This window comes from Variovorax ginsengisoli (genome assembly GCF_030486595.1).
GTDB lineage: Bacteria > Pseudomonadota > Gammaproteobacteria > Burkholderiales > Burkholderiaceae_C > Variovorax > Variovorax ginsengisoli_B.
The window spans coordinates 54929-166760 of sequence record NZ_JAUJZH010000010.1 but is presented as its reverse complement, the minus strand read 5'-3'; the positions used below and the strand labels follow the sequence as shown (position 1 = coordinate 166760).

Annotated in this window: 102 protein-coding genes, 2 tRNA genes and 1 riboswitch (2 of these 105 cut by a window edge); of the genes, 56 read left to right on the top strand and 48 right to left on the bottom strand. The window is 68.9% G+C overall.

The window, feature by feature from the left end:
• On the bottom strand, positions 1-350 hold the 5' portion of the coding sequence (locus QZH52_RS16050; RefSeq protein WP_286523179.1) for a DNA-3-methyladenine glycosylase family protein. 301 nt of this gene lie to the left of the window's left edge; the window shows 350 of its 651 coding nt (coding positions 1-350); the start codon lies at positions 348-350; its stop codon lies off the left edge, out of view.
• Between the two features lie 17 nt (positions 351-367).
• Positions 368-1744, bottom strand: a complete 1377-nt coding sequence (gene cysS / locus QZH52_RS16045) for a cysteine--tRNA ligase (protein WP_301810784.1) — start codon at positions 1742-1744, stop codon at positions 368-370.
• 191 nt (positions 1745-1935) lie between these two features.
• On the opposite strand from cysS, the gene QZH52_RS16040 reads away from it, so the two are divergent.
• From QZH52_RS16040 to QZH52_RS16020, 5 genes are all read left to right on the top strand, one after another.
• On the top strand, positions 1936-2526 hold the full coding sequence (locus QZH52_RS16040) for a tetratricopeptide repeat protein (protein WP_301810782.1): 591 nt from the start codon (positions 1936-1938) through the stop codon (positions 2524-2526).
• 61 nt (positions 2527-2587) lie between these two features.
• Positions 2588-3172 (top strand): peptidylprolyl isomerase, encoded by a 585-nt coding sequence (locus QZH52_RS16035; RefSeq protein WP_436411591.1) that lies wholly within the window; start codon positions 2588-2590, stop codon positions 3170-3172.
• 16 nt (positions 3173-3188) lie between these two features.
• Complete coding sequence (locus QZH52_RS16030; RefSeq protein WP_286367485.1) at positions 3189-3698, top strand: peptidylprolyl isomerase; 510 nt, start codon at positions 3189-3191, stop codon at positions 3696-3698.
• A 16-nt stretch (positions 3699-3714) separates the two neighbouring features.
• Entirely contained in the window at positions 3715-4473 is a 759-nt protein-coding gene (locus tag QZH52_RS16025; RefSeq protein WP_301810775.1) for a UDP-2,3-diacylglucosamine diphosphatase, read from the top strand.
• Entirely contained in the window at positions 4473-5267 is a 795-nt protein-coding gene (locus QZH52_RS16020; protein ID WP_301810774.1) for a M90 family metallopeptidase, read from the top strand. The genes QZH52_RS16025 and QZH52_RS16020 overlap by 1 nt, the downstream gene beginning before the upstream one ends.
• A gap of 33 nt (positions 5268-5300) precedes the next feature.
• On the opposite strand, the gene QZH52_RS16015 is transcribed toward QZH52_RS16020, so the two are convergent.
• On the bottom strand, positions 5301-8105 hold the full coding sequence (locus QZH52_RS16015; RefSeq protein WP_301810772.1) for a DUF349 domain-containing protein: 2805 nt from the start codon (positions 8103-8105) through the stop codon (positions 5301-5303).
• A gap of 90 nt (positions 8106-8195) precedes the next feature.
• Positions 8196-11999 (bottom strand): DUF748 domain-containing protein, encoded by a 3804-nt coding sequence (locus QZH52_RS16010; protein ID WP_436411588.1) that lies wholly within the window; start codon positions 11997-11999, stop codon positions 8196-8198.
• Positions 12000-12606: 607 nt separating this feature from the next.
• Here QZH52_RS16010 and QZH52_RS16005 point away from each other — a divergent pair.
• The 19 genes from QZH52_RS16005 to tolA all read left to right on the top strand — a co-directional run bounded on the left by QZH52_RS16005 (position 12607) and on the right by tolA (position 28352).
• The gene (locus QZH52_RS16005) at positions 12607-13452 is read left to right on the top strand and encodes a transglycosylase SLT domain-containing protein (protein WP_301810768.1); all 846 of its coding nucleotides are present in this window, start codon (positions 12607-12609) and stop codon (positions 13450-13452) included.
• 38 nt (positions 13453-13490) lie between these two features.
• Positions 13491-13618: riboswitch (ZMP/ZTP riboswitch) on the top strand.
• A gap of 41 nt (positions 13619-13659) precedes the next feature.
• On the top strand, positions 13660-14904 hold the full coding sequence (gene glyA / locus QZH52_RS16000) for a serine hydroxymethyltransferase (protein WP_301810766.1): 1245 nt from the start codon (positions 13660-13662) through the stop codon (positions 14902-14904).
• A gap of 15 nt (positions 14905-14919) precedes the next feature.
• Entirely contained in the window at positions 14920-15363 is a 444-nt protein-coding gene (gene nrdR, locus QZH52_RS15995) for a transcriptional regulator NrdR (protein WP_286522549.1), read from the top strand.
• A 127-nt stretch (positions 15364-15490) separates the two neighbouring features.
• Positions 15491-16060: a GspH/FimT family protein gene (locus QZH52_RS15990; protein ID WP_301810764.1), complete on the top strand. Its 570-nt coding sequence runs from the start codon at positions 15491-15493 to the stop codon at positions 16058-16060.
• Positions 16048-16584 (top strand): type IV pilus modification protein PilV, encoded by a 537-nt coding sequence (pilV, locus tag QZH52_RS15985; protein WP_301810762.1) that lies wholly within the window; start codon positions 16048-16050, stop codon positions 16582-16584. Before QZH52_RS15990 ends, pilV begins: the two co-directional genes overlap by 13 nt.
• Positions 16571-17329 (top strand): hypothetical protein, encoded by a 759-nt coding sequence (locus QZH52_RS15980; protein ID WP_301810761.1) that lies wholly within the window; start codon positions 16571-16573, stop codon positions 17327-17329. The genes pilV and QZH52_RS15980 overlap by 14 nt, the downstream gene beginning before the upstream one ends.
• An 8-nt stretch (positions 17330-17337) precedes the next feature.
• Positions 17338-18039, top strand: a complete 702-nt coding sequence (locus QZH52_RS15975; protein ID WP_301810759.1) for a pilus assembly PilX family protein — start codon at positions 17338-17340, stop codon at positions 18037-18039.
• A 7-nt stretch (positions 18040-18046) separates the two neighbouring features.
• Positions 18047-20119, top strand: a complete 2073-nt coding sequence (locus QZH52_RS15970; protein WP_301810757.1) for a pilus assembly protein — start codon at positions 18047-18049, stop codon at positions 20117-20119.
• Positions 20116-20556 (top strand): type IV pilin protein, encoded by a 441-nt coding sequence (locus QZH52_RS15965; protein WP_301810755.1) that lies wholly within the window; start codon positions 20116-20118, stop codon positions 20554-20556. Before QZH52_RS15970 ends, QZH52_RS15965 begins: the two co-directional genes overlap by 4 nt.
• A gap of 64 nt (positions 20557-20620) precedes the next feature.
• Complete coding sequence (gene ribD, locus QZH52_RS15960; protein ID WP_301810752.1) at positions 20621-21718, top strand: bifunctional diaminohydroxyphosphoribosylaminopyrimidine deaminase/5-amino-6-(5-phosphoribosylamino)uracil reductase RibD; 1098 nt, start codon at positions 20621-20623, stop codon at positions 21716-21718.
• A 43-nt stretch (positions 21719-21761) separates the two neighbouring features.
• On the top strand, positions 21762-22415 hold the full coding sequence (locus QZH52_RS15955; protein WP_301810750.1) for a riboflavin synthase: 654 nt from the start codon (positions 21762-21764) through the stop codon (positions 22413-22415).
• The gene (gene ribBA, locus QZH52_RS15950; RefSeq protein ID WP_301810749.1) at positions 22412-23572 is read left to right on the top strand and encodes a bifunctional 3,4-dihydroxy-2-butanone-4-phosphate synthase/GTP cyclohydrolase II; all 1161 of its coding nucleotides are present in this window, start codon (positions 22412-22414) and stop codon (positions 23570-23572) included. The genes QZH52_RS15955 and ribBA overlap by 4 nt, the downstream gene beginning before the upstream one ends.
• The gene (ribH, locus tag QZH52_RS15945; protein ID WP_286504149.1) at positions 23572-24036 is read left to right on the top strand and encodes a 6,7-dimethyl-8-ribityllumazine synthase; all 465 of its coding nucleotides are present in this window, start codon (positions 23572-23574) and stop codon (positions 24034-24036) included. Before ribBA ends, ribH begins: the two co-directional genes overlap by 1 nt.
• Positions 24033-24566 (top strand): transcription antitermination factor NusB, encoded by a 534-nt coding sequence (nusB, locus tag QZH52_RS15940; protein WP_286522571.1) that lies wholly within the window; start codon positions 24033-24035, stop codon positions 24564-24566. Before ribH ends, nusB begins: the two co-directional genes overlap by 4 nt.
• A complete protein-coding gene (locus tag QZH52_RS15935) occupies positions 24563-25762 on the top strand; it encodes a pyridoxal phosphate-dependent aminotransferase (RefSeq protein WP_301810742.1) in 1200 nt (399 codons plus the stop codon). The genes nusB and QZH52_RS15935 overlap by 4 nt, the downstream gene beginning before the upstream one ends.
• Before the next feature lie 4 nt (positions 25763-25766).
• Complete coding sequence (gene ybgC, locus QZH52_RS15930; protein ID WP_301810740.1) at positions 25767-26219, top strand: tol-pal system-associated acyl-CoA thioesterase; 453 nt, start codon at positions 25767-25769, stop codon at positions 26217-26219.
• Positions 26216-26929 carry a protein TolQ gene (tolQ, locus tag QZH52_RS15925; protein ID WP_301810738.1) on the top strand — a complete coding sequence of 238 codons (714 nt, stop codon included), beginning with the start codon at positions 26216-26218 and terminating at the stop codon, positions 26927-26929. Before ybgC ends, tolQ begins: the two co-directional genes overlap by 4 nt.
• Before the next feature lie 16 nt (positions 26930-26945).
• A complete protein-coding gene (locus QZH52_RS15920) occupies positions 26946-27383 on the top strand; it encodes an ExbD/TolR family protein (protein ID WP_286522577.1) in 438 nt (145 codons plus the stop codon).
• Positions 27384-28352: a cell envelope integrity protein TolA gene (tolA, locus tag QZH52_RS15915; RefSeq protein ID WP_301810736.1), complete on the top strand. Its 969-nt coding sequence runs from the start codon at positions 27384-27386 to the stop codon at positions 28350-28352. It abuts the gene before it with no gap.
• Positions 28353-28441: 89 nt separating this feature from the next.
• On the opposite strand, the gene dnaE is transcribed toward tolA, so the two are convergent.
• A complete protein-coding gene (dnaE, locus tag QZH52_RS15910) occupies positions 28442-31942 on the bottom strand; it encodes a DNA polymerase III subunit alpha (protein WP_301810735.1) in 3501 nt (1166 codons plus the stop codon).
• 62 nt (positions 31943-32004) lie between these two features.
• On the opposite strand from dnaE, the gene QZH52_RS15905 reads away from it, so the two are divergent.
• Positions 32005-32790 (top strand): sulfurtransferase, encoded by a 786-nt coding sequence (locus tag QZH52_RS15905; RefSeq protein ID WP_301810733.1) that lies wholly within the window; start codon positions 32005-32007, stop codon positions 32788-32790.
• A gap of 3 nt (positions 32791-32793) precedes the next feature.
• Here QZH52_RS15905 and QZH52_RS15900 read toward each other — a convergent pair whose 3' ends face one another.
• From QZH52_RS15900 to QZH52_RS15885, 4 genes are all read right to left on the bottom strand, one after another.
• Positions 32794-33708: a pirin family protein gene (locus tag QZH52_RS15900; RefSeq protein ID WP_301810731.1), complete on the bottom strand. Its 915-nt coding sequence runs from the start codon at positions 33706-33708 to the stop codon at positions 32794-32796.
• A gap of 28 nt (positions 33709-33736) precedes the next feature.
• Positions 33737-34288, bottom strand: coding sequence for a flavodoxin family protein (locus tag QZH52_RS15895; protein WP_286531557.1), 552 nt, complete (start codon positions 34286-34288; stop codon positions 33737-33739).
• Positions 34289-34363: 75 nt separating this feature from the next.
• A complete protein-coding gene (locus tag QZH52_RS15890; RefSeq protein WP_286531556.1) occupies positions 34364-34801 on the bottom strand; it encodes a DoxX family protein in 438 nt (145 codons plus the stop codon).
• A 36-nt stretch (positions 34802-34837) separates the two neighbouring features.
• Positions 34838-35539 (bottom strand): pirin family protein, encoded by a 702-nt coding sequence (locus QZH52_RS15885; RefSeq protein WP_286531555.1) that lies wholly within the window; start codon positions 35537-35539, stop codon positions 34838-34840.
• A gap of 145 nt (positions 35540-35684) precedes the next feature.
• Between QZH52_RS15885 and QZH52_RS15880 the strand changes: the two genes are divergently transcribed.
• From QZH52_RS15880 to trmB, 4 genes are read left to right on the top strand one after another with little or no spacing between them, the layout of a single operon-like run.
• Positions 35685-36638, top strand: coding sequence for a LysR family transcriptional regulator (locus QZH52_RS15880; RefSeq protein ID WP_286531554.1), 954 nt, complete (start codon positions 35685-35687; stop codon positions 36636-36638).
• A 42-nt stretch (positions 36639-36680) separates the two neighbouring features.
• Positions 36681-37751 (top strand): NAD(P)/FAD-dependent oxidoreductase, encoded by a 1071-nt coding sequence (locus QZH52_RS15875; protein WP_286531553.1) that lies wholly within the window; start codon positions 36681-36683, stop codon positions 37749-37751.
• A gap of 16 nt (positions 37752-37767) precedes the next feature.
• On the top strand, positions 37768-38682 hold the full coding sequence (gene gluQRS, locus QZH52_RS15870) for a tRNA glutamyl-Q(34) synthetase GluQRS (RefSeq protein WP_286531552.1): 915 nt from the start codon (positions 37768-37770) through the stop codon (positions 38680-38682).
• Positions 38640-39431 carry a tRNA (guanosine(46)-N7)-methyltransferase TrmB gene (gene trmB, locus QZH52_RS15865; protein WP_301810728.1) on the top strand — a complete coding sequence of 264 codons (792 nt, stop codon included), beginning with the start codon at positions 38640-38642 and terminating at the stop codon, positions 39429-39431. The genes gluQRS and trmB overlap by 43 nt, the downstream gene beginning before the upstream one ends.
• A gap of 14 nt (positions 39432-39445) precedes the next feature.
• On the opposite strand, the gene QZH52_RS15860 is transcribed toward trmB, so the two are convergent.
• On the bottom strand, positions 39446-39856 hold the full coding sequence (locus QZH52_RS15860) for a hypothetical protein (protein WP_301810726.1): 411 nt from the start codon (positions 39854-39856) through the stop codon (positions 39446-39448).
• 256 nt (positions 39857-40112) lie between these two features.
• On the opposite strand from QZH52_RS15860, the gene QZH52_RS15855 reads away from it, so the two are divergent.
• On the top strand, positions 40113-41276 hold the full coding sequence (locus QZH52_RS15855; protein ID WP_301810725.1) for an ABC transporter substrate-binding protein: 1164 nt from the start codon (positions 40113-40115) through the stop codon (positions 41274-41276).
• A 58-nt stretch (positions 41277-41334) separates the two neighbouring features.
• On the opposite strand, the gene QZH52_RS15850 is transcribed toward QZH52_RS15855, so the two are convergent.
• Entirely contained in the window at positions 41335-42057 is a 723-nt protein-coding gene (locus QZH52_RS15850; protein ID WP_301810723.1) for a Crp/Fnr family transcriptional regulator, read from the bottom strand.
• 111 nt (positions 42058-42168) lie between these two features.
• Between QZH52_RS15850 and QZH52_RS15845 the strand changes: the two genes are divergently transcribed.
• The gene (locus QZH52_RS15845) at positions 42169-42762 is read left to right on the top strand and encodes an HD domain-containing protein (RefSeq protein WP_301810721.1); all 594 of its coding nucleotides are present in this window, start codon (positions 42169-42171) and stop codon (positions 42760-42762) included.
• Positions 42763-42784: 22 nt separating this feature from the next.
• Positions 42785-43552 (top strand): class II aldolase/adducin family protein, encoded by a 768-nt coding sequence (locus tag QZH52_RS15840; protein WP_301810719.1) that lies wholly within the window; start codon positions 42785-42787, stop codon positions 43550-43552.
• A 290-nt stretch (positions 43553-43842) separates the two neighbouring features.
• On the opposite strand, the gene QZH52_RS15835 is transcribed toward QZH52_RS15840, so the two are convergent.
• The 17 genes from QZH52_RS15835 to QZH52_RS15755 form a co-directional block, all read right to left on the bottom strand.
• Positions 43843-45132, bottom strand: a complete 1290-nt coding sequence (locus QZH52_RS15835) for an MFS transporter (RefSeq protein WP_286531542.1) — start codon at positions 45130-45132, stop codon at positions 43843-43845.
• A gap of 23 nt (positions 45133-45155) precedes the next feature.
• The gene (locus QZH52_RS15830; protein WP_301810716.1) at positions 45156-46262 is read right to left on the bottom strand and encodes a porin; all 1107 of its coding nucleotides are present in this window, start codon (positions 46260-46262) and stop codon (positions 45156-45158) included.
• Positions 46263-46297: 35 nt separating this feature from the next.
• Positions 46298-47266: a PDR/VanB family oxidoreductase gene (locus QZH52_RS15825; protein WP_301810714.1), complete on the bottom strand. Its 969-nt coding sequence runs from the start codon at positions 47264-47266 to the stop codon at positions 46298-46300.
• 64 nt (positions 47267-47330) lie between these two features.
• Positions 47331-48353, bottom strand: a complete 1023-nt coding sequence (locus QZH52_RS15820; protein WP_286522609.1) for a Rieske 2Fe-2S domain-containing protein — start codon at positions 48351-48353, stop codon at positions 47331-47333.
• 41 nt (positions 48354-48394) lie between these two features.
• Entirely contained in the window at positions 48395-48613 is a 219-nt protein-coding gene (locus QZH52_RS15815) for a recombinase-like helix-turn-helix domain-containing protein (RefSeq protein ID WP_286531539.1), read from the bottom strand.
• 55 nt (positions 48614-48668) lie between these two features.
• A complete protein-coding gene (locus tag QZH52_RS15810) occupies positions 48669-49814 on the bottom strand; it encodes an FAD-dependent monooxygenase (protein ID WP_286531538.1) in 1146 nt (381 codons plus the stop codon).
• A gap of 21 nt (positions 49815-49835) precedes the next feature.
• Positions 49836-50831 (bottom strand): Bug family tripartite tricarboxylate transporter substrate binding protein, encoded by a 996-nt coding sequence (locus tag QZH52_RS15805; RefSeq protein WP_301810710.1) that lies wholly within the window; start codon positions 50829-50831, stop codon positions 49836-49838.
• Between the two features lie 11 nt (positions 50832-50842).
• Positions 50843-51814 carry a VOC family protein gene (locus QZH52_RS15800; RefSeq protein WP_301810709.1) on the bottom strand — a complete coding sequence of 324 codons (972 nt, stop codon included), beginning with the start codon at positions 51812-51814 and terminating at the stop codon, positions 50843-50845.
• A 13-nt stretch (positions 51815-51827) separates the two neighbouring features.
• Positions 51828-53303 carry an aldehyde dehydrogenase gene (locus tag QZH52_RS15795; protein ID WP_301810708.1) on the bottom strand — a complete coding sequence of 492 codons (1476 nt, stop codon included), beginning with the start codon at positions 53301-53303 and terminating at the stop codon, positions 51828-51830.
• A gap of 14 nt (positions 53304-53317) precedes the next feature.
• The gene (locus tag QZH52_RS15790; protein ID WP_301810707.1) at positions 53318-54127 is read right to left on the bottom strand and encodes an aspartate dehydrogenase; all 810 of its coding nucleotides are present in this window, start codon (positions 54125-54127) and stop codon (positions 53318-53320) included.
• Between the two features lie 14 nt (positions 54128-54141).
• On the bottom strand, positions 54142-55839 hold the full coding sequence (locus QZH52_RS15785) for a thiamine pyrophosphate-binding protein (protein ID WP_301810706.1): 1698 nt from the start codon (positions 55837-55839) through the stop codon (positions 54142-54144).
• The gene (locus QZH52_RS15780; protein ID WP_301810704.1) at positions 55832-56671 is read right to left on the bottom strand and encodes an SDR family oxidoreductase; all 840 of its coding nucleotides are present in this window, start codon (positions 56669-56671) and stop codon (positions 55832-55834) included. The genes QZH52_RS15785 and QZH52_RS15780 overlap by 8 nt, the downstream gene beginning before the upstream one ends.
• A gap of 10 nt (positions 56672-56681) precedes the next feature.
• Entirely contained in the window at positions 56682-57530 is an 849-nt protein-coding gene (locus QZH52_RS15775) for an IclR family transcriptional regulator (RefSeq protein ID WP_301810702.1), read from the bottom strand.
• 27 nt (positions 57531-57557) lie between these two features.
• On the bottom strand, positions 57558-58415 hold the full coding sequence (locus QZH52_RS15770) for an alpha/beta fold hydrolase (RefSeq protein ID WP_301810878.1): 858 nt from the start codon (positions 58413-58415) through the stop codon (positions 57558-57560).
• A gap of 35 nt (positions 58416-58450) precedes the next feature.
• Positions 58451-58996, bottom strand: a complete 546-nt coding sequence (locus QZH52_RS15765; RefSeq protein ID WP_286522628.1) for a cupin domain-containing protein — start codon at positions 58994-58996, stop codon at positions 58451-58453.
• A gap of 25 nt (positions 58997-59021) precedes the next feature.
• On the bottom strand, positions 59022-59837 hold the full coding sequence (locus QZH52_RS15760; protein ID WP_286531529.1) for an SDR family oxidoreductase: 816 nt from the start codon (positions 59835-59837) through the stop codon (positions 59022-59024).
• Positions 59838-59860: 23 nt separating this feature from the next.
• Positions 59861-60844: a Bug family tripartite tricarboxylate transporter substrate binding protein gene (locus QZH52_RS15755; RefSeq protein ID WP_301810877.1), complete on the bottom strand. Its 984-nt coding sequence runs from the start codon at positions 60842-60844 to the stop codon at positions 59861-59863.
• Between the two features lie 295 nt (positions 60845-61139).
• Here QZH52_RS15755 and QZH52_RS15750 point away from each other — a divergent pair, with 295 nt between their 5' ends.
• Positions 61140-62447, top strand: coding sequence for an MFS transporter (locus QZH52_RS15750; protein ID WP_301810700.1), 1308 nt, complete (start codon positions 61140-61142; stop codon positions 62445-62447).
• A 61-nt stretch (positions 62448-62508) separates the two neighbouring features.
• On the opposite strand, the gene QZH52_RS15745 is transcribed toward QZH52_RS15750, so the two are convergent.
• The 4 genes from QZH52_RS15745 to QZH52_RS15730 all read right to left on the bottom strand — a co-directional run bounded on the left by QZH52_RS15745 (position 62509) and on the right by QZH52_RS15730 (position 70972).
• The gene (locus QZH52_RS15745; RefSeq protein WP_301810698.1) at positions 62509-63528 is read right to left on the bottom strand and encodes a 2-dehydropantoate 2-reductase; all 1020 of its coding nucleotides are present in this window, start codon (positions 63526-63528) and stop codon (positions 62509-62511) included.
• Positions 63529-63530: 2 nt separating this feature from the next.
• Complete coding sequence (alaS, locus tag QZH52_RS15740) at positions 63531-66155, bottom strand: alanine--tRNA ligase (RefSeq protein WP_301810696.1); 2625 nt, start codon at positions 66153-66155, stop codon at positions 63531-63533.
• Positions 66156-66243: 88 nt separating this feature from the next.
• Positions 66244-69972, bottom strand: a complete 3729-nt coding sequence (locus QZH52_RS15735; protein ID WP_301810694.1) for a CHASE domain-containing hybrid sensor histidine kinase/response regulator — start codon at positions 69970-69972, stop codon at positions 66244-66246.
• Between the two features lie 13 nt (positions 69973-69985).
• Positions 69986-70972, bottom strand: coding sequence for an exostosin domain-containing protein (locus tag QZH52_RS15730; protein ID WP_301810693.1), 987 nt, complete (start codon positions 70970-70972; stop codon positions 69986-69988).
• 363 nt (positions 70973-71335) lie between these two features.
• On the opposite strand from QZH52_RS15730, the gene QZH52_RS15725 reads away from it, so the two are divergent.
• Positions 71336-73537 (top strand): sulfatase-like hydrolase/transferase, encoded by a 2202-nt coding sequence (locus tag QZH52_RS15725; protein ID WP_301810691.1) that lies wholly within the window; start codon positions 71336-71338, stop codon positions 73535-73537.
• Between the two features lie 13 nt (positions 73538-73550).
• Here QZH52_RS15725 and QZH52_RS15720 read toward each other — a convergent pair.
• From QZH52_RS15720 to QZH52_RS15710, 3 genes are all read right to left on the bottom strand, one after another.
• Positions 73551-73624 (bottom strand) — tRNA-Gly (locus QZH52_RS15720).
• Between the two features lie 36 nt (positions 73625-73660).
• Positions 73661-75202, bottom strand: coding sequence for a GMC oxidoreductase (locus tag QZH52_RS15715; protein ID WP_301810689.1), 1542 nt, complete (start codon positions 75200-75202; stop codon positions 73661-73663).
• Entirely contained in the window at positions 75199-75987 is a 789-nt protein-coding gene (locus QZH52_RS15710; protein WP_301810687.1) for an aldo/keto reductase, read from the bottom strand. Before QZH52_RS15710 ends, QZH52_RS15715 begins: the two co-directional genes overlap by 4 nt.
• Positions 75988-76261: 274 nt before the next feature.
• Between QZH52_RS15710 and QZH52_RS15705 the strand changes: the two genes are divergently transcribed.
• Positions 76262-76335, top strand: a tRNA-Gly gene (locus QZH52_RS15705).
• Positions 76336-76799: 464 nt separating this feature from the next.
• Complete coding sequence (locus tag QZH52_RS15700; protein WP_301810686.1) at positions 76800-77678, top strand: FkbM family methyltransferase; 879 nt, start codon at positions 76800-76802, stop codon at positions 77676-77678.
• A gap of 184 nt (positions 77679-77862) precedes the next feature.
• Here the strand turns inward: QZH52_RS15700 and QZH52_RS15695 are convergent, their stop codons facing one another.
• Together QZH52_RS15695 and QZH52_RS15690 are read right to left on the bottom strand one after the other, a co-directional pair.
• Entirely contained in the window at positions 77863-78774 is a 912-nt protein-coding gene (locus QZH52_RS15695; RefSeq protein ID WP_301810684.1) for a hypothetical protein, read from the bottom strand.
• 67 nt (positions 78775-78841) lie between these two features.
• Entirely contained in the window at positions 78842-79114 is a 273-nt protein-coding gene (locus QZH52_RS15690; protein ID WP_301810682.1) for a hypothetical protein, read from the bottom strand.
• Between the two features lie 162 nt (positions 79115-79276).
• Here QZH52_RS15690 and QZH52_RS15685 point away from each other — a divergent pair, with 162 nt between their 5' ends.
• From QZH52_RS15685 to QZH52_RS15675, 3 genes are read left to right on the top strand one after another with little or no spacing between them, the layout of a single operon-like run.
• Complete coding sequence (locus QZH52_RS15685) at positions 79277-80173, top strand: S1C family serine protease (RefSeq protein ID WP_301810680.1); 897 nt, start codon at positions 79277-79279, stop codon at positions 80171-80173.
• A gap of 2 nt (positions 80174-80175) precedes the next feature.
• Positions 80176-80547 carry a response regulator transcription factor gene (locus tag QZH52_RS15680; protein ID WP_301810679.1) on the top strand — a complete coding sequence of 124 codons (372 nt, stop codon included), beginning with the start codon at positions 80176-80178 and terminating at the stop codon, positions 80545-80547.
• 8 nt (positions 80548-80555) lie between these two features.
• Positions 80556-81551: a S1C family serine protease gene (locus QZH52_RS15675; RefSeq protein WP_301810678.1), complete on the top strand. Its 996-nt coding sequence runs from the start codon at positions 80556-80558 to the stop codon at positions 81549-81551.
• Positions 81552-81567: 16 nt separating this feature from the next.
• On the opposite strand, the gene QZH52_RS15670 is transcribed toward QZH52_RS15675, so the two are convergent.
• From QZH52_RS15670 to imuA, 3 genes are read right to left on the bottom strand one after another with little or no spacing between them, the layout of a single operon-like run.
• Entirely contained in the window at positions 81568-84933 is a 3366-nt protein-coding gene (locus QZH52_RS15670) for an error-prone DNA polymerase (RefSeq protein WP_301810676.1), read from the bottom strand.
• Positions 84926-86242, bottom strand: a complete 1317-nt coding sequence (locus QZH52_RS15665) for a Y-family DNA polymerase (protein WP_301810674.1) — start codon at positions 86240-86242, stop codon at positions 84926-84928. Before QZH52_RS15665 ends, QZH52_RS15670 begins: the two co-directional genes overlap by 8 nt.
• Positions 86211-87008, bottom strand: a complete 798-nt coding sequence (imuA, locus tag QZH52_RS15660) for a translesion DNA synthesis-associated protein ImuA (RefSeq protein WP_301810673.1) — start codon at positions 87006-87008, stop codon at positions 86211-86213. Before imuA ends, QZH52_RS15665 begins: the two co-directional genes overlap by 32 nt.
• Before the next feature lie 251 nt (positions 87009-87259).
• Here imuA and QZH52_RS15655 point away from each other — a divergent pair, with 251 nt between their 5' ends.
• From QZH52_RS15655 to QZH52_RS15640, 4 genes are read left to right on the top strand one after another with little or no spacing between them, the layout of a single operon-like run.
• Positions 87260-87661, top strand: coding sequence for a type II toxin-antitoxin system MqsA family antitoxin (locus tag QZH52_RS15655; protein ID WP_301810671.1), 402 nt, complete (start codon positions 87260-87262; stop codon positions 87659-87661).
• Between the two features lie 9 nt (positions 87662-87670).
• Complete coding sequence (locus QZH52_RS15650) at positions 87671-88600, top strand: aldo/keto reductase (RefSeq protein ID WP_301810669.1); 930 nt, start codon at positions 87671-87673, stop codon at positions 88598-88600.
• A gap of 45 nt (positions 88601-88645) precedes the next feature.
• A complete protein-coding gene (locus tag QZH52_RS15645) occupies positions 88646-88894 on the top strand; it encodes a DUF4160 domain-containing protein (protein WP_301810668.1) in 249 nt (82 codons plus the stop codon).
• A complete protein-coding gene (locus tag QZH52_RS15640) occupies positions 88881-89297 on the top strand; it encodes a DUF2442 domain-containing protein (protein WP_301810666.1) in 417 nt (138 codons plus the stop codon). Before QZH52_RS15645 ends, QZH52_RS15640 begins: the two co-directional genes overlap by 14 nt.
• Before the next feature lie 30 nt (positions 89298-89327).
• Here QZH52_RS15640 and QZH52_RS15635 read toward each other — a convergent pair whose 3' ends face one another.
• The gene (locus QZH52_RS15635) at positions 89328-90209 is read right to left on the bottom strand and encodes an alpha/beta fold hydrolase (protein ID WP_301810665.1); all 882 of its coding nucleotides are present in this window, start codon (positions 90207-90209) and stop codon (positions 89328-89330) included.
• Positions 90210-90239: 30 nt separating this feature from the next.
• A complete protein-coding gene (locus QZH52_RS15630) occupies positions 90240-91061 on the bottom strand; it encodes a DODA-type extradiol aromatic ring-opening family dioxygenase (protein ID WP_301810663.1) in 822 nt (273 codons plus the stop codon).
• A gap of 91 nt (positions 91062-91152) precedes the next feature.
• Between QZH52_RS15630 and QZH52_RS15625 the strand changes: the two genes are divergently transcribed.
• The 10 genes from QZH52_RS15625 (at position 91153) to QZH52_RS15580 (ending at position 102340) form a co-directional block, all read left to right on the top strand.
• Positions 91153-92046, top strand: coding sequence for a LysR family transcriptional regulator (locus tag QZH52_RS15625; protein WP_301810662.1), 894 nt, complete (start codon positions 91153-91155; stop codon positions 92044-92046).
• 67 nt (positions 92047-92113) lie between these two features.
• Positions 92114-93997, top strand: a complete 1884-nt coding sequence (locus QZH52_RS15620; RefSeq protein WP_301810661.1) for an ABC transporter ATP-binding protein — start codon at positions 92114-92116, stop codon at positions 93995-93997.
• A gap of 326 nt (positions 93998-94323) precedes the next feature.
• Entirely contained in the window at positions 94324-95703 is a 1380-nt protein-coding gene (locus QZH52_RS15615) for a DUF2868 domain-containing protein (RefSeq protein ID WP_301810660.1), read from the top strand.
• Positions 95700-97109 carry a GTPase/DUF3482 domain-containing protein gene (locus tag QZH52_RS15610; RefSeq protein ID WP_301810658.1) on the top strand — a complete coding sequence of 470 codons (1410 nt, stop codon included), beginning with the start codon at positions 95700-95702 and terminating at the stop codon, positions 97107-97109. Before QZH52_RS15615 ends, QZH52_RS15610 begins: the two co-directional genes overlap by 4 nt.
• 53 nt (positions 97110-97162) lie before the next feature.
• Positions 97163-97915 carry a glutamine amidotransferase gene (locus QZH52_RS15605; protein ID WP_301810657.1) on the top strand — a complete coding sequence of 251 codons (753 nt, stop codon included), beginning with the start codon at positions 97163-97165 and terminating at the stop codon, positions 97913-97915.
• Between the two features lie 171 nt (positions 97916-98086).
• The gene (locus tag QZH52_RS15600) at positions 98087-98725 is read left to right on the top strand and encodes a CDP-alcohol phosphatidyltransferase family protein (RefSeq protein ID WP_301810655.1); all 639 of its coding nucleotides are present in this window, start codon (positions 98087-98089) and stop codon (positions 98723-98725) included.
• Between the two features lie 79 nt (positions 98726-98804).
• On the top strand, positions 98805-100388 hold the full coding sequence (locus QZH52_RS15595) for a phospholipase D family protein (protein WP_301810653.1): 1584 nt from the start codon (positions 98805-98807) through the stop codon (positions 100386-100388).
• A 25-nt stretch (positions 100389-100413) separates the two neighbouring features.
• Positions 100414-101028 carry a histidine phosphatase family protein gene (locus QZH52_RS15590; RefSeq protein WP_301810651.1) on the top strand — a complete coding sequence of 205 codons (615 nt, stop codon included), beginning with the start codon at positions 100414-100416 and terminating at the stop codon, positions 101026-101028.
• Positions 101029-101048: 20 nt separating this feature from the next.
• Positions 101049-102008: a DnaJ C-terminal domain-containing protein gene (locus QZH52_RS15585; protein WP_301810649.1), complete on the top strand. Its 960-nt coding sequence runs from the start codon at positions 101049-101051 to the stop codon at positions 102006-102008.
• A gap of 5 nt (positions 102009-102013) precedes the next feature.
• Positions 102014-102340, top strand: coding sequence for a chaperone modulator CbpM (locus tag QZH52_RS15580; protein WP_301810648.1), 327 nt, complete (start codon positions 102014-102016; stop codon positions 102338-102340).
• Positions 102341-102361: 21 nt separating this feature from the next.
• On the opposite strand, the gene QZH52_RS15575 is transcribed toward QZH52_RS15580, so the two are convergent.
• Complete coding sequence (locus QZH52_RS15575; protein WP_301810646.1) at positions 102362-104098, bottom strand: dipeptidase; 1737 nt, start codon at positions 104096-104098, stop codon at positions 102362-102364.
• Positions 104099-104232: 134 nt separating this feature from the next.
• Between QZH52_RS15575 and QZH52_RS15570 the strand changes: the two genes are divergently transcribed.
• The gene (locus QZH52_RS15570) at positions 104233-104928 is read left to right on the top strand and encodes a hypothetical protein (protein WP_301810644.1); all 696 of its coding nucleotides are present in this window, start codon (positions 104233-104235) and stop codon (positions 104926-104928) included.
• Positions 104929-104961: 33 nt separating this feature from the next.
• Here the strand turns inward: QZH52_RS15570 and mmsB are convergent, their stop codons facing one another.
• From mmsB to QZH52_RS15550, 4 genes are read right to left on the bottom strand one after another with little or no spacing between them, the layout of a single operon-like run.
• Complete coding sequence (gene mmsB, locus QZH52_RS15565; RefSeq protein ID WP_301810642.1) at positions 104962-105852, bottom strand: 3-hydroxyisobutyrate dehydrogenase; 891 nt, start codon at positions 105850-105852, stop codon at positions 104962-104964.
• A 40-nt stretch (positions 105853-105892) separates the two neighbouring features.
• Positions 105893-107008 (bottom strand): enoyl-CoA hydratase/isomerase family protein, encoded by a 1116-nt coding sequence (locus QZH52_RS15560; RefSeq protein ID WP_301810640.1) that lies wholly within the window; start codon positions 107006-107008, stop codon positions 105893-105895.
• Positions 107005-108159 (bottom strand): acyl-CoA dehydrogenase family protein, encoded by a 1155-nt coding sequence (locus tag QZH52_RS15555; protein WP_301810639.1) that lies wholly within the window; start codon positions 108157-108159, stop codon positions 107005-107007. The genes QZH52_RS15560 and QZH52_RS15555 overlap by 4 nt, the downstream gene beginning before the upstream one ends.
• A gap of 10 nt (positions 108160-108169) precedes the next feature.
• On the bottom strand, positions 108170-109690 hold the full coding sequence (locus QZH52_RS15550; protein WP_301810638.1) for a CoA-acylating methylmalonate-semialdehyde dehydrogenase: 1521 nt from the start codon (positions 109688-109690) through the stop codon (positions 108170-108172).
• Positions 109691-109798: 108 nt separating this feature from the next.
• Here QZH52_RS15550 and QZH52_RS15545 point away from each other — a divergent pair, with 108 nt between their 5' ends.
• Both QZH52_RS15545 and QZH52_RS15540 read left to right on the top strand, forming a co-directional pair.
• Positions 109799-110686 carry a LysR family transcriptional regulator gene (locus tag QZH52_RS15545; RefSeq protein ID WP_301810634.1) on the top strand — a complete coding sequence of 296 codons (888 nt, stop codon included), beginning with the start codon at positions 109799-109801 and terminating at the stop codon, positions 110684-110686.
• A 169-nt stretch (positions 110687-110855) separates the two neighbouring features.
• Positions 110856-111638, top strand: a complete 783-nt coding sequence (locus QZH52_RS15540; RefSeq protein WP_301810632.1) for a DUF2189 domain-containing protein — start codon at positions 110856-110858, stop codon at positions 111636-111638.
• A 7-nt stretch (positions 111639-111645) separates the two neighbouring features.
• On the opposite strand, the gene QZH52_RS15535 is transcribed toward QZH52_RS15540, so the two are convergent.
• Positions 111646-111832 carry the 3' portion of a YebC/PmpR family DNA-binding transcriptional regulator gene (locus tag QZH52_RS15535; protein WP_301810630.1) on the bottom strand. 524 nt of this gene lie beyond the right edge of the window, so the window shows 187 of its 711 coding nt (coding positions 525-711); its start codon lies beyond the right edge, outside the window — the gene reads right to left on this strand; it ends in the stop codon at positions 111646-111648.

Sequence of the window (111832 nt, the reverse complement as noted above, 5' to 3'; positions counted from 1 at the left end):
CCCGAGTCGAAATGGATCGCCAGGTCGACCAGGTATTCGACCTTGCGCGCCGACAGCCCGGCGCCGCGCATGTCGTCGACCTTGAGCTTCAGCACGCTGGCCGGCGTCAGCTTGCGCGGCAGTTCGACGAAGCGGCGCCAGACCGTCTGGGCCGCCGGCACCGAGATCTGCTGGCCGACGATGCTGCGGGCGAGCGTCGTGAAGGCATCGCCGCGCGACTCCAGGCGGACGTCGCCGAAGCGCGGGATCAGCCGCTTCATGACGCGGTCTTTCTTGCCCAGGTGCTTGCAGGCTTCTTCCCAGTAGTCGGGCGTGAAGACCTGGACGATCGGCTCCTTGGCGGCAGCCATGGTTCGGGGGGCGGCGCTCACTGCGCCGAGGTCCAGGTGGTGCCGCTCGCCGAGTCCTTGAGCACGATGCCCTGGGCCAGCAGTTCGTTGCGGATGCGGTCGGCCTCGGCGAAGTTCTTCGCCGCCTTGGCTTGCGCACGCTGCAGGATCAGGCCCTGGATGGTGGCGTCGTCGAGCGTGCTGCCGGCCTGCAGGAAGGCTTGCGGGTCGGCTTGCAGCAGGTTCAGGCAGCCGGCCAGCGCCTTCAGCAGGCCGGCGGATTCGGCGGACTGCGTGCGGTTGACCTCACCGGCGAGGTCGAACAGCACCGCCACGGCCTCGGGCGTGCCGAAGTCCTCGTCCAGGGCGGCCTTGAAGCGCGCCGCATGGGCCTGGGTCCAGTCGATGGCGACCGGCGCCGGCGGCACCAGCGCCAGCGCGTTGTAGAGCCGGCGCAGCGAATTGCGGGCGTCGTTGAGGTGCACGTCGCTGTAGTTGAGCGGGCTGCGGTAGTGGGCCCGGACGACGAAGAAACGCACGGTCTCGGCGTCGAACTTCTTCAGCACGTCGCGGATGAGGAAGAAGTTGCCCAGGCTCTTGGACATCTTCTCGTCGTCGATGTTGATGAAGCCGTTGTGCATCCAGGTGCGTGCCAGCGGCTTGCCGGTGGCGCCTTCGCTCTGGGCGATCTCGTTCTCGTGATGCGGGAACTGCAGGTCGGCGCCGCCGCCGTGGATGTCCAGCGTCTCGCCCAGCAGTTGGCAGGCCATGGCCGAGCACTCGATGTGCCAGCCGGGCCGGCCGGGGCCGAATTCGCTTGCCCACTTGACCTCGTCGGGTTCGCTGGCCTTGGCGCTCTTCCAGAGCACCGGGTCGAGCGGATCGTCCTTGCCGTCGAGCACCGCGACGCGCTCGCCGGCATGAAGCTCGTCGAGGCTCTTGCCGCTCAGCTTGCCGTAGCCGGGAAACTTGCGCACCGCGTAGTTGACGTCGCCGTTGGGCGAGCGATAGGCCAGGCCCTTGTGCTCCAGCGTGGAGATCATCGACAGCATCGGCGCAATGAACTCCGTCGCCCGCGGCTCGTGCGTAGGCCGTTCGATGCCCAGCGCGTCGGCGTCCTCGTGCAGGGCGTCGATCATGCGGTCGGTCAGGGCCCGGATGCTCTCGCCGTTCTCGACCGCCCGGCGGATGATCTTGTCGTCGATGTCGGTGATGTTGCGCACGTAGTCCACGTCGAGCCCCGAAATCCGGAGCCAGCGCTGCACCACGTCGAAGGCAATCATCGAGCGCGCATGGCCCAGATGGCAGTAATCGTAGACCGTCATGCCGCAGACGTACATGCGCACCCTGCCGGGTTGCAGAGGCGTAAATTCCTCCAGTTCACGCGAGAGCGTGTTGTAGATGCGAAGACTCATGAGGCTCGGAAACGTCGATTCGCGCACGTGCAGGGAACGGGCGAACGATGGGGGTTTTTCAGGGGTGACGGGGGTGTGGCGACGAGCGGTTGGAAAAGACCCCTCGGCTACAATCTTGCAAGTATAAACGGCCACCGCCGGATGTTTTCCGCGTGTTTACGAGGCCCATTCCCTCCACCTCTCGAGACACCATGCCGCACGCCGCTTTTGCCCCCTCCTCCCGTCTGCGCATCGTCCAGGCCGTCACGGCGCTGCTGGTCGCCCTCACGGTCGGCATCGCCCACGCCGACGACTATTCCGATGTCAATACCCTGCTGCGCCAGGGCAAGGCCGACCAGGCGCTGGCCAAGGCCGACGCCTACATCGCGGGCAAGCCCCGCGACCCTCAGATGCGCTTCCTGCGCGGCGTGATCCTGACCGAGCAGGGCAAGCAGGCCGACGCGGTCGTGGTCTTCACGGCGCTGACGCAGGACTTCCCCGAACTGCCCGAGCCCTACAACAACTTGGCCGCCCTCTATGCGGCCCAGAGCCAGTTCGACAAGGCGCGCGCCGCCCTCGAGATGGCGATCAAGCTCAATCCCGACTACGCGACCGCGCACGAAAACCTCGGCGACGTGTATGCGCGGCTGGCGGCCCAGTCCTATGGCCGGGCGCTCAAGCTGGAGCCCGGCAACACGACCGCGCCGCCCAAACTGGCCCTGGTGCGCCAGATGTTCGGCGCACCCGCGCCCGACACCCTGCCACCGGCCACGCCGGCGGTCCGCAAGCCGGTGCGCAACTGAAGAAGCCATCTTCTTTCCTGAACGCGCCGCGGCGCACTCCTTCGAAAGCGATCCACCCGTGATTCTTCAAGCCTTTTCGCGTCGCCGGGCCCTGGCCCTGGCTGCCACGCTGGCCATCGCCACGACCGCCGTGTCCAGCTGGGCGCAGGGCGCGCCGCGCGTCAAGCTCGCCACCTCGGCCGGCGACATCGTCATCGAGCTGGCACCCGACAAGGCCCCCAAGACGGTCGACAACTTCCTGCAATACGTCAAGGACAAGCAGTACGACGGCACGGTGTTCCACCGCGTCATCGACGGCTTCATGATCCAGGGCGGCGGCTTCACGCCCGACCTGAAGCAGAAGCCGACCCGCGCGCCGATCCCGCTCGAGGCCAGGAACGGCCTCAAGAACGACAAATACACGATCGCCATGGCGCGCACCTCCGATCCGAACTCGGCCACCGCGCAGTTCTTCATCAACGTGAAGGACAACGCCATGCTCGACGCTCCCAACCCCGACGGCCACGGCTACGCGGTGTTCGGCAAGGTCGTCTCGGGCACCGAGGTCGTCGACAAGATCCGCGCCGCGCGCACCGGCAACAAGGGCGGCATGCAGGACGTGCCGCTCGAAACCATCACCATCCAGTCCGCCACCCTGGCGAAATAAGCAAAGGAACACAGCCATGAGCAACCCCCAAGTCGAACTGCACATCAAGGACAAGGGCATCATCACGCTCGAACTCGACGAGGCCAAGGCGCCCAAGACCGTCGCCAACTTCCTCGAGTACGTGACCAAGGGCCACTACGACAACACCGTGTTCCACCGCGTCATTCCCGGCTTCATGGTGCAGGGCGGCGGCTTCGAGCCCGGCATGAGCCAGAAGCCGACCGGCGCCGAGATCCAGAACGAAGCCAACAACGGCCTCAAGAACGACAACTACACGGTCGCCATGGCGCGCACCAACGCGCCCCACTCGGCCACCGCGCAGTTCTTCATCAACGTCGCCGACAACGGCTTCCTGAACCACACGGCACCGTCGGCCCAGGGCTGGGGCTACGCGGTGTTCGGCAAGGTGGTCGGCGGCAAGGAAGTCGTCGACGGCATCAAGGCCGTCAAGACCGGCCGCAAAGGCTTCCACGACGACGTGCCACTCGAAGACGTGGTGATCGAAAAGGCCGTCGTCAAGGCTTGAGCCTGACGAGCCGCGCATGGCATTCCCCGAGATCGTCGCGCCGCCCGCGTGGCGCACGGTCGACCTGATCTCCGACCTGCACCTGCAGCCGTCGGAGCCTGCCACCGTCGCAGCCTGGCAGGGCTACCTGGAGACGACGCCGGCGGACGCGATCTTCATCCTCGGCGACCTGTTCGAGGTCTGGGTCGGCGACGACGCAGCCGCCCTGCCCGGCTTCGAAGCCCAGTGCGCCGAGGTGCTGCGGGCCGCGTCCGCGCGCCGGCCGGTGTTCTTCATGCACGGCAACCGCGACTTCCTGGTCGGCGCCAAGTTTGCGGCGCGCTGCGGCATGACGCTGGTCGCCGACCCGACGGTGCTGGTGCTGCACGGCGAGCGCTGGCTGCTCAGCCATGGCGACGCCCTGTGCCTCGAAGACACCGACTACCTGCGTTTTCGGGCCCAGGTGCGCACGCCCGAGTGGCAGCAGGCGCTGCTGGCCCGTCCGCTCGAGGAGCGGCGCACCCTCGCGCGCTCGGTCCGGGCCCAGAGCGAGGACCGCAAACGCAGTCCCGACATGGTCTGGGCCGATGTCGATGCCGACGCCGCACGCGACTGGCTGCGGCAGGCCGGCGCCGGGACGCTGGTGCACGGCCACACCCACCGGCCGGCGGCCCACGACCTCGGCGACGGCATGCGGCGCATCGTGCTGAGCGACTGGGACGCGGCGGCGCATCCGCCGCGCGCCCAGTTGCTGTGCCTGTCGAGCGCGGGTGCCCAGCGGGTCGATCTGCGCTGATGTTCGGCTGGCTGCGCAAGCTGCGCCCGCCTCCCGGCCTGCCCGACGCCCTCTGGCAGGCCACGCTGGCCCGCTATCGCTTCCTGGGCGAACGCCCGGCGGCCGACCTCGAACGGCTGCGCGCGCTGGCGGTGGCGTTCCTGCGCGACAAGGAATTCCATGGCGCGCACGGCTTCGTCATCACCGACGAGGTGGCGCTGGCGATCGCCGCCCAGGCGGTGCTGCCGGTGCTGCACCTGAAAGGCGGCCTGGCCTGGTACGACGATTTCGTCGGCATCGTGGTGCACCCGTCCGAGGTGGTGGCGCACCGCACGACCACCGACGCCAGCGGCGTGGTCCACCAGTACGACGAGATCGTGGCCGGCGAGGCCATGGACCGCGGGCCGGTGATGCTGAGCTGGCAGGACGTGCTCGCGAGCAGCGTCACGCGGGCCGAGGGCTACAACGTGGTGATTCACGAATTTGCCCACAAGATCGACATGCGCAGCGGAGAAGCCGACGGCTGCCCGCCGCTGCCGCCCGGTTTCCTCGGCACGCGCAGCGCGCGGGAGGCCCGCGCCGCCTGGTTCGCGACCCTGCAGCCGGCCTACGAGGCGCTGCGCGAAAAGGCGATCATGGCCGAGCGCTTCGGCGGCGAGGCGCCCTGGCTCGATCCCTACGGCGCGCAGTCGCCGGCCGAGTTCTTCGCCGTCGCCTGCGAGGCGTATTTCGTGAATCGCTCGGCGCTGGAGGCCGAGTTTGCCGGATTGGTGGGGCTGTTCGACGCCTTCTTCAAGGCGCCGCCAGGCCGCTGAGCATGACCGCCCCTTGCGGGACGGCCGCCGCCCTTACTTGCGCAGCAGTGCCTTGAGTGCGTTCTGCAGCCGGCGCGCCGAAGCAGCGTCGTGGCTGGCAGCCAGCACCTTGCCGGCGTCCTGGCCCCAGGTCTGCTCCGGGGTCGGATCGCCGCGCCGGGTCAACAGCTTGAGCTGAAGGGCCCGGCGGGCGTCGAGCTGCTCGGCCGGCGTCGGCACTTCGGCCGCCATCTCAAGCCGCAGCAGCGCTTCGGCGGCGTCGGCGGCCTGGGCCGACGGCGCGGCGCCGATCGCCTGCGACCAGCTGCTGCGCACCGCCGGCGTCACCGCGCGGCCCAGTTCCTGGACGCTGGGCAACTGCGCGGCGTCGCGCTTCTCCCAGGCGCCGAGCACCTGCGTGAGCGCTTCGCCATGGGCCTGCGACGCCAGCTTGCGCAGTGCGAATTCAGCCCGCTCGAGCGCTTCGCGCTGGGCCCGGAAAGCCGCCTCGCCGAGGCGGGGACCGCGGTCTTCGAAGCGCGGCGGGCGATCACCAAAGCGGCCGCCGCCGGCGGGCGCGCCACGCTCGCCCGGCCGTGCCGGCCGATCGCCGGTGCGGCCGCCCGGGCCGCCACGCGCATCGCGGCGATCGCCGAACTTGCCGCCGCGGCCGGCGGGCATGGCCTCGGCTTTCTTGTTGCCGGGACGGTCGTCGCCGCGCACAGCGATCACCGGCTTCGGCGCCGGCTTCGGGGGTGCCACGGGAGCCGGTGCGGCTTCGGCATCGGAGCGCGCCGAAGGGTCGGCGCCATCGGCCGGCGCCACCAGGTCCGGCGCCGCGGGGGCGTCGGCCGGCGCGGCCGACGGCAGCGCCTCCGCATCCTCGGGCGCCGGCGCCTGGCCGGCGCTCTCGCCGAATTCGGCCGCCGCCTGCCCCGGGGCGACCACTTCGGTCGCCCCGACCGCGGGACCATCGCTCGGCGCGCTGGCCGGCGCTGCTGCGGGCGGAGGGGCCTCGCCGCGCAGGGCGGCCTCGAGCTGCGCCACCGCGGCACGGATCTTCTGGGCATCGCCGGTGCTGTTGGCGGCCTCGAGCGCCTTGGAGGCATTCAGCACGTGGCGGTCGTGCTCGCTCATCGCGGCCGAAGCCTTCTCGCGCTCGGCCGTCTTGCGGTTGAAGGCTTCGTCGATCGGGGCCCGGAAGGCGTCCCAGAGCTTTTGTTCGTGGCGGCGCTCGAGCGGCACCGATTGCGCCTCATGCTGCCAGCGCTGCTGCAGCGCCTTGACCGCGTCGATGCGCAGCATCGGCGCCGCGCCGAGTTCGGCCGCCTCGGCAATCATCGCCTGGCGACGCTCGACGCTGGCCTTCTGGGCCGATTCGAAAGGCGCACGGGCGGCACCGAAGGCTTCGTTCCACTGGGCCTGCAGCTCGGCGAACACCTTTTCGCCGACATGGCCGGCATCGCGCCAGCGATCGGCGAACTGGTGCAGAGCCCGATTGTGCGCCTTCAGGTCGGACGCCTGGGCGTGCTCGGCGGCCCAGGCCTTGACTTCCTCGATCAGCGCGGTTCGCAGCGCCCGATGCTCGGCGGCGTCGGCACGGACCTTCTCGAGCCAGGCCTCGACCACCTTGTGGGCTTCGTTGCAGGCTTCGTCGAAACGCTTCCAGAGTGCATGGTTGGGCACGCCGCCCTGGTCAGCCTGCTTCCATTGCTCGCGCAGGGCGCGCAGGGTCTCCTGCATCTTGCGGCCGCCCAGCGCCTGGCCTTCGGGCCGCTTCAGCAGCCCTTCGGCCTTGGCGACCAAGTCTTCGCGCACCTTGTCGGCGCTCCAGCGCTGCCAGCCTTCGAGCTCGCCTGCGGCCACCAGCGCCGCATGGACGCGGGCCTCCAGCGGCGGCTCGACCAGCTTGCCGTGGTCCTTGAGCACCGCACGCAGCGCGGCGGCCGCACCGGCGCTGGCCTTGCCGTGGCCCTCAGCGGTTTCCTGCTCGAGCTTGGCGAGCGCGGCCTGGACCGCATCCTGCGCGGCGGCGCGCTTCTCGGGGTCGATCTTGGGCGCGGGCGGCTTGGCCGGCGCCGGCGCGGCCTCGGGCGTGCCGCCACGGGCCACCCGCAGCTCGTCGGCCCAGACCGGCACCGGGGGCAACGGCGCCGCGGCGTCCGCGGCGGCGGCCACGGCCAGGGTCAGGGCGCCGTGGAAGGCGTCGGACACCACCAGCAGCTGCGCCTTGGAAGACTCGAGTTGGGGCGCGAATCGGGCATCGAGGCTGCTCCAGTTGGGGTCAGCCACGATTTCGGCCGCCTGCTGCTGCCAGTGCGCCACGTCGGCCCGCAGGGCCTCTTCGACGCCCTGGGCATCGCGCCAGCTCTTGGTCGAGAGCACCTCGAAGCGCTGCGCCAGCAGCACCGCCGCCTCGCGATGGACCTGGGCCCGGTGCTGCAGGTCCTCGATGCCCTTCACGCGCTCGGCCAGCCGGGCCTTGAAACCGGCCAGGGGCTCGCGCGACAGCGGCGCGCCGGCCTTGGCGGCGTCGCGTTGCCAGGCCAGCGCATCGGCGATGTTGAGCTTCGGCTGGGCCAGAAGGGCCTCGGCCTTGTGGGTCCATTCGACGGCGATCGCCTCCTGGCTCTTGGCGCGCTTGAGCTCGTCGAGCTTTTCGCGCAGCAGCCTGGCGGCGCCCTTGTCGCGCCCGCTCAGCTCCTTGAAGACGTCCTGCATCTGCTCGGGCGTCGGGTTGGCCGCGAGCCAATCCCGGATGCGCTGGGCGCGCTCGCCAGAGGTCGGCGCGGTGAAGGCACCCCCGGTCAAGGTGTCGAGGGACTGGAGGTCGTGAGGCTTGGAGGAAGTTGAAGTCACTGAGCGAATGTCGTTATCTGTAAGAAAAAGCGAGGCGCCGGCATTTGGCCGGCGCATGGCTCCATTTTCACCGACTTGCGGTGCTGCGGGTCAACGGGTCGCCAGTTTCAGTTCGGCGCCGGGTTTCCAGTCGGCCCCTTCGGCCTTGGTGCGGACCGCGCCGAGGAACAGGCGTTCGGTCGGCAGCTTCTGCTCGAGCAGGTAGTCCCGGGCCGCCGCGCCCCGCGCCACGGCCAGCTGCCGCATCGACTCCTCGTCGACCGGAATGCTGGCCAGCAGCAGGTCTTCCATGTCCTTGACCGGCAGGTCCTTGGCCAGCCCGACCACGTTGCGCGGCTTGGTGACCTCCGAACGCTTGTAGACGGCGGTCAGCAGCTCCGGATATTCGGTGTCGGTGACCGGAGCCACCTCGGCCGCGTCCTTGCCGGCGCGGATCGCGACCCGGCGCTTTTCGGCCTGCGTCATCTCGCGCAGCCGCTGGCGCTGGTAGGCGTCGCGTTCCTTGTCGAGGCTGGCGGTGCCGACCACGGTCATCTGCAGGCCCGGCCGGTCGTTCAGCGCCTTGGCCACCTTGTCGAGGTTTTCCTTCGCCTCCTTGGACAGTTCGGCGCTGCCGGGCGCGAAGGCGATCGTGCTTGAGTCTCCCCCGCCGCCGCCGAAGCCGCCGGTCAGCAGCGCGAAAGGCGCGGTGACGGCCTTGGCGAGCAGGTTCACGATCGCCTTCAGGATCAGCGGGCCGATGCTGAACTGCGGGTCGTTGATCGATCCGCGCAGTGGCAGGTCGATGTCGATCACCCCGTTGCGGTCGGCCAGCAGCGCCACGGCCAGCCGCACCGGCAGGCTGGCGGGCGCGCCTTCGACCTGCTCGCCGAACTGCAGCTGGTTCAGCACCAGCTTGTTGGCCGCGGTCAGCGTGCCGTCGGGGGCGATCTTGTAGTTGACGTCCATGCTGAGCTTGCCGCGCTCGATGCCGTGGCCGGCAAAACGGATCGTATAGGGCGACAACGGCGGCAGGTCGAGCTCCTTCATCCGCGCCGTGATGTCGAGCTCGAGCGGCTTGACCAGCGGATTGAGCTTGCCGGTGATCTCCAGCGAGGCGGTCTGCTGTGCCTTGCCGCGCAGTTCGAGGTCGGCCAGCGCGGGCTTGTCGCCCTGGGGCTTCGACGAGAAGGCGCTCAGCTTGCCGGTCAGCTCGGTCAGGTCGGCCGAGTAGTTGGGCTTGATGAACAGGTCGGAAAAGTCGATCTTGCCGTTGACCAGGCTCATGGGGCCGAAATTGATCACCGGCGCCATCGCGTTGTCGACCGGCGCCGGCGCGGCCGCCACCGGTGCCGCGGCCGGTGTGTCGGGGCCGCCGCCGACCACCATCTCCTGCGGCGGCGCCTGCTGCGGCGCCGGCGCGCGGGGCCTTGCCGAGCGCGGCCGGGCAGTGGTCGTGGTGGTGCCGCCCAGGCTGCGCTTGCTTTCGACCTCGACCGCCGGCGCCTCGCCGGCCGCCGGCTGCCCGGGCTGCTTGACCAGGTACAGCAGGTTGAGCTTGCCGGTCGGGTCGATGATCACGCGGGCGTAGAAATCGGTCAGCGAGGTCTCCCGGACGTCGACCTTGAGCGGCGCGCCGGGCACCATTGCCACCTGCAGGCCACGCATGCCCAGCGTCTTCCAGCTCAGCAGCTGCCGGTTGCTCGACAGGCCGGGCGCCTGCGTCAGCACGACGCTGTTGGCGCGAAATTCGTCGACCGCGGTGTCGCCGGCCAGGTTGACGCTCAGGCCCGCCGGCAGGGTCGCGACCTTGACCGTGCCGCGGTAGCTGGCGAAGGCGCGGCGGATGTCGATATTGAGTGCGTCCGCGTAGTAGGCCTTGAAGGCATGGGCCGGCAGCGAGCCCACCACCAGCCGGCCTTCGGCCGCGATCGGCTTCAGCACCAGATTGCCGTCGTACTCGAAGCGCCCCGCCTCGGCCCGCCCGGCAGCGATGCGGCCCGACAGCTTGAGCGGCGACACGGTGGCCGTGTTCGGCGCCAGCTTCTGCGCGTTCAGCGTGAAGGCGCTGATCTCGAAGGCCACCGGCGTGGCGCCGGCGTTGTCCTCGTAGCTCAGCGCGCCGTTGTCGATCGCCAGCTTGCCGATGGCGAGCGACCACGGCGTGGTGTTGGCGCCCGCCGGCGCGCCCTCGGCCGCCTTCGGATCCTTGGGCGCCGCGACCTTGGCGTCGGCCGTGCCGGCCTGGCTGCTGTCCGCCGGCGCCTTCAGCCAGCGCTCGAACATCCAGCGCTTCTCGTTGTCGCGCACGACCCGCAACTTCGGGTTCGAGGCGGTGAAGGAGGCCACCGTCAGGGTGTGCCTGGTCATGTCGGCCTCGGCGTCGACCAGTTCGAAGCGGCCGACGCTGACCAGCGCCGTCTTTTCCTGCGTCAGGGCCAGCCCGTCGGCGACCACGCTGCGGGCCTTGAACTTCAGCTCAGGCTGCGTCCACTCGACATCGACCTTGCCGCTCAGCTTGCCGTCGAGCGAGGGTTCGAGGCTCTGCGCCAGATACGGCGCGGCCAGCGACAACGGCAGCGCGTCGATCTCGGTGGCGACCCGGGCCCGCTTGTCGGTCGCCTCGCCGCTGAACTTGAGGGCCGCGCCGCCCACCGAGGTCGAGCCGCTGAAGGTGGCCGGCTTCTCCATCGGCCAGGTCACGGCCTGGACCTCGAGCGCCAGTTGCTTGACGTCGATCGCCGCTGCGGGCCGGGTGGTCTGGTCGCGCCAGCCGATCTGGCCGTCGCTTAGGGCCACCTTGTCGACCTGGATCCGCCAGGGCTGCGGCTCGGCCGGCGGGGCCGCGCCGTCGGCGGCCGGCGCCGGCGCGGCCGCCGGCTTGTCGGCCGCGCCGGTGCTCGGGTCGGTCGCCAGCAGATTGAGGCGCCCCGCGGCGTCGCGGGCGACGACCAGATCGGGCCCGGCCAGCGCCACTTCGCTCAGATGAACCACGCGCTCCAGGGGGCGGACGTCGGCCAGCGCGACCTTGAGCGCATCGAAGCCGAGCAGGTCGCGCCCCTTCGCGTCCACCACCTTGATGCCGTTGGCCGCGATGCTGCCGGTGATCTTGAGCCCGGCCGTCGCCGCCTGCTCGAAATCGATCCTCAGGTCGGCATCCAGCTTGCCGGCCTTCAGCGCCACCGGCAGCCCGCCCGGGATGTAGCCCAAATAGGGCACCAGGTCGAGCCCCTGGAAGTTGATGCGGGCGTCGGTCTTGCGGTTGGCGGCGAACGGCGTCGACTCGGCCGCCGAATCGAACTTGCTGCCGTTGAGGACGAAGGCCAGCTTCGGCTCGGTCTTGATCTCGCGCTTGGAGGCCAGGTTGCTCAGAAAGGGCACGCTGAGCGCGAATTCGCGCAACTCGTGGCGGCGCTTGACGGTTTCGTCGCTGAAGTCGACGGCGCCGTCGGTGATGGCGATGTTGTAGACGGCGAACCGCGGCGGATCCTTCTTGGGTGCATCGGCGGGCTCCGGCGCAGGAGTCAGCCGGGCCAGGATGTCGTCGATGTCGTAGCGGCCATCGGCGAGGTGCGTGAGCTGGATCGCCGGCGCCTCGATCCGGACCGCGTCGATCACCGGTGCGAGGCGCAGGATGGACTGCAGCTCGGCGTCGACATAGATGCGCTTGACGGCGACCTGCGGCTGGCTGCCGTCGGCGGTGGCGATGCGCAGGTCGTTCACCGCCAGCTCGAGCGTCCAGGGCTTGAACTCGATCTTGCCCACCGTGACCTGGCGGCCCAGCTTGTCGCTGGCGATCTTCTGCACCTGGCCCTTGACGATCGGCGGTACCGCCAGCCAGGCGATCACCCAGACCGCCAGCAGGATCAGCAACGCCCAGACCCCGCGCCGCACCCATTTGTTCTGTTTCAGCAAAGCAGCATTCATCGACGGGGAGTGTGCCCCAAACCCATGGCGGCCCCAAAGTGAGAAAGCCCGGCGGCTCGACGCGAAGTCAGGCCTCCGGGCTCGATGGCGGGCGAAACACCCATGCCATCTTTTCGCTCGACCGGAAGTTCAATCGTTCCGGTCATGCTGGCAGCAAGGGATTGCCACCGTTGGGCCTCAGCCGCTGGACCGTCGGATTTTGCTCGTCGGGCCACTGGACCTTGGTAGACGCCTGATAGCTCAGGCAAGTAGAGCCTATGCGCTATGCGGATGGATTGCAAATCGCGTTTTCAATGGACTCGGTGCCACCGATTCGTGCACTATTTCATACATTTCTTTACATCACAATTGGAATATCAAACCTATTTCATATTCTTGACCAGATATTTAGCGGTCCCTAGAATGCCAATCTTTCCCGAGCCCCCGAGTGGCCGGACTCTCCCAAATCCGCTGCCGGCATCTGCCGGCTTGATCAGGCGGCCGCGCTCTCTCCCTCTTTTTCGCGCGGGCCTGATTCGTACCAATCCAAGCGCCGCTTCCATTCTGCTCCGCCCCCATGGCGCTGCGAACGGGTGCCGCACAGAAAGGAAGAGCGATGAAACAGGCGTTAGATGCCACAGCCCGCGGGCTACGGACCTTCGTGTCCGACGTGGTCGACGGCTTCTTCGAGATCACGCACAACAGCTTCGCCCTGCTCGGCCTGGCCACCGTGTTCGCCGTGCTGGCGCTGGCCGCCCGTCCGGACCTGCGCCAGACCGGCGAAGAGCAGCTGATGGGCTGGCTGCAATCGCGCAAGCCCGCGCCCGAGGCCGTCGAGGTCAGCGATCTCGAGCCCACCGCGATCGAACGGACCACCGCCGCCAGCCCCCACGAACTGCCCAAGCAGCAGGCCGCGGTGGCCTACTGGCTCAGCAAGAAGTACCGGGTGGCCGCCGAGCCGTTGAGCGTGCTGGTCGCCGAGGCTTTCGACCTCGGCAAGAAGACCAAGCTCGACCCGACCCTGATCCTGGCGATCATGGCGGTCGAGTCCAGCTTCAACCCCTTCGCCCAGAGCCAGGTCGGCGCCCAGGGCCTGATGCAGGTCATGACCCGGGTCCACGGCGAGAAGTACGAAAGCGCCGGCGGAACCCTGACCGCCTTCGACCCGGTGACCAACATGCGGGTCGGCGTCAAGGTGCTGCAGGAATGCATCGCCCGGGCCGGCTCCCTCGAGGGCGGCCTGCGCTACTACGTCGGTGCCGCCAATCTGACCGAGGACGGCGGCTATGCCGGCAAGGTGCTGGCCGAGCACGAGCGGCTGCGCCAGGTGGTCGCCGGCCGCGCGCCGCCCACCACGACGACGGCGCCGCGCGCCAATCCGGTCCAGGTCGTGGCGCCGCCGGCGGCGGCCAAGCCGGCCCAACCCGATCCGCAGCAAGTCGCCCTGCTCGGGGATTCCTAGCCCTTCGGGCCGCGCCGGCGCCCACTGTCGGCTACACTCGGCCGGCACGCGACTGGCGATAGGCGCAACCCTTTTCAGGTGCATTGCGCTGACGTGGACTACCACTGGGAAGCGTGCCGCCCGCGGTTCTTTTGCGGGTGATCAGCCGTTCGCCTGGGCAGCCCTTGTTTGGTTGAAGAACAAGGACCATCGTCTTGAAGGACTGCCATGTATCACCGCAACATCCTGGTCGAACAGACCGATCCTGAAATCTGGGCTGCCATCCAGGCCGAGAACGCCCGCCAGGAGCACCACATCGAGCTGATCGCGAGCGAGAACTACGCCTCGCCGGCCGTCATGGCCGCCCAGGGCTCGCAGCTCACCAACAAGTACGCCGAGGGCTATCCGGGCAAGCGCTATTACGGCGGCTGCGAGCACGTCGACGTGGCCGAGCAGCTCGCCATCGACCGCATCAAGCAGATCTTCGGCGCCGACGCCGCCAACGTGCAGCCGCATTGCGGCGCCTCGGCCAACGAGGCCGTGATGCTGGCCTTTCTGAAGCCCGGCGACACCATCATGGGCATGAGCCTGGCCGAAGGCGGCCATCTGACCCACGGCATGCCGCTCAACATGAGCGGCAAGTGGTTCAACGTCGTGAGCTACGGCCTGAACGCCGACGAAGCCATCGACTACGACGCCATGGAACGCAAGGCGCACGAGCACCTGCCGAAGCTGATCATCGCCGGCGCCTCGGCCTATTCGCTGCGGATCGACTTCGAGCGCTTCGCCAAGGTCGCCAAGGATGTCGGTGCCATCTTCATGGTCGACATCGCCCACTACGCCGGCCTGGTGGCCGCGGGCGTGTACCCGAACCCGGTGCCGCACGCGGACGTCGTCACCTCGACCACCCACAAGAGCCTGCGCGGCCCGCGCGGCGGCATCATCCTGATGAAGTCGCAGCACGAGAAGGCGATCAACAGCGCCATCTTCCCCGGCTTGCAGGGGGGCCCGCTGATGCACGTGATCGCGGCCAAGGCGGTGGCCTTCAAGGAAGCGCTGTCGCCCGAGTTCAAGGCCTACCAGCAGCAGGTCGTGACCAATGCCCGGATCGTCGCCGAGACGTTTACCGAGCGCGGCCTGCGCATCGTCAGCGGCCGCACCGAGAGCCACGTGATGCTGGTCGACCTGCGCGCCAAGGGCATCACCGGCAAGGAAGCCGAAGCCGTGCTGGGCGCGGCCCACATGACGATCAACAAGAACGCGATCCCGAACGACCCTGAAAAGCCGATGGTCACCAGCGGCGTGCGCATCGGCACGCCGGCGATGACCACCCGCGGCTTCAAGGACGAGGAAGCGCGCGCCACCGCCAACCTGATCGCCGACGTGCTCGAGAACCCGCGCGACGCCGCGAACATCGATGCGGTGCGGGCCAAGGTGCACGCGCTCACGAGCCGCTTCCCGGTCTACAAGTAACCGGCACGACAGCGCATGAAGTGCCCCTTCTGCGGTCATCTGGAGACCCAGGTCATGGAGACCCGGGTGTCGGAAGACGGCGACTTCGTGCGCCGCCGGCGCCAGTGCGGTGGCTGCGACAAGCGCTTCACCACCTACGAGCGGCCGGACGTCAACTTTCCGGTGGTGGTCAAGAAGGACGGCAGCCGGGCCGACTTCGACACCGCCAAGGTGCGGGCCTCGATGATGCTGGCGCTGCGCAAGCGGCCGGTCGGCATCGAACAGATCGACAACGCGCTGCTGCGCATCGAACAAGAGCTGCTGTCCAGCGGCTTGCGCGAGATCGAATCGACCAAGGTCGGCGAACTGGTCATGCGCGAGCTCAAGCGGCTCGACAAGGTGGCCTACGTGCGCTTCGCCTCGGTGTACCGCAGCTTCGAGGACGTGGACGAGTTCAGGCAGTTGCTCAGGGACATCTGACACCCTGACCTCACATTGGTCGTGGTTTGTTGACCCTGGCAGCAATCCGCCGTCTGTCATGACGATGCGCCCCTCGGGCCGCTGAGCGTCGGCCAGGGGTTCTGCCGCGCCTAGCATTCGGGCGGTGATGCCCACTCTGCCTCTTCACCTGTCCCGCTCCCTTGGGCGATCCACGGGTCTCAGCACGATCGAACTGGTCGCGGCGCTCGCCATCGCCGCGATCCTCGCTGCCCTCGCGATGCCGAGCTTCGGCGGCGTCATCGAACGCTATCGGCTGCGCCGCGCCGGCGAGGACATGACCGCCACGATCTACCTGGCGCGCGCGGAGGCGCTGCGGCGCGGCGGCCACGTCACGCTGCGGAAGGCCTCGCCGCCCGGCTGCGTGGTCCGCGAAGTCGCCGACTGGAGTTGCGGATGGCAGATTCTCGTCGAGGTCCCCGAAGACGGCACCCGCCGCGCAGGCGGCGAAATCCTCCAGGCCTGGCCCGCACCCGAGCACGTGAAGGTGATGTTCCGCACCGCGCAAGCGACATCGCAACTCTCCCTGAACCGTTGGGGACGCTTCGGCAACACCCTCGGATTCAGCGTGGCGCTGAGCCCGGCCGGCAACGATGACAAGACCGCCGCAATGGTCCTGTGCATGTCCGTAGGCGGTCGACTTCAAGCGTTCCAGCAGGCCGACAAATGTCCCGATTGAACCGCCAAGCCGGCATCAGCCTGCTCGAGTCGCTGGTGGCGATGTCGATCCTCGCGGTGGCGGTGCTGGGCATGCTCGGGGTGCAGTTGCGAACGCTCGCCGACACCCGGACCAGCGTTGGGCGTGCCCAGTCCGTGCGGCTGATCGAGGATTTCGCGGAGCGCATCAAGACCCACCCCGAAGCCTTTGGCCCGCCGCAAGACCATCTCGACGCACCGGGGCCGATGCCGGCCCGGGCCGACTGCAGAATCGCCGCCTGCGACGCCGGAATGCTGGCGCACTGGGATCTCGCAGCCTGGAAGCTGGCGATCGCGGACACCCTGCCCCGCGGCGCGGGCCAGGTCTTCGCAACTGGCGGCCACGAAGCCGGTCGAGGGCAGTTGCTCGGCGTGATGGTGGCGTGGCGCGCCAATGAGCGCGCAGGGGGCGATGCGGCCTATCGCCAACCCCTCGTGGTCGACTCGCCAGCCGGTTTCGATTGCCCGACGGGCCTCACCTGCCACCTGGCGCATGTCCAACCTTGACCGTCCGCGTCCGCGCCCGGGCCGCGAGCGCGGCCTGAGCCTGCTCGAACTGCTGGCGGGGCTGGTGGTCGGCATGCTGGTCATGATGTCGGCCCTGGCCACGCTGCTGCTGTCGCGCGAGGCCGCCGGAGCCGTCGCCGACCTCAGCCAGTTGCAGCAGCAAGGCGCCTATGCGCTGCACGTGATCGGGCTGCAGTTCCGCCAGGCCGGGGCGGTCGAGCTGATGCGCAACGAGGTCACCGGACGCTACGCGTTCGGTCCCAGCCGTGCGCAGGCGGCCGGCACGGATTTCGCCGTGTTCGGCGTCGACGGCAAGGGGGCCGCGCCCGACAAGGTTTCGGTCGCCTTTGCCGCCGCTGCATGGGCGAAGGCACCGGGGCAGTACGACTGCAGCGGCTCCGGGGTTTCCGGCGGCGAGCGCGTCGACGCGACTTTCGAAGTCGATGCCAAGGGCCAACTGAGCTGCACCGGCCGCCGAAAGCAGCCGCTGGTCAGCGGTGTCGCCGACTTCCAGGTCCGCTACCGGGTCGCCACCTCCGATGGCGTCCAGATCATGGCGGCCCGCGAGGTCGAAGCCCTGAAGCGCTGGGGGGCCGTCGCCGCGATCGAGATCTGCCTCGACCTGCAAGGCAGCGAGAAAAGTCCACAAGCAGGGCAGGTCTACCGGGGCTGCGATGGCGACCGGCCTTCCAACGGACGTGCGCACCTGGTGTCGCGCAACGTCTTCAGCGTGCGGCCGCAATGAGGCCCCGAGTGCCAAGCCGCGCGTCCCGCCCACGCCAACGCGGCATCGCGCTGTTCGTGGTCTTCGTGGTGGTGCTCTTGACCACCCTGCTGGTGCTCGGGTCCTCGCGCATCGCCCTGATCATCGAAATGGCCACCGGCGTCGACAGCGACCACCAGCGCACGTTCGAGGCCGCCCAGGCCATGCTGCGCGACGCCGAATCCGACATCCGGGGCCTGCAAGCCGATGGCTCCCCGTGCGAAGGCCCGGGTTGCCGGGCCTGGGGCGTTCTGGATGCCGCGGGCGGACGCGCGTTCTATCCCACCGATGCCGGCGAGCTGTCGGACCTGCAAGATGCCCTCGGTGGCAGGTCACCCTCCTGCGCGGCGGGGATCTGCGTCCCCGATCGCGTGATGGCGCAGTTCTGGACCGACGCGGCGGCTCTGGCCGAGATGAAGAAGGTGGCGGCGTCCCATGGCGCCTACACCGGGGGCGAGCCGGCCGGCGGCCATCCCCTGCTGGCCTCGGGCGCGGCGCAGCGGGCCTGGTACTGGGTCGAACTCCTGCCTTACGACACCGCGGCGGCGACCCGTGGCGGATTGGCCGAGGCGCTCGCCCCCGACAGCGAGACGCCATTCGTCTACCGGATCACGGCCATCGCCCAAGGGCACCGGGCAGCCACGCAAACCGTCCTCCAGACCACGCTGGTATGGAAACGGCATCGCTCCTGAGTCCAGCATGAAACCCCGCAGCACCTTCGGCATGACCTTGCTGTCCGCCATCGCATCGACCGGCGGGGGAAGCGTCTCGGCCCTCGCCGAACCCCTGCCGCTGAGCACCGCGCCCGTCGAAGTCGCGGCTTTGTCGTCTCTGGTGGCCAGTTCACGTTCGAGCCGGCTCGACGCCGCACTCTTCGTGGCCGCCTACGACGCGCGGGGCTGGAGCGGTTCGGTCACCGGCTATCGGATCCGGGCCACGACCGCTGCGCTCGACACCGCCGGTCTGTGGGGCACCGCGAACCTCATGGATGCCCGCGACGACCGCTGGCCCGCCAACCGCCTGGTGCTCTCGGCCAGGACCGAAGACGGTGCCACCACCGGAATCTCCTGGCAGTGGCCCGCGCTCTCGCTGGCCCAGCAGCAGGCGCTCATGACCGTCGATGGGGTCCTCGACACCGCGCCCGATGCCACCGAACGGGCCAAGGAAAGGCTGGACCACATCCGGGGTGACCGCACCCGGGAGCAGTCGGCCATGCCGCCCGGACCGCTGCGCGCGCGGGCATCACGCCAGAGCGACATCGTGAATTCCAAGCTCTGGCTGCTCGCGGGGCCGCCTTCGAGCCCGCACGCGGCCGAGAATCACGCGGCCTTTCGCGCCGCCAGGCGCTTGCGCCCCTCGATGCTCTACGTCGGCGGCAACGACGGCCTGCTGCACGGTTTCGATGCGGCCTCGGGCGAGGAAAAGATCGCCTACCTGCCCGAAGGCCTGCACCCTGGGATCGGGACGCTCACCCAACCCGACTACCAGCACACCTATTTCGTCGACGGTTCGCCACTCACCGGCGACCTCTATCTGGGGCCGCCCGGCAGCCGCGACGCCCACCATTGGAGAACCTACCTCGCGGGCTTCCTCGGCGCCGGTGGCCGGGGTTATTTCGTGCTGGACGTCACCGATCCGAGTGCCTTCGACGCCGCCAACGCAGCCGCGCTGGTGGTGCTCGACCGCACCCGCAGCGCCGGATTGGACCGGGATATCGGGCACCTGACGAGCGCCCCCGTGATCGAAGCCGGCGATCCAGCACTCAGCCGCCAGATCGCGCGCATGAACAACGGCCGCTGGGCGCTGGTGATGGGCAACGGCTACAACAGCGCCGACGAACGGGCTGTCCTGCTGATCCAGTACCTCGACGAAGGACGGGAACTGTTCAAGATCGCAGCCGAGGGCGACAAGGTCGCGGGCCGCGGCAACGGGCTTTCGGCGCCGCGCCTGATCGACCTCGACGGCAACGGCACCCCCGACCTTGCCTATGCGGGCGACCTGCACGGCAACCTCTGGAAGTTCGACCTCGGCGCAGTCTCGCCCGGTCAATGGGAAGTCGCCTTTGGCGGGGTTCCCTTGTTCATCGCGACCCGCCCCGGCCCCGTCGTGTCACGCCAGCCGATCACGACCGCACCGGTCTGGAAGGCGCATCCGGACGGCGGCCTGATGCTGGCATTCGGGACCGGGCGCGAACTCACGGTCGCCGACCGCGTCGACAGCCAGGTGCAGACGGTCTACGGCGTCCGCGACGACTCGGCGGTCAGCGGCGTCAGGACGCAGGGCCAGGGCCCGATCGACACGGGCCGAGACGCGCTGGTGGCGCAGAGCTTGCGCACCGGCAAGGGCCGTGGTCCCGGCACGGTGTCGTCCAACCCCGTCCCCTACACCGGCAGCCAGGCGCGCGGAGGGTGGTTCCTTGATCTACCAGTCGCGCGCGAGCGCGTGCTGCAGCACCCGAGCTGGTTCGAGGGCGACCTGATCGACATCTGGAGCATCGTTCCGGCGAGCTCCGACGGAACGAAAAGCAGCGCGGCACGGCACTTTCGAACCACGATCGACATCGTCAACGGTGCGGCGCCCAAGTCGCCGCTCTACGTCGACCTGCCGGCGACGACGAGCGGGCAGCCGTCGCGCATCGAGACCGGGCCCGGCGTCGGCAGCCGGGACGCCCAGCAGGAGACCGGCGTGTCCGCGCCCGGCGTGCAGGCGCCGCCCGCCCGGCATCGGCTCGGCACCTTCATCCGGCGCCCGAGCTGGCGCCAGATGCAATGACGCCGCGGCGCGCACCCTGGCAAACGGCGGGCTTCTCGATGATCGAGCTCATGGTCGCCCTCGCCATCGTGGCCATCCTCGCCGCCCTTTCGCTGCCGGGCTACCACGAAGCCGTTCGGCGAGGCCGGCGGGCCGAAGCCCGGGCCGGATTGCTGCAAGCGTCGCACTGGCTCGAGCGCGTCGCGACCCGCACGGGCAGCTATCTCGACGACGAAGCCGATTTCCCGGAGACCTTGAAAGGCGTGCCTTCAAACAGCTATGCCATCGGCTTCGAGGCCTCGCAGGCCAAGGGCAGCGGCTACACTTTGACCGCCACTCCCCGGGGGGCCCAGGTCGGCGACAGATGCGGCGGCTTCACAATCGACCAGGCCGGTCTCCGGGGCCTCGCTTCCGCCAGCGCCACCGAGGCCCTCCAGGCCGAATGCTGGAACCGCTGAAAGTCCGATCCTGAGCACCACCACGCCCCCCCGCCTGCCCACGCATCCGACCCCGTCCGAGGCGATGCTTCTCGCCTTCTCGCTGGCGCAGGAGGCCAGCACCACGGCGCCTCCGAATCCGGCGGTCGGCTGCGTCATCGTCGCGCCCGACGGCCGGATGATCGGCAGCGGACACACCCAGCGCACCGGCGGGCCGCACGCCGAAGTGATGGCCCTGCGCGATGCCGCTGCCCGTGGCGCCTCGACCGCCGGCGCGACCGCCTTCGTCACGCTGGAACCCTGCGCCCACCACGGCCGCACCGGCCCCTGCTGCGATGCACTGGTCGAGGCCGGCATCCGAAGAGTCGTGGCTTCGATCGCCGACCCCAACCCGAAGGTCGCAGGCCAGGGCTTCGAGCGCCTGCGCGCTGCCGGCGTCGAGGTCGAAGTCGGGCCGCTGGCGATGGAGGCGCGCGAACTCAACCTCGGCTTCTTCAGCCGGATGGTCCGCCAGATCCCCTGGGTCCGGCTCAAGGCCGCGGCCTCGATCGACGGCAAGACCGCACTCGAGAACGGCACCAGCCAGTGGATCACGGGCGAGCGGGCGCGCGCCGACGGCCACGCCTGGCGCGCCCGCGCCGGCGCCATCCTGACCGGCGTCGGCACCGTGATCGAGGACGACCCGCGACTCGACGTCCGGCTGGTCGAGACCGTGCGCCAGCCGTCGCTGGTGATCGTCGACAGCCGCCTGCAGACCCCGCCCGACGCCCGGCTGTTCGAGATCGGGCGCCCGGTCTGGATCTACGCCGCCGCGCGCGACGAGGCCAAGGCCCTGGCGCTCGAAGCCCGCGGCGCCACCATCAGCTGCCTGGCCAACGCGGACGGCAAGGTCGACCTGGCCGCCCTGCTCGCCGACCTGGCCCGGCGCGAAGTCAACGAACTGCACGTCGAGGCCGGCCACAAGCTCAACGGCTCGCTGATGCGCGAAGGCCTGGTCGACGAGATCCTGCTGTACCTGGCGCCGAAGTTCATCGGCGACGGCCTGGGCATCGCCAGCCGGCCCCATGCGGGCGGCCCGCTCACTGCGCTGGACGAGGCCCTGGCGCTCGAATTCCGGTCGTTCGAGGCGATCGGCCCCGACCTGCGGATCGTCGCCCGCGTCGCCGGCCGGGACAAGTTTTAGGCAGCGGGCCGGGCAGCCCCCGCATCTCTGCGAAAATGCGGCGATGTTCACCGGAATCATCACCGGCGTGGGGCGCATCGCCGCCGTCCACGACCTCGGCAGTTCTTCCTCCCACGGCAAGCGTCTCAGCATTGCGGTGCCCGACGGCTATCTGGACGACGTGGGGCTCGGCGACAGCATCGCGCTCAACGGCGCCTGCATGACCGTCACCACCCTCGACCCGACGCAAAAGCTGTTCACCATCGACATCTCGGCCGAATCGCTCGACAAGACCGCAGGCCTGTCGGAAGCGCAGACACGGGTCAACCTCGAGAAGGCGCTGCGTGCCAGCGACCGGCTGGGCGGCCACATCGTGTCCGGCCATGTCGACGGCATCGGCACGGTGCGCCGTTTCGAACCCGTCGGCGAAAGCTGGGAGCTGCGCGTGCTGGCGCCGCCGGCGCTGGCCCGCTTCCTGGCCTACAAGGGCTCGATCACGATCAACGGCGTCAGCCTCACCGTCAACAGCGTGAACGACGTCGCCGACGGCAGCGAGGTCAGCATCAACCTGATCCCGCACACGGTCGAGAACACCGCGCTCGGCAGCCTCTCGGCAGGTAGCCGGGTCAACCTCGAGATCGACACCGTCGCCCGCTACGTGGAGCGCATGCTCCAGGCCGGCGCCATCCAACCACCCACCCAAGACAAGCTCCCATGAATGCATCCGTCACGCCGATCGGCGCCCCGCGCAGCGGCCGTGCCCCCGCGCCGATATCCCCGGTCGAAGACATCGTGGCCGAGCTGCGCGCCGGCCGCATGGTGATCCTGGTCGACGAGGAAGACCGCGAGAACGAAGGCGACATCGTGCTGGCCGCCGACCACGTCACGCCCGAGGCGATCAATTTCATGGCCCGCCATGCGCGCGGCCTGATCTGTCTCACGCTCTCGCGCGAGATGTGCGAGCGGCTGCAGCTGCCGCCGATGGTGGCGCGCAATGGCGCCAAGCACTCGACCGCCTTCACGGTCTCGATCGAAGCCGCCGAGGGCGTGACCACCGGCATCTCGGCCGCCGACCGTTCGCGCACCGTCCAGGCCGCGGTGGCGCCCAACGCCGTGGCCGCCGACCTGGTCCAGCCCGGCCACATCTTCCCGCTGCAGGCGGTCGACGGCGGCGTGCTGATGCGCGCCGGCCATACCGAAGCCGGCTGCGACCTGGCGGCCATGGCCGGCTGCTCGCCGGCCTCGGTGATCTGCGAGGTGATGAACGAAGACGGCACGATGGCGCGCCTGCCCGACCTGCAGCTGTTCGCGGCCGAACACGACATCAAGATCGGCACCATCGCCGCCCTGATCGAGCACCGCAGCCGCACCGAGACCCTGGTCGAGAAGGTCGGCTGCCGCGAGATCCAGACCGCCTGGGGCCCCTTCACCGCCCACGCCTTCAAGGACAAGCCCAGCAACGGCGTGCACCTGGCGCTGGTGCGCGGCAAGTGGGGTGCCGGCGACACGGTCGACGTGCGCGTGCACGAGCCGCTGTCGGTGCTCGATGCGCTCGAACTCAACCGCGCGCTGCATTCCTGGAGCCTCGACGCCAGCCTGGCGCATCTCGCGGCCCAGGGCAAGGGCGTGGCGGTGCTCCTGAACTGCGGCGAGACCGGCGCCGAGCTGCTGTCGCAGTTCGACGGCACAGCGCGGCCGGCGCAGGCGCCCGAGCGCGGCCGCATGGATCTGCGCAGCTACGGCATCGGCGCCCAGATCCTGCGCGAGTGCGGCGTCCACAAGATGAATCTGCTCGGCACTCCGCGCCGCATGCCCAGCATGGCGGCCGGCTACGGCCTCGAGATCGCCGGCTACATCTCGAAAGAAAACCTCTGATGCAACACGCGAACAAGGGCGCCGACGTCGCGCTCGACGGCAAGGGCCTGCGCATCGGGATCGTGCAGGCGCGATTCAACGAAGACATCACGGACGCATTGGCCAAGGCCTGCCGCGATGAACTCGCGGCGCTCGGCGTCGCCGACGACGACATCGAGCACGTGAGCGTGCCTGGCGCGCTCGAAGTTCCGGTGGCGCTGCAGGCGCTGGCCGAGCGCGAGCGCTACGACGCCCTGGTGGCGCTGGGCTGCATCATCCGCGGCGAGACCTACCACTTCGAGTTGGTGGCCAACGAGTCCGGCGCCAGCGTCAGCCGGCTGGCGCTCGACTACCGCATCCCGATCGCCAACGCGATCCTGACCACCGAGAACCTCGAACAAGCCGTGGCGCGACAGACCGACAAGGGCCGCGACGCCGCGCGCGTGGCGGTCGAGATGGCGCAGCTGCTCGCCACCCTTTCATGACCGAAGACACCAAATCATCCAGCGGCAAGCCGCGCCAGACCCGCACCGGGCTCACCAGCACCGGGGCGCGCAAGGCCGCCGCCAAGTCGAACCGCAGCCGGGCCCGCGAGTTCGCCTTGCAGGCTCTCTACCAGCACCTCGTGGGTCGAAACGACGCCGCCTCGATCGACCAGTTCACCCGTGACCTGGCCGGCTTCCACAAGGCCGACGCCGCGCACTACGACGCACTGTTGCACGGGTCGATCGAAAGCGCCGACGAGCTCGACGCCCTGATCGTGCCCCTGCTCGACCGCAAGCTGGAGGAGATCTCGCCGATCGAGCATGGCGTGATGTGGATCGGCGTCTACGAGTTCAAGCATTGCCTCGACGTGCCCTGGCGCGTGGTGCTCAACGAGTGCATCGAGCTGGCCAAGGAATTCGGCGGCACCGACGGTCACAAGTACGTCAACGCGGTGCTCAACGGCCTGGCGCCCCAACTGCGTCCCGACGAGGTGGAGGCGGACCGCTTGTCGGGCAAGGCAAAGCCATGAGGATTTCGCAGCGGGCCGAACGCATCGAGCCGTTCTACGTCATGGAGGTCGCGAAGGCGGCCTCCAAGCTGGCGCGCGAGGTCGCCCACACCGACCGGCCGATGATCTTCCTGAACATTGGCGAGCCCGATTTCACGGCGCCGCCGTTGGTGCAGGAAGCCGCCGCGCGCGCCGTGCGTGCCGGCGCCACGCAGTACACCCAGGCCACCGGCCTCGAGCACCTGCGCGAACGCATCAGCGGCTGGTACGCCGAGCGCTTCAAGGTCGACGTGCCGGCCCGCCGCATCGTCATCACGGCCGGGGCCTCGGCCGCGCTGCAGCTGGCCTGCCTGGCACTCATCGAGGCCGACGACGAGATGCTGCTGCCCGACCCCAGCTATCCCTGCAACCGCCACTTCGTGACCGCGGCCGACGGCCGCGCGGTGCTGGTGCCGACCACCGCGGCCGAACGCTTCCAGCTCAGCGCCGCCAAGGTCGAGGCGGCCTGGACCGAGCGCACCCGCGGCGTGCTGCTGGCTTCGCCTTCGAACCCGACAGGCACCTCGATCGCGCCTGGCGAACTGCGCCGCATCCACGAGGTCGTGAGCGCGCGCGGCGGGATCACGCTGATCGACGAGATCTACCTCGGCCTGTCGTACGACGACCAGTTCGGCCAGACCGCGCTGGCGATCGACGACCAGGTCATCAGCATCAACAGCTTCAGCAAGTACTTCAACATGACCGGCTGGCGGCTCGGCTGGCTGGTGGTGCCCGATGCCCTGGTGCCGGCGGTCGAACGCCTGGCGCAAAACCTGTTCATCTGCGCCAGCACGGTCTCGCAATACGCGGCGCTGGCCTGCTTCGAGGCCGACAGCATCGCCGAATACGAGCGCCGCCGGGCCGAATTCAAGGCCCGTCGCGACTGGTTCATCCCGCAGCTGAACGCGCTGGGGCTCCAGGTGCCGGTGATGCCCGACGGTGCCTTCTACGCCTGGGCCGACTGCTCCTCGTTGGCCGAGAAGCTCGGCATCGACGGCAGCTGGGATTTCGCCTTCGAGGCGATGCAGCAAGCCCATGTCGCGGTCACGCCCGGGCGCGACTTCGGCAGTGCCGAGACCGGGCGCTTCATCCGCTTCTCGACCGCCAGCTCGATGGCGCACCTCGAGGAGTCGGTGGCCCGCCTGCGCGCCTGGGCCGGCGCCGCCGTTGCCGCCTGACCGAATGAGCTTTGCGCTGCCCATCCGCGTCTACTGGGAGGACACCGATGCCGGCGGCATCGTGTTCTACGCCAACTACCTGAAGTTCATGGAGCGCGCCCGCACCGAGTGGCTGCGCTCCCTGGGCATCGCCCAGCGGCAGCTGCGCGAGGACACGGGCGGCATCTTCGTGGTGATCGAGACGCAGCTCAAGTACCACCGTCCGGCCCGGCTCGACGACGAACTGCTGGTTACAGCCGAGCTGCGTCAAATCGGCTCGGCGTCACTGATAATCGCCCAGCGCGTGCTATCAAATTCGGAGCAAGACGCAACATCGGGCCCTGCCCTGCTGTGCGAAGGCACGATCCGCATCGGCTGGGTCGATGCGGCCAGCCTGCGGCCCGCACGCATCCCGCGCCAGGTTTCGGGAACCCTCGAGCGCGTCGCGGGCTCCATGTCTCAACCTCTCAAGCCATGAATCAACAAGACCTGTCGATACTCTCCCTCCTGCTCCACGCCAGCCTGCCGGTGCAGCTCGTGGTGCTGCTGCTGATCGTGGTGTCCGTCGCCAGCTGGGCGGCCATCTTCCGCAAGTACTTCGCGCTCAAGCGCACCCGCTCGCTCAACGAGGAGTTCGAGCGCGACTTCTGGTCCGGCACCAGCCTCAACGAGCTGTTCTCCTCGGCGGCCCAGAACGCCAAGTTCGCCGGCCCGATGGAGCGCATCTTCGCCTCCGGCATGCGCGAATATCAGAAGCTGCGCGAGCGCCACGTGTCCGACACCGGCACCCTGCTCGACGGCTCGCGCCGCGCCATGCGGGCCAGCTACCAGCGCGAGCTCGATGCGGTCGAGCAGAACCTGTCCTTCCTCGCCACGGTCGGCTCGGTCTCGCCCTATGTGGGCCTGTTCGGCACGGTCTGGGGGATCATGCATGCCTTCACCGGCCTCGCGGCGCTGGCGCAGGTGACGCTCTCCACCGTGGCGCCCGGCATCGCCGAAGCGCTGGTCGCCACCGCGATCGGCCTGTTCGCGGCGATCCCGGCGGTCGTCGCCTACAACCGCTTCGCCCGCGAGATCGACAAGATCGCGATCGCGCTCGAGACCTTCATCGAAGAGTTCTCGAACATCCTGCAGCGCAACCTCACGGCCCACGTGAACCCGGCGTCGGTGACCCCGGCCGGCCGCTGAACCGGAGCACCGCACCATGCCCGCCATGTCCTCCCGCGGCCGCGGCCGCCGCACGATCAACGAGATCAACATGGTCCCGTTCATCGACGTCATGCTGGTGCTGCTGATCATCTTCATGGTCACGGCGCCGCTGATCACGCCGAGCGTGATCAACCTGCCGAGCGTCGACAAGGCCAACAAGCAACCCGATCGCCCGATCGAGATCGTGATCAAGAGCGACGACGAGGTGCAGATCAAGAAAGACCCGTCGACCGGCAGCGGCGGCAGCTCGATCCCGATGACGCAGATCGGCGCGGCCGCCAAGCAGGCTCAAGGCGGCGATGCCGAGCGGCCGGTGGTGATCAGCGCCGACAAGACCGTCAAGTACGAGACCGTCGTGAAGGCCATGAACCAGCTCAAGCGCAGCGGCATCGAGCGGGTCGGGCTGTCGGTCCAAACCACGGGCGCCAGGTAAGTGTCGCTCGCTGCCGACCGCCCCGAATTTGCGCCGCCGCCGCAGCGCGGCACGCCGCGCGCTGTCGCGCTGGCCCTGGTCGCCCATGCGCTGCTGATCGCCGCCCTGACCTGGGGCGTGAACTGGCGCCGCGAGGCCGAGAACGACGCCGTCGAGGCCGAACTGTGGTCGAGCACGGTGCAGCAGGCCGCGCCGCGCGCCGTTGCACCGGTGCCAGTGCCGCCGGTCCCGACGCCGACCCCTGCCCCACCGCCGCCTCCCCCTCCGCCGCCACCGCCTCAGGCGCTTCGACCGCCGGAGCCGACGCCTGCGCCGAAGGCGCCCGACATTGCCCTCGAACGCGAGAAGAAGCAAAAGGAACTGAAGGAGCAGAAGGAGCGCGAACTCGAGCAGCAGGCCCAGCAGCAGAAGAAGCTCGAGGCCCAGAAGAAGGCGGCGCAGGAAAAGCGCGAGGCCGAGGCACGCGAGCGCGCCGAGGACGAGGCCGAGCGCAAGAAGGAAGAACAGAAGAAGCTCGCCGAGCAGAAGCGCAAGGAGGCCGAGGCCGCCAAGCAGGCTGAAGCCGCGAAGAAAAAGGAAGCCGAGGCCAAGCAGACTGCGCAGGCGGCCGCCGATCGGGCGGCCACGCTCAAGCGGATGCAGGCGATGGCCGGTTCGGGTGGAGAAGGCGCTGCCGCGAAGTCGTCGGGCCCGTCGGGCAGCTACGGCGGCAAGGTCGCCGCCGCGGTGCGGCCGAACGTCGTGTTCCCCGACGCCGATCTGGTGAGCGGCAATCCGGGCGCCGAGTTCGACGTCCGGCTGGCGCCCGATGGCACCATCGTCGGCACCCCGCAGCTGGTCAAGACCAGCGGCCTGCCGAACTGGGACGACGCCGCCCTGCGCGCCTTGCAGAAAACCGAAAAGCTGCCGCGCGACATCGACGGCACCGTGCCCGCGCGATTGATCGTGACGCTGCGGCCGAAGCGCTGACCCGGCCTGGGTTCTATGCGCTGCGCCCTGCGCTCAACCCGCGTTGAGCAGCAGGAACAGCTCACGGTCGCGCCTGAACATGCGCCGGTCTACTCGTAGACCACCGCCGCCTTGCCGGCGTCGGCCTGCGCCGTCCAGCTGGCCAGCGCCGCATCGGTGGGGAAGAACTTGGCCCGCTCGCCCAACTGCAGTTCGACCTGCGCACCGCCGCGCTCCATCGACAGGCGCACGCCCAGCCCCTGCCGCAGCTCGCCGTGTTCGCTCTGCTCGGTGCGGGGCGGGAAGTCCTTGACCAGCCGCGCGATGTCGGGCGCCTTGCCGTTCACCGCCACGCGCAGGAACTTGCCGAAGCGGCAGCGCGCCGTGGCCAGGTCCCAGACCTGCTGGACCTGGAAGCGGGCCTCGAAACCGCCGCGGCCGGGCTGCAGGCGACCGCTGACGATCACCAGCTCGTCGTCCTTGAGCACGTTGCGGTTGGCATTGAATAGCGCTTCGTCGGCGGTGCCGTCGATCGCGCCCGACTTGTCGTCGAGCTTGAAGATCGCGAGCCGGCCGCGCTGGCCGTTGATGACCCGGAAGTCGCTCACGATGCCGGCGATCACCTGGGGCTCACGGCTGTCGAGCAGCTCGTCGATCTCACGCTTGCAGAAGCGCCGCACCTCGTGCTCGACCTCGTCGAACAGGTGGCCCGACAGGTAGAAGCCAACGGCCGTCTTCTCGTAGGTGAGCCGCTCCTTGACGCCCCAGGGCGTGGCGTCGACCAGGCCGGGCTCCTGGGCCGCCGAGCCGTGCTCGCAGTCGCCGAAGATGTCGGCCTGCGCCACGTTGGCCTGGGTCGCGTTGGCGAATTCGAAGGCGCGATCGACCGAGGCGATCAGCGAGGCCCGGTTCTGCTGGATCGCGTCGAAGGCGCCGGCCTTGATCAGGGCCTCGACGGTGCGCTTGTTGATGCGCTGGCGGTCGACGCGCACGCAGAAGTCGAACAGGCTCGTGAACGCGCCGCCCTCCTCGCGCGCCTTCACGATGGCCTCGACCGCGAGCTGGCCCGTGCCCTTGACCGCGCCCAGTCCGTAGCGGATCACGCGGTCGGTCACCGGCTCGAAGCGGTAGTTGCCGCGGTTCACGTCCGGCGGCTCGAAGCTGATGCCGAAGTTCTTCTGGGCGTCCTCGAACAGCACCTTGAGCTTGTCGGTGTCGTCCATTTCCACCGTCATGTTGGCGCAGAAGAACTCGGCCGTGTAGTGGACCTTCAGCCAGCCCGTGTGGTACGCCAGCAGCGAGTAGGCGGCCGCGTGCGACTTGTTGAAGCCGTAGCCCGCGAACTTCTCCATCAGGTCGAAGATCTCGTCGGCCTTCTTCTGGTCGATGTCGTTCTTGGCCGCGCCCTTGCGGAAGATCTCGCGGTGCTCGGCCATTTCCTCGGCCTTCTTCTTGCCCATCGCGCGGCGCAGCAGGTCGGCGCCGCCGAGCGAGTAGCCGCCCAGGATCTGCGCCGTCTGCATCACCTGCTCTTGATAGACCATGATCCCGTAGGTCTCGGACAGCATCTCGGCCACCAGCGGATGCGGATACTCGACCGGCTCGCGCCCGTGCTTGCGCGCCACGAAGCTGGGGATCAGGTCCATCGGGCCCGGGCGGTACAGCGCGTTGAGCGCGATCAGATCCTCGAGGCGGGTCGGCCGCGCGTCCTTCAGCATGCCCTGCATGCCGCGCGATTCGAACTGGAACACGGCCTCGGTCTTGCCCTCGGAGAAGAGCTTGTAGGTGGGCACGTCGTTGAGCGGGATGTTCTCGAAGGCGAAGTTCTCCTGGCCCTTGTGGCGGGCGACGATGAAGTCCTTGGCGATCTCCAGGATGGTCAGCGTGGCCAGGCCCAGGAAGTCGAACTTGACCAGGCCCACGGCCTCGACGTCGTCCTTGTCGTACTGGCTCACGGCCGAATCGCTGCCCGGCTGCTGGTAGAGCGGGCAGAAGTCGGTGAGCTTGCCCGGCGCGATCAGCACGCCGCCCGCGTGCATGCCGATGTTGCGGGTCATGCCTTCGAGCTTCTGCGCCAGCTCGACCAGCATGCGGACTTCTTCTTCCTTCTCGATGCGGGCGGCGAGCTGCGGCTCGGCGGCGATCGCGTACTTTTCCCGGTCGGCTTCCGACAGGTCCGCCGGCGGGTACTGGATCGTGACCGGCTTGCCGGGCTTGTTCGGGATCAGCTTGCTGACGCCGTCGCAGAACATGTAGCTCATGTCGAGCACCCGGCCGACGTCGCGGATCGCGGCCCGCGCGGCCATGGTGCCGAAGGTGGCGATCTGGCTCACCGCGTCGCGCCCGTACTTGTCCTTGACGTAGTCGATCACGCGGTCGCGGTTGCCCTGGCAGAAGTCGATGTCGAAGTCGGGCATCGAGACCCGCTCGGGGTTCAGGAAGCGTTCGAACAGCAGCTTGTATTCGAGCGGGTCGAGGTCGGTGATCTTGAGCGCGTAGGCCACCAGCGAGCCGGCACCCGAGCCCCGGCCCGGACCGACTGGACAGCCGTTCTTCTTGGCCCAGTTGATGAAGTCGCCGACGATCAGGAAGTAGCCCGGAAAGCCCATCTTCAGGATCGTGTTGATCTCGAACTCGAGCCGCTCGACGTAGCGCGGCCGCTCGGCATCGCGCTTGGCGGCGTCGGGGTACAGGTGCGCCAGGCGCTCTTCGAGCCCTTCGAACGAGGCGACGCGGAAGTACTCCTCGATCGGCATGCCATTGGGCGTCGGGAAGTTCGGCAGCTGCGGCTTGCCGAGCACCAGCGTGAGGTTGCAGCGCTTGGCGATCTCGACCGTGTTGGCCAACGCGCTCGGCACGTCGGCGAACAGCGCCGCCATCTCGGCCGAGGACTTGAAATACTGCTCGCGCGTGAACTTGCGCACCCGGCGCGGGTTGCCGAGGATCTCGCCCTCGGAGATGCAGACCCGTGCCTCGTGCGCCTCGTAGTCGTCGGCGGTGGCGAACTGCACCGGATGGGTCGCGACCACCGGCAGCCTGAGGCGCGCGGCGAGCTTGACGGCGGCGACCACGTGCGGCTCGTCGTCGGGCCGGCCGGCCCGCTGCAGCTCGATATAGAAGCGGTGCGGGAACAGGCCGGCGAGCTGCAGTGCGATCTCGGCGGCGCGCTCTTCGTGGCCCTGCAGCAGCGCCGCGCCGAGCGGTCCGGCCTGCGCGCCCGACAGCGCGATCAGGCCGCCCTGCAGTTCCTCGAGCCAGGCCAGCTTGCAGGCCGCCTGGGCCTGGCCGCGGCCCACGTTCTGGGTCCAGGCGCGCGCCAGCAGCTCGGACAGGTGCAGGTAGCCTTCCTTGTTTTGCACCAGCAGGACGATGCGGGTCAGCGCGCCCGGCTCGGCGCCCAGGCCTTCGACATGGATTTCGGCGCCCAGCACCGGCTTGACGCCCTTGCCGCGCGCCTCCTTGTAGAACTTGACGGCGCCAAACAGGTTGTTGAGGTCGGTGATCGCCAGCGAGGGCTGGCCGTCGGCGGCCGCGGCCTTGACGACTTCATCGATGCGGTTGGTGCCGTCGACGACGGAAAACTCGGTGTGCAGGCGCAGGTGAACGAACATCCGGCCATTGTAGAAAACGCCGCCTCCACGATGTGATGCGGGCATCCCTACAATCGCGCCCCGTGCAAGAAATACTGAACATCGCCGCTTACAAATTCGTCGGCATCGCCGACAGCGCCGAGCTGCGCGAGCACTTGCGTGCACGCACCCATGCGCTGGCGCTCAAGGGCACCATCCTGCTCGCGCCTGAAGGCATCAACCTGTTCCTCGCCGGGGAAAAAGAGAAGGTCCACGCCTTCCTCGCGGAACTGCGCGCCGATCCTCGTTTTGCCGACCTTGAGGCCAAGGAGAGCTGGTCGCAGGCGCAGCCGTTCCGGCGCATGCTGGTCAAGCTGAAGCGCGAGATCATCCGGATGGACCATCCGGCGATCCAGCCGGCCGCAGGCCGGGCGCCGGGCGTCGACGCCCCGACGCTCAAGCGCTGGCTCGACCAGGGGCACGACGACGCCGGCAAGCCGGTCGCGCTGCTCGACACCCGCAATGCCTTCGAGGTCGACCACGGCACCTTCGACGGCGCGATCGACTGGCGGATCGGCAAGTTCACCGAGTTCCCGAAGGCGCTGAGCCAGCACGCCGGCGACCTGGCCGGCAAGACCGTGGTCAGCTTCTGCACCGGGGGCATCCGCTGCGAGAAGGCCGCGATCCTGATGCGCGAGGCCGGCCTGGCCGACGTGCTGCAGCTCGAAGGCGGCATCCTAAAGTATTTCGAACAGGTCGGCGGTGCGCACTACCACGGCGAGTGCTTCGTGTTCGACGGCCGCGAATCGCTGGCGCCGGACCTGAGCGCGCGTTCGAACCGCGCCAGCGCGCGGGCCTCGGAAGACCCGGACCTGGCGCTCAAGAACTGAGGCTCAGACCGGCGTCGTGCCGGAATCCGCCGCCTGCTGCACCTGGAACGGATGCCCCGGCAGCGGGATGAATTCGGTTTCGCCGGGCACCTGGCCCATGCGCTGGGCGGCCCAGTCGGCGCCGGCCTCGAGAATGCGTTCGCGCCGGCTCGAGACGAAGTTCCAGGTGATGAAGCGCGGCCCGTCGAGCGGCTCGCCGCCGATCACCACCAGCCGCACCGCGCCCTGCGCGGCCAGCACGCCGCCCTGGCCTTCGGCCAGCATCGCCATCTGGTGCTGCGCCACCGGCTCGCCGTCGAGCGTGATGTCGCCATCGACCGGATAGACCGCGAGCTCGCGCGCCAGCGCCGGCAGTTCGAATCGCCCGCCGGCCGGCAATGCCACGTCGAGGTAGACGGTCTGCGACAGCGTCGTCACCGGCGAACGAACGCCGAACGCTTCGCCGACCAGCACCCGCACCGGCACACCCTGCACCTCCAGCGCCGGAATGTCCGCCGCCGCCGTGTGGACGAAGCTCGGCTCGACTTCTTCGTGGGCCTGGGGCAAGGCGACCCACAGCTGCAGGCCATGGTTGACGTACGTGGCATCGCGCAGCGTGTCGGGCTTGCGCTCGGAGTGCACGATGCCGCGCCCGGCGGTCATCCAGTTGATCGCGCCGGGGCGGATCTCCTGCACGCTGCCGAGGCTGTCGCGGTGCATCATCGCGCCCTCGAAGAGATAGGTGACGGTCGCCAGGCCGATGTGCGGATGCGGGCGCACGTCGTGCTCGGAGCCGGGCGTCTCGGTGGCCGGCCCGAAATGGTCGAAGAAGACGAACGGGCCGACCGAGCGCTGCTTCGCCGCCGGCAGCAATCGCCGCACCTTGAAGCCGCCGCCGAGGTCCTTGTCGTGGGGTTGAAGCAGAAGCGGTGCGGTCATCGGGGTTCTCCGTGGGGCGGTTGCGGGATCAGGCCCGCGATCTTGCCACCTCGGCGACCCGCTCGCCAAACGCGCGCGCGGTGTCGAAGTCGCCGCGGGCCATTTCGGCCGGGCTCGCGTCTGTGGGTGATGTCGTCAGCAGGCCGTTGTAGCCGCCGACGTAGTTGAGTGAGTCGCGCGTCGCCGCTTTGTCGTTGCTCGGCATGATCCCGAGGCTGACCCACAGCCCGCTGTGCTGCATCGCCAGGTGCCAGAGATAGGTCAGCGTGGCGTCCTTGTCGCCGTTCATGGCGGCGCTGTTGCTGAAGCCGGCGAAGAGCTTGTTCTTCCAGCCCTGCACGTACCAGACCTTCGAGGAGGCGTCGGCGAACTTCTTGAACTGCCAGCTCGGCCCGCCCATGTAGGTGGGCGCGCCCATGATGATCGCATCGGCCGCCGCCAGCAGCTCCCAGCCGTGGGCCGGGAGATTGCCGTCGGCGTCGATCGCCAGCAGGTGGGCCTCGGCGCCGTCGGCCACCGCCTGCGCGATGCGCTGCGTATGGCCATAGCCCGAATGAAAAACCACGACGATGTCCGCCATCGAATACTTCCTGGAAGAAAACAATCGCGCATCGTACGCAATAGCCCGGCCGGCGCGGCCGGGCTGGGGCGAGGACTACTTCCGGTCGATCGAGAACCGACCGGCGCCGAGGGCGGCGATCGCGAGCAGACCACCGGCGATGGCGATGTTCTTGAAGAACATCAGCTGGTTCACGTACGCCTTGTCGGCGGGCATGGCCCAGTAGTTGTGGAAGAACACCGCCGTCGCGACCGTGAACACGGCCAGCACGATCGACACGATGCGCGTCTTGTAGCCGACCAGCAGCAGCAGGCCGAGACCGAGTTCCACGGCGATCGCGATGACAGCGCCGAGCTGCGGCATCGGCAGGCCGACGGCGCCGATGTAGCCGACGACGCCGGCGAAGCCGCCGATCTTGCCGAAGCCGGCCGGCACGAAGAGCAAGGCGATCAGCACGCGGCCGAGCAGCGCGAGCGCGTCTTGCGAGGCGCCGGCGCTGGGCGCGGCGGCGTAGGGGGCGGTGGTGGTGGACATGGGATGGACTCCTCTAGGTTGAAAAAAAGTTGGATCTCAGGCTGCGAGATCGAATACGAGCACTTCGGCATCCTTGGCGGCACCGAGCGTCAGCCGGCTTTCGCCTTCGATCAGCGCAGCGTCACCGGTAGCGAGCTTCGTGCCATTCGCTTCGAGTTCGCCGCGCACCAGGTGCACGTAGCTCTTGCGCTTCGGGTCCAGCGCCAGGCTGGCTTGTTCGTCGCCGTCGAGCAGGCCCGCGAACAGGCGGGCGTCGGCATGCAGCAGCACCGAGCCGTCGGCACCGTCGGGCGACGCGACCAGGCGCAGCCTGCCGCGCTTCTGTTCGGCTGGGAAGGTCTTCTGCTCGTAGCCCGGCGCGATGCCGCGCACGTTCGGCTCGATCCAGATCTGCAGGAAGTGCGTGGTCTCGTCGGCCTTGTGGTTGAACTCGCTGTGCATCACGCCGCGGCCCGCGCTCATGCGCTGGACGTCGCCGGGCGGGATCGACTCCACGTTGCCCATGCTGTCCTTGTGCGCCAGCTCGCCGGAAAGGACATAGCTGATGATCTCCATGTCCTTGTGGCCATGGGTCCCGAAGCCGGCGCCGGCGGCGACCCGGTCCTCGTTGATCACGCGCAGATTGCCGAAGCCCATGTGGGCCGGATCGTAGTAGCCTGCGAAAGAGAAGCTGTGAAAGGAGCGCAGCCAGCCGTGATCGGCATAACCGCGTTCCTGGGATTTGCGAACCTGCAACATCGTCGAACTCCTGCCCTCTCATGAAGGGCCTTCCGAAATGCCGCGCCCTGTGCGCAGCGGATGCCTCAACTTTAGGGTCCGGGGCAGGCCCTGAAAGCGCTCGGCTTTGATGGCATCATTCAATTTTTTTGAATGATCGAGCCCCATGCCTACTGCCCGTGACGTGCTGACGCCCGATGCCCTGGCCATGCTGCAGACCGTGGCCAGCACCGGCAGCTTCGCCGCTGCCGCCCGCTCGCTGAACCTGGTGCCGAGCGCCCTGAGCTACCGGGTGCGGCTGATCGAGGACGCGCTCGACGTGCTGCTGTTCGACCGCAGCGGACGCCAGGCGCGAGTGACGGAGGCCGGCGTCGAGCTGCTGCGCGAATCGTCCCGCCTGCTGGGCGAGATCGATTCGGTCGCCAACCGGGTCAAGCGCATCGCCACCGGCTGGGAACCGATGCTGACGATCGCGGTCGACAGCGTGATCGCGCGCGACCCGCTGCTCGACCTGGTCAGCGCCTTCTATGCCCTGGAGCCGCCGACGCGGCTCAAGCTGCGCGACGAAACCCTGCTCGGCACGATCGAGGCCCTGACCAGCGGCGAGGCAGATCTGGCGGTCGGCGCGGTGCTCGATGCCGCCAGCCTGGCCTTCACCGCCACCGGGATCCGCAGCCGGCCGCTGGGCCAGTTGCTCTTCGTCTATGCGGTGGCGCCGCACCATCCGCTGGCCCGGCTCCCGGAACCGCTCAGCGACGACGTCCTGCGCCAGCATCGCGCGGTGGCCGCGGCCGATTCGTCGCGCTCGGGGCCGAGCATGACGGTCAACCTGGTCGGCGGCCAGGACGTGCTCACGGTGCCGACCATGCAGGCCAAGCTGGCGGCCCAGCTGCACGGGCTGGGCGGCGGCTTCCTGCCGGAGCCGATGGCGCGCCCGTACATCGAGGCCGGCCACCTGGTCGAACGCAAGACCGAGCGGGTGCTGCCGATCGCGACCATGCACTGCGCCTGGCGGGTGCGCAGCGCCGGCAGCCCGGGCCGCGCGATGCAGTGGTGGCTGGAGCGCTTCGACAACGAAGGCACGCGCCGCGCCTTGCTCGAACGCCACCGTGGGCGCTAGCCAACCCGGTTAGAGTCACATGGCAACAACCGAGAGACTGCCATGACACTGCGCCCCGACGCCGACCGCCACCGATCCCCCGCCTCCCGCCACTACGCCGTCATCGGCGCCGGCATCGCCGGCGTGGCCTGTGCCCGAACGCTGCTGCAGGCCGGCCACCGCGTGACGGTGTTCGAACGCGAAGCCGCCGCCGGCGGCCGCATGGCCAGCGAGTCCACGCCCTTCGGCCGCTTCGACAGCGGCGCCCAGTACTTCACGGTGCGCGATCCGCGCTTCGCACGGGTGCTGGAAACCACCCCCCAGATCTGCAAGCCCTGGAGCGCCAACCTGGTGCGCGTGCTCGACGCCCACGGCCGGGTCGCCGAGGCCGCCCTGCCGGCGCGCGAACCGCATTTCGTCGCCCAGCCCGGCATGGATGCGCTGGTCGCGCATTGGGCCCAGCCCCTCGGCGACGCGCTGCTGACCGGCACCCACGTGACGCAGATCGAGCGCGACGCCCTCGACGGCCGGCGCTGGCAGCTGCGCACGGCCGGTGCCGACGACTCGCAGCATGTCTATTCCGGGTTCGACGCGGTGCTGCTGGCAGTGCCGCCGGCGCGCGCCCGCGCGCTGCTGGGCGACGGCGGACTGTCCGCCGACCTCAGCCGCCGGATCGAGCCGGTTCGCATCGCGCCCTGCTGGACGCTGATGATCGCCTTTCCACAGGCCAACCAGCCGACGCTGTCGCACCTGGGGCCGCAATGGAATGCCGCCCGCAGCACCCACCATCGCGTGGCCTGGCTGGCGCGCGAATCTTCCAAGCCCGGGCGCGATCCGATCGAGCGCTGGACCCTGCAGGCCAGCGCCGCCTGGTCGCAGGAGCACCTGCGCGACGACGCCGCGCGGGTCGAGGCCAAGCTGCTGCGCGCCTTCGCCGAGATCACCGGCATCCGCGCCGAGCCTTCGCACGCGCAGGCCCGCTGCTGGCCCGAGGCACAGACCCAGGTGCCGGTGGGCAAGCCGCACCTGTGGGACGCCAAGGCCCGCATCGGCATCGCCGGCGACTGGTGCACCGGCCATCGGGTCGAGGACGCCTTCCTCTCCGGCCTGACGCTGGCGCTCAAGCTGGCCTGATCCGCTCGCCGGACCGATGCGCCGGATCGGCCGTTTCGCGCCTTCGCCAACCGGGCCGCTGCATGCCGGCTCGCTGGTCGCGGCGCTGGCCAGCTGGCTCGATGTCCGGGCCCGCGGCCCGCAGGCACGCTGGCTGGTGCGCATCGAGGATGCCGACACAGAACGCTGCCTGCCCGGCATGGACCAGCGCATCCTCGCGCAGCTGGCCGCCTGCGGGCTGCTCCCGGACGAAGCGCCCGAGTGGCAGACCCGCCGCACGGGCCTCTACCAGGACGCGCTCGATCGCCTCGTGGCCGCGCAATGGGCCTACCCCTGCGGCTGTTCACGCAAGGACATCGAGCAGGCACTGGCCGCCCGCGGCATCGCGCATGCACGCCATGGCGAACGGGTCTACCCCGGGACCTGCCGCGACGGCCTGCACGGCAAGCCGCCACGGGCCTGGCGCTTCGCGACCTCGAAGTTCGAAGCCGCTCGAGGCGCCGGCCTGCTGCAATGGAACGACCGCCGTCTCGGCGCCCGGCAACAGGCGGTCGGCCGGGAGGTCGGCGACTTCGTTCTCAAGCGCGCCGACGGGCCGTGGGCCTACCAGCTCGCGGTGGTGGTCGACGACGCCGACCAGGGCGTGACCGACGTGGTGCGCGGTGAAGACCTGGCGGACAACACGGCACGCCAGATCCTGCTGCAGCAGGCCCTCGGACTGCCGACGCCGAGCTACCTCCATACGCCGCTGGTGCTCGCCGCCGACGGCAACAAGCTGTCCAAGCAGAACGGCGCCCAAGCGCTCGCCACGGCGACGCCGGCAGAGGCGCTGGCGGCGCTGCAGAGCGCAGCACAGGTGCTCGGGCTGCGGCCGGCGGCCGCCGCCGCGCCGGCCGAAGCGCTCGCCTCATGGGTGGTCGAATGGCGCGGTCTCTACAATCCGCCGCCGTGACTCCCAGTTCCCCCACCGACCTCCCCTCCGACCCACCGGCCGATGCGCCCGCGGGCGACAAACCCACCGGCGAGGCGCATCCGCTGCACCGCCGGCTGAAGAGCTTCGTCAAGCGCGGCGGCCGCACCACCGAAGGCCAGGCCCGGGCCTACGAGCAGTTCGGGCCGCGCTTCCTGCTTCCCTACCGTGCCGAAGCGCTGGACTTCGCGGCCGCTTTCGGCCGCCAGGCCCCGACCGTGCTCGAAATCGGCTTCGGCATGGGCGAGGCGACGGCGCACATCGCGGCCCTGATGCCCGAGAAGAACTTCCTTTGCTGCGAGGTGCATGAACCCGGTGTCGGTGCGCTGCTCAAGCGCATCGGCGAACAGCAATTGCAGAACATCCGCATCTGCGCCCACGACGCGGTCGACGTGCTCGACCACATGCTGCCGCCGGCGTCGCTGGCGGGCGTGCACGTGTTCTTTCCGGACCCCTGGCACAAGACCCGGCACAACAAGCGCCGCCTGATCCAGCCGCCCTTCGTGCGCAAGCTGGCTGATCGGCTGGCGCCCGGCGGCTACCTGCACTGCGCCACCGACTGGCAACCCTACGCCGAGCAGATGCTCGAGGTGCTGTCGGGCGAGCCGCTGCTGCGCAATACCGCCGAGGGCTATGCGCCGAAGCCGGACTACCGGCCGCTGACCAAGTTCGAGAACCGGGGCCTCAAGCTGGGCCACGGCGTCTGGGACGTGGTGTTCGAGCGCCGCTGAACGGCGCTCGGCCTTCAGTGCGCGAGGCTGGGCAACTGGCCCGCCGGCGTGGGCTCCACGCCCTGCGCCTGCAGCAGGTTCTTCTGCGCCGCCATGATGAGCGCGGCGCGATAGGCCGAGCGGCTTGCGATCTTGGTGTGCGTGATGAGGGCCTGCCACTCGCGCTCGAGTTCAGGGTCCGAGCGGTCGCGGCGGCGGTTCAGCAGCGCCTGGCTGACATCGACCAGGGCGGCGGCCGAGCTGAGGCAGATGTTGGCCGCGGTCTGGGCCGCACTGGCACGGAACCGCTGCTCGTCGGTCTGCGAGGCGGTGCGCAGCGCTTCCAGCGGCAGGTTGGCGGTCGGCCCAAGGTAGAGAGTGCCCTGGAGTTCGCTGTCGGCGTGGGCCAGCACTTTCTCGATGGCCAGCAGCGCGCTTTCCAACATTGCGATTTCAGTTGACGTTTGCTTCATTTCATCCCATCCGGAGCTATTCCGGCACAGCCAGGATGTTGCCAGCGGACAGTCCTCGGCCCCTGTGCAAAAAGCCACAACTCAAATACAAAAGTTAACAAATTTGGAACTCGCGGTGGTTCCGCCAGCCACCTGTCGGGTTTCCATGCCCATCTCACCGTGACTTAATCCCTTCGCTGGAGGCGCCAAAGTTGCTACATTTTTTAATAAATGTAGTGAAAGGCTTCCAATGATGCTGAATCGCAGGACCTGGCTGGCGAACTCCGGCGCCGCGCTGCTGCTGGGCGCAGGCCTCGGCCACAGCCAGGCCCAGACTGTGCCGCGCCCTGCTGCTGCAGCAGCGCGCACGGTCGTTCTCGGCCAATCGGTGCCCCTGACCGGCGCGGCCAGCGAGATCGGACTGGCCTTCGCGGCCGGCGCTCGACTCTACGCGACCGAGTTCAACGAGAACAGCGCCGCCAGCGGAATCCAGCTGAAGCTGGTGCAACTGGACGACGGCTACGACGCGACCCGCGCCGGGGCCAACGCGCGCGCGCTGCTCGACACGCACAAGGCCGACATGCTGTTCGGCTTCGTCGGCACCGCCAGCAGCGACGCCGGCGCGGCGGTCGCGGCGAAGCAGGGCAGCATCCTGTTCGCGCCTTTCGCGGCGGCCGACAACCTGCGCGCCGCCGCGCATCCCAACGTGTTCCACGTCCGGCCCAGCATGGCGGACGAGGCCTTCAAGATCGTGCGCCAGTGCGAAACGGTCGGCCAGACCCGCATCGCGCTGATCGGCGACGACGACCCGATGGGCCGCGCCGGCCTGGCCGCCGTGCAGCAGGCGATGACCGATCTCAAGCTGGCGCCGCTGGTGGCGAGCGCCCTGGTGCCGGCCAGCGGCGACAAGCTCGAATCGGCACTGGCCGCGGTCCAGAAGCAGTCGCCGCAGGCCATCGTGCTGGTGTCGCTCTCGAGCACCACGGCCGACGTCATCCGCCGGCTCCGAAAGACCGGCTACGCCGGCAGCTTCACGGCCTTCTCGATCGTCGGCATCGATCCGCTCTATGCGGAACTCGGCAAGGACATCGGCGGCATCGTGATTTCGCAGGTCGTGCCTTCGCCGCGGCCCTCGGCGATCCCGATCGTCAAGGAGTATCTGGCGGCGATCGAGAACTCGGACCAGGCGCCTTCGTACGAGGGCCTTGAGGGCTTCATCGCCACCAAGGCCGCGGCCGAGGCGGTGCGCCGCGCCGGCAAGGCCTACACGCCCGCCACCTTGCAGCGCTCGATGGCCGGCATGACGGACTACGACGTCGGCGGCTTCCGCATCAACCTGCGCCCGGGCCTGCGCGACCCGGGGCGCAGCATCGACCTGATCAGCATCACCAAGGAAGGCCGGATCCTGCGCTGAGCGGGTGGCCGCTGTTCAGCGGCGACGCCGGCACAAGGTTGTGCGCCGCGAGGGACCACTAGCCCGTGTTGCCCATCCGCTGCAGCGCCGCGGGCGACAGCAGCTCGATGCGGCCATAGCCCAGCCCGATCGCACCTTCCCTCGCCAGCGCGTTGAGTTCCTTCGACAGGGTCTGGCGCGTCACGCCCAGCATCATCGCCAGCGCTTCCTGCGGCAGCGCCACCGAAACCCTCGGCTCGGGCGACTGGGTCGCATCGCCGCGGGCCAGCGCCAGCAGGCGGCGGGCCACCCGGGCACGCAGCCCGCGCAGCGTGGCGTCTTCCATCAGGCCGTACAGCCCCCGCACGCGGGCCGCGAGCAGGGCTGCGATCGCCCGCCCGAAGGGGGCGCCCTGCATCTGCTGCGCGAAGGCCTGGTGCGGCACCACCAGCAGGTCGAGCGCGCTGAGCGCCGTGGCATCGTGGGTGCGCGGCGAGCCGTCGATCAGGCTGATCTCTCCGAACCAGTTGCCGGGCTCGAGCACCGCCAGAATTGCCTCGCGGCCATCGTGGCGCAGGGTCGAGATCTTGATCATGCCGGCCGCCAGGCCGTAGAAGCCGCCGCCCGCCGCATGCACCGGATCGCCCTGGCGGAACACCATCGCGCCGCGTTGCAGGTGGATCAGCTCGGCCGCCGCAAGCAGGCCTTCACGCTGCGCGCGAGGCATCGAGGCGAACCAGGGGTTGGCCTCCATCGAGGCACGGTGGGCGGCCGACAGCGGGCGCCCGGGAGGCTGCGGCATGGAATTCCGATCGGGTCCGGGGGTTTACCAGAGCGCTCAATTGTCAAATTCTTGACAGTTGAACGTCAAGTGCGGGTCTACAGTGGGCCGCGAACCCCACGGAGACACACGATGAATGCAAGAGCGAATTTCGTCCGCATGCAAGACAGCACGCAGCAGGACTGGCAACTGATCGGCGGCGAATTCATGCAGTTCGCGCAGGGCCTGCCCGCGCGCGTGATCAAGCACCTGCAGATCCTCGAGGGCGACTACGGCGGTTTCCCGATCGACCGCTACAGCCATTCGCTGCAGACGGCCACCCGCGCGCTGCGCGACGGCCGCGACGAGGAGTACGTGGTGTGCGCCCTGCTGCACGACATCGGCGACACGCTCGGCACCATGAACCACCCCGACATCGCAGCGGCGATCCTGAAGCCCTTCGTGAGCGAGGAAAACCACTGGATGGTGGCGCACCACGGCATCTTCCAGGGCCACTACTTCTTCCACCACATCGGACTCGACCGCGACCTGCGCGAGAACTTCCGCAGCCATCCCTGCTTCGACCGCACGGCCGAGTTCTGCGAGCTCTACGACAACCCGGCCTTCGACCCGATGGCCGAGACCTTGCCGATCAGCGAGTTCGAGCCCATGCTTCGGCGCCTGATGGCCCAGCCGAAGCAGAGCATCTACAAGGCCGCGCAGCAACCCGCCGCCGCTGCCGCCTGACCCTTTTCCCAGGAGACCTCCCATGAACGCCAGCACCCCGACCGAAATCCAGAAACTCGTCAGCGCCGAAGAATGGCAACTGCGCGTCGACCTCGCCGCCTGCTACCGGCTGGTCGCGTTGTACGGCTGGAGCGACCTCGTCTTCACGCACATCAGCGCCCGCGTGCCGGGCCCCGAGCACCACTTCCTGATCAACCCCTACGGCCTGATGTTCGACGAGATCACGGCGTCCAGCCTGATCAAGGTCGACCAGGACTGCAACAAGGTCATCGATTCGCCCTACCCCGTGAACCCGGCTGGCTTCGTGATCCACAGTGCGGTGCATGCGGCGCGGGAAGACGTGCAATGCGTGCTGCACACCCACACCCGCGCCGGCATCGCGGTCAGCGCGCAGAAGAACGGCGTGCTGCCGATCAGCCAGCAGTCGACCTTCGTGCTGGCCTCGCTGGCCTATCACGACTACGAGGGCGTCGCCTTCCGCGACGACGAGAAGCCGCGCCTGCAGGCCGACATGGGCAGCGCCAACTTCCTGATGCTGCGCAACCATGGCCTGCTGACCGTCGGCAAGACCGTGGCCGACGCCTTCCTGAGCATGTATACCTTCGAGAACACCTGCCAGATCCAGATCGCGGCGCAGGCCGGCGGCGGCGAGCTGACGCAGGTCGACCCCCGCATCGTCGACGGCGTCGGCCATGCCATGAAGGTGCAGACGGGCGGCATGGGCGGGGCTTTTGTCTGGCCCTCGCTGATCCGCAAGCTGGACCGCGTCGACGGCAGCTACAAGGATTGATCGCTGTCGGATTGCGTCGGGGCGGGATCCTGCCGACGGCGTACTCTGCTCCGCGAATGTCCCCCGGCCTTCGGCCTCCTCCTTTATTTCGCTGCGCTGAGCACGCCATCGACGTGATCCGTCACGGCGGTCGTTGATCGGCCGCACGACACGGCTCGTCCCGTGCGGAGGGTGGTGGGTAGCCCCCGCAGCGAAATAAAGGAGGAGCCGAAGGCGGGGGACATTCGCGGAGGGGGCTACCCACTGCCCTCCGCACCCGCCCCGGATGGCCGATCGGGCGAATCCGAAGCTCAGGCAGCAATCGCGCCGCGCATCCCCGAGGGACGCTCGCGCCACCACAGCACGAAGCCGCAGACGAACACCACCGCCTGGGTCCCGATCAGCAGCGCGAAGCCGGCGAAGAAGCCGTGGGCCGCACCGCCTGATGCGCCGGGGCCGGCCGACACCGCGCTGATCACGCCGCCCATCAGTGCAGGCATGAAGCCCGCGACCAGGCTGCCGGTGCCGTTGACGACGCCGAAGGCGCTGGCCACGTGCTCGGGCCGGGCGCAGTACTGCACCGTGCTCGGGATCGCCGGGCTCTGCAGTCCCCAGCAGAAATTGGCCGCGATCAGGCAGTAGGCCGCCGCATAGGGGTCGTGCACGTTGATCGCCAGCAGCACCGACAGCGCCACGCCCGCGCTCGCCGCCATGAAGATGAAAGGCACGCGCTGGCGCTCGATCCGGTCGATCAGGACGCCGCCCAGCAGCACCGCGAGCACGGTGGCGTACTGCGGCAGGGACGCGAGCCAGCCCATCTCGCGCAGCGAGAAGCCGCGCACTTCCTTCAGATAGGCCGGCAGCCAGTTGCTGGCACCCCAGAGGTAGGCCAGCGCGGCCGAGGTCAGCACCGTGACCAGCACCAGGTAGCGCGTGTGGAGCGCGCCTTTCACGATGTAGCCGACCTTGTGCATCGCATCGCCGAAGGACTCGGGCTTCGCCATCCCGGCGTATGACTTCGGCATCTTCACGAAAGCCACCACCAACGGAATGCCGAGCGCGATGTTCAGCACGCCGAGCACATGGAACGAAGTCTGCCAGTCGAAGCTCGCCAGCAGGAAGCCGATCAGCGGATAGCCGAGCGCCAGGCCGAGCCCGGTGCCCATGTTGACGAATGAGTTCGGCTTGCCGTTCTCGTGGTTCTCGAAATGCGCCTTGATGTAGGACGAGGCCAGCGAGAACAAGGGCCCTTCGGACACCCCGAGCAGGATCCGCGAAGCCAGCAGCATGCCGTAGCCGTTGAACCAGGGCGTGATGAAGGTGACCACGCCCCACACGATCAAGCCGATCACCAGGCTCTTGCGGACCCCGAACAAGGCCGCGCAAAAGGGCGTCAGCACGAAGGCCGAGACGCCGTAGCCGACCATGAAGGCCGTCGCCAGCAGCCCCTGGCTGACGCGGTCCGACGGCGCGATGCCGATGTGCTGCAGGAACGAGGCATCGGTGATCAGCACGGCGATGTTGATCCGGTCGATGTACGAGATGGCGACGATCACGAACAGCGTGATGACGCCGTACCAGCGGAATGCTCTGGGATGCATGGCAACGCTCCTGCAGGAAGGGACTAGAAGGCGTGGCGCAATCCGAACTCGGTGCCACGCGAGCCGTGGTCGGGAGAGGTCAGGACGCCACCGAGGGCTTGCGCGGCGCCATCGCTGTTGGTCAGCCAGGCGGCGGTCGCATAGACCGCGCTGCGCTTGGACAGGTTGTAGACATAGCCGAGTGCGAACTTGCCCACGGTAGGCCGCGGCAGGTCGAAGCCCGGTTCCCGCCGGTACCACGCATACGAAGCCTTGATCTCGCCGGTGCCGACCGGCAGGTTGAAGCCCAGCAGCGCGCCCTTGCCGTCGACCTCGCCGAGCGAGTCGGTGTAGTACTCGCCCATCACCCTGAGGCCCATGAAGGCGGTGAAGGTGTAGGAAGCGCCGAGATTCGTGACCCTCAGGTCGCCGACCGCATACTTTGTGCGTCCGGTCGAAAGCGCCACGTTGAACGGGCCGTTGAGATAGCCGACGCGCATCCCGGTGTAGTCGCCGTCGTCCTCGATCGACAGCGGCACGGGTCCGGGCAGCACGGCGTTCGAGGGGTTCTCGCCCAGCGCCACCATCAGCTGTCCGTAGAAACCGCCGAGCGTGGGCGGCAGGAAGTAGCCGACGCTGTTCGAGGCCCGCGTGCCGGTGGGTGCGCTCAGGCCGCTCAGGCTGGTGAAGTAGATCTGGTTGGCACCGATGCCGCCGCCGGTCCCGAAGGGGTCGAACAACGCCGTGTTCCAGAACGTCGGCGTGTAGTCGCGGCCCAGCCGCACTTCGCCGAAGGGGCCCGACAGGCTCACGGTCGAACGGCGCCCATAGATCAACCCGCCGTCGCCGACGTTGCCGTTGCGCTGGTTGTTGATGTTGGTGCCGAAGCTGGTGCCGGTGTCGTTCTGCAGGCCGGACTCGAGCCAGAAGCTCGCCGCCACACCGCCGCCGAGGTCTTCTGTCCCCCGGAAGCCGAGCCGGCTGAAGGTGTTGGCGCTGTTGGTGAGCTGCCATTTGCTCGACGACACCGGGCCCGACCCGGTGGTGTAGGTGACTGCCGCGTCGACGACGCCGAACAGTGTCACGCTCGATTGCGCGCCGGCCCCGGACACGGCTGCGCAGGCGGCCGCGGCCACCGAAAATCTCTTCATGTCTTCCTCCCTCTGTTGATGAACTCTTCTTCGCCCTAGATGTCGAGCACCAGCGGGCCGCGCTTGCAGCCCGAGACGCAGATCATCATGGTCTTGTTCGACGCCCGTTCGAGCTTGGTCAGGATGCCGTCGTGGTGGTCGACCTCGCCGTCGAGCACCTTGGTTTCGCAGGCGCCGCAGACGCCTTCCTTGCAGCTGTGGTCGGGGTTGAGGCCGGCGTCGATCAGGCTGTCGAGGATCGACTTGCCGGGCGGGACCTCGACCGTCTTGCCGCTCTTCGCGCACTCGACCACGTAGCTCTGGGTGGCGCTCGGCGTCTCGACGTGCACGGCGGCGAAGCGTTCGATGTGGGCGTTCGGGAGCCCGAGCTGCTCGCAGGTCTTCTCGAAGTTGTCGAGCATCGGCGTCGGGCCGCAGCAGTAGTAGTGGCTGTCGGCGCCCTTGCCGCCCAGCAGCGCGGCGAGGTCGGGCGGGCCGCCCTTCTCTTCGTCGAAGTGCCAGGTCAGCGGAATGGCCTTCTCGGCCGCCAGCGCGGCGATCGCTTCGCCGAAGGCCGATTCCTTGCGCGAGCGCGCGCAATAGATCAGCTCGGCCGGCTTGCCGATCGCGGCCAGCCGCTGCAGCATGCACCAGATCGGCGTCACGCCGATGCCGCCCGCCACCAGTACCGAGCGCCCGGCGCCCTCTTCCAGCTTGAAGTTGTTGCGCGGATGCGAGATCGCGAGTGTCATGCCCACGCGCAGCTGCTGGTGCACGTAGCGCGAGCCGCCGCGGCTCTTGCGATCGTTCAGCACGCCGACCACGTAGCGCTGGCGGTCGGTCGACGGATTGCACAGCGAATAGCTGCGCACCAGCCCGTTGGGCAAGTGCAGGTCGATGTGGGAGCCGGCCTCGAAGGCGGGGAAATCCACCTCGGGCGAAGCCGGGCGGAACTCGACGCTCACGATGCCGTCGGCTTCGTAGCGCATCGTGTGAACCAGGGCGTTCAGCGTGGGGGAAGACATGGGAAACCTCGACGATGGGTGGGTCGGTGGGCCGCGCGCCTCGGTGACGCGGCCCGCGCGTTGATCAGGCGCTCGCGCCTTCGAGCTGCTGCTGGGCCAGGCCGCGCAGGTGGCGGCGCAGGCGCACGATGCCGAGGTCGTGCTGGTAGAGCTGTTCGTGCTGGTTGGCGTCGGGCTCCATGTTCTCGATCAGGACGCGGTCCTGTTCGAGCACGTGCCAGTGGCGCGCCTCGAGGCGGTTCTTGTAGAGGAAGCGCCAGGTGTCGCGCTCCCAGCCCTTGGCCAGCTTGCGCACGCGCCAGTGGAAGGCGCACGAGAGCGTCGGCGAGATCGGCGTGTAGCTGCCGACGATGATGAAGTTGCCGCCGGGGCCGCCGGTCTTCGGGTAGGGGATCTCCAGGCGCATCCAGTGCATGCCGGTGTCGGCCCACTCGGTCCAGTCGAAGTTGACGTTGCGCTGGCCTTCCTTCTCGAACACGAAGCCGGTGTCGGTCGCGCGGATTCCGAACTTGGCGGTCGAATCGCCCTCGGCCATCGAATGCGACTGCTTGTGCAGGAAGGTGCCGTGCATCGGGTCCATGACGTTGTCGAGCACGTAGCGGTAGTCGCCCTTCCACTCGGCATAGCAGAGGAAGCTCGAGTACTGCTCGTCGTCGGTCAACTGCTCGGGCAGCACCAGCGGCGGCGGCGTCTCGACCGACTCCTTCGAGTTGTAGAGCCAGACCGCACCGGCGCGCTCCTCGACGTGGAAGAAGCGCGTAGCCTGCGAGCCTTCGAGCTTGCAGCCGGGGCTGCCGGGCACGCGCACCGCGACGCCGTCGCAGCGGACCTCGACGCCATGGTACGGACATGAAAGCCGATCGCCGAGGATCACGCCCTGCGACAGCGGCGCGCCGCGGTGCGGGCAGCGGTCTTCGAGCGCGTGCAGCTTGCCGCCGTGGTCGCGCCAGAGGGCGAACTTGCGGCCCAGGCGGCGCAGCGACACGGGCGATTCCTTGATGAAGCCGGTGGGGCAGATCGGATACCAGAGATCCTTCAGGCCGATCTCGAGCAACTGGTCGACGGGGTCTTCGCGGGAGGGGGTCATGGTGGGGTTCCTCTTGTGGGAAAAAATCGGCGGCTCGGGGCTCAGGCGCCGAGGGTCGCCATCTCTTCGCGGTAGATGGCCTCGGTCCAGGCCTTGCCGCTGGGGCTCGCGAGACCGCTGTCGTTGAGCCGTTCGACCAGCCCGGCGAGGTCGTGCACGCCGGCTGCGAAGGCGCGCTCGATGGCGTCGCCGAGCAGGTCCTCGTAGGTGGTAGGGGTGCGCTGACGCGCCTGGTGGGGATCGAGATAACGGTCGGTCATGGGTCGCTCCATCGGAAAAAAGAGGTTGTCGGGGGTGGCCGTGGGAGGCCTCTGCCTACGCCGCGAGCGCCACGGGCACCGCCCAGGCGTCGTAGCCGTAGACCCAGTCGGCGTTGCCGCCTTCGCGCAGCCAGTTGTTGCCACGCGATCCGAGCTGCACCTGGCTGGCGCGCTCGATGCGAGCCTGCTCATAGCATTTCAGCGCGGCCGCCGCGTCGCTCATCGGCACGCCCTCGAGATGGCGGGCCAGCACCACGGCATCCTCGATCGCCATGCCGGCGCCCTGCGCCATGAAGGGCAGCATCGGGTGGGCGGCGTCGCCCAGCAGCGCCATCCGGCCCTGGGCCCAGGCGGGCATCGGATCGCGCTCGTACAGCGCCGTCTTGAGCACCGTGTCGCAGGCATCGAGCAGCGCGCGGGCGTCGGGGTGGTAGGCCACGTACTGCTCGCGCAGTTCGTCGACGCTGCCGGGCGCGGTCCACGATTCGAGATGCCAGGTGTCCTGCGGCGTGGTGGCGAAGATGAAGATGTCGCGCCCGCGGTTCAGCGGAAAGGTGACGATCTGGCTCTGCGGGTTCGGCCCCCACCACTTGGTGAAGGCGCCGAGGTTCGGCACGCTGGCGACGCGCTCGGCCGGGACCACCGCGCGGTAGGCCACGATGCCCGTGAAGCGCGGGCTCTCGGCGCCGAACATCGCGGTGCGCACCGCCGAGTGGATGCCATCGGCGCCGATCAGCAGGCCGACGCGCGCGCTGCTGCCGTCCTCGAAGCGCAGGTCGACGCCTTCGGCGTCCGGCGTGATCGACTGCGCCCGCTTGCCGAGCGCCACGCGTTCAGCCGGGAACATGTCGGCCAGCGCGGCCAGCAGGTCGGCGCGGTGGATCGTGAGCTGCGGCGCGCCGTACTTCGCTTCGGCCGAGTCGGCCATCTCGAGGCGCGAGGTTTCCTCGCCGCTGTCGTAGGTGCGGCTGATGCGATGGCTGGGCCGGGCGGCGGTCGTGCGGGCTGCCTCGCCGACGCCGAGGCCGTCGAGGGCGCGCACCGCATTGGGCGTCAGGTTGATGTCGGCGCCGACGCGGGCGAACTGCTTCGCCTGCTCGAACACGACCACGTCGTGGCCGGCGCGCTGCAGCGCGATGCCGGCCACCAGCCCGCCGATGCCGGCACCGACGATGCCGATGGTGGATTCATTGCATTGCATGGGTGTCTCCTCGGGTTCTTGTTATTCGGCGACGATGTTGCGGGCCTTGATGATCTTGGCCCACACGGCGGTTTCGTCGCGGATCGCGGCGGCGAACTCGGCCGGCTTCATCGAGGCATCGGTCATGCCCTGCGCCATCAGGCGCTCGCGCACGGCCGGCGCGGCGAGGATCTCGGCGGCGTCCTTGGCGAGTTGCTCGGCAACGGCCGGCGAGGTTCCGGCCGGTGCAAGCAGGCCGTACCAGGAGGTCACGTTGACGCCCTGGATGCCCTGCTCCGCCAAGGTCGGGATCTCGGGCGCGACCGGACTGCGCTTGGCTTCGGTGACGCCGAGCGCGACCAGCTTGCCGCTCTTGATGAAGGGCAGCGTCGCCGGCAGGTTGCTGAACATCAGCGGCACCACACCGCCGAGCACATCGTTGAGCGCCGGCGCCGTGCCCTTGTAGGGCACGTGCAGCAGGTCGACCGCCGCCTGCTGCTTGAACAGCTCGCCCGCCAGGTGCAGGCCGCTGCCGACGCCGGGCGATGCATAGGACAGGGTGCCGGGCTTGGCCTTGGCCTGGGCCACGACTTCCTTCGCGTTCTTGAAGCCCGAGCCCGGCGTCGCGACCAGCACGTTGGGCGCGGTCGCCAGCATGGTGACCGGCACGAAGTCCTTCTGGATGTCGAACGGGAAGTTCGGCATCAGGGTCGGGTTGATCGTCAGGTTGCCGGCCGGCACCACCAGCAGCGTGTGGCCGTCGCCCTTGGCGCGCTTGACCTTGTCGATGCCGATGTTGCCGGCCGCGCCCGCGAGGTTCTCGACCACGGCCGGCTGGCCGTAGCGCTTGGCGAGGCCGTCGGAAAGCACCCGCGCCAGCGTGTCGACCGGCCCGCCGGGCGGGAACGGCGAGACGATCGTGAAGCGGTCGCCCGCCAGCTGCTTCTGGGCCTCGCTCTGCGCCTGCACGGCGGTGGTGGCCGCCAGCGCCAGCACGGCGGCGCCGAGCAGTCGGGACAGGGGGATGCGTCGTGTCATTGGCATTTCGATCATTTCTTTTCGGTCAGGAAGGCGCCCTTCGGTCCTTCGGCATTTTTCTGGCGGCGCGTGTGGCCGTCGAGGCCGCCGTCGACCGCCCATTCGGCGAACACCGTCGGACCCGGTTCGAACTCGCGCGGCTGCCACTCGGCGGTCAGCTGGTCTTCGTCGGCGTAGTACTCGATCAGGCCGCCGGCCGGGTTCTTGAAGTACCAGAAGTAGGCCGAGGACACCGGATGGCGGCCCGGGCCGAGCTGCGTCTCCCACCCCTTGCGCGAGAAATGCAGCCCGCCGCCGAACACCTCGTGGATGTCGCGCACGGTGAAGGCCACGTGGTTCAGTCCGCGCTTGCCCGAAGGCAGCTGCAGCAGGAACAGGTCGTGGTGGCCACCCTCGGGCGCGCAGCGCATGAAGGCGCCGCGGTTCGGGTAGCTGTCGGACGCGACGAAGCCGAAACGGTCGCTGTAGAAAGCGCTGGTGGCCTTGACGTCGCTGACGAAGAACACGACGTGGCCGACCTCGATCGGCGTCGCGTGGTCATACACCGGCGCGGCCTGGTTGATGCGCGGCTTGGCGTTCCAGGTGTTCATCGCGCCGCAGTCGACCTCGACCGCATGCTTGCGGCTGACCTGCAGCCGCACGGCCAGGCCGTTCGGGTCGATGCAGCCGATGCGGCGGGCACCATCGGCCTCGCCGTCGACGAAGCCCGGGTCCCTGGCGATCGCCGCGGCATAGCGCGCGAGGTCGGCGTCGCTCTCGACGCCCCACACCACTTCACGCAGGGTCGGGCCCTCTTCCATGCCGGCCGGCAGGCCCGGCTTGTCCAACGCCGCGACCACCACCTTGCAGCCGTTGAGGCATTCGAAGACGAGCTGGTCGGTGGCCTCGGACTTGAGCACGAGGCCCCAATCCTGGAAGAAGGTGCGGCAGACCGCGAGGTCGTCGGCCGCATAGGTGATCTGGTCGATGCCCAGTACGCTCATGATCGTTGTCCTTTCAGTTGGCCCACGGCAGCGGCTGCTCGTTGGTGCCCCAGTACATGCTCTTCTGCTCCATGTACTGGAAGATGCCCTCGCGGCCCTTCTCGCGGCCCAGGCCGCTGTCGCGCCAGCCGCCGAACGGGGTCGAGACCGAGAACTGCTTGTAGGTGTTGACCCAGACCGTGCCGGCCTGCACCGCGCGGCCGAGGCGCCAGGCGCGCTTGAAGTCGCGGCTCCAGACGCCGGCTGCCAGCGCGTAGACGCTGTCGTTGGCCTGCTGGATCAGTTGTTCCTCGTCGTCGAAAGGCATCGCGACCAGCACCGGGCCGAAGATCTCCTCCTGGCTGATGCGGGCGTTGTTGGTCAGGCCTTCGAGGATCGTCGGCGTGTAGAAGTAGCCGCGGTCGAGGCCGTTGCCGTGGGGGCGCACGCCGCCGGTGCGGATGCGGCCGCCTTCGGACACGCCGAGCTCGACGTAGCGCTCGATGCCCTCGCGGTGCTTCGCCGTGATCAGCGGGCCCATCTGGGTGTTCTCGGCCGCCGGGTCGCCGACGCGCAGCGCGTTGGCGCCTTCGGCCAGCCGGGTCAGGAATTCGTCGTAGATCGAACGGGCGACGAACAGGCGCGAGCCCGCGATGCACGATTCGCCCGAGGAGCTGAAGATGCCGTAGAGCACGCCGGCGACCGCGTGGTCGAGGTCGGCGTCTTCGAGCACCATGGTCGGCGACTTGCCGCCGAGTTCGAGCGACACCGGCATCATCTTGTCGGCCGCGATGTGGGCGATGTGCTTGCCCGTGGTGGTGCCGCCCGTGAAGGACACGCGCTTGACCAGCGGATGCTTGGTGATGGCGTCGCCGATCAACGAGCCCTTGCCCGGAAGCACGCTGACGATGCCCTTGGGCACGCCGGCTTCTTCGCAGATGCGCGCCAGTTCGAGCGCCATCAGCGGCGTGACCTCGGCCGGCTTGACCACCACCGCATTGCCCGCGGCCAGCGCCGGCGCCAGCTTTTGCGCTTCGCTCGCGATCGGCGAGTTCCACGGCGTGATCGCCGCGACAACGCCCATCGGCTCGTGCACGCTCATCGTCACGAAGGGGCCGCGCGAGGGCGTGATCGTGTCTTCGAGGGTCTCGAGCGCGGCCGCGAAGAACTGGAAGGTGCCGGCGGCGCTGGCCACCAGGTTGCGGGTCTCGCTGATCGGCTTGCCGTTGTCGAGACGCTGCTTCTGGGCCAGGGCTTCGGACTGCTCGCGGATCAGCTGCGCCACGCGGTGCAGCACGCTCGCGCGCTGGTGCGGCAGCATCTGGGCCCAGCCGCTGGTGAGGAAGGCGTGGTGCGCGCGTTCGATGGCCTCGTCGACGTCGGCCAGGCTGGCGGCCCGGAGGCGCGCGATCGGCTCGCCGGTGGCCGGGTACAGGCTCTCGTAGACGTCGCCGCCGCCCAGGCGCCACTCGCCCGCGACATTGAGGGGAAGGAGTTCGGAAGAAATCATCGGGGTTCCTCGGTTCAGATCGCCAGCGCCGCGACGCGGTTGCGCAGCGCCCGCACGGCGCTGTAGACCGTCAGCGCGGAGGTCTTGGGATTGGCGGCCAGCGGCTTGTTGCGCATCGTGAGTTCGAAGCTGCCGAAGGCGCCCCGGGCCTCGACCACGTGGACGTTGTCGGCCACCGCCGGATCGGCGATCAGCCGCACCAGCGTGCGGTCCAGGCCCAGGCCGGCGAGCGACACGGTGGCCGCCACGTTGGCGTTCTTGGGGTACAGCGTGGCCGCTTCGCGCGCGCTGCCTTCGAAGATCACGGTCTCGCGCGCCAGGGATGCGAGATCGCGGCCCTGCTCGGCCGGTGTGCCCTTCCAGGCCTGCGGCGGCTTGCGGCCGATGTAGCGCACTTCGTCGAGCCCGCCGACACGCGCCGCGGCCAGCGCGTCGATGGCGCCGATCGCACCCGCGATCAACTGCACCTGGGTGCCGCCGGCGAGCGCGGCGGCTTCGAGCTTCTCGGCAAGGCCCGGGGCCGAGAGCGCGCCCACCGAGGCCACGACGCAGGGCGTGCCGCGCTGCAGGGCCGGCAGCACGTGGGCCTCGATCGCCGCATGGCCCGCGGCCTCGACCACCAGGTCGATGCCTCCGGGCGGAACGCAAGACACGACCTGCGCGCCGGGTGCGAGCCGCTCTGCCGTGGCCTGGGCCGCTGCGAAGGCATCGGCCGGCACGACGATCGCCTGGATCTCCAGTGCCGCATCGGCCTGGAGCAGCTCGAGCATCGCGCTGCCGATGGCACCGCAGCCGATGAGCGCAATGCGCGTGGGGTTGGACATGCGAAGGGCTCCGCTCACTTGGCCGTGCCGAGCGCAGGAATCTGCGTGATCGTGTTGGTCGGCGGACCGGCGAAGGTGCTCTTGAAGCCGCCGATGGACAGCATGTCGATCTCGAGCAGGAAGGGACCGTCGCCGGCCAGGGCCTGGTCGAGCCGCGCCGGCAGGTCGTCCAGCTTCTGCACGCGGGCGTGCGGCAGCGCGATCGACTTGCACAGCAGGTCGTAGTCGGGCGTGTGCAGTTCGGCGTAGCACTGGCGGCCGCCGTACTGCGCGTCCTGGATGTTCTTGATGACGCCGTAGCTCTTGTCGTTCATGAGCACGATCACCATGGGCGCCTTCTCCTGCACCATGCAGGCCAGTTCGCCGAGGTTCAGGATGAAGCCGCCGTCGCCGGCCAGGCAGAAGGTCCGGCGGCCCGAGCCGGTCACCGCCGCGCCGATCGCCGCGCCGATCGCCATCGGCATGCCCTGCCCGATGCCGCCGCCGGTGGCGTGGACGCCGGCGCTGGGTTCGAAGATGCGCAGTTCGCGATTGCCCCAGGTGCTGTTGGAGACGGTCACGTCGCGCACCCAGTTGAAGTTGCGTCCGGCCACCGACTGGATCCGGCGCACCAGCTCGGCATACGGGCCGAGGCCGTCGCGCAAGGTCGCGACCGCCTGGTCGTGGGCGGTGCGCAGGTCGACCAGCAACTGGGGGTCGGCCTTGTACCTGGCCGCTTCGAGGCGGTCGGCCAGGCCTTCGAGCGCCAGCGCGGAATCGCCGCAGACAAAGGCATCGGTGGCGTAGCAGCGCCCTTCGGCGGCCGCATCGGCGTCGATGCGGTAGAGCGGGCGCGGCAGCTTCAGCTCGTACTTCAGCGTCTCGTTGCCGCGCAAGCGCGAGCCGACCACCAGCATCGCATCGCAAGTCTGGTAGAGGGCCTCGACCGGCTTCTGGATGTTGTAGGCGCCGAGCGAGCCGGCATCGTCCTCGGGCACCGTGCCGCGGCCTTGCGTGGTGGTGACCACGCCGAAGCCGAGCTTCTGCAGGCGCTGGATGGCCGCGCGGGCGTGGCGGGCACCGCCGCCGACCCACAGCAGCGGACGCCTGGCCTTTGCGAGGTCCGCGGCCAGCGCGTCGAGGCCGGCCTTCGACGGCACGGCGGCCTCGATCGGCAGCGGCGACAGGTCGGCCGGCATTGCGACCAGCGCGGACTGGATGTCGATCGGGATCTCGACGCTGACCGGGCCCGTGGGCGCGGTCAGCGCGACCTGCACCGCGCGCTTGAGGGTGCCCAGCAGGTTCTCGACGCTGCGCACGCGGAAGGCCGCCTTGGAGATGGCCTTGAGCATCGTGAGCTGGTCGGGCGCCTCGTGGATGTACGACATCCCCTTGTCGATGTAGGGGGTCTCGATCTGGCCCGTGATGTGCAGCACGGGAGCGCCGGCGGTCAGTGCCTCGACCATGCTGCCGGCGATGTTGCCGGCGGCCGGGCCGGTGCTGGTGATGCACACGCCCAGGCTGGCCGTGGAGCGTGCATAGGCGTCGGCCATGTTGCCCGCGCCGGCCTCGCCGCGGGCCGAGATGAAGCGGATCGCGCCCCGCTGCGCGAAGGCATCGAGGATCGGCATGTTGTGGATCGAGATGACGCCGAATGCCGCCTTGACGCCGCATTGCTCGAGGAAGGCGGCGACGACTGCGCCGGCCGTGACGGTGGGGTTGGGGTTATGCATGGCGGGAATGGCCTCCGGAAATGTCGATGTGGCTGCCCGTCGTATAGGACGCGAGCGGTGAAGCGAGAAAGAGGATGGCGCGCGCGGCTTCGATCGGAAGCCCCAGGCGGCCCAGCGGGATGTGCTTGTCGCGGGCGAGCTGGCCGCTCCAGGCGTCCCAGTCGAGTTCGGTCTGCGCGCGGGCCTCGAAGCGCCGGCGCCACTGGCCCGACTCGACCAGGCCGATCAGGATGCCGTTGACGCGCACGCCCTGGGGCGCGAACTCGGTCGCCATCGAACGCACCAAGCTCAGCAGGCCGGCCCGCGCGGCCGAGGTCGCGACCATGTGCGGCTCGGGCTGGCGCGCCAGCAGCGAGTTGGCGCAGACGATCGCGGCATCGCCCAGGGCGGCGCGCTGCGCCACCAGCTGCGGCAGGAAGGCACGGGTCGGATGGATGACCGAGAAGAACTTCAGGTGCAGCTCATCGCTCCAGGCCTTGTCGTCGGTGTCGGCGAAGGTGGAGACGCGGCCCTGCCCCGCGTTGTTGACCAGCATCGAGGCCGGGCCCAGCGCGGCTTCGCTGTCGGCGGCGAAACGCTGCACCGACGCCGCGTCGAGCACGTCGCAGGTGCGGGCGAAGAGGCGCGCCTCGGGGCGCGTCGCGCGCAGGCCGGCCACCGCGCGGTCGAGGCGCTCGGCATCGCGGCCGCACAGCGCCACGGCGGCGCCGCTGTCGAGCAGCAGCTCGACGGTTGCCAGGCCGATGCCGGAAGAACCGCCCGTGACCACGGCCACGCGGCCGGCCAGCGCGTCGGCAGCGAAGAGGTTGGGTGAAAGCTGGGGTGTCGTCATGGTGCGCAACTCAGGCTGCGAGGTCGCCGCCGCGCAGCGGGATCACCTGGCCCTTGGCGGCCGGCGCGTAGTTCAGCAGGCCGGAGATTTCGTCGGCGGTCTGGCGCACGCGCTGCACCATCTCGTCCATGCGGCTTTCGTCGATATGGCCCGAGGTGATGGTCGCGCCCAGCGCCGCCACGATGTGGCCGCTGTGGTCGCGCACCGGTGCGGCGATGGTCGAGATGTTGGATTCGAAGAAGCCCTCGCCCAGCACGTAGCCGCGCTTGCGGTCGGCCTGGACCATGTCGAACAGCTGGTCGACCGTGACCGGGGTGCGCGGCGAGAAAGCCTCGAGCTTGTCTTCCGGGTAGAGCGCGCGCAGCTGCACCAGGGTCAGGTCCTCGAGCAGGATGCGGCCCAGCACGGTGGCGTGTGCCGGCAGCCGCGTGCCCACCGTCACCGAGCTGGCGAAGGGCGTGGGCGGCGCGACCTTGGCGACATAGACGATCGAGCGGCCGTCGCGCACCACCAGGTTGCAGGGCGTGCGCAGCTCGTCGCACAGGCGCTGCAGCAGCGGCGTGCCGAGCTGGGTCAGTTCGAGCGAGGCCAGGTATTCGAAGCCGAGCCGCAGAACGGCGAGGCCGAGGCGGTAGTCGCGGCCGCCTTCGGCGCGCTCGAGGAAGCCCATGTTCTCGAGCGTGGTCAGGAGCCGGAACACGGTCGAGCGCGGCAGGTCGAAGCGGCGCGCGAGTTCGGGCGCCGACAGCGAACGGTGCTCGCGGCTGAACTCGCACAGCAGGCGCAGGCCGCGCTCGAGCGCCGGCACGTTGTAGCGGTCCGCGCCCTCTTCGATCGATTCGATGTCGTTGTTTGCCATGGTGTCTCTTCGTTGAATTGGGATCGGTCAGGCGGCATGAACGTCGCGCAGCAGGGCCGCCACGGCTTCCGGCCGCTCGACGTAGCTGGCATGCCCGGCGTCGGCGATCGTTTCGAGCGCGACGCCGCACTTGCGGGCCGCCTCGGCGCAGCCGGCCGGCGGCGTGACGACGTCGAGGGCACCGCACGCCACCCGCACCGGCATGGCTGGCGGCAGGTCGGCCAGCAGATCGCCGCCGCACAGCAGTTCGATCGCCTGCCGATAGCCTCCGTCGTTCAGTCGCGACATGTTCCAGCGCACCCATTGCCGTGCCTGTTCGCCGGCGCCGGCCGACAGCAGCCGGGTGTCGGCGCGCGCCGCCATGCCGGCGATGCCGGCCCCGGACAAGGCCTCGATGCGCTGGGCGTGGACGCGGCGGCGCTCGTCGGCACGTTCGGGCGCGCCGTAGCCGGCGGCGGGGCTGATCAGCACCAGCCGGGCGATCCGCGCAGCCAGCGCCGAGCCCGGCCGCGCCGCCGACGCCGCGGTCAGCGCGCCGAGCGAATGGCCGACCAGCGTGCAGCGGTCGATGTCGAGTGCGTCGAGCATCGCGCCCAGCCGCTCGGCATAGTCGGCGGCCGTGGGCTGCGAGGGCGCGAGCGGCGTCGACGCGCCGTAGCCGGGGGCATCCCAGGCCAGCACGCGCGCCTGCGGCGCCAGCAGCAAGGCCGTGTCGAGCCAGGACGCGGCGCCCGACCCGATGCCATGGAGGCAGACCAGCGCCGGTCCGCTGCCGCATTCGCGCACCGACATCACGCCGCCGCCGCGCAGCGTCACGGCGCGCGCGGGGAAGCGCGCTTCGAGGCGCGCCACTTCGGAGGGCGGCAGGGTCGCGGCGGGGTTCATGGCGGCGCTCACGGGCTGGTGCTCGATGCCGGGGATCAGCGCTTGATCTTGGCCAGCGGATGGTCCGCCGGGTAGGTCGGCGTCACCGGCTTCTTGGCGCCGAGCATCACGCACATCAGCGCGTCTTCGTCGCCGATGTTGATTTCTTCGCGGTAGACGCCCGGCGGCACCGAGATCAGGTCGCGGTCGGTCATGATGGTCTCGAAGCGCTCGCCGTCCTTCTCGATGACGACCTTGAGCTTGCCGCGGATCAGGAAGAACACTTCTTCGACGTCGGTGTGCAGGTGCGGCGGGCCTTCGTGGCCGGCCGGGATCACCATGGTCGAGAAGGTGAAGTTCTCGGCCGGCACGGTGTTCACGTCCTTGGCGACGCCCGTGCCGCCGGTGCCCACGTAGCGCATCTGCGCGCGGCGGAACTTGGGATCGAGGTCGGCCTGGAACTTGAGCGCGTCCCAGTCGTACTTGCGGGTGGCATAGCGCGCGATGCGCGTTTCCATCCATTGCTGGAGGCTGCTGCCTTCGGGCTGCGCCAGGGTGTCGGCGGCGCCGTCGATCTTCTGTTGTTCGGACAAATCGCTCATCGGGTTTACTCCTTGGTCGAAAAAATCAGTGCATCACGAAGCCGCCGTTGACGGCGAGCAGCTGGCCGGTCACGAAGCGCGACAGGCCCGAGAGGGCAAAGAGCATCGCGCCGCATACGTCGGCGGCCTGCTGCTCGCGCGGGATCGCGCGGCCTTCGAGGTATTTCTGGTGGCGTGCCATCGGCACGTATTCGGTCGCCTCGACCAGGGTCAGGCCGGGTGCCACGGCGTTGACCGTGATGCCTTCGCCGCCCCACTCGCGCGCCAGCGAGCGCGTCATCGAGACCACGGCGCCCTTGCTCGACGCATAGGCCAGCAGGTTGGGTGCGCCCCACAGCGCGGTGTCCGACGCCAGGTTGACGATCGCGCCGCGGCCGCTCGCGGCCAACGCCGGCTGGCAGGCGCGGCTCATGAGCCAGGTGCCGCGCACATTGACCGCCATCACGCGGTCCCACATGTCGATTTCGAGCGCATGCGCATCGCGGCCGCCGGAGTTGGTGATGGCGGCGTTGTTGACCAGGCCGTCGAGGCCGCCGAGCGCGGCGACGGCCGCTTCGGCGCAGGCGTCGATCGAGGCCGGGTCCGAGAGGTCGACCGCCAGTCCGTGTGCGGTGGAGCCGGCCGCCCGCAGTGCCGCGGCCTCGGTCTGCACCAGGTCGGACAGGATGTCGGCCATCACGACGGCGCCACCGGCGGCGGCGATGCACTTGGCGAAGGCCAGGCCGAGGCCGCGTGCCGCGCCCGTGACCAGCACCTTGCGGCCGGCCAACAGGTTGGCGGGCAGTTCCGCAAGAAGGGTTTGCAGGCTCTGCTGGTCGGGGGTGCCGCTGGGCTGGGTCATGTCGTGTCCTCGGTGCGGTGTGCTCAATCGGCCTGGATGCCGAGTTCCTTGATCACGCGGCCGAAGCGTTCGAAGTCGGCGGCGTTGGTCTTGCCCAGGGTCTCGGGCGTGCCGCCCAGCGGCAGCGCGCCGAACACCGCCATCTTGGCGGCGACGTCGGGCATCTTGAGGATCTCGTTGAAGTGGCCGTTGAGCGTCTTCACGATCTCGGGCGACAGCCCCTTGGGACCGAAGATGCCGTTCCAGGCCATCACCTCGATGTCCTTGTAGCCCAGCTCCGCCAGCGTCGGCACGTTGGGCGCGAGCGGCGAACGGGCCTTGTCGGCCACCGCCAGCGGCGTGACCTTGCCGCTTGGCAGGTAGGGCGCGATCGGGCCGTAGGTGACCGCGGTCAGCGGCACGTGGCCGCCAAGCACGTCGTTGATCGCCGGCGCGACGCCCTTGTACGGGACGTGCTTGATGTTCAGGCCGGCCGACTTGTTGAACATCTCGCCGAGGATGTGCATCGGCGAGCCGCTGCCGGGACTGGCATAGGACAGGTCGGGGCTGCGCTTGGCGGCGGCCACCATGTCCTTCAGGTTCTTGGCGCCGCTGCCGGGGCCGGAGACCAGGAACAGCGGCATCATCGCGGTCTGAATGATGGGCGTGAAGCCGTTCACCACGTCGTAGCCGGCACCAGCGCCGGTCTTGAGCACGATCTGCGCGATCGAGAAGGTGCTCGGCGCGACCAGCAGCGTGTAGCCGTCCGCGGGTGCCTTGGCAACGAAGCTGCTCCCGATGACGCCGCTGGCGCCGGGGCGGTTGTCCACCACCACCGGCTGGCCGACCCGTGCCGAGAGTTTCTCGGCGAACAGCCGGGCCAGCGCATCGGTGTCGCCACCGGCCGGATAGGCCACGACGAGCGTGATCGGCTTGGTCGGCCAGGCCTGGGCCCAGCCCGGACCGGCGGCGCCGGCAGCGGCGGCGCAGAGCGCGAGGGCCAGCATCTGGCGGCGGGGGTTCTTGATCATCATGGGAGGCGATTCCTTGGCGTTGGGGAAGATTCGCTTTGTTTCACTAATGAATCGCTGATTTATTAATGAAACGATGGACGAAGAATAGATCGTGAAACGCGGATGAAATATAGGTAAAAACCCTAAGTTTCATTGGGAAAAATCCGGCGCTACCTCGGCGGCGCTGAGCGCGACCTGACCTGATGGGGCGGGACATACCCCGAGCGCGCGGACGGCTGATCGACAGCTTGGCCTCCTACGATGAACGGACCGTGCGGCGACCGCGCCGCTGACCCGCAGGAGACATCCCATGAACACCGCCACCCTCGCCAACGCCTCTTCGGCGCCGCCGGCCAGCAGTTCCAAGCTCGGCGCCGTGTTGCGCGTCACGAGCGGCAATTTCCTCGAGCAGTTCGACTTCTTCCTGTTCGGCTTCTATGCCACCTACATCTCGAAAGCCTTCTTCCCCGCCAGCAGCGATTTCGCCTCGCTGATGCTGACCTTCGCCGTGTTCGGCGCCGGCTTCCTGATGCGGCCGCTGGGCGCCATCGTGCTGGGCGCCTACATCGACGAGGTCGGCCGGCGCAAGGGCCTGATCGTCACGCTGGCGATCATGGCCAGCGGCACGGTGCTGATCGCCTTCGTGCCGGGCTACGAGACCATCGGGGTGGTGGCGCCGGTGCTGGTGCTGATCGGCAGGCTGCTGCAGGGCTTCTCCGCCGGCGCCGAACTCGGTGGCGTCTCGGTCTACCTGTCGGAGATGGCGACGCCCGGCCACAAGGGCTTCTATACCGCCTGGCAGTCGGCCAGCCAGCAGGTCGCGATCGTGCTGGCCGCAGCGCTCGGCTTCGCGCTCAACGAGATGCTGTCGCCAACCGTGCTGGCCGACTGGGGTTGGCGGATCCCGTTCTTTGTCGGCTGCATGATCATTCCGTGCATCTTCGTGCTGCGCCGCTCGCTGCAGGAGACCGAGGCCTTCCAGGCCCGCAAGCACCACCCGACGACCCGCGAGGTGTTCCAGTCGATGGCGCGCAACTGGCGCGTGGTGCTGTGCGGGATGCTGCTGGTCGCGATGACCACCACCACCTTCTACCTGATCACGGTCTACACGCCGACCTTCGGGCGCACCGTGCTGCACCTGAGCGCGCGCGACAGCCTGATCGTGACCCTGCTGGTGGCCGTCACCAACTTCATCTGGCTGCCGATCGGCGGCGCCCTGTCCGACCGGATCGGCCGCAAGCCGCTGCTGCTGGCGGTCACGCTGCTCGCCATCTTCACGGCTTATCCGGCGATGCACTGGCTGGCTGCGGCGCCCAGCTTCGGCCGCATGCTCGACGTGCTGCTGTGGTTCTCGTTCCTGTTCGGCATGTACAACGGCGCCATGGTCGTGGCCCTGACCGAGGTGATGCCGGTCGAGGTCCGGGTGGTCGGCTTCTCGCTCGCCTACAGCCTGGCGACCGCGGTCTTCGGCGGCTTCACGCCGGCGATCTCGACCTGGCTGATCGAAGCGAGCGGCGACAAGGCGGCGCCGGCCTGGTGGCTCAGCGTGGCCGCGGCCTGCGGCTTGACGGCGACGCTGATCCTCTATCGCAAGGGACGGAAGCCGTCGGTGGCCTGACGCCACGGCCGCCCTCCGCACCCGCCCCTGCGACTCGGCGGGTGGAGAGCCGCGTAGGACGCTACAACCCCAACTGAGTCAGCAACTGCCGCGCCGGCCAGCGCTCGCGGCGGGCCGGCCAGGCTTCCACCAGCTCGACCATCCGCGCATTGAGCGGCGCCTGCATGCCGTGGCTCTGGGCCAGCCGCACCACCTCGCCGCTGAGCACGTCGATCTCGGTCCGCCGGCCCAGCGCGAGGTCGTCCGCCATGCTGGAGCGCGCCTTGGCATCGATGCGCAGCATCCGCGCCGCGACCAGCCGGAACAGTGGGGTCGGCAGCCGCAGGATCGGCGGAATTCGCGCCGGCGGCACCGCGCCCAGTTGGGCCGGCATGATGCCGGCGCGCCCCAGCACGGCCAGCGCCTCCTCGATCAGCGCCGCGAAGCAACGCCGGTAGCCACGCTGCAGCAACTCCTCGCGCAGCGGCAGGCCAGACAGTGCGTTGACCGGATTGTTGAGATTGAAGAGCAGCTTGCCCCACTGCACCGGCAGCAGGTCGGCATGCAAATCGATCGGCACCCCGGCGCGTTCGAAGACCGCCACCCAGGGCCGAAGCGCGGCATCGTCCTGGGCCGCCAGCCGCCCTTCGGTGCCGCGATGGAAGGTCGCGGGCCCGACTTCGGCCACGTTGTAGGGCACCATGGCCGGCAGCACCCGCAGGCCGGGCCCGGCCTCTGCGGCGACGCGCGCGTTGGCCACGCCGTTTTGCAGCGACAACACGGGCGTGCCGGCCGGCAGCGCCGCGGCGAGTTCGACCGCGGCGTCGGCGGTGGCGCCGCTCTTGACCGTGAGCAGAACCAGTGCCGGCCGGATGTCGGCGGGGACGCGTTCGAAGAGATGCAACTCGGCTGGCGGCACGTGGGTGCGGCGGCCTTCAAGATCGGTCAGCGTGAGGCCCTGCAGCGCCAGGGCACCGAGTACGCGCGGCCGGCCGACGAAGCCGACACGTACCCCCGATGCCGCCAGGCTGCCGCCGATGAACGAGCCGATGGTGCCGGCGCCCATCACGAGGATGTCGAGCGCCGCGTCGTCGCTCCCCATGGCTAGAGGCGCTCGGCGACCCAGCCTTGCACCGACTTCAGCGCCGCCGGGACGCCCGATGCGTCGGTGCCGCCGGCCATCGCCATGTCGGCCTTGCCGCCGCCCTTGCCGCCGACCTGCTGGGCGACGAAGTTGACCAGCTCGCCGGCCTTCACGCGGCCCATGGTGTCGGCCGTGACGCCGGCCGCGATCTGGACCTTGCCGCCGTCGACCGCCGCCAGGACGATCGCCGCGGTCTTGAGCTTGTCCTTGAGCTTGTCCATCGTGTCGCGCAAGGTCTTGGCGTCGGCGCCGTCGAGCTTGGCCGCCAGCACCTTGACGCCGTTGACGTCGACCGCCTGCGCCAGCAGCTCGTCGCCCTTGGACGAGGCGAGCTTGCCCTTGAGCGAGCCGACCTCGCGCTCCAGCGCCCTCACCTGCTCGAGCACCTGCGCGAGCCGGCCCTGCAGCTCCGAGGCCGGCGTCTTCAGCGTCGCGGCCGCGCTGTGCACCGTGGCCTCGAGCTGTTGCAGGTAGGCCAGCGCGTTGGCGCCGGTCACCGCCTCGATCCGGCGCACGCCGGCGGCCACGCCGCCTTCGCTGGTGATCTTGAAGAGCCCGATGTCGCCGGTGCGCGAAACGTGCGTGCCGCCGCAGAGCTCGCGGCTGCTGCCGATGTCGAGCACCCGCACGGTCTCGCCGTATTTCTCGCCGAACAGCATCATGGCGCCGGTCTTCTGGGCCGACTCCATGTCCATCAGCCGGGCCTGGGTCGCGTGGTTGGCGAGGATCTCGGCATTCACGCGGCGTTCGATCTCGAGGATCTGCGAGGGCGTGACGGCGGCGTTGTGCGCGAAGTCGAAGCGCGTCTTGTCGGCGTCGACCAGCGAGCCCTTCTGCTGCACATGCTCGCCCAGCACCTCGCGCAGCGCCTTGTGCATCAGGTGGGTCACGCTGTGGTTGCGCATCGTGGCGGCGCGGCGATCGGTGTCGACCCGGGCCGTGACCGCATCACCGACCTTCAGCGTGCCCTGGGTCTGGGTGCCGTGGTGGCCGAACACGTCGGCCTTGATCTTCTGCGTGTCCTCGACGCCGAACTGCAGGCCTTCGGCCACCAGCACGCCCTGGTCGCCGACCTGGCCGCCGCTCTCGGCGTAAAACGGCGTGGTGTCGAGCACCACGATGCCCGGCTGGCCTTCTTTCAGCTGCGCGACCGGCGCGCCTTCGAAGTACAGCGCGACCACGGTCGCCTTCTCTTCGAGATGCTCGTAGCCCGTGAAGACATTGCCGGCGCCGCCGTACTCGACGGCACGTTCCATCTTGAACTTGCCGGCCGCGCGGCCGGCGGCCTTCTGCTTTTCCATGGCGGCGTTGAAGCCGGCCTCGTCGACCGCCACGTTTCGCTCGCGGCAGACGTCCGCCGACAGGTCGAGCGGGAAGCCGTAGGTGTCGTGCAGCTTGAAGGCGACCTCGCCCGGCAACACCTTGGCGCCGTCGGCCAGTGCCGCATCGAGGATCTCCATGCCGTTGGCCAGGGTCTCGAAGAAGCGCTCTTCCTCGGCCTTGAGGGTGGCGGTGATGCGTTGCTCGTCGGCGCGCAGCTTCGGATAGGCATCGCCCATCAGCGCCACCAGGTCGGGCACCAGCTTGTGGAAGAAGGGTTTCTTCTGGCCCAGCTTGTAGCCGTGGCGGATGGCGCGGCGCACGATCCGGCGCTGCACGTAGCCGCGGCCTTCGTTCGACGGGATCACGCCGTCGGCCACCAGGAACGCCGTGGCGCGGATGTGGTCGGCGATCACGCGCAGGCTCTTGTTGCCCAGGTCCTTCTCGCCGGTCTCGCGCGACGCCGCCTTGATGAGCGCGTCGAACAGATCGATCTCGTAGTTGCTGTGCACGTGCTGCAGGATCGCGGCCAGCCGCTCGAGGCCCATCCCGGTGTCGACGCAGGGCGCCGGCAGCGGCTTGACGCTGCCGTCGGGCTGCATGTCGAACTGCATGAACACGTTGTTCCAGATCTCGATGTAGCGGTCGCCGTCTTCGTCGGGGCTGCCGGGCGGGCCGCCCGCGATGCCTGGGCCGTGGTCGTAGAAGATCTCGCTGCACGGACCGCAGGGGCCGGTGTCGGCCATCATCCAGAAGTTGTCGGACATGTAGCGGCCGCCCTTGTTGTCGCCGATGCGCACCACGCGCTCGGGCGGCAGGCCGATTTCCTTGGTCCAGATGTCGTAGGCCTCGTCGTCCTCGATGTAGACGGTGGCCCAGAGCTTCTCGGCGGGCAGCTTGTAGACCTCGGTCAGGAGCTCGAACGCCCACTTGAGCGACTCGCGCTTGAAATAGTCGCCGAAGCTCCAGTTGCCCAGCATCTCGAAGAAGGTGTGGTGGCGCGCGGTGTAGCCGACGTTCTCGAGGTCGTTGTGCTTGCCGCCGGCGCGCAGGCAGGCCTGGACGGAGGCGGCGCGCACGTAGGGGCGGCGGTCGCTGCCGAGGAACACGTCCTTGAACTGGACCATGCCGGAGTTCGTGAACATCAGGGTCGGGTCGTTGCCCGGCACCAGCGAACTGGAGGGCACGACGGTGTGGCCCTTGGTCGCGAAGAAATCGAGGAACGACTTGCGGATGTCGGCGACGCTGAAGGTGGGCTGGCTCATCTTGGGTTTTCGCTTGTGCAACGGCGGCCGGATGGGGGCAGCCCCTGCTTCGAACCCACCTGACTGCTTGATCTGCTGGAGCCTGCGATTATAGGTTTCGGGCCTGCCCGCCCGCGTCGGCCCCTTCGAGTATCTCGGCGGCACGCCGGAACCGCAGCGTCTGCATCGCCCGCTCGAGGGCGCCGAAGCGCTGCTCGCCGAGATGGGCCCGCAGGGCCGGCGCGAGTTCGTCGAGGCGCGGCAGCGCCGAGGCGCTTCGCGCGCGCAGGGCGTCGATCAGCGTCGCCAGGTCTTGGGGACGCAGGATGGACACCACCGGCGGCACCGGCGCCGGGACCGGCGTCGGCGGCGCCGCATCCTCCGGCGGGCCCGCCAGCCCCCCCGCCCGCGCCCGCTCCACGCAGCGCCGCACCGTGCGCATCAGCACTTCGGCGTCGAAGGGCTTGCTGACGAAGTCGTTCATGCCGGCCTCGAAGGCCCGGAGGCGCTCGGCCACCAGCGCGCTGGCGGTCAGCGCGATCACCGGCAGCGCGACCAGGCCGAGTTCGCCGCGGATCAGCCGGGTCGCCTCGTTGCCGTCGAGCACCGGCATGTGCACGTCCATCAGCACCACGTCGAAGGCGGCGGGGTCCGCCCGCAGCTTCTCGACCGCTTCGCGGCCGTCCTTTGCCAGGCTGACCTCGGCGCCCGCGCGCACCAGGATGCTCTGGCAGACCAGCAGGTTGACCGGGCTGTCGTCCACCACCAGCACCCGGATCTCCGCCAGGTCGGGCTGCACGGGCGCCGCCGCCGCCGTGTCGTCGGCGATCTCCAGTGGCAGCACGACCCAGAAATCGCTGCCCTGGCCCGGCGTGCTCGCGACGCCGATCTCGCCGCCCATCAGTTCGACCAACTGCTTGACGATCGACAGCCCCAGCCCGGTGCCCCCGAAGCGGCGCGTGGTGGATGTGTCGGCCTGCGTGAAAGGCGCGAAGATGCGGTCCAGCACCTGCGCCTCGATGCCGATGCCGGTATCGATCACGGCAAAGCGCAGGCGCACCCGCCGGCCCTGCCGCTCCTCGAGCGTCACGCACAGACGCACCGCGCCCTCGGCCGTGAACTTGACCGCGTTGCTCATCAGGTTGACCAGGATCTGGCGCAGCCGCGTCTGGTCGCCGCGCAGCTGCGCCGGCAGGCCGTCCTCGCGCTCCAGCCGCAACGCGATGTCCTTGCCGCCGGCATTGACCGAGGCCATCGACATGACGCCGTCGAGCAGCTCCTGCAGCTTGAAGCCGGATTCGTCGAGCGCCATCTCGCCGGCCTCGATCTTCGAGATGTCGAGGACATCGTTGATGACGCCCAGCAGCGCGCTGCTGGCGGCGTCGATCTTCTGCAGGAAATCGCGCTGCGTGTCGTCCAGCCGGGTCTGCCGCAGCAGGTAGGCCAGGCCGATCACGGCGTTCAGCGGCGAGCGGATCTCGTGGCTCATGTTGGCCAGGAATTCGCTCTTGGCCCGGTTCGCCGACTCGGCCTGCGCGCTGCGTTCTTTGAGCGCCAGGTTCAGCACCTCGAGCTGCTCCTGCGCCCGCCGCATGTCGGTCACGTCCACCGCCACCGAGATGAAGCCCTGCACCACGCCGGCCTCGTCGCGATCGGGAATGTAGTGCAGCCAGTAGTGCGCGATCGAGCCGTCGGCCAGGGTGCGCGTGCGCATCACGCGCTGCTCCTCTCCGGCGAGCGCGGCGCGCATGTGGGGCTCGTTGATGCCGAACTGCTCGGGGCCGAGCAGCTCCAGCTGCGTGATGCCGGCCATCTGCTCGGCCGAGCGCCCCAGCCAGCGCTGGTAGGCGCTGTTGGCGAAGGTGCAGCGCATGTCGGTCGTCCAGTAAGCGACGATGCCCGGGATGTTGTCGGTCACGATGCGCATGAAGCGTTCGTTGCTGCGCAGCTTTTCTTCGGCCAGCTTGCGCTCCGAGAGGTCGGAGCCGATCGCGATGAAGCCGACCACCGCGTTGACGTCGTCGCGCAGCGGGCTCACGTTCAGGTGCACCGGCAGGCGGCTGCCGTCCTTGCGCACCCAGGTCCAGTCCCGGGGATGGGCGCCGAATCCGCCCTCGGCATGGGCGAAGACCTCGCCAATGCGCAGCGGCCGGTCGAGCCCGGCGGCGAGCGCCTCGGCGCGGGCACGGACTTCGGCCGGGTCGTGGAACCGGATCATCTCGAAGCGGTCGACCACCTCGCCCGCCGTGTAGCCCAGCAGGGCTTCGGCCGCGGGGTTGAACAGGGTCACCACGCCGTCAACGTCGGTCGCGATGATCGCGCTCGCGGCATCGGCCAGGATGGCACGCTCGCGCGTCGACAGGGCCACCAACTGCGCCGTGCGTTCGCTCACCTGCTGCTCGAGGGTCGCGTTGAGCTCGAGGATGCGCGCCTTGGTCGCTTTCTCGTGCGTGATGTCGCGCACGGTCTGGGCGGCGCCGATCACCCCGCCATCGGCCGATCGGATCGGCGCTGCCGCCACGGAAACCGCCACCGGCATCCCGTCGCGGTGCCGCCGGAACGTCTCGAACGCAGCCACCGATCGGCCTTCGGCGACGTGGCGCAGCAACGCTTCTTCTTCGTGCTGGTAGTCGGTCGGCATCAGCAGGGCGTGGGTCAGCCGCCCGATCGCCTCTTCGGCTGAGTAGCCGAAGATCTTCGCCGCGGCGTCGTTCCAGTCGGTGATCCGTCCGTCCAGGCCGCAGCCGATGATGGCGTCGTTGGAACTGGTCACGATGGCCGCCAGCCGCGAGCGCTGTTCGCTTTCTTGCAGCTTGCGGCGCTCGGTCAGCTGGCCGATGAAGGACAGCAGCGCCACCAGCAGGGCCACCGTCGCGACGATCAGGAACACCGGCCAGGGGCTGCGCAGGTTGAGTTGCTTCAGGAACTGCGGCTTGGCCACCACGTCCACTTTCCAGGTCCGACCGTAGAGCTCCAGCGCCAGCACGCTCCGGAGCTGGCCGGCCGAGGCCGGCTGCTGGGGCGAGACGAAGAAGAGATCGGGCTCGGCGCCGTCCGTCGCGTCGGACAGGCTGATCGCGAACTGCCCCCCCTCGAAGTCGAAATCCTTCAGCACCTCGGCGGGCACGACCGGCGTGTAGATCCAGCCGATGGTCTCCTCGGGCGTCCCCCGCGCCGGCAGCGACCGCCGATCGCGCTGCTGGAGCGCGTCGAGCGGCGCTTCGATCTCGTAGACCGGAAGCAGCAGCAGGACCGAGCGCGGCCCCGGCGAGGACTGCACCAGCGTGATCGGCGCCGTCATCGCGATCTCGCCGGACCGCATCGCGCGCTCGGCGGCCGCGCGGCGTCGCGGCTCGGAAGCGAGGTCGAGCCCGATCGCGGGAACGGCGGAATCGGAGGGCTCGAAGTACTGGATGACGAAGCGTTCGCCCGCGTTGGGTCCGATCTGGTGGATGTGGAAGTCGGGCTTGCCGTCGCGCCGGGCGGCGGCGACGAAGTCCGCCTCGTGTTCGACCGGCACGCGGCGCACGAAGCCGAATCCGCTGGAGCCGGGGAACTCGCGCTCGATGTCCTGCGACGCGCTGTACTGCGCAAAGCGAAGCCGCGTGATGCCGGCCTCGCCGCCGGCCGCGATCACGGCGCCGCGCGCGCCGCGCAAGCCGTATTCGAAGGCATGCATGCGGGCGGCCACCCGCTCTACCGCGCGCTGCGAGATGGCCTCGAAGCGCGTTTCGGCCAGCGACTTGTTGTAGCTGGCCTGCCAAAAAGCGGCGCCCGCGGCCACGCACAGCCCGACGGCGAGCCACGCCAGCGAGCGCAGCGACTCCCGCAGCGACATGGGCGGCGTCAACCTAGACCCGCAATAGCCGCTTGATCTTGATCGACAGGCGTTGCGGTGCGGTCCATCCGTTGGCCTTGTACATGCGGCGCGAGCGCCAGCGCTCGATGTCTTCGTCGGGCGAACCGGATCCCGCGTTGGCCCGGATGCAGCCGAGCAAGGCATAGGCGTAGTAGCCGATCAGGAGGTCGGGATGAAAATGCTGCTTCCAGGCTTCGTAGGCGCGGGCGCCCATCTCCTCGTGGCGGTCCGAATGCGCCTGGAGGATCGTTTCGAGCGAGCCCAGGTCGCGCTCCCTGACGCGCAGCGAGAACGTCTGCCAGTCGGGTCCCGCCGGCTCGACGAACTCGTCGGCGAGGATCACCGGCGCGACGCCCAGCGCCATGCTCTCGAAGATCCGCATCGACGCGGCCGCCCATCCGCCCGGGCACAGCGAGAACTGGCCGGCGCGCAGCAACTCGACGTAGCGCAGCTTTTCGTCGGCACCGTGGTTGAGCCAGCTTTCGGTCGATTCGATCTTCAAGCGGGTCGACGCGGCATAGAGATCGACCAGGCGGCCCCTCACCCGCCGGTTCGATTTGGGATTGCCGCGCCAGGTGCCCAGGAAGGCGGCCGGGCCGCGTGGGCTGCCCGCATGCGCGAGCACCTGCTCGTTGGGCTGCGCGAGGAACGGCGTCGCCGCATGCAGCGTCGGATCGAACCGGCTTCGCGGCAGGCAACTGTAGATGCCGCGCAGCAAACCCGCGGCGGCGTCGTCGCCGTTGACGCTGTAGACCTTGTGGGAGAAGCGGCCGACCACCGGATCGGCGATGAGCTTGTCGATGTAGCGCCACTCCCTGAAGGCCCACGGCTCGTGGATCACCAGGGCATCGGCCAGGACCGGGTCGTCTTCTTCGACGACGCCCGGGCGCTGCAGCAGCTCGGCCCTGAGGGATTCGATCAGCGATGTGTCGGTGCTGGCCAGGGGCGTTGAACTCGGCTTCAGAAATCGAAGTTTCATGGTATGGACCCATCGGGCTGTCAGCGGCACAGGAAGTGGCGCGGGTGAAGGAATTCCAATGCCGTTCCAGTGGCCGCGCAGCGCCCGGAGACTGGGAGACTGGGAGACTGGGAGACTGGGAGACTGGGAGACTGGAATGGCAAAGGCCGTTTACGCCCCCACCAGCGCCCCACAAAAAGGCGATATCCGGCGAGGCGCGCTCCAGGCAATGCTACATCGGCGCCGGTTGCCGGCTCGAGAGCCCGCCAGGGGCGCGAGGCGCGCGTGTAAGGACTCGCACGGAATCGCAGATCTCGGTTGACTAGTAAGCCATCTTTATTACAGAATCGTGACAACGTGTAATAGAGACAGAGGTGAGGATCAATGGGCACTGCTCCTGACGCGCGCGCGCACTCGGTCAGTCCCTGGTTCCTCGCCTGGCTGATGGTGGCCCCCTTGGCCCTCGTGCTGCTGGTTTCGAAGACCGGAAAGGTCTTCCTCGCGTTCTTCTACCTTGGAAACACACTGGACTCGTCGAGTCCGCTCGCCGTGCTCCGCTGGCTGTGGGGATTCACCTCCCTGCGTTTCGCCTTGGCGCTGCTGGCCGCCATCGTTGTGCAGCGATGGGTTTTCCCGCGCCGTCGCATCCTGATCGTGCCGATGGCGGCCGCGTTCATGGTGGCACTGGCACTGGCGAGCGTTCTTTTCAAGGGCTCCCAGACATTGATCCAGACCTTGTCGAATTGGACCATCATGGCAGTCGAACAGGGCTGGATGGTGATGGCATGTATCTGGAACGATGCGATCCTCGTCGCCATGCTGGTGCTGGTGGTCGGCGCATTTCTTCAAGTGAGGCCTGCGATGGCACCGGGCTGGCGTGTTCGAATCGTGCAGACGATCGTTGTCTTGCTTTGTGCGTTGGTGGGAATCGACTATGTGTACCAACTCGCCATGGGTCAGCCAACGAACACGAGAGTCCTGGTGTTTGCCGCGACCAACATCAAGGACATGGCGCCGCTGGTCAACGCCGAAGTCACGCCTTTCAGGGTCATCGCCGTCCTGGCACCCATCCTCGGGTCCGCGGTCTGGGCCTGGTACACGCGTCGACTGGCACTCCTTACCGTACGCCGAGGGTGGCATCCGGACGCCTCATTCTGCGTTTCGGGAATGATGGCCGCGGCCGTCTTCTTCCCCGGGCTGGACGTCGGATTTCTGGAAGCGGAACGCCACACGGAAGGGACCATTGCCGCACTCGTCAAGTCCATGAAGCCTTCACCTGCGGAGGAAATCCGCGCGCGCGCTCAAGAGGACTACGTGCAATCGGGCCAGGCGACGTGGAACAGTTCGAACATGCAACTGACGCCGACGAGCGTCGCTCGGAAAAGGAACGTGGTCATCGTGATGATGGAGTCGGTGCGCGCGGTTTCAACCACGATTCATTCGCCCGGCATTGCAACCACGCCGTTCTTGAAGCAGCTCGCCGACAAGGGAATGCAGGTCGAAGACATGAACGCGGTGATTCCGCGTACTGCCGCGGCATGGATGGCGGTGCTGACTGGCCAGTATCCCGTGACAAACGAAGGAATCGCCAAATGGGCTGAGGAGCGAACCAACGGTGCTCCCGTGATACGTGGCTTGCCCACGGCATTGCGCGAGCTTGGCTATGGAACGAGCTATTTTTCGCCGACGGTCAGAGAAATCTTCAACGACACCGAGCTGCTCCAGGCGCTGGGTTTCGATTCGATCGTCACCGGCAAGGACCTCATGCGACCCGGCATGAAGAACGCCAACTATTTCGGGCTGGCGGACGATGCCATGGTTGACCCCATCATGGAATGGACGAGGGCCCAGATGAAGGCAGGCCGACCGTTCATGACCACGATCATGACCAACGTCGGCCATCACGACTACACGACGCCGGATTCCTGGGAGAAGGTCAGGTTCGAGGGCGTGAACGATCCCGTGCTGACGTCGTACTACAACTGCCTGCTCTATATCGATGGAGTGATCGCCAGGCTCATGCAAGGCTACGAGGAACTTGGAGTTCTGGATGAAACGGTGTTCGTCTTCCTCGGTGACCACGGCCAGATCTTCGGTGAACACGGTCTCAAGCAGAGTTTCAATGCCATCTACCAAGAAGGAATTCACGTGCCGGCGGTTATTTACGCGCCCGGCCTGATCACGCCAAACCAAAGGATCAGCGGCAGCAGACAGCAGATTGATGTCCTGCCTACAGTCGTCGAACTGCTCGGCTATCGCATCGAGAACGCACGCCTGCCTGGCAAATCCTTGCTGTCACCGGCGGACCCGAATCGACGTCTCTATCTCAGCAGCAGCGTCGACTGGACGTTCTTGGGCGTGCGTCAGGGCCGACGGAAGTTCATCTACAGCTTCGATCGGAACCCGATGGAGGTCTATGACCTCGAGACCGATCCCACCGAGACCCATGCACTCCAGAATGTCGATCCTCGCGAATTGGCGAGCATCCGAAACGACTTGCTTGAATGGAAGGTGAATGCCGAGCTCGCCATGTATGGCGTGCCGGGTCACGCCAAATCGGAGCACGTTCGAGCGGGAGGGCCCTGAACAGAAAGGGCAATGGAGCGGGTGAAGGGAATCGAACCCTCGTATGAAGCTTGGGAAGCTGCCGTTCTACCATTGAACGACACCCGCAATGGTTCGTAGTTTACGGGATGGAGGTGCCGCGTCTCAACACGCCGCCTTCTCAAACCCCTCGACACACCGGAGCGCCAACAACATCAAGGTCATCGTAGGATTCGCACCGCCCCCAGTGGGCAGCACCGAGGTCGACAGCAGTTGCACGTTGGGCACCGCATGCACCCTCAGGTCGCGATCGACGACGCCTTCGCGTGCCGTGGCCCCCATGCGGGTGGAGCCCGTCGGGTGGTAGATGCCACCGCCTTTGGCAAGTTCCAATTCCGCTTCGCCGCTGGGCCTGCGCACCCATTGCGCCAGCTGCGCCAGGCCGGAGTCCCTCCACATCGTTTCGAAGGCATCAACCGCCTTGGTGAGGTTGGCCACGTCCTTTTCCGTCACCGACCATTCGACCTGCGCGCGCGGCACCCCGAAGGCGTCGCGTTGCGCGCCGGACAAGCTGATGCGGTTCTCGAAGTCCGACTCCTGCGCAATCACCATGTGCGCCACCAAGGAAGCCGCCGAGGGAAAGAGCAGGCGCTTTTCCACGATGCGCCACCAGACAGCACGTGACAGCCACGGCATGGCGAGCGCCAACCTTGCAAAGACGCTGGCTGGCGGCAAGCGCAGTCGCTGGACGTGCCTGAAGAATTCCCTCAGCGCGAAAAAGCCGCCGGACTGGTCGTCGCGAAAGGCGATGTGCGCAAAGCATGGCGGCAGCTCGGCCCTGGCCGGGCTCTGCTCGGCCAACTCAAAGCGCAGGTTGCGCATCGTGCCATTCTTCTCGAATCGAAAGCCCACGATCCGGTTCAAGGTGCGGCGCGCGATAGGCCTCAGTTCAGCGATCTCCACCGAGAGGTGGTCGCTGAAATAACGGCCCAGCGCAGGGCTTGCCTTTGAAATGATCTGTCCGTTCTGCTGATCGAGCAGCAAAGCCAGCCGCGTTGTCTCGATCGCTCCCGCAGCGATGATGAAGGAACCGGCTTCGACCGTGATGGCCGAGCCATCTTCCGCGCGGGCCCGAATGCTGTGAAGTCTTCCTTGCGCGACCGACATCTCCGTCACGGTCGCATGCAGCCAGATTTGCGGCCCCCGGTCGCTTTCGCATTCAGGCGCAAGCAGGTTGAAGACATTCCTTCTCTTGAACGCAGGCCACTTGGCCAGGCGAGGCACATGCGATGCGCCGATCTCGACCGGAAAGTCCGATGGCACATAAGGCCCGGCCTCCAGGCCAAAGAGAGCTTCGACCTTCTCGACGAATGGAGCGAGATCCTCCCATGTCATCGGCCAATCACCGTCCACCAGATCGGCGCCCAGGAAGGGGATCAGCGCACCGCCCCAGCGTGTCGAGGTTCCGCCGATGCATCGGAAGCGCCCATGGGCGGCCCCCGCGTAATGCGATCGCGTGTGGACGACCTCGTTCAAGGGATGCTCTTCCGCATCCTGGTGCATGCCACCGGACTCCAGGCAGATCACGGAAAACTTGCCGCTTCGAGCCAGCAGGACGCTCGCGACCAGCCCTGCCGTTCCCCCGCCCACGACGACGATGTCCGCCTTGCGGGCGACGGTTCCAGAGCCGACGAGGTCCGCGATCATGCCGCTGCGGGTTCGGGGAGGCTCGCATACTGGGCCATGCGCCCCGGCTTGGTGGTGCTGACAATGATGGCGCTGTGCGGACAACGCGCCATGGCTTTGGTCAGGATCTGCGTCACGGTCATGTCTCCCCCTTGTTTGAACGCGCCAGACACGTAGCCATAGGTGATCTGCAGGGGCTTCCCGTATTGCCTAAGGATGTCGGCTTCACGGCCGTCGAGGGTGTCGAGCACCTGCACGATGCGGCACAGCCCCGAGCGCGCCTGCAAAAAGGGCCGGAGCAAGTCGGCCGTCAATGCAAGGCCGAAATGGCGCACCTTTCCGGCCCGCACGCAGGCCTCGAGCCAGCGCAGCCATTCGTCTGCATGGACGAGTTCGAATGGCGGATCATGCAAAAGATAGAAGTCGACCGTGTCACGGCCGGTTCGGCGCAGGCTGCCCTCCAGGGCCGCCTGGGCGCGGCGAACGGAAAAATCGACGGCAGGCCGCGAGATGGCGGGCGCCAATCGCCCGACGGCCTTCCGCCCAAAAATGGCCCAGGAGGGCTGGTTCTCGCCGCCGGGTGAATAAAGGCCGACCTTGGTCGTGAAACTGACGCCTGGATGCGCCTTGAGCACGGGCGCCAAATCCTGCTCGGCCATGCCGAAGCCGTAGTACGGCGCGGTGTCGAAATGGGTGAATCCGGTGGCCACCGCCGATTCCAGGACGTAGCGGCGCCGACGCCCATTGCCGGCATTGAACAGGCTCGCTGTGCCGAAGATGAATCGCGAAATGCGAATGTCGGACATGGGAACGGACACCTGTCTCAAGCTCTACCCTCGGGTCGTCAACGCGGCTCGCTCGCCAGCGTACTGTCATGTGTGCACCGCGCTCGGGGGCGAAGGCATGGATGCCCATCGTCCGTCTCTCAGAGCGCGACAAGAAACATTTAGTTGTTGTTTGTAGCAGATAACAAGGCCGATGCAACCTTCATGCATCCCGAAGAATGCTGCGATGTGTCGAGGGCTTGAGAAGCCGGCGCGATGAGACGCGGCACCTCCATCCCGTAAACTACGCACCATTGCGGGTGTAGTTCAATGGTAGAACGGCAGCTTCCCAAGCTTCATACGAGGGTTCGATTCCCTTCACCCGCTCCAGCTTCAAACGTTGCACCAGACTGATGCCTCCACGCGTCTCTTGGTGTGATCGAAGATGCTGAACGGGTTGCAGCCGGCCGCCCACCGATGGCATCGATCAAGATCAAGGTTTGCGGCACAGACGCCTCGCCACGGGTCGCGCGGGCATCCAAGCTGCCGTTCTGCTATTGAACTGCATCCGCATTCTGTCCACCGCCCGGGACGGCGATCGAGCGCGCTCCGCCAACATGCCTCGAGCACCTGTGCCGGCAGTGCGGCGTCAGGCGCAGATCAGGACGCCCGCTCGACAATCGCCGCAATGGACGATGCACCCACCCGGGCTCGCGGCGGTCGAGCCGTGTGGGCAGCCCGCCCGGAACTCGCTCGATTCGCGGGGGTCTATCAGGTCATCGGCATCGATCTGGAAGGGCCGGGCGGGCTCGATGCTGACGGACGAGGTCTTGGACGTTCAAACGGAGACTGTCATGGTGCCTTCCATTCCGATGCCCGACATGTTCACCAGGATGTCCTCCAGGGAGCGCTTCAAGAGTTCGCTGCGCTGGACCAAGGAATCCGTCGAGTCGCTGGGCCTGTGGCTGCTCGGTCGAAGGTCGCGGTTCTATGTCCTGACGCCGCCGTTCATGACCCGGCAGGTCATCTACGATCGAAAGCAGCGCAAGCTCGTGCACGTGCGAATCCGCGACACGGTCGACTGGCACGTCATCCAGCAGATCTTCTCGGGCAACGACTATGGCTTCGAGGCCCTTGCGAGGTGCGAGGAACTCGAAGCGCACTATCGGAACCTGGTGGCATCGAACAAGGTCCCGCTCATCCTGGACTGCGGGGCGAACAGCGGGATGGCGACCCGCTTCTTCAAGGAAACCTATCCCTGCGCCCGGGTGGTCGCCGTGGAGCCGGACGAAGACAACCTGAAGCTCGCGAAGGCGAACAATTCCGGCGAGGGCATCGAATTTCTGCTCGCGGGCATCGGCAGCACCGACTCCCGAGGCAAGCTCATCGACGAAGGCAAGGGCAACTGGGCCTACCGGATTTCGACCGATCCTGACGGGCCGGTCGAGATCGTTTCGGTCAACACGGTTCTGGCCCGGAACGGCGCGTCCAGCGTGCCGTTCATCGTGAAGATCGACATCGAAGGGTTCGAGAGCGACCTCTTTTCGAAGCACACCGAGTGGATCGACCGATTCCCGGTCCTGATCATCGAGTTGCACGACTGGATGCTGCCCAGGACCGCCAATTCACGCAACTTCCTGCAGCAGATATCCCGGCTCGACCGCGACTTCGTCTACCGCGGCGAGAACGTGTTCAGCATTTCGAATGCTGCCCTGTCGTCCCCGCCCCATTGACCGACCGACGTACGCCGTCCAGCTTCTTGCCCAGGGAATCTGACGAGACGCCCTCCTCTCGAACTCAAGGACGGCCTGCATGGAATGCGACGGTACGCGAAGCCGAGCCGGAGCGATGCATGAGGGCGTCCGCCCGGCCGCGGCCAGATGCCGTGACGACCGCCCCAGCGGCAGCGAACGCGTTTCACTCGCCGAATTCGCTCAAAAGCCCTTGCATCTCGTCGTCGAAGCCGGGCACGGGCTGCGCCTTGGCCAGGGCCATCCAGACCGCGAACGGGATTCTCGGCAGCGGGCGGTGCACCGCCGAGCGCGCGACGACCAGCCGCCCCTGCTGCGCGATCAGCACGCCGCATTCGGCGGGGATTTCGTCCGGCTCGCCGATCGGACGCCCCTTGGCGTCGCAGCCCAGCACGTACCAGCACTCGCCGCCGAGGTCCAGGTAGGCGGCGCGCTTGTCGGGCTTGCGAAGGTCGCTCAGCAGGTCGGCCCGGTTGACCTTGACCTCATGCACGATCGGCTGTGCGTAAGCCTCGACGCTGGTGTTGCGGATCGAGAAGACATCGGGCCGGGCGATGGACCAGCGTGGCTTGTCGCCCTCGGCCGCACCGGCCAGGCGAGCCCGCAGGCTCAAGCCGCGCCAGGCCAGGCGCCCGGCGCGCGTCATCTCGCGCGCGACCTGCTCGACCAGCGCTTCGTGCCGCGACAGCGCGGCCCGGTTGACCACGCCCGTGCGCGCCAGATGGGCGATGCCCGCATCGGTCAGGCGCAGGGTCTCGTGGCCCTGGGCCGAACGCACGCGCGCCAGCAAGCCCGCGGCGAGCAGGTCGACCTCGATCGCGTCGCAGCAGGGCCAGCCGGCCGAGCGATGGACCTCGCGCAGCCGCCGCGCATGCAGCCGGCCGAGCGCCGACGCGCCCGGCGGCGGATCGACGACCGGTGGTGGCGCACCCGGCTCGACCTGCGGCGGCTCGACCGCCGGCGGGTCGCCCGCCGGAGCGGGCGGCGGGAGGGTCGGCGGCGGCACCGGCAGGTCGGGCGCCGGGGGCGGTGGCCCGATCGGCGCGCCGGCACGGGTGTGCAAGGCGATTGCGTTCATCGCGACAGGTTAGCGAAAACTCGAACGATCGGATGCCGGTCGACAACCCGGCTGCGCTCCACGGCTTCTAGAACCAGCCGAGCGCGGCCGCCGCCATGAAGGCGCCGCCGACCGCCACGCTGAGCCAGTGCGCCACATCGGCGACGGCGTCCCAGCCGCGGTAGCGGTCTTCGGCCGCGCGGGCGAAGAATTCGGCGATCGGATCGGCGCGAGCGGCGCGGTGCGCCATCGCAGGCGCCGGCACCGCCGCCTGCCTCGCTTCGGCGGCTCGCGTCGCGGGTCCGTGCGCGCCCGGCACGGTCGTCGCACCGCTGTTAGCACCTTGAAAATTCAGCACCATGATCGCACCTCGTCGTGCGTCGATGCTAGACCTGCAGACGCCTTCTCCCCGATGAAATCGAGTGCGGGCATTGATGCGCAACGGACATGAGTGCGCCTGCCCATCCGGGCAGTTACCGCGGGCCTTGTGGCTTCCCACAATGAAGCCATCTAAGGAGCTCCCATGTCCATCGACCCTTCTTCCCCCGCCCTGCTCGAACAGTTGTCGACCGCCATGGCCGGCGCCGTGGCCCAGGCCTCGCGCAGCGTGGTCGCGGTGCAGTCCGTGCCACCGGGGCGAGTGCGCGCCAGCGGATTCGCCTGGCGCGACGGGCTGATCGTGACCTGCGAGGAAGCCATTCCCGACGAGGTGGAACTGGTCGTCGGCCTGCCCGATGGCAGCCACGCGGCCGCGACGCTGGTCGGCCGCGATCCTGCCACGGACATCGCGCTGCTGCGCATCGCAGGCGCCTCGCCCACCCCCGTCGCCTTTGATGCACCGCCGGTGCAAAGCGGCGTCATCGCGCTCGGCGTCGGCGCCGCCGACGGCGCCCCGGTCGCGGCCGCCGGCATCGTGGCGCTGGCCGGACCGGCCTGGCGCAGCCTGCGCGGCGGCGACATCGACGCCCGGATCGAACTCGACCTGCGACTGCGGCGCAGCGCCGAAGGCGGCCTGGCGCTGGATGCGCGCGGCCGGGCCATCGGCATGACGGTGTTCGGTCCGCGCCGCCGCGTGCTGGTGATCCCGGGCCCGACGATCGAGCGCGTGGCCGGCCTGCTGGCGGCCCACGGCCGGGTGCCGCGCGGCTACCTCGGCCTGGCGCTGCAAGCGGTGAAGGTCGAACCGACGGGCTTCGGCGCCATGGTGATGGGCGTGGCCGCCGACGGCCCCGGCGCCGCCGCCGGCCTGCACCAGGGGGATCTGCTGCTGGCCTGGAACGGCGAACCGGTGCACAGCGTGCGCCGGCTGCTGCGCGCGCTCGGGCCGGCCAGCGTCGGCAGCGTGGCCCGGCTGTCGCTGAAGCGCGGCGGCGAGCCGCTCGAAGCGCAGCTCATCGTGGGCGAAAGGCCGGCCGATTGAGCATGACGACCGCGCAGGACCCGATCGTGATCGCGCTCGACATCGCCGACCCGCGATTGTCGGAGCGTCTGCTCGCGCTGTTGGCGCCCCTGCCTGAACTGCGGCTGGCGCGGCCCGGCGAGCCGGCCGACCTGCTGCTCACGGCGGCCGGCGCGCAGCCCGCGCCCGAGCCCGACACGGCCCTGACCCGGCGCGAACTCGAGGTGCTGGACCTGCTGGCCGAGGGCGCCTCGAACAAGGGCATCGCGCGCCGGCTTGGCATCTCGGTCCACACCGCCAAGTTCCACGTCGGCTCGCTGCTCGACAAGCTCGACGCCACCGGCCGCACCGACGCCGTGGCCCAGGCCGTGCGCCAGGGCGTCATCCATCTTTGAGGATTCCCATGTTCGACGAACGCCCCGCCACCGATGCCCCCGACGAGAGCGGCCTGCCCGAGGCGCCGCAGGAGGCGCTGCTCGACGCCTACTCGCGTGCGGTAGCCGGCGTGGCCGACAGCGTCGGTCCCGCGGTGGTGCGGGTGCAGAGCGGCCCGACTGGACGGCGCGCCGGACTGGGCTCGGGCGTGGTCATCGCGGGCGATGGACTGGTGCTCACCAACAGCCATGTGGTGGCCGGCGCCCGGCGCGTGCGCGTCGGCCTGGCGGAGGGCGGCGACAGCGAGGCCGAGGTGCTGGGCGACGATCCGGCCACCGACCTGGCGCTGCTGCGGGTCGCGCTTCCGCGCGGTACGTCGGCCGCGTCGCTGGGCGATTCGAAGCGGCTGCAGCGCGGCCACCTGGTGGTGGCGATCGGCAATCCGCTGGGTTTCGAATCGACCATCACGGCCGGCATCGTGTCGGCGCTCGGTCGTTCGCTGCGCTCGCAGAGCGGGCACCTGATCGACGACGTGATCCAGACCGACGTGGCGCTCAATCCCGGTAACTCCGGCGGCGCGCTGGTGGCCGCGTCCGGGCAGGTGGTGGGCATCAACACCGCCATGATCGCCGGCGCCCAGGGGCTAGCCTTCGCGGTATCCAGCAACACCGCTCGCTTCGTGATCGGGGAGTTCATCGCCCATGGCCGGGTGCGGCGCGCGCACCTGGGCATCGCGGCGCAGACGGTGCCGCTGCCGCGCCGCGTGGCGCGCCTGATCCAGGCCGGCGCCCACGCGGTGCGGATCGGCGAGCTGCAGCCCGGCGGCGCCGCCGAGCGGGCCGGCCTGCGGCTGGGCGACCTGCTGGTGGCGCTGGACGGCGTGACGATCGCGGGCGCCGACGACCTGCTGCGCCTGCTCGGCGCCGACCGGATCGGGCGCCCGGTCGAGGTGTCGCTGCTGCGCGAGGGCCGCCTGATGACCCGCACGGTCACGGCGCAGGAGCGCACGCAACCGGCGGCCTGAGGGCGGCCTGGCCGGCCTAGTGGAAGTCGCGGCTCCTGTTGCTGTCCGCGAGCCGCCCGAGCAGCGGCGTGAGGTCCTTGAAGCCGGTCGCCACCAGGTGGCGCACCTCGCCGCCGCTGTCGACGTCGCGCTGCCAGGTGCCCTGCACCGCCAGCAACTGCGACTTGAGCAGCGGCTCGCGCCAGGCCTCGACCACGTGGCTCCAGACGATCACGTTGACGTTGCCGGTCTCGTCCTCGAGCGTGACGAAGATCGTGCCGTTGGCGGTCTGCGGACGCTGGCGGCCCTTGACGATGCCGCAGGCCCGTACGGTCTGGCCGCTGGGCAGCGGGCGCAGCTGCTCGGAGCTCATGAGCCGCATCCGCGCCAGCCGCGAACGCAGCAGCGCCAGCGGATGGCGGCGCAGCGTGAGGCCGAGCGAGGCGTAGTCGCCGACGATCTCCTCGCCCTCGGGCGCGGCCGGCAATCGCAAGGCCGGCTCGTCGATCGGCACGCCCTTGAGCAGGGCCGGCGCACGCCGCTGCGCGGTGGCATCCCACACCTGCTGCCGGCGATGGCCCGAGAGCGACATCAGGGCATCGGCCGCGGCCAGCGCCGCCATGTCCCGGGCATCGAGCTCGGCGCGCAGCGCCAGGTCTTCGGTGCTGGTGAAGGCCGCCTGGGCGCGTGCCGCCAGCAGTCGCTTCGCACCCGCCTCGCTGAGGCTGGCCACGCGCTTCAGGCCCAGTCGAACGGCCGGCTGGTTGTCGTTGCCCAGGCGCTCGGCATGGCGCGCATCGGTGCCGGGCGGCATGCGCGGCGCATCGGGGGCGCGCGCCTCGAGCGTACTGTCCATGTCGCTGGCCGTGACGTCGACCGGCCGCACCTCGACGCCATGGCGCCGCGCATCCTGCACCAGCTGCGACGGGCTGTAGAAGCCCATCGGCTGGGCATCGAGCAGCGCGGCCAGGAAGCAGGCGGGTTCGTGGCGCTTGAGCCAGGCGCTGACGCAGACCAGCAGCGCGAAGCTGGCCGCATGGCTCTCGGGGAAGCCGTAGTCGCCGAAGCCGAGGATCTGCTTGAAGATCGCCTCCGCGAAGCTGCGCTGGTAGCCGCGTCCGACCATGCCCTCGACGAGCTTGTCGTGGAACTTGCCGAGGCCGCCCTTGCGCTTCCACGCCGCCATCGCGCGGCGCAGCTGGTCGGCCTCGTCGGCCGTGAACTCGGCCGCGATCATCGCGATCTGCATCACCTGCTCCTGGAAGATCGGCACCCCCAGCGTGCGCTCCAGGGCAGGCCGCAACTCTTCCTTCTCGTAGTGGATGGCCAGCCCCTTACTCACCCGCTCGCGCTGCTTCAGGTAGGGGTGCACCATGCCGCCTTGTATCGGCCCGGGCCGCACGATCGCGACCTCGATCACCAGGTCTTCGTAGGTGCGCGGCTTCAGGCGCGGCAGCATCGACATCTGGGCCCGGCTCTCGATCTGGAACACGCCGACGGTGTCGGCGTCGCAGACCATGTCGAACACCTTCGGATCGTCGTTCGGCACCTGGTGCATCTCGATCGTGCTGCCGCGCCAGCGGTTCATGAGCTCGAGCCCGCGGCGGATGGCGCTCAGCATGCCGAGCGCGAGCACATCGACCTTGAGCATGCCGATGGCCTCGAGGTCGTCCTTCTCCCACTGGATCACCGAGCGGTCTTTCATCGAGGCTTTCTCGACCGGCACCAGGCGCGTGAGCCGGGTGTGGGTCAGCACGAAACCGCCCACATGCTGGCTCAAGTGGCGCGGGAAGCCCTTGAGGCTGACGGTGAGATCGATCCACTGCTGCAGCCTGAGCGCGTCTTCCTGGACACAAGCGCGCTCGGCCGCCGCCTGCAGCTGCTCGCCGAGCACGGTCTCGTCGAACCAGTAGTGGTCCTTGGCGAATTCGTCGACCAGCCGGGCGTCGATGCCGAGCGCCTTGCCGACGTCGCGCAGTGCGCTGCGGGAGCGATAGCAGATCACGACCGCGGCGATGGCGGCCCGGTCACGGCCGTACTTGTCGTAGATGTACTGGATGACCACTTCGCGCCGCTGGTGCTCGAAGTCGACGTCGATGTCGGGCGGCTCGAGGCGATGGCGGCTCAGGAAGCGCTCGAACAGCAGCGTGCCTTTTTCGGGCGGGATTGCGGTGATGCCCAGGCAATAGCAGACCGCCGAGTTGGCCGAGGAGCCGCGGCCCTGGCACAGGATGTTCTGCGAGCGCGCGAAGCGCACGATGTCCTCGACCGTGAGGAAGAACATCTCGTAGCCGAGCTCGTGGATCAGCGCGAGCTCGCGCTGGACCTGCCGGCACACGCGCTCGGGAATGCCCGAGGCGAAGCTCTCGATCGGGTACCTGGCGAGCGCCCCTTCCCAGGTCTTGCGTGCCAGCGTCTGCGTCGGGGTCTCGTCGATGCCGACGCTTTCGAGCGGGTACTTGTAGTTCTCGCGGATCACCTTGGGGTCGAAGCGGCAGCTATCGGCCACGACGAGGGTGTTGGCGAGCATCTCGGCCATGTAGAGCCCGGCCAGCCGCACCCGCGGGCGCAGATAGCGTTCGGCATTGGACTGCAGTGCGAAGCCGCATTCGGCCACGGTCCGGCCTTCGCGCACCGCGGTCAGCACGTCGTGCAGCGGCTTGCGCGCACGCGAATGCATGCGGACGTCGCCGGCCGCCACCAGAGGCACGCCGGCGCGCTGGCCGGCCTCGAAAAGCGCGACGAACCAGAGATCGTCATCGAGTTCGTTGAGCATCTCCAGGGCCAGCCAGAGACTGTCGCCGAACAGCACCCGGGCGGCCGTCAGGTCGTCGTGCAGCGCGTCGGCATCGATGGCCTCGCCGGGCTTGCGATCGGGCACGAAGAGAATCTGGCAGTGCTGCAGCGAGGCCACCTCGCTGCCCTCCCAGCTCACGCGGTACTCGCCCTTCGGCAGCTCGGTGTTGCGCGCCGCCGTGATGAACTCGCAGAGGTTGCCCCAGCCCTCGGTGTCGTTGGCGATCACCACCAGCCGGAAGCGCTCGAAGCGGAACTCGCTGCCGAACAGCAGCCGGAAATCCGGGTTGCGCGGGATCGGCGGCTCTTCGGGATGTTCGCGCTCGTAGGCATCGAGCTTGGCCGGCAGTTCGCGCAGGCCGACATGGGCGCGCACCACGCCGGCGACCGAGCATTCGTCGGTGATCGCGAGCGCCGCATAGCCGAGGTGATAGGCGCGTTCCACCAGTTCCTCGGGCGTGGAGGCGCCGCGCTGGAAGCTGAAGTTCGTGAGGCAGTGCAGCTCGGCATAGCCCGGCAGGCCCGGCGCGGGCTTGTGCCGCTGCGGCAGCGGGTGCACGTCGCCGAGCATGAGCGAGCGCGTTTTCTTGTCGCTGAGTTCAGGCATAGAGGCCTTGCAGGTACCAGCGCACCTCGCCCTCCGAAAAGCAGGCGGTCGGACGCTCGCGGAAGATCCAGACCAGGCCGGCCCCGGGGCTCTCGGCGACGTAATAGTCGCGCACCGCGGGATGGCCACCCTCCCCCACGCCGCCCCACCAGCCGGCCTCGACCCGCTGGGGACCGATCAGCTTGCGCAGCGGTCCGCGCCAGCACGGACGCTCGCCGTCCATCTCGAGGAGCAGGGGTTCGGGCAGCAGCCATGCCGGGTAGATCGCATCGGCCGGAGACGGCGCTGGCGCCGCCACTGCCTTGCCCGCCGTGCGCAGCGCCGGCTGCCAGGACTGCCGGCGCTCGGGGCGGTGATCGGCCTGGGCCACCGCCCGCAGCACCTGCTGCGGGCCGAGCCGCGCGCTGAGCCGTTCGACCAGTTCGTGCAGCTTGTCGCCCTTGCGGTTGTCCTCGGGCAGGAAGCTGGTGCTGGCGCCGGCCCAGGGCGTGGTGTCGAGCGTGCGCAGGCGCAGCCAGCTCGCCGGTGCGGCCAGCGTGGTAAGCGCGAGTTTCTCGGCCATCAGGCGGCGCAGGTGCGCCATGTCCTGGGTCGGCTCGGCCGTGCGAACCACGATCTGCTGGTGCGGCGGCAGGTCGACGCCGTTGAAGCGCTTGAGGTCGAGCGTCCATTGCAGTTCGAGCGACACCGCGCCGCGCTGCCGGGCGCGCAGCCAGATCGACAGCGCCGCGAGCAGGCGGTTGGCCGACCACATGAGCTCGCTGGCGCCCTCGGCCAGCGCGGGCAGTTCGAGCTTCTGCTCGAACACGTCGGGCAGCGTGAGCCAGCGATGGCTTTCGGGACCCAGGCCCCAGGCTGCATCGAGCGCCGCGCGCAGTTCCTTGCCGAAGCGGCGCGTGAGGCCGCCGCGCGGCAGCGCCGCCACCTCGCCCCAGGTGCGGCAGCCCAGGTGCGCCAGCACGTCGAGGTGCGCGTGCGCGGCGCTCAGCGTGTCGAGCGGCAGGTCCGCGGGCAGATCGGCCGGCGGCTGCTGGCCGCGCGCGAACATGCGCAGCCGGGCCAGCGCCACCAGGCTGGTCGCGCCCTGGGCCTGCTGCACGCGCACCGGTGCCGCGGGGTTGAGGCTGGCGATCTGCCGCATCAGGCCCAGCCGCCCGCCCCACAGGCGCTCGCAAGCCGACACCTCGAGCAGCAGGGCTTCGTCGACCCAGGCGACGCGCGGGGTGAACTGCAGGGCCCACCAGCCGAGTGCTTCGTGGGATGGAAGCTGTACTTCTTCAGGCTGCCAACGCAATGCGATCCAGTGCATGTCGTTTTCCTGAAAAGATATCGAGGCGCACCACCGTCGCACCTTCGCCGGGCTGCCCCACGCCTTCTTGCTGCCGCAGCAGCTTGCGCCGCAACTGGCTCGCGGCCAGCAGCGCCGTCATGCGCCGGCTGCGCGCCGGCAGTTGGATCGGCGAAGCCAGCGGCGGACCGCGGCGCTTGAGGATGTGGACATCGATCTGCGTCCGGTCGTCCTCGCAGGCCATCAGTTGCAGCCGCAGGCGCGCCGGCGAGGTCGACGCCGCCGCGTTCGCGGGCCGGAACACGAACAGCAGCGACTCGTGCTGCGCCGCCGCCAGCTGCAGCCGCCGCAATTCGCCCACCCTCGCCTGCGGCAGCCAGGCCAGCACGGCGGCCACGTCGGCGCAGCGCAGCGCCTGTTCGCAGGCCCAGAGCCGGGCGGCGGGCGCCTCGCTGCGGATCCACAGCAGCGATTCGATCGGCAGTCCACCGGCTGCCAGCGACGGCCCGAAAGGCTCGTACGGCGCGCCGATCAGAGCGACCGGGCCGGCGCCGCCCTGCACCGCCTGCGACAGGGCGGGCAGCAGCAGTTGCCAGGCATGGGCTTCGGGCGCCGGCTGCAGCAGCTCGGTCATGGCGCCGACCGGCCAGCCGCCCCCCGGCAGCTGCGCGTCGAGGGCGGCGTGGCCGGTGCCGATGACCTGCGCATCGGCCAGGCCCAGCTCGTCCGCGCGCCAGACCTTGAGGCGCGCGGAGGAGGAGAAGGGGTCGAGGGAAGGAAGGCCCATGATGGATCGGATAACTGTATTTTTATACAGCATTCTTGTGGGCAGCCAGCATTTTTATTTCCCTCCGACATGACCGCAGGGACATTGGCCTGCAGCGCAGCCATTAACCAACTTGCCAAAATAAACCAACAGGGTTAATCTCGCCGTGGAAAAGAAATCGCCCCATAGCAAACTGTCGGTCGTCAAGACCTTGGTCGCGTCGGGCAAGGTGAGAGTGACGTCCTCATCGTGTCGTTCAAGGAACTGTGAACATGAAATGTCCGTTGTGCGCAGCGGCAGACCTGGTGTCAGGCCGCCGCGACATGCCGTACACCTACAAAGGTGAATCCACCGTCATCGAAGGCGTGGCCGGTGACTTCTGCCCGGCCTGCGGCGAGAGCGTGCTCGACATCGCCGAATCGTCACGCGTCAGTGCGGCGATGCTGGCGTTCAACAAGCAGGTGAACGGCTCGATCGTCGATCCGGACTTCATCACCCAGGTCCGCAAGAAATTGGCCTTGGACCAGCGTGAAGCGGCCGAGATCTTCGGCGGCGGCGTGAATGCGTTCTCGCGCTACGAGAATGGCAAGACCAAGCCGCCGCTCGCGCTGGTGAAACTGCTCAAGGTGCTCGACCGGCACCCCGAGTTGCTCGACGAAATCCGGACGGCCTGAGGACTCCTCATGCCCTCGGCGCGCGCCCTCACCCGCAGCCAGTTTCTGCACCTGGGCGCCGCGCTGCCACTGTTCGCCACGCTGCCGATTCTTGCCCCAGCCCAGTCCCCGGGAGTCAAGCGCATGAACACCCGCCCCATCCCCAGCACCCGCGAAGCCCTGCCGGTCGTCGGCTGCGGCACCTGGATCGGCTTCGACGTTGCGACCGGCAGCGCCGAATTCCAGCGACTGCCCGGCGTCATCGGCGCGCTGTTCGCCGCCGGCGGCTCGGTACTCGACAGCTCGCCGATGTACGGCCGCTCCGAGTCCGTGACCGGCGACCTGCTGGCCACATCGAACCAGCGCGCCAGGGCCTTCCTCGCCACCAAGGTCTGGACCTCCGGCCGCGACGCCGGCATCGCGCAGATGGAGCAGTCCTTCCAACGCCTGCGCACCGAGCGCATCGACCTGATGCAGGTCCACAACCTGCTCGACTGGCGCTTTCACCTGAAGACCCTGCGCGGCTGGAAGGACAAAGGCCGCGTGCGCTACCTGGGCATCACGCACTACACCGCCTCGGCCTATCCCGATGTCGAGGCGGTGCTGCGCGCCGAGCCGCTCGACTTCCTGCAGATCAACTATTCGCTCGATGCGCCCGAAGCCGCCCAGCGCCTGCTGCCGCTGGCGGCCGAGCGCGGCGCGGCCGTGATCGTCAACATGCCGTTCGGCGGCGGGGGACTGCTGCGCCGACTGCGCGGCAGGCCCCTGCCCGCCTGGGCCACCGAGATCGGCTGCACCAGTTGGGCCCAGGTGCTGATCAAGTTCGTGCTGAGCCATCCGGCCGTGACCTGCACCATTCCGGGCACCAGCCAGCCCGAGCACATGGCTGACAACGCGGCGGCCGGCGCGGGCGAGTTTCCGGACGCCGACTTCTGGCGGCGCAATGCGGCGTTGCTGTAATAACCCAAGCGTTTTGGTTAAAATACATTCGAACGCGATGGATTCATGCCTACAGTGCTGCGCCTAGGCAAATTGCGGGTAGTGATCTATACCAACGACCATCGACCGGCGCATGTTCATGTAATCAGTCCGGACGGAGAGGCTGTGTTCGACCTGCATTGTCCGAAGGGGCCGCCCGAACTGCGGGAGAGCATGGGTTTTGCATTGCATGAATTGAACAGGATCGTGAACCAACTGCAAAGCGCCCTCGACAAGCTCTGCATTCAATGGAGCAGCATTCATGGCACTCACTGAGGCCGCATTGAAGCAAGCCGAAGCGCGAATGCAAAAACGTCGCGACGCCGGCCCTCGTGCCGTTTCGGCGCACTACGATCGCCGTGTGGGGCGGGTCGTCGTGCAGCTGAACACTGGCGTCGAGTTGGGCTTTCCACCGAGCCTCGCGGAGGGACTGGCGCAGGCCCGGCCCAAGGATCTTGTCGACATCGAAGTCAGCCCCGCCGGCACCGGACTGCACTTCCCCCTGCTCGACGTCGATCTCTACGTACCGGCACTGCTCGAAGGCATTCTGGGTTCGCGAAAGTGGATGGCGCAGGCCATGGGCAAAGCGGGCGGAGCGCAAACATCCGAAGCCAAGGCCCAAGCCGCGCGCAGCAATGGAAAATTGGGCGGCAGGCCACGCAAGAGGGTCGAAAGCTGAGCCTGCTTTGCGTACCCGAGCGGACCCGCGCTACCGATCCAGGAAGCGCAGCACCGCCGAGTTGAATTCGTCGGCACGCTCGAACTGCACCCAGTGCCCGGCGCCGTCGATCACCACGCCTTCGCGTTGAGGATGGCCGGCTGCGAGCTGCGCGACCAAGGGCCGCGAATCCGCCGTCACGTCGTGCTCGCCCCAGAGCAGCAACTGAGGGCCGCCGATGGCTTCCAGCGCGGCCTGAAGTCCGCCCGACAACGAGACCTCCTTGCTGCGAAAGCGCGTGCCGTGGCAGGAGATGTCGTGGATCGCGAAAGCCAGTGCATCGATCGCCGACTTGTCGTGCAGCATCAGCGCGGCCAGGTTGTGCAGCAACGCGGCGCGCTCCTGGTCGCGGTCCTCGGCGGCGCGCCAGTTGACCATCTCGACCGTCATGCGCCGCAGCGTGCCGTGGCCACCGCTGCCCACCAGGACCATGCGCCGGATGTGGCCCCGGCGCTGGCCGAACTTGGCGGCGACCAGGCCGCCGAACGAGAAGCCGCCGAGGTCGATCGGGGTACCGGCTCCGATCAGGCTGTCGAGCGTTCCGGACAGCGCGTCGAGCAATGGGTCGACCGCGGCCTGGCCGGGCTGCGGCTTCGGCGGCGCGTCGGACTCGTTGAAGCCCGGCAGGTCGGGCAGCCACAGCGTGCGCGAGGCCGACAGCGCCTCGGCGTTGCGCAGCCAGTGCATCCAGCTGCCGTGGCCGCCGTGCAGCAGCACCAGCGGAGGCCGCGTGTCGTCGCTGCCGAAGCAACGCCAGCGTACGCGCACGCCGTCGTGCTTGACGTCGTGGAGGGTGGCGAGCGCGTCGATGCGCGCGATCAGGTCGAGCGCATCGGCTTCGGCCTGGGGATCGAAGGTCGAGAAATAAGGCACCGCCGCATTGTGCCGCGCGGCGGCCCAGGATCAGGCGGACGCGGCCCCGAACCGGAAGCTCGACACCGAGATCCCGCCCATGAACGCATCCTCGTGGTAGATGCGTTCGCCGGCCTCGCCCTCGGCCGCGCCGACTGCGACCATCAGCGGAATCAGGTGTTCTTCTCGCGGATGCGCGATGCGCGCCGCCGGTGCCGCCGACCAGTGCAGCAGCTGCTCGATTCGCTGCTGCGGCGCGGTTCGGACCACCGCGCCGTCGAGCCAGTCGTCGAAGGCCTTCGAGACATCGCGCGCCTGCGGGCCGAAGTTGCGCAGGTTGTGATAGCTCAGGCCGCTGCCGACGATCAACACGTTCTCGTCGCGCAGCGGCGCGATCGCCCGGCCCAGCGCGATGTGCTCGGCCGGATCGAGGCCGCGCCGCAGCGACAGCTGCACCACCGGCACCTCGGCCTTCGGATAGATCGCGGCCATCGGCGAGAAGGTGCCGTGGTCGAAACCGCGCTCGGCATCGAGCGCCGCAGGCAAGCCCGCGGCCTCGAGCAGCGACTGCACGCGGCGCGCCAGTTCGGGCGAGCCCGGCGCGTCGTAGTGCACCTGGTAGGTATGGGCCGGAAAGCCACCGTAGTCGTAGATCATCGGCGGGCGCGGGTTGCCCATCACGGTGAAGGCGGGCTCTTCCCAGTGCGCCGACACCATGAGGATCGCGGCCGGCGTGCGGCCGATCTGGCGCGGCATGTCGGCCAGCGAGGCCTCGAGCTTGTCGTAGGTGGGGCCCATTTCCTTTTTCATCCACGGCCAGGGGCCGCCGCCGTGCGAGATGAAATAGGTGGGCAATCTTGAAGTCGTGGTCATGGGATGCTCCTTGAACGCCAGTCTAGAGATTTCCCGGAAGGAAATCGATAGGCTAGGATTCATCGATTCATTTCCCAGGAGGAAATCATCGATGGACCGCCTGACCAGTTTGCGCGTCTTCAGGGAGGTGGTGGAGTCGGGCAGTTTCGTCGCCGCTGCCGACCGGCTCGCGATCTCGGCCCCCATGGCCAGCAAGCACGTGGCGCAGCTCGAAAAATCGCTGGGTGCCCGCCTGCTGCATCGCTCGAGCCGACACCTGAGCCTGACCGAGGCGGGCCAGGCCTGGTACGAGCAGAGCCGCCGCGCGCTCGACCTGCTCGACGCGGCCGAGAACGCGATCGGCCAGAAGAACGACGCACCGCGCGGCCAGCTCAAGGTCAGTGCGCCCGTGTGGTGCGCCACGCCGCGCTTCGCCGCCGTGCTGTCCGGCTACCGCGAACGCTTTCCGGAGGTGCTGATCGACATGCACCTGGAAAACCGCAAGGTCGATCTCGCAGCCGACGGCTACGACCTCGCGCTGCGCGCCACGCAGGAGCTCTCCCCGGCGCTGATCGCCCGGCCGCTGTGCACCTTGCAGTTCCACCTGGTCGCCGCGCCCGCCTGCATCGCCCGCGCCGGCTTGCCGAGGGTGCCCGCCGACCTCGCGAAGCTCGACGCCGTCGTGCCGAGCTACGTCAGCATCGAAGGCCTGGCGCTAAAGGATGGCAAGGGCCGGCAGGCGCCGCTGCGGCTGCAGCCGGTGATGAAGTCCGACGACACCACCTTGACCCTGCACGCGGTGCGGGCCGGCATCGGCATGGCGTTCCTGCCCGAATGGCTGATCGACGACGACCTGGCGCAGGGCCGGCTGGTGCGGCTGGTGCCCGACTTCAAGGCCCCGGCGGTGACCCTGTTCGCGGTCTACACCAGCCGCCAGTACATGACGCCCAAGCTGCGCAGCTTCATAGACTTCCTCGGCGAGCGGCTGGGCGTCGCCGCCGGCTGACAAATCCCTTCTCGCGCGCAGCCCCGTGGCCGCCGCTACAGTGACGCCTCACTGGAGACCGCCCGCCTTGTTCCGCTTCTTCGAAAAACTGCTTCCCGCCTACCCCGCCGCCGAACCCGATTTGCCGCCGCGCGGCCTCCTCGCTTTCCTGTGGGCCTGCACCCAGGGCCTGCGCGGCAAGATCGCCGCGATGGCGCTGCTGACGGCCGCGATGTCGGCCTTCGAGGCGCTGCTGTTCGCGATGCTCGGGCGAATCGTCGACTGGCTCGGCGGCCAGGCGCCGGCGCGCCTGTGGGAAGAACGCGGCAACACGCTGATGTGGCTGGCGTTCGCGTTGGCCGCGAGCATCGGCGTGGTGGCGCTGCAGACCATCGTCAAGCACCAGACGCTGGCGGTGAACCTGCCGATGCGGCTGCGCTGGAACTTCCACCGGCTGATGCTCGGCCAGAGCATGGCCTTCTACCAGGACGAGTTCGCCGGCCGCATCACGGCCAAGGTCATGCAGACCGCGCTGGCGGTGCGCGAAACCATCTTCGTGCTGGCCGACGTGCTGGTCGCCATGGTGGTCTACGTGGCGACGATGATCGTGCTGGCGGCGGTGCTCGACCGCCAGCTGATGCTGCCCTTCCTGGTCTGGCTCGCGTGCTACATCGGCTCGCTGGTGTTCTTCGTGCCGCGCCTGGGCAAGGTCGGCAAGGCCCAGGCCGATGCACGGGCCTCGATGACCGGCCGCGTCACCGATGCCTACACCAACATCGCCACCGTCAAGCTGTTCTCGCACACCCAGCGCGAGGCCGGCTTCGCGCGCTCGGCCATGAAGGAGTTCATGGGCACCGGCTACGCCCAGATGCGGCTGGTGAGTGCCTTCGAGATCGTCAATCACACGCTCAGCATGGGCCTGACCGCCGGCATGGCCGGCACCGCGCTGTGGCTCTGGTCGCAGGGCGCGGTCGGCGTCGGCGCGGTGGCGGCGGCGACCGCGATGGCGCTGCGCCTGCAGGGCATGTCGCACTGGATCATGTGGGAGATGACCAGCCTGTTCGAGAACATCGGCACGGTGCAGGACGGCATGAACACGCTGTCGCGCCCGCGCACGGTGCTCGACGCCGCCGACGCGAAGACGCTCGAAGTGCCGCGCGGCGAGGTGCGCTTCGAACATGCCAGCTTCCGCTACGCGGATGCGGGCCGCCGGGTCATCGACGACATGACGCTGAGGGTCGCACCGGGCGAGAAGATCGGCCTGGTCGGCCGCTCCGGCGCCGGCAAGTCGACGCTGGTCAACCTGCTGCTGCGCTTCCATGACCTGGAAAGCGGCCGCATCCTGGTCGACGGCCAGGACATCGCCCACGTCACCCAGGACAGCCTGCGCGCCCACATCGGCATGGTGACGCAGGACACTTCGCTGATGCACCGCTCGGTGGCCGACAACATCGCCTATGGCCGGCCCGACGCCGGCGAGATTGCGATCCGCGCCGCCGCCGAACGCGCCGAGGCGCACGACTTCATCCAGACGCTTGGCGACGCCAGCGGCCGGCGCGGCTACCAGGCCCACGTGGGCGAGCGCGGCGTGAAGCTGTCCGGCGGCCAACGCCAGCGCATCGCGATCGCCCGCGTGATGCTCAAGGACGCGCCGATCCTGCTGCTCGACGAGGCCACCAGCGCGCTCGACTCCGAGGTCGAGGCCGCGATCCAGGCCAGCCTCTACCGGCTGATGGAGGGCAAGACGGTGATCGCGATCGCACACCGGCTGTCGACCATCGCGGCGATGGACCGTCTCATCGTCCTCGACCAGGGCCGGGTGGTCGAGGAAGGCGACCACAAGACGCTTTTGGCCCGGGGCGGCCTCTATGCCAGGCTGTGGGCGCACCAGAGCGGCGGCTTCCTGGGCGACGGCGACGACGAAGACGACGACCAGGAGAGCGGCGCCATCTCGGAGCCCTCGACGGTCTGACTCGCGAGTCCTACAGGGGGCGATGACCGCCGACTACACAAAGGGCGCGGCAGCGCGCGCACAGTGAAGACGTCTTCAACAAAGAGGAGTTTCCACCGTGAATTCCATCATCTACATCGTCGGTCTGGTCGTGGTCGTGGTTGCAGTGCTCTCGTTCTTCGGCCTGCGCTGACCCGGCAGTCTTCCTCTTTTTTCCGCCCTCGAGCGGGGGTTCACGGGGTCGCTCGCGGCCCCGTTTTTCGTGGGCCGGCGGCGCGGCATCGACGGGCATAATTTCGCGCTCCACCCCGGTGCGCCGGCACCGTTCCCCGTTGTGAAGGAAGCCGTTGAATTCCGTTGCGCTCCCCTCTTCGTTCCAGGACGCCGCCGTCACCGAGGCCGTCAAGCTGATCGAGGAAACGGGGCCGCTCGACGATGCACAGGCGGTGCGGCACGCGATGGCGCTTCAGGGCGACGCGGCGGCCCGCATCGCCGAACGCGCGCAGCTGCTGGGGCAGCGCATCGGGCTGCAGGCCGAGATGGCGCGCGCACGCGCCTGGGCGCCGTGGGTGCTGCTGGCACTGGTGGCACTGATCGTTGTCGCCGGGCTCACGCTCGCGGGCAGCGTGCTCGGGGGCGGCCAGCGGCAGATCAACGTCGTGGTGGCGCTGACCAGCCTGCTGGGCCTGCACCTGGTCACCCTGCTGCTGTGGCTTGCCGGGCTGGTGTTGCCGCTCGGCGCTTTCCAGGCCTCGTTCGGATGGCTCTGGCTGAGCCTCACGGCCCGCGTGGCCGCTGGCCGGAGCGGCCAGGCGCCGGTGCTGCTGCGGGCGACCACCCGGCTGCTGGCGCGCGCCCGGCTGCTGCCATGGGCGCTGGGGCTGGCGAGCCATGCGATCTGGACGCTGTCGTTCGCCGTGGTGCTGGCGGCGCTGCTGTTCGCGCTGGCCTTCCGCAACTACACGCTGAGCTGGGAAACGACCATCCTCGAGCCCGACTTCTTCGTACGCAGCGTCCAATGGCTCGGGCGCGCACCGGCCTGGCTGGGCTTTCCGGTGCCTGATGCGCAAGCCGTGCTGTCGCCGCTCGCGGCGGCGTCGGGCCAGCGGGCCTGGGCCTTGTGGCTCACCGGCTGCATCGTGGTCTACGGCCTGCTGCCGCGCCTGGCGCTGGCGCTGCTGAGCGCCGCGGTCTGTGCCCTGCGCAGGCAGGCGCTGCAGCCCGATCTGTCCGAACCCTATTTCCAGCGGCTGCTGGCGCGCTTCGACGCCCTCGCCCCGCGGCAGATCGTCGATGCCGACCCGGGCCGGATCGCCCACGGCAGGCCCGCGCACCTGTCGGCCGGTGACACCGCCGACACCCTGGTCGCGATCGGATTCGAACTGCCGCCGGAGCAGGATTGGCCTCCGGTCTCGCTCGACACCGCCGCCCGCATACTGCGCATCGACGGCAGCGCGGCGCAACGGCGCGAGTTGCTCGACATGCTGGCGCACATTCGCCCGCGCCGTGCCGTGATCGGCTGCCGGGCCGCCGCCAGCCCGGACCGCGGCACCGAGCGCTTCCTGCGCGAGGTGATGGCCCTGTGCGGCGAATGCCGGCTGTGGCTGGTCGGCGCGCCGGACGACGCCGCGGCCCGCGGGCGCTGGCAGGCCTGGCTGGCCGATGCCGGCCTCGACGCGCTCGGCGTCGCCGAAGCCCCGGAGGCCGTGATGCACGGCTGGGCATGACGGAGCCGATCCGCATCGCCGTGGTCGGCCATGCCAATGCCGGCAAGACCTCGCTGCTGCGCACGCTGACACGGCGCGTGAATTTCGGCGAGGTGTCAGAACGTCCCGGCACCACGCGCCACGTCGAGGCGGTCGATCTGCGGGTCGACGGCGCGGCCGCCGTCCGCTTCCTCGACACGCCGGGGCTGGAAGACGGCGTGGCGCTGCGCGAGCACATCGACAGCCTCGACAAGGCGGCCACGCCGCCCGAGCGGATCCGCCAGTTCCTGCGAGGCCCGGAGGCGCACGGCGTGTTCGAGCAGGAGGCGAAGGTGCTGCGCGCCTTGCTCGAGGTCGACGCCGCCTTCCTGGTGATCGACGCCCGCGAACCCGTGCTGCCCAAGTTCCGCGCCGAGATCGAATTGCTCAATGCCTGCGCACGGCCGGTGCTGCCGGTACTGAACTTCGTGCGCGATGCGGCCAGCCGCGAAGCGGCCTGGAAAGAGCTGCTGTCGGCCTACGGGCTGCACGTGGTGGTGCGCTTCGACGCGGCGGCGCCCTTCGTCGGCGCCGAGCGCGAGCTCTACCGCGACCTCGCGACCCTGCTGCGCGACCGACGCGCAGCGCTCGACCGGGTGGCCGAATGCCTCGAGGAGGAAGCCGCCCAGCGCCGCCGGGCGGCCGGCACGCGCATCGCCGACTTGCTGGTCGATGCCGCATCGATGCGGCGGACGGCGTCGGCCGACGACTTCGCCGATCCGCCGACCCGCCAGCGCCTCGTCGGCGAACTGCAGAAGTCCGTGTTCGACAAGGCGCAGCGCTGCGCCGACGACCTGCTGGCGCTCCATGGCTTTCGCGAAGGCGACGCCGACGAAGCCGCCTTGCCCTTGCTCGAAGGCCGCTGGGCGATGGATTTCTTCCACCCCGAGGCGCTGAAGGATGCCGGCATCCTGCTCGGCAAGGGGGTGGCCGTGGGCGCCGCCGTCGGCGTGGTGGCCGACCTGGCGCTCGCCGGCCTGTCGCTCGGCGCCGGCGCGGCGCTGGGCGGCGCCCTCGGCGGCGCCGTCTCGCAGGGCCTGGGACCACTGGGCCGCAAGCTGGTCAACAAGCTGCGCGACGTCCATGAACTGACGGTCGAGGACCGGGTGCTGTTCGTGCTAGCGGCCTGGCAGCTCGAACTGCTGCGCGCGCTCGAGTCGCGCGGCCACGCCGCGGTCGACCGCATCGCGAACAGCTCTGGCGAACCGGCGGCGGCGGCCCGGCGCGCGCTGGCCGACCTGGTGCGAGCGGCACAGCCGGCGCGCAGCCACCCGGAATGGGAAACCGGCAGCCGCCTGCGCTGGCGCGAGGCGCCGCAACGGCAGGCGCTGGTGGCCGCGGTCGCGCGGCAGGTGCCGGCCGCGCTCGCGGCCCTGGCCGGCCCTTGAACCGGTCGGCCCCATGCCCTCGGGGCGATCCGGATTGCAGCATCATCCCGGCCATGGAAAACACCTCTCCCCGCCCGCTCGCGATCATCAAGGTCGGTGAAACCTTCGACGCCCTGCGTGACCGGCGTGGCGACTTCGAACACTGGATGGCCGACGGCCTCGGCGACACCCGGCTGCCGGTCGTGGTGCTCGACCCGCGCCGCGGCGACGCGCTGCCCTCGCCCGACCAGATTTCGGGCGCCATCGTGTCCGGCTCGCACGCCATGGTCTCCCACCGCGCACCCTGGAGCGAAGCCACCGGCCGCTGGCTCGCGCAGCTGGTCGCTCACGGCACGCCGGTGCTCGGCATCTGTTTCGGCCATCAACTGCTGGCCGATGCGCTCGGCGGCGAGGCCGGCGACCACCCGGGCGGCATGGAGATCGGCACCGTCGAGGTCGAACTCCAGCCCGAGGCCGCCGACGATGCCCTCATGGCTGGCCTGCCCGCGCGCTTCGAGGCCCATGTGGTGCATCGGCAGAGCGCGCTGCAGCTGCCCGAAGGCGCGGTCCGCCTCGCGGGCAATGCCTTCGAGCCGACGCAGGCCTTCCGGATCGGCGACCAGGCCTGGGGCCTGCAGTTCCATCCCGAATTCGACGCCGAGATCATGCGCGGCTATGTCGATCACCTGGGCGACGACCTGCGCGGCCAGGGCCTCGATCCGGCGGCGCTGCGCGACCGGGTGGCCCCCACCGCGCTCGCGGCCGGGCTGCTCGGCCGGTTCGCCCGCATCGCCGAGGCGCACGACGCCTTGGCGACAGCGACCTAGCGTCCAAGGATGCCGCGCTGTGGCGCGGGTTCTGGCGCAAGGCGAACGAGGTGCCGAGGGTGTGGCGCGTGCCATTCGATCCGACAGGGCCGGCTCGGCATCAGAATGCGACTACACGCCCCGGCTCGCGGTTGAGCTAAGGTGCAGTCGCATTTCTCCATGGAACCCAGCATGTCCACTTCAGCCCCCGCGCCGGCCCGCAAGCATTTCTCGATGATTCGCGGCTTTCATCTCGCCGATGCGTTCACGCTCGGCAACGCGGCCTGCGGCGTCGGCGCCATCTTCCTGGCGATGGCCTTCATGCGCAGCCAGTCGCTGGCGCACTTCCTCTGGGCCGCGGCGCTGGCGCCCGCGGCCTTCGTCTTCGACGTCTTCGACGGCCGCATCGCGCGCTGGCGCCAGACCCACTCGGCGCTCGGCCGCGAACTCGACTCGCTGGCCGACGTGATCTCCTTCGGCGTGCTGCCGGCGACCCTGGGGTTTGCGGCCGGCCTCGATGGCGGCTGGGACTGCGCGCTGCTGATCTATTTCGTCTGCTGCGGCGTGAGCCGCCTGGCGCGCTACAACGTCACGGCCGAAGCGCTCTCCGAAGGCGCGGACAAGGTCAAGTATTTCGAGGGCACGCCGATCCCGACCAGCGTGGTGCTGGTCGGCGTGCTGGCCCTGGCGGCCCGGCAAGGCCACATTGGCGACGCCATCTGGGGCGGCGCATGGTCCATCGGGCCGTGGGTGCTGCATCCGCTGGCCCTGTTGTTCGGCCTCTCGGGCACCTTGATGATCAGCAAGACGCTGCACATTCCGAAGTTGTGACGCGTCGATGACGGCCGACCGCCGGCCTGCGGGTTCAACCTGCCTAGAATGGCCGCACCGTCATCGTCGGAAACGCGCCGTGTCACTTTCAGCCTCACGCGTCCTGGTCGCCCTCCTTCTCGGCCTGCTCCTCACCGGCTGCTCCAGCCTGCCCGGGAAGGTCGAACGCTCCGAGTCCCAGGCCCTTGTCAATACGGCCGATACCCGGCTGGCCAAGGCCTTCGGTCCCGCGGTGACGGCCCATCCGGACCAATCCGGCATCCGCGCGCTGCAGTCGGCCGAGGACGCCTTCGCGGCCCGCATTCTCCTTGCCCGCCGCGCCGATCGCAGCCTCGACCTGCAGTACTACATCTGGCGCAACGACACCACCGGCAAGCTCATGTGGCAGGCCCTGTGGGACGCGGCCGAACGCGGCGTGCGGGTGCGCGTGCTGCTCGACGACGCCAACACTGGCGGCCTCGACCCGATGCTGGCGGCCCTCGACGCCCATCCCAACATCGAGGTCCGGCTCTTCAATCCGTTCGCGAACCGGGGCCTGCGGCTCGGCGACTTCGCCTTCGACTTCTCGCGCGTCAATCGGCGCATGCACAACAAGTCCTTCACCGCCGACAACCAGCTCACGATCGTCGGCGGCCGCAACATCGGCGACGAGTACTTCGGCGCCAACATGGAAGTCGGCTTCCAGGACCTGGACGTGGTGGCGGTCGGCCCGGTGGTGCGCGAAGTCTCGACCGCCTTCGACCTGTTTTGGAACAGCCCCTCGGCCTATCCAGCCGCCAGCCTGCTGGGGCCGCCGGGCCCGGGCGCGCAGGCCAATCTGAAGGCTGGCTGGGACCAGGTCAGCCGCGATCCCGAGGCCACGCGCTACCTCGACGCCGTGCGCCAGACCCCGCTGCTGCGCGAGCTCGACGAAGGCCGCCTGACGCTCGACTGGACCACCGCCCACGTCATCCACGACGACCCGGCCAAGGTGCTCGAGTCGACCGACCGCAGCGACCTGCAGATGATGCCGCTGCTGGTCGCGGCCTTCGGCCAGCCTCGCCGCGAACTGGACCTGGTCTCGCCCTACTTCGTGCCCGGCAAGGACGGCACCAGGTCGCTGGTGAAGATGGCCGGCTCGGGCGTCAAGGTCCGCGTGCTGACCAACTCGTTGGCGGCGACCGACGTCAGCGCGGTCCATGCCGGCTACGCCAAGTACCGCAAGCAGTTGCTCGAGGGCGGGGTCCGGGTCTACGAGCTGAAGCCCGGCGACGCGGTGCCACCGCCCGAGAAGGACAAGGAACGCGCACGAGACGGCGGAGTTCCCGGCAGCGGCAGCCGCGGCAGTTCGGCTTCCAGCCTGCACGCCAAGACCTTCGCGATCGATCGCGAGCGCATCTTCGTGGGTTCGTTCAACCTCGATCCGCGATCGGCCCGGCTCAACACCGAGATGGGCGTGATCATCGACAGCCAGAACCTGTCCGGCCAACTGGCCCGGCAGTTCGACACCGCGATCCCCGCCAAAGCCTTCGAGGTGCGGCTGAAGGCGGACGGCCAGGGCATGGAATGGATCGAGCAGGGGCCGCAGGGCGAGGTGCGCTACACCACCGAACCCGGCGCCGGCGCGCTCAAGCGGAGCTGGATCGACTTCCTCGAAGTGCTGCCGATCGAATGGCTGCTGTAACTCCCCTCCACCCGGAACCCACCCGATGAATCCCGGCCTGCTCCAACTCGCCACCCTGGCCGCGGCGCATCCGCTCGTGCCGGCCTGCGACCACTTCTACTTCCTGCGCCATGGCCAGACCGAGTGCAATGCTCGGCGCATCTTCCAGGCCGCCGACGAACCGCTCAGCGCGCTCGGCCTGCAGCAGGCGGCGCGCGCCGCCGAACTGCTTGCCGGCGAGCCGATCCGCAGCATCGTGAGCAGCAATGTGCATCGGGCACTGACCACGGCGCACGCGGTGTCGGCGCCGCACGGCATCGCGCCCTGGGTGCACGAGGGCCTGCGCGAGCGCCACTTCGGCGAACTGATCGGCACCTCGTCCGCAAACATCGACTGGGCCTGCGCGCCCACGGGCGGCGAGACCCTGTCCGAGTTCGTGGCCCGCAAGCGAACCGCCCTCGACCAGGCGCTGGCGCAGCCGGCACCGGTGCTGATCGTGGCGCACGGCGGCTCGCTCTACGTGCTGGCGGCGCTGCTCGGCGTGCCGGTCGACATGGGACTGCTCGGCAACGCGCAGCCGCTGCGCTTCGAACGCGACGGCGCCGGCTGGCGCGTCAGGTCGCTGCTGCAGCAGGTCGACGGCGGCGCCGCCATTGCCTGACAACTCTTCGCGGAACCGCCATGGACTTCAAGGACTACTACAAGACGCTGGGCCTCGAGCGCGGGGCCTCGGAAGACGAGGTGCGCAAGGCCTATCGCAAGCTGGCGCGCAAGTACCACCCCGACGTCAGCAAGGAAGCCGACGCCGACCAGCGCATGCGCGAAATCAACGAGGCCAACGACGTGCTGCGCGACAAGGAGAAGCGCGCCGCCTACGACCAGCTGGCCGACCATGTCGCGCGCGGCGGCAGTCCGGACGGCAGCTTCAGGCCGCCGCCGAACTGGGACGAGGGCTTCGAGTTCCATCGGGGCGCCAACCAGGGGCCAGCCGACCACGCCGACTTCAGCGAGTTCTTCTCGTCGGTGTTCGGCGCCGCCGAACGGCGCGGCGCCCAGCGCCGCAACTACCGCGCCCGCGGAGAGGACCATCACGCGGCCATCGAGATCGCGCTGGAAGACGCGCTCAACGGCGCCGAGCGCGAGATCACGCTGCGCTCGCAGGAGCTCGACGCCCAGGGCCGGCCCGAGTTCAAGACCCGGACGCTTTCCGTGAAGATCCCGCCCGGCGTGCATCCGGGCCAGTACATCCGGCTGGCGGGCCAGGGCATGCCGGGCCACGGCGGCGAGCCGGCCGGTGACCTGTACCTCGAGGTGCGCATCGCGCCGCATCCGCTGTACCGGGTCGAGGACCGCGATCTCTACATGACCCTGCCGATCACGCCGACCGAAGGCGCGCTCGGCGCGCAGGTCAAGGTGCCGACGCCGGGCGGCGGCGTGGTCGAGGTCACGGTGCCGCCCAAGGCGCGCAACGGACTCAAGCTGCGCCTCAAGGAACGCGGCCTGCCGGGCAAGCCGCCGGGCCACCTGTATCTGCTGCTCGAGATCGCACTGCCGCCGGCCGACACCGACGCCGCGCGCAAGGCCTACGAGCAGCTCGCCCAGGCCGCGCCGTTCGATCCGCGGCGCCATCTCGGAGTGTGACGACCATGACTTCCTCCGTCTCCATCACGACCACCACGCTCAGCGCCTCGCACCCCCTGGCCGCCAGCGAACTCGCGCATGCCTGCGGCGCGCAGCTCGACTGGGTGGTCCAGCTGGTCGAGGTCGGCATCATCGAGTCCCGCACGCCGGCCGAGCGGCCGGACGACTGGCGCTTCCATGGCAGCGACCTGCAATGCGCGCTGGAAGCCCGACGGCTGGAGCGCGACTTCGGCGTCGGGCTCGATGCGGCCGCGCTGATCCTCGACCTCGAGCACGAGGTGCGGCGGCTGAAGGGCGTGCTGCGGGCGCAGGGACTGGGGCGCGAGATCTGAAGAAGATCCTGCCGCCGGCGCCTACTGCATCGTCTTCAGGTTCCCGATCCGCACCAGCATCTCGGTGAACATCTGCATGTCGGCGTCGAGGTCGGCCAGCTCCTTGTATTCCTTGGCGTTGTGCGCCGTGTACTTCTTGCCGGGCATCGCCGGTCCGAAGTTGATCGCATTGGGCATCAGCTTGGCGGTGGTGCTGCCCGCGGTCGACACTGGCTTGGCTTCGAGGCCAGTGGTGTCGCCGAAGATGTTGAGCAAGGTCGACAACCAGGCGCCCTTGGGGTCGCGTGCCATCCAGTCGCCCTGTGCATAGTCGATCTCGACCCGGGCCTGGCTCGCCGCGGCCCACTCGTCGACCTTGGACTTGAGCGTGGCCGTGAGCTGCTCGGGCGTGCTGCCGCGCGGCATCCGCACGTTGGTGGTCACCTCGAGCTTGCCGTCCTTCTCGCGGATCAGGTTGGGCGACAAGGTCAGCGGCCCCATGAAGTCGTCCTGGTAGCCGACGCCCATCTTCTCGCCGAGGTAGCCGGTGCCATAGAGGTCGATCAGGTACCTGACGGCCTTGGTGTAGTGGTTGCCCGCCGTCACCACGCCGGACTCCTGCAGGAAGAGCGCGAGCCGCGGCAGCGGGTTGACGCCCTCCTCCGGCCGCGAGCCGTGCGCCGACACGCCCGTGACCTTGACCTCGATGCTGTCCGCACCCTTCGCGATGTCGATGCCGAACTTGCCGCCCTGGCCCTCGTACTTGCGGATGAAAGGCCCCTTGACGAACTCGAGCCGGGCCGCCACCTGCGCCAGGTCGCCCCCCTTCAGCGTGGCGGTCGCCGTCTGCGGCACCGCGTTGGCCGACGAGGCGCCCGCCATCGCGGTGATGGCGGTGCGCACGGCGCTGCTGCCGTCTGCCTCCTCGACCGGGAAGAAGACCTTGAGCGCGCCCGAGCCTTTCTCGGCGACCACGGCCGGGTACTTGCTGTCGAGCACGATGTTGTAGTCGGGCAGCGGCGTCTTCGCGCGGTAGTACTTCATGCCGTCGCCGCCGGTTTCCTCCGTGGTCTCGATCATCAGGCGGATCGTGCGGGCCAGCGGCAGGCCGCTTTCCTTCACGGCCTTCATCGCGTACAGCACCGCCGCGATCGAGCCCTTGTCGTCGATCGTGCCGCGCCCGTAGAGCGTGCCGCCCACGCGCGTCATCTTGAAGGGATCGAGCCGCGTGCCGTCGTCGAGCACCCACTCGTCGGGCACCACGGGCACGACGTCGGCGTGGGTCAGGATGCCGAACTCGTCGGCACCCCGGCCCGGCAGCTTGACCTCGAAGATCCGGTTGTCGACGTTGCGGTATTGCAATCCGAAGTCCTTGGCCATGCGTTCGACCAGGCGACCGAACTCGACGATCTGCGGGCTCTCGTGCGGCGGCACCTTGTCGTCGCGCACCGTCGGGATCGCGATCATCGCCTCGAGCGACGACAGCACCGCCTTCTGGTTGTGGAGGCGGTTGTAGAGCCCCAGCAGGCGCGCGACCTGGATCAGGTCATCGCCGGCGAGCGGGCGCCTGGCCTCGTAGGCAGCTATGGCCGGCTTGAGGCTGGGATCGGCCTTGGCGGCCTGCGCCAGGAAGGCGCGGAAGCTGGCCGCAGGCGCCGCCTGCTGGGTCGCGGCGAGGCGGTCGAGCTCGGGCTTCTTGAGGGTGTCGGCGGCCACACCCGGGGCGGCGATGGCCAGCGCGAGGCTCACCGGGAAAATGGATAAAGTGAATCGATGCATGGTGGGGGTCCGGCCTGGGAACTTGGGCAGAGGCATGCAAGTCTACGACCGGAAAAAGTAGGCAGCGGCTGGCAGACGCCGCGACGCCCAGGCCGAAAAATGCACGTTTGCGTCCCGTTGCCCAAGGAGTCCCGATGCCGGTGATCTGTGCCGCCTGCCAGACCGAGAACCGCGATGCCGCGAAGTTCTGCCACGGCTGCGCCCGCAAGCTGCCCGGCTTTGCCGCCACCGGGCCGTCGCTGCTGGATGGCCTGCGCTCGAAGCGGCCGGCCGCCGCTGCCGCGGCGCATCCGGCCGGCCTCGCCGGGCAGAACGCGCCGCGCGAGTTCTGGCTCGGGCTGGGTGCGCTCATGCTCGCGGTGGCGATCGGATTCGGCGGCTGGTTCGGCTATGTGACACGCAAGGTGCCCGCGCCCGCGAGCCGCGCGGCGCCGGTGGCGGTCGCGCCGCCAGCACCCGCGCAGGCCGCCGCAGCGCCCAGGCCGCCGGAGCCGATGCCGCAGCCGGTGCCGCTCGGCTCGTCGCTGAGCCCCGGCGAAGCGGAAGTGACCGACAAGCCGCTCGTGCCGCCACCCGCCGTCGCCGCAGCGCCCGCGCCGCCGCCCGCCACGCCGGCGGCGGTCGAACGCCGGCCGGCCCCACCCGCCCCCGCGCGCGCGGCCGCACTCGACCCACGTCAGGGCTGCCAGAACCTCAACTTCTTCTCCGCCGCCCGCTGCGAAGCCGCGCACTGCGACCAACCCGCCTACACCCGCCATCCGCGCTGCAATGAAGTGCGGGCCGACCGGCGCCGCGACGAGGCGCGGCGCAATCCGATGCTCGGGACCTGAAGCGGCGGCGTCGGATCTGGATCTACTTCGGGATCAGGCTGCCTTGCCCTGCACCAGCTTGATCACGCTCGAGAAATCCAGCGCCCCATGGCCTCCGAGGCTGTGGGCGGCATACAGGTTGCGGGCCAGCCCGCCGAGCGGCGTCGAAGCCCGCACCGCGGCCGCGTTCTCCTGCGCGAGGCCGAGGTCCTTGAGCATCAGGTCGGTGCCGAAGCCGCCCGCATAGCCCTTGGAAGCCGGTGCGTTCTCCATCACGCCGGGCAGCGGGTTGTACTTCTCGAGCGCCCAGTTGCCGCCCGAGGAGCGCCGCATGATCTCGGACAGCACTTTCGGATCGAGGCCGTTGGCCACGCCCAGCGCGATCGCCTCCGAGGTGCCGATCATCAGGATGCCGAGCAGCATGTTGTTGCAGATCTTGGCGGTCTGGCCGGCACCCGCGGCGCCAGCGTGGAAGATGTTGGCGCCCATCTTCTCGAGCACCGGACGGGCGCGCTCGAGGTCGGCCTCGGCGCCGCCGACCATGAAGGTCAGCGTGCCTGCGATCGCGCCGCCGGTGCCGCCCGACACCGGCGCGTCGATCACCGCGATGCCGCGCTTGACGCCCGCCTCGGCCACCTTGCGCGAGGTCGCGGCCGCGATGGTGCTGCTGTCGATCACCAGCGCGCCCGGTGCGATCTTCTCGAGCAGCCCGTCGCTGCCCAGGTACAGGGCTTCGACATGGGCGCTGGCCGGCAGCATGCTGATCACGACCTCGGCGCTGGCCACGGTCTCGGCCGCCGAGGCGGCGATCGCCAGGCCCTCGGCCGCGAACTTTTTGCAGGCTTCGGCCGAGAGGTCGAAGGCGCTCAGCGTGTGGCCGGCTTTCAGCAAATTGAGGGCCATCGGCCCGCCCATGTTGCCGAGGCCGATGAATGCGATCTTCATGTCGTGTGTCTCCGTTCTTGTGGGGATGCGGGCGGCACGCTCAGGCGAGCGACACCAGTTCGGGCGCCATCTCGCCGCGCGGGCGCAGATGATCTTCGATGAAGGCCGGCGTGATCTCCTCGAGGGTGGCCGGGCTCCAGCGCGGATTGCGGTCCTTGTCGACCAGCACGGCGCGGATGCCCTCGGCGAAGTCCTTGTGGGCACAGAAGCCCAGCGAGGCCCAGTACTCGAGCCGGAACACCTCGGCCAGCGACATCCGCGGCACCCGCTGCCAGAGCGCGAAGCTCAGCGCGGCCGAACTCGGCGCGCCCTTGGCGAAGGTCTTCGCGGCCGTCTGCAGCCATGGGTCTTCATGCTGCAGCTTGCGCAGCCGCTTCGCGATGTCGAGCAGGTCGTCGCCGGCCATCAGCGCGTTGATGGTGTCGAAGTGCTCGCGCAGTTTCGAGGGCGGCAGCCCGGCGCCCTCGCCGGCCTGCGCCAGCACCCGCGACAAGGTGGCGCGGTCGGCCTGCGGCTCGGCCTGCCAGGGTGCCGAGGCGATCGACTCGAGCACCTGCGTCTTCTTCTCGTGCGGCACCAGCAGATCGGCCAGGCCGCAGAAGATCGCGTCCGCCGCATTCAACGGCGCGGCCGTGAGCGCCAGGAACAGGCCCACGCGACCCGGCATGCGGCGCAGGAACCAGCTGCCGCCGACGTCCGGGTAGAGGCCGATGTTGATCTCGGGCATCGCGACCCGGCTCTGCGCCGTGACCACACGGTGCGAGGCACCGGACATGAGCCCGACGCCGCCCCCCATCACGATGCCGTGGCCCCAGCACAGGAAGGGCTTCGGGAAGGTGTGGATCAGGTGGTCGAGCTCGTACTCCTCGGCGAAGAAACGCTCGGCATATTCGTTGCGTTCCGGACCGCATTCGAGCAGCGTCTGGTAGAGCTGGCGCAGGTCGCCGCCGGCGCAGAAGGCCTTCTCGCCCGCCGCATCGAGCAGCACGCCGACGATGCCCGCATCCTCTGCCCACTCGCGCAGCTTCGGCGTCAGCAGCCGCACCATCGCGACCGAGAGCGCATTGAGCGAGGCCGGCGCATTGAGCGTGGCAACGCCGAAGCGCCTGCCGTCGGCGGCCTTGATTTCATTGAAGAGAACTACGGAGTCGGTCATCGGATGTCGGTATCGCCTTCGAGGAGTTTGCGCGCGACGATCACGCGCATGATTTCATTGGTGCCTTCGAGGATCTGGTGCACGCGCGCGTCGCGCACCAGCCGCTCCAGCGGGAATTCGCTCAGGTAGCCGTAGCCGCCGTGCAGCTGCAGCGCGTCGTTGCAGACATTGAAGCCGGCATCGGTCGCGAAGCGCTTGGCCATCGCGCAATAGGTGGTCGCGTCGGCATGGCCGGCATCGAGCTTGCTCGCGGCCAGCCGCACCATCTGCCGCGCCGCCACCAGTTCGGTCGCCATGTCGGCCAGCTTGAACTGCAGCGCCTGGAAGCTGGCCAGCGGCTTGCCGAACTGCTGGCGCTCGTGCAGGTAGCGCCGAGCGGCGTCGAGCGCGCCTTGCGCCGCGCCGACCGAGCAGGTCGCGATGTTGATGCGGCCGCCGTCGAGCCCCTTCATCGCGATGCGAAAGCCCTCGCCTTCGCTGCCCAGCAGGTTCTCGGCCGGCACCCGCACGTCGTCGAAGTCGATGGTGCGCGTGGGCTGGCTGTTCCAGCCCATCTTGTGTTCTTTCTTGCCGTAGCTGATGCCGGGCGCATCGGCCGGCACCGCCAGCGCCGAGATGCCGCCGGCGCCGCCGCCGCCGGTGCGCGCCATCAGCACCAGCACGTCGGTGGAACCGGCGCCCGAGATGAAGGCCTTGCCGCCATTGATCACGTACTCGTTGCCCTGCAGCTCGGCGCGCGTCTTGAGCGATGCGGCGTCCGAGCCGGCACCGGGCTCGGTCAGGCAATAGGAGGCCAGCTTGCGCCCGCTGGTCAGGTCCGCGCCCCAACGCTCGCGCACCGCCGGACCGCCCCAGGTGCCGAGCATCCAGGTCGCCATGTTGTGGATCGTGATGAACGCGGTGGTCGACGGATCGACCGCGGCCATCTCCTCGAACACCAGCGTGGCATCGAGGCGCGGCAAGGCCAGGCCATCGATGCTGTCCGGCGCATAGAGCCCGCAGAAGCCCAGCTCGCCGGCCTTGGCGATGGCGTCCTTCGGGAAGATCGCCTCGGCGTCCCAGCGCGCCGCGTGCGGCGCGAATTCGTTCAGGGCAAAGTCGCGCGCCGTCTGGGCAAAGGCGCGCTGCTCCCCGGTCAGCTCGAAGTCCATGCGGACGAGCTTACTTGAGGCTGATCGTGGTGTTGAGACCGTGCGCCGTGTTGTCGTCGAACCAGCGCGCCGTGACGGTCTTGGTCTGGGTGTAGAACATGATCACCTGCTTGCCGTACGGCCCCAGGTCGCCGAGCTTCGAGGCCCGCGAGCCCGTGAACGAGAACATCGGCACCGGCACCGGGATCGGCACATTGATGCCGACCTGGCCGACGTCGATGTCCTCCTGGAAGCGGCGCGCCGCGGCGCCCGACTGCGTGAAGATCGCGGTGCCGTTGCCGTTCGGGTTGGCGTTGATCAGCTCGATCGCCTCGTCGATGCTCTCGGCATTGGCCAGGCACAGCACCGGGCCGAAGATTTCCTGTTCGTAGATCGTCATGCCGGGCTTGACGTCGGCGAACACCGTTGGGCCGACGAAATTGCCCTTCTCGTAGCCGGGCACGGTGGGCTTGCGGCCATCGAGCGCCAGGGTCGCGCCGTCGGCCACGCCGCGCTCGATCAGGCCGTTGACCCGGTCGTAGGCCGCGCAGGACACCAGCGGGCCGACGTCGACGCCCTTCTCGGTGCCGGCGCCGATCTTCAGCGTCTTTGCTTTTTCGACCAGGTCGGGCACCCACTTCTGCGCCTCGCCGACCAGCACCGCCACCGACACCGCCATGCAGCGCTGCCCCGCGGCGCCGAAGCTCGCGCCGGCCAGCGCGTTGAGGGTCTGCTCCTTGTTGGCGTCGGGCATCACGATCGCGTGGTTCTTCGCGCCCATCATGCATTGCACGCGCTTGCCGGCCAGCGTGGCGCGGTTGTAGACGTGGGTGCCGACCTTGGTCGAGCCGACGAAGGAAATCGCCTTGATGTCCTTGTGGTCGCAGATGGCGTTGACCACCTGCTCGCCGCCGTGGACCACGTTGAGCACCCCGGCCGGGATGCCGGCTTCGAGCGCCAGTTCGCACAGGCGCATCGTGACCATCGGGTCTTGCTCGGAGGGCTTCAGCACGAAGGTGTTGCCGGTGACGATCGCCATCGGGAACATCCACAGCGGGATCATCGCCGGGAAATTGAAGGGCGTGATGCCGGCGCACACGCCCAGCGGTTGCAGCAGCGTGTAGGTGTCGACCCCATTGGCCACGTTGTTGGCCAGTTCGCCCAGCTGCAGGTTGCCGATCGACGCCGCATGCTCGACCACCTCGAGGCCGCGGAACACGTCGCCCTCGGCGTCGGGCAGGGTCTTGCCCTGCTCGGCCGTGAGGATCGCGGCCAGTTCGGCCATGTTTTCGCGGATCAACTGCTGGTACTTGAGGAAGATCCGGGCCCGGGCGCCGATCGGCGTCTTGCGCCAGGTCTTGAAGGCTTCCTTGGCCGAGGCGACCGCGGCGTCGACTTCGGCCGGGGTTGCGAACGGCACCTTGGCCAGCACTTCCTGCGTGGCGGGGTTGACGATGTCGCGCCACTCGGTGGTCTTTGACTCGACGAACCTGCCGCCGATCAGCAGCTTGACGGTGGCGACCTGGGTCGCGGAGGTGGTGGTGGCGTCCATGTGAACTTGTCTCCTTGGAATGGGGGGTCTGCAGCGGCTCATCCTAGCTTTGCACTTTTGCCATGGCAATAGACAAATATGCACCTTCGATCTGCATAATTGCAGACGATGGACTGGGACAACCTGCGCTTTTTTCTCGAGCTCTCTCGCACCGGCACGCTGGTCGGCGCGGCGCGGCGGCTGGCGGTCGACCACACGACGGTCGCGCGCCGCATCCAGGCGCTCGAGAAGCAGGTCGGGGGCGCCCTCTTCTCGCGCGAAGCCGACGGCCACCGCCTGACCGAGGCCGGCCGCCGGCTGCAGCCGCAGGTCGAGGCGATGGAGGCAGCCTTCCACACGGTCGAGCGGTCGGCGCCGGCGTCGCAGGAGGGCTTGTCGGGCCTGGTGCGGATCGGCGCCACCGAGGGCTTCGGCACCGTGGTGCTGGCGCCGCAGCTGGCGCTGTTCGCGCAGGCGCATCCGAAGCTGGTGATCGACCTGCTCGCCATGCCGCGGCTGGTGCACCTGTCGCGGCGCGAAGCCGACATCGTGATCTCGCTCGAACGGCCGGCGCGCGGCCCGGTGGTCGTCGCCAAGCTCAGCGACTACGTGCTGCGGCTTTATGCCTCGAAGTCGTACTTGGCGAACCACGCCCCGATCCGCAGCCGCGACGACCTGCGCGGCCACACCTTCATCAGCTATGTCGACGACCTGCTCTTCAGCAAGGAACTGCAATACCTCGACGAGCTGTACAAGCCCGACTCCTTCGCGCTGCGCAGCACCAGCATCCTGGCGCAGCACCAGGCCACGGCGGCCGGCGCCGGCATCGCGGTGCTGCCGGCCTTCATTGCGGAGCGGGACAAGTCGCTGCGGCGCGTGCTGCCGGCCGAGGCCAACTTCACGCGGACCTTCTGGATATCGGTGCCGGCGGAGACGCGGCACCTGGCGCGGATGAAGGCGGTGTGGGATTTCCTGCGCGAGACGGCGGAGGCACAGCGGACGGTGTTGATGCCGTAGCGGCCGCACCGCCGAATGCCGGCACACCGCTCAAGTGCTCACGACCGGCTTCACCTGCCCCGTTCACTTCCTTGATTGACGTCAATCTGCCGGCGATGCGCGCGAGTATGCTGGCGTAGCGCTGACGCCGCCCGGCTTCCAGCGCGAGACACACGAAGGAGTGTGCGCCATGGGACACCCGCTCGACAGTCGATCACTTGCGCCATCGATGGCGGCGCCCGCCGTGCGCCGGGTTGGCGCCATGCGGCCCTTCGCCTGGCTGCGCCTGGGCGCACGCGATCTGGCCTTCCTGCCGGGCTTGAGCCTCGGCATGGGTGTGCTGGTTTCACTTGCAGGCCTGGCCCTGATGGCCGCGACCAGGGAGGCGACCTACCTTGCGCCCACTCTGCTCGGCGGCTTCCTGCTGGTGGCGCCCTTCGTCGCGATGCCCCTGTACGCGCTGTCGCGCCAGCGCGAGCAGTCCGCCGCGCCGGATTCCGCATCGGCGCTTCGCGCCTGGAGCGGCAACGCCGGCTCGATCGCGCTGTTCGGATTGCTGCTCACCCTCGCGTACTTCGTCTGGGAGCGCCTGGCCGCGATCACCTTCGCCCTGTTCTTCACGGAGCAGCTGCGGCACGCGTCGAATCTGCCCGCGGCGCTATTGCTGTCGGGCCAGTCGGTCACTCTCGTGGTGGCCTTCGTCGCGGTCGGCGCCGCGGTGGCCGCGCTCGTCTTCGCGCTCGGGGTCGTCAGCGTGCCGTTGCTGGTGGATCGCCCGGTGGACGTCATCACCGCGGTGCTGACCAGCCTGCGCTGCTGCGCCCGCAATCCGGCCGCCATCGTGCTGTGGGCTGCGTTGATCGCGCTGCTGACGGCCCTGGGCTTCGCGACGTTCATGCTCGCGCTCGTCGTCATCTTCCCGTGGCTCGCACATGCGAGTTGGCACGCCTATCGCGAGATGGTGGACGCGTGACGCAGGCCTACCCCGCCAGGCCCACGAACACGTGCTGCACGTCGTCATTCGCATCGATGGCGGCCAGGAAGGCCTCCACCTCTTCGAGATGCTCGGCGCTCAGGCTCGCAGGATCGATCGGGTTCTTGGCCTTGTAGCCGAGCTTGGCCGACAGCACCGTGAAGCCCTGGGCCGGCAGCGCGCGGCTGACCAGG

What these genes read in the sequence shown, in the direction of transcription:
- cysS (WP_301810784.1), bottom strand. Translation starts at nt 1,744, where the DNA reads ATGAGTCTTCGCATCTACAACACGCTCTCGCGTGAACTGGAGGAATTT.
- QZH52_RS16040 (WP_301810782.1), top strand. Translation starts at nt 1,936, where the DNA reads ATGCCGCACGCCGCTTTTGCCCCCTCCTCCCGTCTGCGCATCGTCCAG.
- QZH52_RS16030 (WP_286367485.1), top strand. Translation starts at nt 3,189, where the DNA reads ATGAGCAACCCCCAAGTCGAACTGCACATCAAGGACAAGGGCATCATC.
- QZH52_RS16025 (WP_301810775.1), top strand. Translation starts at nt 3,715, where the DNA reads ATGGCATTCCCCGAGATCGTCGCGCCGCCCGCGTGGCGCACGGTCGAC.
- QZH52_RS16020 (WP_301810774.1), top strand. Translation starts at nt 4,473, where the DNA reads ATGTTCGGCTGGCTGCGCAAGCTGCGCCCGCCTCCCGGCCTGCCCGAC.
- QZH52_RS16005 (WP_301810768.1), top strand. Translation starts at nt 12,607, where the DNA reads ATGAAACAGGCGTTAGATGCCACAGCCCGCGGGCTACGGACCTTCGTG.
- glyA (WP_301810766.1), top strand. Translation starts at nt 13,660, where the DNA reads ATGTATCACCGCAACATCCTGGTCGAACAGACCGATCCTGAAATCTGG.
- nrdR (WP_286522549.1), top strand. Translation starts at nt 14,920, where the DNA reads ATGAAGTGCCCCTTCTGCGGTCATCTGGAGACCCAGGTCATGGAGACC.
- QZH52_RS15990 (WP_301810764.1), top strand. Translation starts at nt 15,491, where the DNA reads ATGCCCACTCTGCCTCTTCACCTGTCCCGCTCCCTTGGGCGATCCACG.
- pilV (WP_301810762.1), top strand. Translation starts at nt 16,048, where the DNA reads ATGTCCCGATTGAACCGCCAAGCCGGCATCAGCCTGCTCGAGTCGCTG.
- QZH52_RS15980 (WP_301810761.1), top strand. Translation starts at nt 16,571, where the DNA reads ATGTCCAACCTTGACCGTCCGCGTCCGCGCCCGGGCCGCGAGCGCGGC.
- QZH52_RS15970 (WP_301810757.1), top strand. Translation starts at nt 18,047, where the DNA reads ATGAAACCCCGCAGCACCTTCGGCATGACCTTGCTGTCCGCCATCGCA.
- QZH52_RS15965 (WP_301810755.1), top strand. Translation starts at nt 20,116, where the DNA reads ATGACGCCGCGGCGCGCACCCTGGCAAACGGCGGGCTTCTCGATGATC.
- ribD (WP_301810752.1), top strand. Translation starts at nt 20,621, where the DNA reads ATGCTTCTCGCCTTCTCGCTGGCGCAGGAGGCCAGCACCACGGCGCCT.
- QZH52_RS15955 (WP_301810750.1), top strand. Translation starts at nt 21,762, where the DNA reads ATGTTCACCGGAATCATCACCGGCGTGGGGCGCATCGCCGCCGTCCAC.
- ribBA (WP_301810749.1), top strand. Translation starts at nt 22,412, where the DNA reads ATGAATGCATCCGTCACGCCGATCGGCGCCCCGCGCAGCGGCCGTGCC.
- ribH (WP_286504149.1), top strand. Translation starts at nt 23,572, where the DNA reads ATGCAACACGCGAACAAGGGCGCCGACGTCGCGCTCGACGGCAAGGGC.
- nusB (WP_286522571.1), top strand. Translation starts at nt 24,033, where the DNA reads ATGACCGAAGACACCAAATCATCCAGCGGCAAGCCGCGCCAGACCCGC.
- QZH52_RS15935 (WP_301810742.1), top strand. Translation starts at nt 24,563, where the DNA reads ATGAGGATTTCGCAGCGGGCCGAACGCATCGAGCCGTTCTACGTCATG.
- ybgC (WP_301810740.1), top strand. Translation starts at nt 25,767, where the DNA reads ATGAGCTTTGCGCTGCCCATCCGCGTCTACTGGGAGGACACCGATGCC.
- tolQ (WP_301810738.1), top strand. Translation starts at nt 26,216, where the DNA reads ATGAATCAACAAGACCTGTCGATACTCTCCCTCCTGCTCCACGCCAGC.
- QZH52_RS15920 (WP_286522577.1), top strand. Translation starts at nt 26,946, where the DNA reads ATGCCCGCCATGTCCTCCCGCGGCCGCGGCCGCCGCACGATCAACGAG.
- dnaE (WP_301810735.1), bottom strand. Translation starts at nt 31,942, where the DNA reads ATGTTCGTTCACCTGCGCCTGCACACCGAGTTTTCCGTCGTCGACGGC.
- QZH52_RS15900 (WP_301810731.1), bottom strand. Translation starts at nt 33,708, where the DNA reads ATGACCGCACCGCTTCTGCTTCAACCCCACGACAAGGACCTCGGCGGC.
- QZH52_RS15895 (WP_286531557.1), bottom strand. Translation starts at nt 34,288, where the DNA reads ATGGCGGACATCGTCGTGGTTTTTCATTCGGGCTATGGCCATACGCAG.
- QZH52_RS15890 (WP_286531556.1), bottom strand. Translation starts at nt 34,801, where the DNA reads ATGTCCACCACCACCGCCCCCTACGCCGCCGCGCCCAGCGCCGGCGCC.
- QZH52_RS15885 (WP_286531555.1), bottom strand. Translation starts at nt 35,539, where the DNA reads ATGTTGCAGGTTCGCAAATCCCAGGAACGCGGTTATGCCGATCACGGC.
- QZH52_RS15880 (WP_286531554.1), top strand. Translation starts at nt 35,685, where the DNA reads ATGCCTACTGCCCGTGACGTGCTGACGCCCGATGCCCTGGCCATGCTG.
- QZH52_RS15875 (WP_286531553.1), top strand. Translation starts at nt 36,681, where the DNA reads ATGACACTGCGCCCCGACGCCGACCGCCACCGATCCCCCGCCTCCCGC.
- gluQRS (WP_286531552.1), top strand. Translation starts at nt 37,768, where the DNA reads ATGCGCCGGATCGGCCGTTTCGCGCCTTCGCCAACCGGGCCGCTGCAT.
- trmB (WP_301810728.1), top strand. Translation starts at nt 38,640, where the DNA reads ATGGGTGGTCGAATGGCGCGGTCTCTACAATCCGCCGCCGTGACTCCC.
- QZH52_RS15860 (WP_301810726.1), bottom strand. Translation starts at nt 39,856, where the DNA reads ATGTTGGAAAGCGCGCTGCTGGCCATCGAGAAAGTGCTGGCCCACGCC.
- QZH52_RS15855 (WP_301810725.1), top strand. Translation starts at nt 40,113, where the DNA reads ATGATGCTGAATCGCAGGACCTGGCTGGCGAACTCCGGCGCCGCGCTG.
- QZH52_RS15850 (WP_301810723.1), bottom strand. Translation starts at nt 42,057, where the DNA reads ATGCCGCAGCCTCCCGGGCGCCCGCTGTCGGCCGCCCACCGTGCCTCG.
- QZH52_RS15845 (WP_301810721.1), top strand. Translation starts at nt 42,169, where the DNA reads ATGAATGCAAGAGCGAATTTCGTCCGCATGCAAGACAGCACGCAGCAG.
- QZH52_RS15840 (WP_301810719.1), top strand. Translation starts at nt 42,785, where the DNA reads ATGAACGCCAGCACCCCGACCGAAATCCAGAAACTCGTCAGCGCCGAA.
- QZH52_RS15835 (WP_286531542.1), bottom strand. Translation starts at nt 45,132, where the DNA reads ATGCATCCCAGAGCATTCCGCTGGTACGGCGTCATCACGCTGTTCGTG.
- QZH52_RS15830 (WP_301810716.1), bottom strand. Translation starts at nt 46,262, where the DNA reads ATGAAGAGATTTTCGGTGGCCGCGGCCGCCTGCGCAGCCGTGTCCGGG.
- QZH52_RS15825 (WP_301810714.1), bottom strand. Translation starts at nt 47,266, where the DNA reads ATGTCTTCCCCCACGCTGAACGCCCTGGTTCACACGATGCGCTACGAA.
- QZH52_RS15820 (WP_286522609.1), bottom strand. Translation starts at nt 48,353, where the DNA reads ATGACCCCCTCCCGCGAAGACCCCGTCGACCAGTTGCTCGAGATCGGC.
- QZH52_RS15815 (WP_286531539.1), bottom strand. Translation starts at nt 48,613, where the DNA reads ATGACCGACCGTTATCTCGATCCCCACCAGGCGCGTCAGCGCACCCCT.
- QZH52_RS15810 (WP_286531538.1), bottom strand. Translation starts at nt 49,814, where the DNA reads ATGCAATGCAATGAATCCACCATCGGCATCGTCGGTGCCGGCATCGGC.
- QZH52_RS15805 (WP_301810710.1), bottom strand. Translation starts at nt 50,831, where the DNA reads ATGACACGACGCATCCCCCTGTCCCGACTGCTCGGCGCCGCCGTGCTG.
- QZH52_RS15800 (WP_301810709.1), bottom strand. Translation starts at nt 51,814, where the DNA reads ATGAGCGTACTGGGCATCGACCAGATCACCTATGCGGCCGACGACCTC.
- QZH52_RS15795 (WP_301810708.1), bottom strand. Translation starts at nt 53,303, where the DNA reads ATGATTTCTTCCGAACTCCTTCCCCTCAATGTCGCGGGCGAGTGGCGC.
- QZH52_RS15790 (WP_301810707.1), bottom strand. Translation starts at nt 54,127, where the DNA reads ATGTCCAACCCCACGCGCATTGCGCTCATCGGCTGCGGTGCCATCGGC.
- QZH52_RS15785 (WP_301810706.1), bottom strand. Translation starts at nt 55,839, where the DNA reads ATGCATAACCCCAACCCCACCGTCACGGCCGGCGCAGTCGTCGCCGCC.
- QZH52_RS15780 (WP_301810704.1), bottom strand. Translation starts at nt 56,671, where the DNA reads ATGACGACACCCCAGCTTTCACCCAACCTCTTCGCTGCCGACGCGCTG.
- QZH52_RS15775 (WP_301810702.1), bottom strand. Translation starts at nt 57,530, where the DNA reads ATGGCAAACAACGACATCGAATCGATCGAAGAGGGCGCGGACCGCTAC.
- QZH52_RS15770 (WP_301810878.1), bottom strand. Translation starts at nt 58,415, where the DNA reads ATGAACCCCGCCGCGACCCTGCCGCCCTCCGAAGTGGCGCGCCTCGAA.
- QZH52_RS15765 (WP_286522628.1), bottom strand. Translation starts at nt 58,996, where the DNA reads ATGAGCGATTTGTCCGAACAACAGAAGATCGACGGCGCCGCCGACACC.
- QZH52_RS15760 (WP_286531529.1), bottom strand. Translation starts at nt 59,837, where the DNA reads ATGACCCAGCCCAGCGGCACCCCCGACCAGCAGAGCCTGCAAACCCTT.
- QZH52_RS15750 (WP_301810700.1), top strand. Translation starts at nt 61,140, where the DNA reads ATGAACACCGCCACCCTCGCCAACGCCTCTTCGGCGCCGCCGGCCAGC.
- QZH52_RS15745 (WP_301810698.1), bottom strand. Translation starts at nt 63,528, where the DNA reads ATGGGGAGCGACGACGCGGCGCTCGACATCCTCGTGATGGGCGCCGGC.
- alaS (WP_301810696.1), bottom strand. Translation starts at nt 66,155, where the DNA reads ATGAGCCAGCCCACCTTCAGCGTCGCCGACATCCGCAAGTCGTTCCTC.
- QZH52_RS15735 (WP_301810694.1), bottom strand. Translation starts at nt 69,972, where the DNA reads ATGTCGCTGCGGGAGTCGCTGCGCTCGCTGGCGTGGCTCGCCGTCGGG.
- QZH52_RS15730 (WP_301810693.1), bottom strand. Translation starts at nt 70,972, where the DNA reads ATGAAACTTCGATTTCTGAAGCCGAGTTCAACGCCCCTGGCCAGCACC.
- QZH52_RS15725 (WP_301810691.1), top strand. Translation starts at nt 71,336, where the DNA reads ATGGGCACTGCTCCTGACGCGCGCGCGCACTCGGTCAGTCCCTGGTTC.
- QZH52_RS15715 (WP_301810689.1), bottom strand. Translation starts at nt 75,202, where the DNA reads ATGATCGCGGACCTCGTCGGCTCTGGAACCGTCGCCCGCAAGGCGGAC.
- QZH52_RS15710 (WP_301810687.1), bottom strand. Translation starts at nt 75,987, where the DNA reads ATGTCCGACATTCGCATTTCGCGATTCATCTTCGGCACAGCGAGCCTG.
- QZH52_RS15700 (WP_301810686.1), top strand. Translation starts at nt 76,800, where the DNA reads ATGGTGCCTTCCATTCCGATGCCCGACATGTTCACCAGGATGTCCTCC.
- QZH52_RS15695 (WP_301810684.1), bottom strand. Translation starts at nt 78,774, where the DNA reads ATGAACGCAATCGCCTTGCACACCCGTGCCGGCGCGCCGATCGGGCCA.
- QZH52_RS15690 (WP_301810682.1), bottom strand. Translation starts at nt 79,114, where the DNA reads ATGGTGCTGAATTTTCAAGGTGCTAACAGCGGTGCGACGACCGTGCCG.
- QZH52_RS15685 (WP_301810680.1), top strand. Translation starts at nt 79,277, where the DNA reads ATGTCCATCGACCCTTCTTCCCCCGCCCTGCTCGAACAGTTGTCGACC.
- QZH52_RS15680 (WP_301810679.1), top strand. Translation starts at nt 80,176, where the DNA reads ATGACGACCGCGCAGGACCCGATCGTGATCGCGCTCGACATCGCCGAC.
- QZH52_RS15675 (WP_301810678.1), top strand. Translation starts at nt 80,556, where the DNA reads ATGTTCGACGAACGCCCCGCCACCGATGCCCCCGACGAGAGCGGCCTG.
- QZH52_RS15670 (WP_301810676.1), bottom strand. Translation starts at nt 84,933, where the DNA reads ATGCCTGAACTCAGCGACAAGAAAACGCGCTCGCTCATGCTCGGCGAC.
- QZH52_RS15665 (WP_301810674.1), bottom strand. Translation starts at nt 86,242, where the DNA reads ATGCACTGGATCGCATTGCGTTGGCAGCCTGAAGAAGTACAGCTTCCA.
- imuA (WP_301810673.1), bottom strand. Translation starts at nt 87,008, where the DNA reads ATGGGCCTTCCTTCCCTCGACCCCTTCTCCTCCTCCGCGCGCCTCAAG.
- QZH52_RS15655 (WP_301810671.1), top strand. Translation starts at nt 87,260, where the DNA reads ATGAAATGTCCGTTGTGCGCAGCGGCAGACCTGGTGTCAGGCCGCCGC.
- QZH52_RS15650 (WP_301810669.1), top strand. Translation starts at nt 87,671, where the DNA reads ATGCCCTCGGCGCGCGCCCTCACCCGCAGCCAGTTTCTGCACCTGGGC.
- QZH52_RS15645 (WP_301810668.1), top strand. Translation starts at nt 88,646, where the DNA reads ATGCCTACAGTGCTGCGCCTAGGCAAATTGCGGGTAGTGATCTATACC.
- QZH52_RS15640 (WP_301810666.1), top strand. Translation starts at nt 88,881, where the DNA reads ATGGCACTCACTGAGGCCGCATTGAAGCAAGCCGAAGCGCGAATGCAA.
- QZH52_RS15630 (WP_301810663.1), bottom strand. Translation starts at nt 91,061, where the DNA reads ATGACCACGACTTCAAGATTGCCCACCTATTTCATCTCGCACGGCGGC.
- QZH52_RS15625 (WP_301810662.1), top strand. Translation starts at nt 91,153, where the DNA reads ATGGACCGCCTGACCAGTTTGCGCGTCTTCAGGGAGGTGGTGGAGTCG.
- QZH52_RS15610 (WP_301810658.1), top strand. Translation starts at nt 95,700, where the DNA reads ATGACGGAGCCGATCCGCATCGCCGTGGTCGGCCATGCCAATGCCGGC.
- QZH52_RS15605 (WP_301810657.1), top strand. Translation starts at nt 97,163, where the DNA reads ATGGAAAACACCTCTCCCCGCCCGCTCGCGATCATCAAGGTCGGTGAA.
- QZH52_RS15600 (WP_301810655.1), top strand. Translation starts at nt 98,087, where the DNA reads ATGTCCACTTCAGCCCCCGCGCCGGCCCGCAAGCATTTCTCGATGATT.
- QZH52_RS15590 (WP_301810651.1), top strand. Translation starts at nt 100,414, where the DNA reads ATGAATCCCGGCCTGCTCCAACTCGCCACCCTGGCCGCGGCGCATCCG.
- QZH52_RS15585 (WP_301810649.1), top strand. Translation starts at nt 101,049, where the DNA reads ATGGACTTCAAGGACTACTACAAGACGCTGGGCCTCGAGCGCGGGGCC.
- QZH52_RS15580 (WP_301810648.1), top strand. Translation starts at nt 102,014, where the DNA reads ATGACTTCCTCCGTCTCCATCACGACCACCACGCTCAGCGCCTCGCAC.
- QZH52_RS15575 (WP_301810646.1), bottom strand. Translation starts at nt 104,098, where the DNA reads ATGCATCGATTCACTTTATCCATTTTCCCGGTGAGCCTCGCGCTGGCC.
- QZH52_RS15570 (WP_301810644.1), top strand. Translation starts at nt 104,233, where the DNA reads ATGCCGGTGATCTGTGCCGCCTGCCAGACCGAGAACCGCGATGCCGCG.
- mmsB (WP_301810642.1), bottom strand. Translation starts at nt 105,852, where the DNA reads ATGAAGATCGCATTCATCGGCCTCGGCAACATGGGCGGGCCGATGGCC.
- QZH52_RS15560 (WP_301810640.1), bottom strand. Translation starts at nt 107,008, where the DNA reads ATGACCGACTCCGTAGTTCTCTTCAATGAAATCAAGGCCGCCGACGGC.
- QZH52_RS15555 (WP_301810639.1), bottom strand. Translation starts at nt 108,159, where the DNA reads ATGGACTTCGAGCTGACCGGGGAGCAGCGCGCCTTTGCCCAGACGGCG.
- QZH52_RS15550 (WP_301810638.1), bottom strand. Translation starts at nt 109,690, where the DNA reads ATGGACGCCACCACCACCTCCGCGACCCAGGTCGCCACCGTCAAGCTG.
- QZH52_RS15545 (WP_301810634.1), top strand. Translation starts at nt 109,799, where the DNA reads ATGGACTGGGACAACCTGCGCTTTTTTCTCGAGCTCTCTCGCACCGGC.
- QZH52_RS15540 (WP_301810632.1), top strand. Translation starts at nt 110,856, where the DNA reads ATGGGACACCCGCTCGACAGTCGATCACTTGCGCCATCGATGGCGGCG.